The 115,343-nt window shown below is 47.7% G+C and carries 112 protein-coding genes and 2 pseudogenes (1 of these 114 running past the window's edge); 13 read left to right on the forward strand and 101 right to left on the reverse strand.

Features of this window, described 5'->3' with window-relative positions:
• Positions 1 to 172: 172 nt before the first annotated feature.
• Entirely contained in the window at positions 173 to 1,156 is a 984-nt protein-coding gene (locus ACZYR9_RS00005) for an alpha/beta hydrolase (RefSeq protein ID WP_488976400.1), read from the reverse strand.
• A gap of 247 nt (positions 1,157 to 1,403) precedes the next feature.
• On the opposite strand from ACZYR9_RS00005, the gene ACZYR9_RS00010 reads away from it, so the two are divergent.
• Positions 1,404 to 2,546, forward strand: a complete 1,143-nt coding sequence (locus ACZYR9_RS00010) for a GIY-YIG nuclease family protein (RefSeq protein WP_488976401.1) — start codon at positions 1,404 to 1,406, stop codon at positions 2,544 to 2,546.
• Positions 2,547 to 2,633: 87 nt separating this feature from the next.
• On the opposite strand, the gene ACZYR9_RS00015 is transcribed toward ACZYR9_RS00010, so the two are convergent.
• From ACZYR9_RS00015 to ACZYR9_RS00025, 3 genes are all read right to left on the reverse strand, one after another.
• Positions 2,634 to 3,269, reverse strand: coding sequence for an FMN-dependent NADH-azoreductase (locus ACZYR9_RS00015; protein ID WP_488976402.1), 636 nt, complete (start codon positions 3,267 to 3,269; stop codon positions 2,634 to 2,636).
• Positions 3,270 to 3,323: 54 nt separating this feature from the next.
• Positions 3,324 to 3,494, reverse strand: a complete 171-nt coding sequence (locus tag ACZYR9_RS00020) for a hypothetical protein (RefSeq protein WP_488976403.1) — start codon at positions 3,492 to 3,494, stop codon at positions 3,324 to 3,326.
• A gap of 191 nt (positions 3,495 to 3,685) precedes the next feature.
• Positions 3,686 to 4,243, reverse strand: coding sequence for a nitroreductase family protein (locus ACZYR9_RS00025; RefSeq protein WP_488976404.1), 558 nt, complete (start codon positions 4,241 to 4,243; stop codon positions 3,686 to 3,688).
• Positions 4,244 to 4,458: 215 nt separating this feature from the next.
• Here ACZYR9_RS00025 and ACZYR9_RS00030 point away from each other — a divergent pair, with 215 nt between their 5' ends.
• A complete protein-coding gene (locus ACZYR9_RS00030; protein ID WP_488976405.1) occupies positions 4,459 to 4,821 on the forward strand; it encodes a DUF423 domain-containing protein in 363 nt (120 codons plus the stop codon).
• A 122-nt stretch (positions 4,822 to 4,943) separates the two neighbouring features.
• Here ACZYR9_RS00030 and ACZYR9_RS00035 read toward each other — a convergent pair whose 3' ends face one another.
• The 32 genes and pseudogenes from ACZYR9_RS00035 to ACZYR9_RS00190 all read right to left on the reverse strand — a co-directional run bounded on the left by ACZYR9_RS00035 (position 4,944) and on the right by ACZYR9_RS00190 (position 31,909).
• Positions 4,944 to 5,366, reverse strand: coding sequence for a cupredoxin domain-containing protein (locus ACZYR9_RS00035; RefSeq protein ID WP_488976406.1), 423 nt, complete (start codon positions 5,364 to 5,366; stop codon positions 4,944 to 4,946).
• A 378-nt stretch (positions 5,367 to 5,744) separates the two neighbouring features.
• Positions 5,745 to 6,023 carry a hypothetical protein gene (locus ACZYR9_RS00040; protein ID WP_488976407.1) on the reverse strand — a complete coding sequence of 93 codons (279 nt, stop codon included), beginning with the start codon at positions 6,021 to 6,023 and terminating at the stop codon, positions 5,745 to 5,747.
• Positions 6,024 to 6,320: 297 nt separating this feature from the next.
• Positions 6,321 to 6,548, reverse strand: coding sequence for a hypothetical protein (locus ACZYR9_RS00045; protein WP_488977109.1), 228 nt, complete (start codon positions 6,546 to 6,548; stop codon positions 6,321 to 6,323).
• Between the two features lie 56 nt (positions 6,549 to 6,604).
• Positions 6,605 to 7,561, reverse strand: a complete 957-nt coding sequence (locus tag ACZYR9_RS00050) for a calcium/sodium antiporter (RefSeq protein ID WP_488977110.1) — start codon at positions 7,559 to 7,561, stop codon at positions 6,605 to 6,607.
• 85 nt (positions 7,562 to 7,646) lie between these two features.
• On the reverse strand, positions 7,647 to 8,885 hold the full coding sequence (locus tag ACZYR9_RS00055) for an MFS transporter (RefSeq protein ID WP_488976408.1): 1,239 nt from the start codon (positions 8,883 to 8,885) through the stop codon (positions 7,647 to 7,649).
• A 174-nt stretch (positions 8,886 to 9,059) separates the two neighbouring features.
• On the reverse strand, positions 9,060 to 10,337 hold the full coding sequence (locus ACZYR9_RS00060; protein ID WP_488977111.1) for a TRAP transporter large permease: 1,278 nt from the start codon (positions 10,335 to 10,337) through the stop codon (positions 9,060 to 9,062).
• Entirely contained in the window at positions 10,334 to 10,882 is a 549-nt protein-coding gene (locus ACZYR9_RS00065) for a TRAP transporter small permease (RefSeq protein ID WP_488976409.1), read from the reverse strand. Before ACZYR9_RS00065 ends, ACZYR9_RS00060 begins: the two co-directional genes overlap by 4 nt.
• 65 nt (positions 10,883 to 10,947) lie before the next feature.
• Positions 10,948 to 11,979, reverse strand: coding sequence for a TRAP transporter substrate-binding protein (locus ACZYR9_RS00070; RefSeq protein ID WP_488976410.1), 1,032 nt, complete (start codon positions 11,977 to 11,979; stop codon positions 10,948 to 10,950).
• Between the two features lie 227 nt (positions 11,980 to 12,206).
• Positions 12,207 to 13,214: a Gfo/Idh/MocA family protein gene (locus tag ACZYR9_RS00075; protein ID WP_488976411.1), complete on the reverse strand. Its 1,008-nt coding sequence runs from the start codon at positions 13,212 to 13,214 to the stop codon at positions 12,207 to 12,209.
• 27 nt (positions 13,215 to 13,241) lie between these two features.
• The gene (locus ACZYR9_RS00080) at positions 13,242 to 14,231 is read right to left on the reverse strand and encodes a zinc-dependent alcohol dehydrogenase (protein ID WP_488976412.1); all 990 of its coding nucleotides are present in this window, start codon (positions 14,229 to 14,231) and stop codon (positions 13,242 to 13,244) included.
• A 199-nt stretch (positions 14,232 to 14,430) separates the two neighbouring features.
• Positions 14,431 to 14,787: a Rieske (2Fe-2S) protein gene (locus tag ACZYR9_RS00085; RefSeq protein WP_488976413.1), complete on the reverse strand. Its 357-nt coding sequence runs from the start codon at positions 14,785 to 14,787 to the stop codon at positions 14,431 to 14,433.
• 44 nt (positions 14,788 to 14,831) lie between these two features.
• Entirely contained in the window at positions 14,832 to 15,329 is a 498-nt protein-coding gene (locus ACZYR9_RS00090; protein WP_488976414.1) for a PPC domain-containing DNA-binding protein, read from the reverse strand.
• Between the two features lie 103 nt (positions 15,330 to 15,432).
• A complete protein-coding gene (locus ACZYR9_RS00095; RefSeq protein WP_488976415.1) occupies positions 15,433 to 16,266 on the reverse strand; it encodes a hypothetical protein in 834 nt (277 codons plus the stop codon).
• Positions 16,267 to 16,291: 25 nt separating this feature from the next.
• Entirely contained in the window at positions 16,292 to 16,462 is a 171-nt protein-coding gene (locus ACZYR9_RS00100; RefSeq protein WP_488976416.1) for a hypothetical protein, read from the reverse strand.
• Positions 16,463 to 16,507: 45 nt separating this feature from the next.
• Positions 16,508 to 16,864 carry a Rieske (2Fe-2S) protein gene (locus ACZYR9_RS00105; protein ID WP_488976417.1) on the reverse strand — a complete coding sequence of 119 codons (357 nt, stop codon included), beginning with the start codon at positions 16,862 to 16,864 and terminating at the stop codon, positions 16,508 to 16,510.
• 35 nt (positions 16,865 to 16,899) lie between these two features.
• On the reverse strand, positions 16,900 to 18,039 hold the full coding sequence (locus ACZYR9_RS00110) for an amidohydrolase family protein (RefSeq protein WP_488976418.1): 1,140 nt from the start codon (positions 18,037 to 18,039) through the stop codon (positions 16,900 to 16,902).
• Positions 18,040 to 18,129: 90 nt separating this feature from the next.
• Positions 18,130 to 19,413 carry a TRAP transporter large permease gene (locus ACZYR9_RS00115; RefSeq protein ID WP_488976419.1) on the reverse strand — a complete coding sequence of 428 codons (1,284 nt, stop codon included), beginning with the start codon at positions 19,411 to 19,413 and terminating at the stop codon, positions 18,130 to 18,132.
• A 14-nt stretch (positions 19,414 to 19,427) separates the two neighbouring features.
• Positions 19,428 to 19,952 carry a TRAP transporter small permease gene (locus ACZYR9_RS00120; RefSeq protein ID WP_488976420.1) on the reverse strand — a complete coding sequence of 175 codons (525 nt, stop codon included), beginning with the start codon at positions 19,950 to 19,952 and terminating at the stop codon, positions 19,428 to 19,430.
• Positions 19,953 to 20,132: 180 nt separating this feature from the next.
• Positions 20,133 to 20,303 (reverse strand): annotated as a pseudogene (locus ACZYR9_RS00125) (transketolase C-terminal domain-containing protein); the annotation flags it as partial.
• A 111-nt stretch (positions 20,304 to 20,414) separates the two neighbouring features.
• Positions 20,415 to 21,172: pseudogene (locus ACZYR9_RS00130) on the reverse strand (DctP family TRAP transporter solute-binding subunit).
• Positions 21,173 to 21,334: 162 nt separating this feature from the next.
• Complete coding sequence (locus tag ACZYR9_RS00135; protein ID WP_488976421.1) at positions 21,335 to 22,378, reverse strand: TRAP transporter substrate-binding protein; 1,044 nt, start codon at positions 22,376 to 22,378, stop codon at positions 21,335 to 21,337.
• 17 nt (positions 22,379 to 22,395) lie between these two features.
• Positions 22,396 to 22,599: an SDR family oxidoreductase gene (locus ACZYR9_RS00140; protein WP_488976422.1), complete on the reverse strand. Its 204-nt coding sequence runs from the start codon at positions 22,597 to 22,599 to the stop codon at positions 22,396 to 22,398.
• Positions 22,584 to 23,192 carry an SDR family NAD(P)-dependent oxidoreductase gene (locus ACZYR9_RS00145; RefSeq protein ID WP_488977112.1) on the reverse strand — a complete coding sequence of 203 codons (609 nt, stop codon included), beginning with the start codon at positions 23,190 to 23,192 and terminating at the stop codon, positions 22,584 to 22,586. Before ACZYR9_RS00145 ends, ACZYR9_RS00140 begins: the two co-directional genes overlap by 16 nt.
• Complete coding sequence (locus ACZYR9_RS00150; RefSeq protein WP_488976423.1) at positions 23,099 to 23,410, reverse strand: hypothetical protein; 312 nt, start codon at positions 23,408 to 23,410, stop codon at positions 23,099 to 23,101. The genes ACZYR9_RS00145 and ACZYR9_RS00150 overlap by 94 nt, the downstream gene beginning before the upstream one ends.
• 101 nt (positions 23,411 to 23,511) lie before the next feature.
• Complete coding sequence (locus tag ACZYR9_RS00155; RefSeq protein WP_488976424.1) at positions 23,512 to 23,964, reverse strand: hypothetical protein; 453 nt, start codon at positions 23,962 to 23,964, stop codon at positions 23,512 to 23,514.
• A 268-nt stretch (positions 23,965 to 24,232) separates the two neighbouring features.
• Positions 24,233 to 24,889 carry a FadR/GntR family transcriptional regulator gene (locus ACZYR9_RS00160; RefSeq protein ID WP_488976425.1) on the reverse strand — a complete coding sequence of 219 codons (657 nt, stop codon included), beginning with the start codon at positions 24,887 to 24,889 and terminating at the stop codon, positions 24,233 to 24,235.
• Positions 24,890 to 25,041: 152 nt separating this feature from the next.
• Entirely contained in the window at positions 25,042 to 26,172 is a 1,131-nt protein-coding gene (locus ACZYR9_RS00165) for a Gfo/Idh/MocA family protein (RefSeq protein ID WP_488976426.1), read from the reverse strand.
• A 37-nt stretch (positions 26,173 to 26,209) separates the two neighbouring features.
• On the reverse strand, positions 26,210 to 26,566 hold the full coding sequence (locus ACZYR9_RS00170) for a beta-L-arabinofuranosidase domain-containing protein (RefSeq protein WP_488977113.1): 357 nt from the start codon (positions 26,564 to 26,566) through the stop codon (positions 26,210 to 26,212).
• A 219-nt stretch (positions 26,567 to 26,785) separates the two neighbouring features.
• Entirely contained in the window at positions 26,786 to 27,619 is an 834-nt protein-coding gene (locus tag ACZYR9_RS00175) for a carbohydrate ABC transporter permease (protein ID WP_488976427.1), read from the reverse strand.
• Positions 27,619 to 28,542 (reverse strand): carbohydrate ABC transporter permease, encoded by a 924-nt coding sequence (locus ACZYR9_RS00180; protein ID WP_488976428.1) that lies wholly within the window; start codon positions 28,540 to 28,542, stop codon positions 27,619 to 27,621. The genes ACZYR9_RS00175 and ACZYR9_RS00180 overlap by 1 nt, the downstream gene beginning before the upstream one ends.
• A gap of 58 nt (positions 28,543 to 28,600) precedes the next feature.
• A complete protein-coding gene (locus tag ACZYR9_RS00185; protein WP_488976429.1) occupies positions 28,601 to 29,881 on the reverse strand; it encodes an ABC transporter substrate-binding protein in 1,281 nt (426 codons plus the stop codon).
• 99 nt (positions 29,882 to 29,980) lie between these two features.
• Positions 29,981 to 31,909, reverse strand: coding sequence for a glycoside hydrolase family 127 protein (locus tag ACZYR9_RS00190; protein WP_488976430.1), 1,929 nt, complete (start codon positions 31,907 to 31,909; stop codon positions 29,981 to 29,983).
• Between the two features lie 512 nt (positions 31,910 to 32,421).
• Between ACZYR9_RS00190 and ACZYR9_RS00195 the strand changes: the two genes are divergently transcribed.
• Entirely contained in the window at positions 32,422 to 33,258 is an 837-nt protein-coding gene (locus tag ACZYR9_RS00195) for a helix-turn-helix transcriptional regulator (protein ID WP_488976431.1), read from the forward strand.
• A gap of 78 nt (positions 33,259 to 33,336) precedes the next feature.
• Here the strand turns inward: ACZYR9_RS00195 and ACZYR9_RS00200 are convergent, their stop codons facing one another.
• The 3 genes from ACZYR9_RS00200 to ACZYR9_RS00210 all read right to left on the reverse strand — a co-directional run bounded on the left by ACZYR9_RS00200 (position 33,337) and on the right by ACZYR9_RS00210 (position 37,032).
• Entirely contained in the window at positions 33,337 to 34,134 is a 798-nt protein-coding gene (locus ACZYR9_RS00200; RefSeq protein ID WP_488976432.1) for an inositol monophosphatase family protein, read from the reverse strand.
• Positions 34,135 to 34,308: 174 nt separating this feature from the next.
• Complete coding sequence (gene tcuA / locus ACZYR9_RS00205) at positions 34,309 to 35,823, reverse strand: FAD-dependent tricarballylate dehydrogenase TcuA (RefSeq protein WP_488976433.1); 1,515 nt, start codon at positions 35,821 to 35,823, stop codon at positions 34,309 to 34,311.
• Between the two features lie 150 nt (positions 35,824 to 35,973).
• A complete protein-coding gene (locus ACZYR9_RS00210) occupies positions 35,974 to 37,032 on the reverse strand; it encodes a tripartite tricarboxylate transporter substrate binding protein (protein WP_488976434.1) in 1,059 nt (352 codons plus the stop codon).
• A 231-nt stretch (positions 37,033 to 37,263) separates the two neighbouring features.
• Here ACZYR9_RS00210 and ACZYR9_RS00215 point away from each other — a divergent pair, with 231 nt between their 5' ends.
• On the forward strand, positions 37,264 to 38,157 hold the full coding sequence (locus ACZYR9_RS00215; RefSeq protein ID WP_488976435.1) for a LysR family transcriptional regulator: 894 nt from the start codon (positions 37,264 to 37,266) through the stop codon (positions 38,155 to 38,157).
• A gap of 127 nt (positions 38,158 to 38,284) precedes the next feature.
• The gene (locus ACZYR9_RS00220; protein WP_488976436.1) at positions 38,285 to 39,313 is read left to right on the forward strand and encodes a ParB/RepB/Spo0J family partition protein; all 1,029 of its coding nucleotides are present in this window, start codon (positions 38,285 to 38,287) and stop codon (positions 39,311 to 39,313) included.
• Between the two features lie 385 nt (positions 39,314 to 39,698).
• Here the strand turns inward: ACZYR9_RS00220 and ACZYR9_RS00225 are convergent, their stop codons facing one another.
• The 20 genes from ACZYR9_RS00225 to ACZYR9_RS00320 all read right to left on the reverse strand — a co-directional run bounded on the left by ACZYR9_RS00225 (position 39,699) and on the right by ACZYR9_RS00320 (position 62,475).
• Positions 39,699 to 40,118 (reverse strand): MaoC family dehydratase, encoded by a 420-nt coding sequence (locus ACZYR9_RS00225; protein WP_488976437.1) that lies wholly within the window; start codon positions 40,116 to 40,118, stop codon positions 39,699 to 39,701.
• 117 nt (positions 40,119 to 40,235) lie between these two features.
• The gene (locus tag ACZYR9_RS00230; RefSeq protein WP_488976438.1) at positions 40,236 to 41,378 is read right to left on the reverse strand and encodes an iron-containing alcohol dehydrogenase; all 1,143 of its coding nucleotides are present in this window, start codon (positions 41,376 to 41,378) and stop codon (positions 40,236 to 40,238) included.
• A 33-nt stretch (positions 41,379 to 41,411) separates the two neighbouring features.
• On the reverse strand, positions 41,412 to 42,395 hold the full coding sequence (locus ACZYR9_RS00235; RefSeq protein ID WP_488976439.1) for a substrate-binding domain-containing protein: 984 nt from the start codon (positions 42,393 to 42,395) through the stop codon (positions 41,412 to 41,414).
• Positions 42,396 to 42,408: 13 nt separating this feature from the next.
• Entirely contained in the window at positions 42,409 to 43,392 is a 984-nt protein-coding gene (locus ACZYR9_RS00240) for an ABC transporter permease (RefSeq protein ID WP_488976440.1), read from the reverse strand.
• On the reverse strand, positions 43,385 to 44,878 hold the full coding sequence (locus tag ACZYR9_RS00245) for a sugar ABC transporter ATP-binding protein (protein ID WP_488976441.1): 1,494 nt from the start codon (positions 44,876 to 44,878) through the stop codon (positions 43,385 to 43,387). The genes ACZYR9_RS00240 and ACZYR9_RS00245 overlap by 8 nt, the downstream gene beginning before the upstream one ends.
• A gap of 269 nt (positions 44,879 to 45,147) precedes the next feature.
• On the reverse strand, positions 45,148 to 45,561 hold the full coding sequence (locus ACZYR9_RS00250; protein WP_488976442.1) for a sensor histidine kinase: 414 nt from the start codon (positions 45,559 to 45,561) through the stop codon (positions 45,148 to 45,150).
• A complete protein-coding gene (locus ACZYR9_RS00255; RefSeq protein WP_488976443.1) occupies positions 45,443 to 46,936 on the reverse strand; it encodes a cache domain-containing sensor histidine kinase in 1,494 nt (497 codons plus the stop codon). The genes ACZYR9_RS00250 and ACZYR9_RS00255 overlap by 119 nt, the downstream gene beginning before the upstream one ends.
• Positions 46,937 to 46,951: 15 nt before the next feature.
• Positions 46,952 to 48,088, reverse strand: coding sequence for a sugar ABC transporter substrate-binding protein (locus tag ACZYR9_RS00260; RefSeq protein WP_488976444.1), 1,137 nt, complete (start codon positions 48,086 to 48,088; stop codon positions 46,952 to 46,954).
• 265 nt (positions 48,089 to 48,353) lie between these two features.
• A complete protein-coding gene (locus ACZYR9_RS00265; protein WP_488976445.1) occupies positions 48,354 to 49,532 on the reverse strand; it encodes an NAD(P)/FAD-dependent oxidoreductase in 1,179 nt (392 codons plus the stop codon).
• Between the two features lie 26 nt (positions 49,533 to 49,558).
• The gene (locus tag ACZYR9_RS00270; RefSeq protein ID WP_488976446.1) at positions 49,559 to 50,014 is read right to left on the reverse strand and encodes a helical membrane plugin domain-containing protein; all 456 of its coding nucleotides are present in this window, start codon (positions 50,012 to 50,014) and stop codon (positions 49,559 to 49,561) included.
• A 48-nt stretch (positions 50,015 to 50,062) separates the two neighbouring features.
• Complete coding sequence (locus ACZYR9_RS00275) at positions 50,063 to 51,103, reverse strand: LacI family DNA-binding transcriptional regulator (RefSeq protein WP_488976447.1); 1,041 nt, start codon at positions 51,101 to 51,103, stop codon at positions 50,063 to 50,065.
• Between the two features lie 112 nt (positions 51,104 to 51,215).
• On the reverse strand, positions 51,216 to 52,271 hold the full coding sequence (locus ACZYR9_RS00280; RefSeq protein WP_488976448.1) for a zinc-dependent alcohol dehydrogenase family protein: 1,056 nt from the start codon (positions 52,269 to 52,271) through the stop codon (positions 51,216 to 51,218).
• A gap of 34 nt (positions 52,272 to 52,305) precedes the next feature.
• Complete coding sequence (locus ACZYR9_RS00285) at positions 52,306 to 53,805, reverse strand: aldehyde dehydrogenase family protein (protein WP_488976449.1); 1,500 nt, start codon at positions 53,803 to 53,805, stop codon at positions 52,306 to 52,308.
• A 79-nt stretch (positions 53,806 to 53,884) separates the two neighbouring features.
• Complete coding sequence (locus ACZYR9_RS00290; RefSeq protein ID WP_488976450.1) at positions 53,885 to 55,027, reverse strand: iron-containing alcohol dehydrogenase; 1,143 nt, start codon at positions 55,025 to 55,027, stop codon at positions 53,885 to 53,887.
• Positions 55,028 to 55,179: 152 nt separating this feature from the next.
• The gene (locus ACZYR9_RS00295) at positions 55,180 to 56,352 is read right to left on the reverse strand and encodes a sugar ABC transporter substrate-binding protein (protein ID WP_488976451.1); all 1,173 of its coding nucleotides are present in this window, start codon (positions 56,350 to 56,352) and stop codon (positions 55,180 to 55,182) included.
• A 69-nt stretch (positions 56,353 to 56,421) separates the two neighbouring features.
• A complete protein-coding gene (locus ACZYR9_RS00300) occupies positions 56,422 to 57,411 on the reverse strand; it encodes an ABC transporter permease (protein WP_488976452.1) in 990 nt (329 codons plus the stop codon).
• Entirely contained in the window at positions 57,412 to 58,896 is a 1,485-nt protein-coding gene (locus ACZYR9_RS00305; RefSeq protein ID WP_488976453.1) for a sugar ABC transporter ATP-binding protein, read from the reverse strand.
• A gap of 283 nt (positions 58,897 to 59,179) precedes the next feature.
• Positions 59,180 to 60,751, reverse strand: a complete 1,572-nt coding sequence (locus ACZYR9_RS00310) for a response regulator (RefSeq protein ID WP_488976454.1) — start codon at positions 60,749 to 60,751, stop codon at positions 59,180 to 59,182.
• Positions 60,752 to 61,059: 308 nt separating this feature from the next.
• On the reverse strand, positions 61,060 to 61,206 hold the full coding sequence (locus tag ACZYR9_RS00315; protein WP_488976455.1) for a hypothetical protein: 147 nt from the start codon (positions 61,204 to 61,206) through the stop codon (positions 61,060 to 61,062).
• A gap of 306 nt (positions 61,207 to 61,512) precedes the next feature.
• Complete coding sequence (locus tag ACZYR9_RS00320) at positions 61,513 to 62,475, reverse strand: tyrosine-type recombinase/integrase (RefSeq protein WP_488976456.1); 963 nt, start codon at positions 62,473 to 62,475, stop codon at positions 61,513 to 61,515.
• Between the two features lie 344 nt (positions 62,476 to 62,819).
• Here ACZYR9_RS00320 and ACZYR9_RS00325 point away from each other — a divergent pair, with 344 nt between their 5' ends.
• A complete protein-coding gene (locus tag ACZYR9_RS00325) occupies positions 62,820 to 63,461 on the forward strand; it encodes a cell wall hydrolase (protein WP_488976457.1) in 642 nt (213 codons plus the stop codon).
• 84 nt (positions 63,462 to 63,545) lie between these two features.
• On the opposite strand, the gene ACZYR9_RS00330 is transcribed toward ACZYR9_RS00325, so the two are convergent.
• From ACZYR9_RS00330 to ACZYR9_RS00360, 7 genes are all read right to left on the reverse strand, one after another.
• A complete protein-coding gene (locus tag ACZYR9_RS00330; RefSeq protein ID WP_488976458.1) occupies positions 63,546 to 64,868 on the reverse strand; it encodes a glycosyltransferase family 2 protein in 1,323 nt (440 codons plus the stop codon).
• Between the two features lie 268 nt (positions 64,869 to 65,136).
• Positions 65,137 to 65,775, reverse strand: coding sequence for an ABC transporter permease (locus ACZYR9_RS00335; RefSeq protein WP_488976459.1), 639 nt, complete (start codon positions 65,773 to 65,775; stop codon positions 65,137 to 65,139).
• A 17-nt stretch (positions 65,776 to 65,792) separates the two neighbouring features.
• Positions 65,793 to 66,695: a glycine betaine ABC transporter substrate-binding protein gene (locus tag ACZYR9_RS00340; RefSeq protein ID WP_488976460.1), complete on the reverse strand. Its 903-nt coding sequence runs from the start codon at positions 66,693 to 66,695 to the stop codon at positions 65,793 to 65,795.
• The gene (locus ACZYR9_RS00345) at positions 66,692 to 67,375 is read right to left on the reverse strand and encodes an ABC transporter permease (protein ID WP_488976461.1); all 684 of its coding nucleotides are present in this window, start codon (positions 67,373 to 67,375) and stop codon (positions 66,692 to 66,694) included. Before ACZYR9_RS00345 ends, ACZYR9_RS00340 begins: the two co-directional genes overlap by 4 nt.
• A complete protein-coding gene (locus ACZYR9_RS00350; RefSeq protein WP_488976462.1) occupies positions 67,372 to 68,586 on the reverse strand; it encodes an ABC transporter ATP-binding protein in 1,215 nt (404 codons plus the stop codon). The genes ACZYR9_RS00345 and ACZYR9_RS00350 overlap by 4 nt, the downstream gene beginning before the upstream one ends.
• A gap of 274 nt (positions 68,587 to 68,860) precedes the next feature.
• On the reverse strand, positions 68,861 to 69,016 hold the full coding sequence (locus tag ACZYR9_RS00355) for a hypothetical protein (protein ID WP_488976463.1): 156 nt from the start codon (positions 69,014 to 69,016) through the stop codon (positions 68,861 to 68,863).
• 83 nt (positions 69,017 to 69,099) lie between these two features.
• A complete protein-coding gene (locus ACZYR9_RS00360; protein ID WP_488976464.1) occupies positions 69,100 to 69,468 on the reverse strand; it encodes a hypothetical protein in 369 nt (122 codons plus the stop codon).
• 328 nt (positions 69,469 to 69,796) lie between these two features.
• Between ACZYR9_RS00360 and ACZYR9_RS00365 the strand changes: the two genes are divergently transcribed.
• Positions 69,797 to 70,066, forward strand: a complete 270-nt coding sequence (locus ACZYR9_RS00365; RefSeq protein ID WP_488977114.1) for a DUF3243 domain-containing protein — start codon at positions 69,797 to 69,799, stop codon at positions 70,064 to 70,066.
• Positions 70,067 to 70,263: 197 nt separating this feature from the next.
• On the opposite strand, the gene ACZYR9_RS00370 is transcribed toward ACZYR9_RS00365, so the two are convergent.
• The 16 genes from ACZYR9_RS00370 to ACZYR9_RS00445 all read right to left on the reverse strand — a co-directional run bounded on the left by ACZYR9_RS00370 (position 70,264) and on the right by ACZYR9_RS00445 (position 88,503).
• Positions 70,264 to 71,160, reverse strand: coding sequence for a DMT family transporter (locus ACZYR9_RS00370; protein ID WP_488976465.1), 897 nt, complete (start codon positions 71,158 to 71,160; stop codon positions 70,264 to 70,266).
• 467 nt (positions 71,161 to 71,627) lie between these two features.
• On the reverse strand, positions 71,628 to 73,661 hold the full coding sequence (locus ACZYR9_RS00375; protein ID WP_488976466.1) for a (Fe-S)-binding protein: 2,034 nt from the start codon (positions 73,659 to 73,661) through the stop codon (positions 71,628 to 71,630).
• A gap of 17 nt (positions 73,662 to 73,678) precedes the next feature.
• The gene (locus ACZYR9_RS00380; protein WP_488976467.1) at positions 73,679 to 74,653 is read right to left on the reverse strand and encodes an electron transfer flavoprotein subunit alpha/FixB family protein; all 975 of its coding nucleotides are present in this window, start codon (positions 74,651 to 74,653) and stop codon (positions 73,679 to 73,681) included.
• Between the two features lie 14 nt (positions 74,654 to 74,667).
• Positions 74,668 to 75,435 (reverse strand): electron transfer flavoprotein subunit beta/FixA family protein, encoded by a 768-nt coding sequence (locus ACZYR9_RS00385; RefSeq protein ID WP_488976468.1) that lies wholly within the window; start codon positions 75,433 to 75,435, stop codon positions 74,668 to 74,670.
• Between the two features lie 39 nt (positions 75,436 to 75,474).
• Positions 75,475 to 76,608, reverse strand: a complete 1,134-nt coding sequence (locus ACZYR9_RS00390) for an acyl-CoA dehydrogenase family protein (protein WP_488976469.1) — start codon at positions 76,606 to 76,608, stop codon at positions 75,475 to 75,477.
• A 30-nt stretch (positions 76,609 to 76,638) separates the two neighbouring features.
• The gene (locus ACZYR9_RS00395; protein ID WP_488976470.1) at positions 76,639 to 76,983 is read right to left on the reverse strand and encodes a cupin domain-containing protein; all 345 of its coding nucleotides are present in this window, start codon (positions 76,981 to 76,983) and stop codon (positions 76,639 to 76,641) included.
• The gene (locus ACZYR9_RS00400) at positions 76,980 to 77,723 is read right to left on the reverse strand and encodes an ABC transporter ATP-binding protein (RefSeq protein ID WP_488976471.1); all 744 of its coding nucleotides are present in this window, start codon (positions 77,721 to 77,723) and stop codon (positions 76,980 to 76,982) included. The genes ACZYR9_RS00395 and ACZYR9_RS00400 overlap by 4 nt, the downstream gene beginning before the upstream one ends.
• Complete coding sequence (locus ACZYR9_RS00405; protein ID WP_488976472.1) at positions 77,723 to 78,493, reverse strand: ABC transporter ATP-binding protein; 771 nt, start codon at positions 78,491 to 78,493, stop codon at positions 77,723 to 77,725. Before ACZYR9_RS00405 ends, ACZYR9_RS00400 begins: the two co-directional genes overlap by 1 nt.
• Complete coding sequence (locus tag ACZYR9_RS00410) at positions 78,468 to 79,496, reverse strand: branched-chain amino acid ABC transporter permease (protein ID WP_488976473.1); 1,029 nt, start codon at positions 79,494 to 79,496, stop codon at positions 78,468 to 78,470. Before ACZYR9_RS00410 ends, ACZYR9_RS00405 begins: the two co-directional genes overlap by 26 nt.
• Positions 79,497 to 79,512: 16 nt before the next feature.
• Positions 79,513 to 80,394: a branched-chain amino acid ABC transporter permease gene (locus tag ACZYR9_RS00415; RefSeq protein WP_488976474.1), complete on the reverse strand. Its 882-nt coding sequence runs from the start codon at positions 80,392 to 80,394 to the stop codon at positions 79,513 to 79,515.
• 93 nt (positions 80,395 to 80,487) lie between these two features.
• Positions 80,488 to 81,681, reverse strand: a complete 1,194-nt coding sequence (locus ACZYR9_RS00420) for an ABC transporter substrate-binding protein (RefSeq protein WP_488976475.1) — start codon at positions 81,679 to 81,681, stop codon at positions 80,488 to 80,490.
• The gene (locus ACZYR9_RS00425; protein WP_488976476.1) at positions 81,678 to 83,261 is read right to left on the reverse strand and encodes a class I adenylate-forming enzyme family protein; all 1,584 of its coding nucleotides are present in this window, start codon (positions 83,259 to 83,261) and stop codon (positions 81,678 to 81,680) included. Before ACZYR9_RS00425 ends, ACZYR9_RS00420 begins: the two co-directional genes overlap by 4 nt.
• Before the next feature lie 54 nt (positions 83,262 to 83,315).
• The gene (locus ACZYR9_RS00430) at positions 83,316 to 84,497 is read right to left on the reverse strand and encodes an acetyl-CoA C-acetyltransferase (RefSeq protein ID WP_488976477.1); all 1,182 of its coding nucleotides are present in this window, start codon (positions 84,495 to 84,497) and stop codon (positions 83,316 to 83,318) included.
• A gap of 12 nt (positions 84,498 to 84,509) precedes the next feature.
• A complete protein-coding gene (locus ACZYR9_RS00435) occupies positions 84,510 to 85,289 on the reverse strand; it encodes an enoyl-CoA hydratase/isomerase family protein (protein WP_488977115.1) in 780 nt (259 codons plus the stop codon).
• 19 nt (positions 85,290 to 85,308) lie between these two features.
• Complete coding sequence (locus ACZYR9_RS00440; protein ID WP_488976478.1) at positions 85,309 to 86,166, reverse strand: 3-hydroxyacyl-CoA dehydrogenase family protein; 858 nt, start codon at positions 86,164 to 86,166, stop codon at positions 85,309 to 85,311.
• A gap of 111 nt (positions 86,167 to 86,277) precedes the next feature.
• On the reverse strand, positions 86,278 to 88,503 hold the full coding sequence (locus ACZYR9_RS00445; protein WP_488976479.1) for a helix-turn-helix domain-containing protein: 2,226 nt from the start codon (positions 88,501 to 88,503) through the stop codon (positions 86,278 to 86,280).
• Between the two features lie 493 nt (positions 88,504 to 88,996).
• Here ACZYR9_RS00445 and ybaK point away from each other — a divergent pair, with 493 nt between their 5' ends.
• Entirely contained in the window at positions 88,997 to 89,473 is a 477-nt protein-coding gene (gene ybaK / locus ACZYR9_RS00450) for a Cys-tRNA(Pro) deacylase (protein WP_488976480.1), read from the forward strand.
• A 90-nt stretch (positions 89,474 to 89,563) separates the two neighbouring features.
• Here the strand turns inward: ybaK and ACZYR9_RS00455 are convergent, their stop codons facing one another.
• The 7 genes from ACZYR9_RS00455 to ACZYR9_RS00485 all read right to left on the reverse strand — a co-directional run bounded on the left by ACZYR9_RS00455 (position 89,564) and on the right by ACZYR9_RS00485 (position 97,264).
• Positions 89,564 to 90,337 carry an SDR family NAD(P)-dependent oxidoreductase gene (locus tag ACZYR9_RS00455; RefSeq protein WP_488976481.1) on the reverse strand — a complete coding sequence of 258 codons (774 nt, stop codon included), beginning with the start codon at positions 90,335 to 90,337 and terminating at the stop codon, positions 89,564 to 89,566.
• A 191-nt stretch (positions 90,338 to 90,528) separates the two neighbouring features.
• Positions 90,529 to 91,401 (reverse strand): LysR family transcriptional regulator, encoded by an 873-nt coding sequence (locus ACZYR9_RS00460; protein ID WP_488976482.1) that lies wholly within the window; start codon positions 91,399 to 91,401, stop codon positions 90,529 to 90,531.
• 43 nt (positions 91,402 to 91,444) lie between these two features.
• Positions 91,445 to 92,506: an Ldh family oxidoreductase gene (locus ACZYR9_RS00465; protein WP_488976483.1), complete on the reverse strand. Its 1,062-nt coding sequence runs from the start codon at positions 92,504 to 92,506 to the stop codon at positions 91,445 to 91,447.
• 188 nt (positions 92,507 to 92,694) lie between these two features.
• Positions 92,695 to 93,654, reverse strand: a complete 960-nt coding sequence (locus tag ACZYR9_RS00470; RefSeq protein ID WP_488976484.1) for a D-2-hydroxyacid dehydrogenase family protein — start codon at positions 93,652 to 93,654, stop codon at positions 92,695 to 92,697.
• A 39-nt stretch (positions 93,655 to 93,693) separates the two neighbouring features.
• The gene (locus tag ACZYR9_RS00475; protein ID WP_488976485.1) at positions 93,694 to 94,968 is read right to left on the reverse strand and encodes a nickel pincer cofactor-dependent isomerase, group 22; all 1,275 of its coding nucleotides are present in this window, start codon (positions 94,966 to 94,968) and stop codon (positions 93,694 to 93,696) included.
• A 255-nt stretch (positions 94,969 to 95,223) separates the two neighbouring features.
• The gene (locus ACZYR9_RS00480) at positions 95,224 to 96,207 is read right to left on the reverse strand and encodes a 2-hydroxyacid dehydrogenase (RefSeq protein WP_488976486.1); all 984 of its coding nucleotides are present in this window, start codon (positions 96,205 to 96,207) and stop codon (positions 95,224 to 95,226) included.
• 52 nt (positions 96,208 to 96,259) lie between these two features.
• On the reverse strand, positions 96,260 to 97,264 hold the full coding sequence (locus ACZYR9_RS00485; RefSeq protein ID WP_488976487.1) for a LacI family DNA-binding transcriptional regulator: 1,005 nt from the start codon (positions 97,262 to 97,264) through the stop codon (positions 96,260 to 96,262).
• Between the two features lie 782 nt (positions 97,265 to 98,046).
• Here ACZYR9_RS00485 and ACZYR9_RS00490 point away from each other — a divergent pair.
• The 5 genes from ACZYR9_RS00490 to ACZYR9_RS00510 all read left to right on the forward strand — a co-directional run bounded on the left by ACZYR9_RS00490 (position 98,047) and on the right by ACZYR9_RS00510 (position 103,124).
• Positions 98,047 to 99,657 carry a spore germination protein gene (locus tag ACZYR9_RS00490; protein WP_488976488.1) on the forward strand — a complete coding sequence of 537 codons (1,611 nt, stop codon included), beginning with the start codon at positions 98,047 to 98,049 and terminating at the stop codon, positions 99,655 to 99,657.
• Positions 99,658 to 99,672: 15 nt separating this feature from the next.
• Positions 99,673 to 100,872, forward strand: a complete 1,200-nt coding sequence (locus ACZYR9_RS00495; protein ID WP_488976489.1) for a Ger(x)C family spore germination protein — start codon at positions 99,673 to 99,675, stop codon at positions 100,870 to 100,872.
• A gap of 5 nt (positions 100,873 to 100,877) precedes the next feature.
• Positions 100,878 to 101,087 carry a hypothetical protein gene (locus ACZYR9_RS00500; protein ID WP_488976490.1) on the forward strand — a complete coding sequence of 70 codons (210 nt, stop codon included), beginning with the start codon at positions 100,878 to 100,880 and terminating at the stop codon, positions 101,085 to 101,087.
• Between the two features lie 47 nt (positions 101,088 to 101,134).
• On the forward strand, positions 101,135 to 102,232 hold the full coding sequence (locus tag ACZYR9_RS00505) for a GerAB/ArcD/ProY family transporter (RefSeq protein ID WP_488976491.1): 1,098 nt from the start codon (positions 101,135 to 101,137) through the stop codon (positions 102,230 to 102,232).
• Between the two features lie 136 nt (positions 102,233 to 102,368).
• A complete protein-coding gene (locus ACZYR9_RS00510) occupies positions 102,369 to 103,124 on the forward strand; it encodes an IclR family transcriptional regulator (protein WP_488976492.1) in 756 nt (251 codons plus the stop codon).
• Here ACZYR9_RS00510 and ACZYR9_RS00515 read toward each other — a convergent pair.
• The 12 genes from ACZYR9_RS00515 to ACZYR9_RS00570 form a co-directional block, all read right to left on the reverse strand.
• Positions 103,121 to 104,002, reverse strand: a complete 882-nt coding sequence (locus tag ACZYR9_RS00515; RefSeq protein ID WP_488977116.1) for a LysR family transcriptional regulator — start codon at positions 104,000 to 104,002, stop codon at positions 103,121 to 103,123. The two genes, ACZYR9_RS00510 and ACZYR9_RS00515, sit on opposite strands and share 4 nt — an antisense overlap.
• Entirely contained in the window at positions 103,893 to 104,957 is a 1,065-nt protein-coding gene (locus ACZYR9_RS00520; protein ID WP_488976493.1) for a LysR family transcriptional regulator, read from the reverse strand. The genes ACZYR9_RS00515 and ACZYR9_RS00520 overlap by 110 nt, the downstream gene beginning before the upstream one ends.
• Positions 104,958 to 105,055: 98 nt before the next feature.
• The gene (locus ACZYR9_RS00525; protein WP_488976494.1) at positions 105,056 to 106,171 is read right to left on the reverse strand and encodes a zinc-dependent alcohol dehydrogenase; all 1,116 of its coding nucleotides are present in this window, start codon (positions 106,169 to 106,171) and stop codon (positions 105,056 to 105,058) included.
• A 39-nt stretch (positions 106,172 to 106,210) separates the two neighbouring features.
• On the reverse strand, positions 106,211 to 107,026 hold the full coding sequence (locus ACZYR9_RS00530) for a DODA-type extradiol aromatic ring-opening family dioxygenase (RefSeq protein WP_488976495.1): 816 nt from the start codon (positions 107,024 to 107,026) through the stop codon (positions 106,211 to 106,213).
• Positions 107,027 to 107,048: 22 nt separating this feature from the next.
• Positions 107,049 to 108,041, reverse strand: a complete 993-nt coding sequence (locus ACZYR9_RS00535; protein ID WP_488976496.1) for an ABC transporter substrate-binding protein — start codon at positions 108,039 to 108,041, stop codon at positions 107,049 to 107,051.
• A gap of 12 nt (positions 108,042 to 108,053) precedes the next feature.
• Complete coding sequence (locus ACZYR9_RS00540) at positions 108,054 to 109,313, reverse strand: MFS transporter (RefSeq protein WP_488976497.1); 1,260 nt, start codon at positions 109,311 to 109,313, stop codon at positions 108,054 to 108,056.
• A gap of 22 nt (positions 109,314 to 109,335) precedes the next feature.
• A complete protein-coding gene (locus ACZYR9_RS00545; protein ID WP_488976498.1) occupies positions 109,336 to 109,554 on the reverse strand; it encodes a hypothetical protein in 219 nt (72 codons plus the stop codon).
• Positions 109,538 to 110,278, reverse strand: coding sequence for a class II aldolase/adducin family protein (locus tag ACZYR9_RS00550; protein WP_488976499.1), 741 nt, complete (start codon positions 110,276 to 110,278; stop codon positions 109,538 to 109,540). Before ACZYR9_RS00550 ends, ACZYR9_RS00545 begins: the two co-directional genes overlap by 17 nt.
• 28 nt (positions 110,279 to 110,306) lie before the next feature.
• Complete coding sequence (locus ACZYR9_RS00555) at positions 110,307 to 111,581, reverse strand: Rieske 2Fe-2S domain-containing protein (RefSeq protein WP_488976500.1); 1,275 nt, start codon at positions 111,579 to 111,581, stop codon at positions 110,307 to 110,309.
• A 120-nt stretch (positions 111,582 to 111,701) separates the two neighbouring features.
• Entirely contained in the window at positions 111,702 to 112,766 is a 1,065-nt protein-coding gene (locus ACZYR9_RS00560; RefSeq protein ID WP_488976501.1) for an ABC transporter substrate-binding protein, read from the reverse strand.
• Positions 112,767 to 113,013: 247 nt separating this feature from the next.
• The gene (locus tag ACZYR9_RS00565; protein WP_488976502.1) at positions 113,014 to 114,954 is read right to left on the reverse strand and encodes a TRAP transporter permease; all 1,941 of its coding nucleotides are present in this window, start codon (positions 114,952 to 114,954) and stop codon (positions 113,014 to 113,016) included.
• A 59-nt stretch (positions 114,955 to 115,013) separates the two neighbouring features.
• Positions 115,014 to 115,343, reverse strand: the 3' end of a protein-coding gene (locus ACZYR9_RS00570) for a TAXI family TRAP transporter solute-binding subunit (RefSeq protein WP_488976503.1). It continues 747 nt past the right edge of the window; the window shows 330 of its 1,077 coding nt (coding positions 748-1,077); its start codon lies off the right edge, out of view — the gene reads right to left on this strand; it ends in the stop codon at positions 115,014 to 115,016.

Consider the following 115,343-nt stretch of genomic DNA (forward strand, 5'->3'; position numbering starts at 1 on the left):
TCATAGGCAAAAGGAGCGGTCAAGCGCTCTTCTTGACGGCTTCTTTTGCCTATGAGATTCTCCAAGCAAGCGGAAGGGTTATGACTCTCGTTAATAGCCATCCACCCACCCAGTAGCGCGAAGAGCCAAATTCATTTTATTATAAACACTGGAGATGTCTAGTAAATTTATTTCACTTGGATGTGGATATCCTTTCCTTTGACGGAAATGAAGCTCTTCCAGGCGCGTTCACACGATGATCGAGCCATTGCAGTAAATCCGCGATGACTTCCTCGCGATTCGTTTCGTTCAGCATTTCATGCCTGCCGCCGGAGTAGAGCTTGTAACTCACATCGAGCAAGCCCTGTCTTTGAAGCTCGCGTACAAGCCATAAGAATGATTTGCCCATACCGCCTACCGGATCCTTATCTCCGGCAAACAAGTAAACCGGAAGCGTTTTCGAAATGCGCTGCAGTTGATCGGAACGATGAGAGGCCAGTAACCCTTTGGTCATATACATCATGAATTCGTTTGTGATTCCTGCATGGCATAGAGGATCTTTAGCGTAGGCGTCAACCTCCGCTTCGTCCCGGCTTAACCAGTCGTATTTGGTGCGGTTCGGGCGAAAATACAAGCTGTAATGCCCCGTCATGAGCCAGTTCAATAATCGGTTGCAGTGCTTCTCTCCTTGGATAACCGAGAACAGTCTGGCAAGTGCGAAGCCAAGGCTGTGTAAAAAGGTTTGCCGTCCTTTCGTCCCGGATAATATCATACCGTCCGCTTTGTCCGGATATCGCTCCACGTATAATAATGTCAAAAAGGAGCCCATGCTATGCCCCAGCATGAAAACGGGGAGGTCAGGGTAATCGGAGCGGATCCGATCCGTCAGCTGGGCCAGCGCCTCCGCCATTCTGTCGAAGCCGTCCCGGCCAATATGTGAAATCCGTTCAGGCGTCCCTGCGGTCAAACCGTGCCCGCGATGATCGTTCGCATATACTACATACCCCGATTGCGTCAGCTTCACCGCAAGACGTTCGTATCGCTGCGCCCTTTCCGCCATACCATGGGCAACTTGCAGAACGCCCTTCACCGGCGTCCCCTTTTCCGGCTGCCAACGGTGTACTGTAATCGTCACGTCTTCCGCATCGTTGAACGTGAAGATGTCACTGATCATCATGACGCCTCCTCTTCTTGTTAATATCTTATAATTTGTATCTATTTTATAACAATCATTTTCACGTTTATAAAGGTTTTTTAAATTATTTTTTTGCCTCTAGCCATGTGAGCTGTTCGCAAAACCGCCAATTTTTTTTGACGCAAATACTGGAAGTTACAATGGACTGCTGGTAAAATAAAAAGAACTCGAACATATATTCTCCATCCCGATACAACCGTCACTCCTATTACGAGAGGAGAACCGATCGATGCCGTCCTTCAGCTTCCAGCCAGAAAATTATCCGGATCGACCCGGCTGCTACATCATGAAGGGTGAGACCGGGCGAATTCTATACGTTGGAAAGTCCAAAAAACTCCGCACGCGCCTCCGCTCATACTTCCGGACACCGCATCAGAGCAAGCGAATTCAGCAGCTAGTGGAGGAAATTGCGGAAATCGAGATTATCCTTGTGAATAACGAACCTGAGAGCCTCATTCTTGAAAACAACCTGATCAAAATCCATAAGCCGCCCTTCAACCGAGCGTTAAAGAAAGATAACAGCGGCTATGCCTACCTTAAGCTGACAAAGGAGTCACTGCCCCGGCTCGATGTCTTCTATCGGGACCGTAAGCTCAAAACTTCCCGAATGCGGAAAGCCCACGATGCGAAGCCGTCTGTTCCAGGCATGGACGAAGTCCGGTTCGGCCCTTACTACAGCTCACGTTTTCGCAATGCGGTAATGGAATTCATCACCGACCACTACAAGCTTCGCACCTGCACTTCACTTCCGAAGAGAGCCTGTCTGCTCTACCATATCGGCAAGTGCAGCGGCGTTTGTGAGGGCTATATCACCCAGGCTGATTATTTGAACGACGTTAATAAGGCAGCCGATCTACTGAAGAATCAAGGTGAGAAGCTGCTGAAGGCGATGCACAATCAAATGGAGGCATACGCGGAGCGTTTAGAATTCGAGAAGGCAGATAACATGCTGCGCCACATTCGCATCCTTGAACGCCGGGAGGCAAAGCAAGTCGTTGACCGGGAGGTCACATTCGATCAAGATGTACTGTATATCGGTGATAAGCATGTACTGGTAGCCAAGGTACAGGAGGGGATGCTGCGGGACTTCTCCATGCATATTCTTGACATGAAAGCTGGACTTACCGCAGGCGATCTTTTCATAGTAAACCATTACCGAAATGAACGTCCCGATGAGATTATCGTCAACCGAATTCAAGATTTACAGTCGGTACGGCGTGCTCTTCGCAGACCCGACACACCACCGGTGCGCATTACGATTCCCAAACGGGGGCATAAGCAAGATCTGCTTCTGCTCTGCCGTGATAATCATATGTACCGTACGCTCCATGGCAGCAAAGTGACCTCCGTCGCAGCGGCTCCCCCTTCGTAATCTTTTCTTTCCACACGAACATAGGGTCCAGTTGAGCATATTTGATAAAAAATCCCGCTATAATCAGCGGGACTGCTTCGTTTTTTATTAGAAAGCTTTTGCTGCCTCTTTGGCTTGTGCAATGGCTTTTTCTTTAATCGATTGTGCTTTATCAGGCATCGCGGCCATACCTTCGACAAAGATTCCTTCAAAAGAGGGAACACCGTGAAATTGCATTATTTTTTGAAGGTAACTGTGACCACTTTCAAACCCTGCGGCAGGCCCCTCTGAATAAATACCGCCCCGGGCTTGAATATGGAATGCTTTTTTGTTCGTCAGCAAGCCGACCGGTCCATTTTCGGTGTACTTGAACGTTTTCCCTGCTATACATATTGCATCAATGTATGCTTTCATAACGGGCGGAAAAGAGAAGTTCCACATGGGAGATACATATACATATTTATCCGCAGCCACGTATTGCTCTACGATCTCATTAAGACGGGATACTTTCGTTTTCTCCGCTTCGGAAAGCTGATCAAACGAAGTTCCTCCGCGAAGTTTCCCCCATCCACTGAAGACATCTGCGTCAATATGAGGAATATTCAATTTGTATAAATCCAAATAGATAACCTCATCCGTCGGGTTTGCTTCCCGGTAAGCTTCAATAAATTCTTTCCCAACAGCCATACTATATGAGGTTTGATGGTCACTAGGATGTGCCGTTATATACAGAACAGTTGCCATCGCTCTTTAACATCCTTTCTTTAGTATACTCCATATTTTTGACGCTTTGGCTCATCACTCTCCGTTTGCTCTGAAAGGATTCGCATGTATGAAACGGCGCCACTCTTCCTTTTGAATAGATTGGACATTGGGGTTCGCTTCCACAACTTCCGTAATTTCTTTAGCAAACTCTACGTTTACGGAACCGTCAAAATAATGGAGAAACTCGGCTTCTCGTCTGGACATATTTTCACCTCAGTACCTTTTAGAATGGGCAACCATATTATGTACAAATTTACTTTTGACAATGCATTCGCTTATTTTATAGGATGTTGCTCAAAAACAAGAAGCACAACCGAAGGTCGGTTGTGCTTCCATCTTTTCAGCTGTTTCATAATGCATGATCAATAAACACTTCCATCAATGCGCCAATAAGTTCACAGCCATGTGGATTTGTGCTCGATTCCGGTTCGCTTGGTTTCCGGACTGTCTGCCGAAGGGTAGCCTACAAATACAGACCCGACAATTTTCCGGTTCTCTGGTGATCCAATCAGCTTATGCAGCCGGTCGTCTCTGGTAAGACCGATTCCTCTAGTCCGCCATACCAGTCCCAAACCAAGCTCCTGTGCGGTAAGCCACATGGAATGAATGGCGCAAGCAACAGCATATTCGTTATCCTCCGAGGATGCCTCATCACCCGGAATGACATCCGATGTAGCTACAATGACAAGCGGTGTCGATTCCAGTACAGCAATCGATTCCTTGACCAAATGAGGCTTCGTCGGAAACCGTTCTTCCAGAAATTCCCGAGCAATTTGCTCGTATCTCGTCTTGGCTTCCCCGCGGATTACATAAAAATGCCATGGCTCGCGCAAACGATCATTGGGTGCCCAAATAGCCGCTTCGAGCAGCCTATTGATTTTCTCGGTTTCTACTTCTTTGGGCTCATAGCTTCTTACCGCTCTGCGGTTTTTCAATATATTCAATAAGGACATGTTTCATTTCTCCTTCTTAAAAATGCTCCGAATTATGAAGTTGTATGATGTATAACCTACCATTATTTTCTGGGCACTTTCTTCATCTTAGTTGCGAATTTTGCAATTGTCAACGGATGGCGAGTGTTGGTTTTCCAAACTCATCAAACCGATCTAAGTGGCCATTTGACGAAATAGCTTCACATTCGGTAGTATCTTTTAAGGAGGCGTTGTTCATGAAGACATTAGTAGTGCTAGGAAGCTTAAATATGTTTATCGCAGTGGCTTTGGGTGCTTTTGGGGCGCATGCTTTAAAGAAAAAGCTATCCGAAGACATGATGAAGGTGTATCAGACGGGAATCCAATATCATATCGCGCATGCGCTTGGACTACTCCTTCTTGGACTGATCGCAGGCAGCGCAGAGAATTCTTCTCTTGTCATGTTGGCCGGCTGGACCTTGTTCGCCGGGATCATTCTGTTCTCGGGAAGCCTGTATGCTCTAAGTTTATCCGGCGTTAGAAAGCTGGGTGCCATAACACCGCTTGGCGGTCTTGCCTTCTTGGCGGGCTGGATTATTCTTATCATTGCCGTGGTATAAAAACATGCTGCAAAATTATAAGCCTAAATCCCCCCCCCAGGTTTCCCCTGGGGTTATTTAGGCTAGGAATCATTCCGCCAAAATACAAAAAAGCCTCTAAAATGAGGCTCTTCCTGAAAACCTTACTCTACAATGATTTTTCCCTTCATGTCTGTATGACCCGTACCACACATCACTGAACAGATATAATCAAAAGAACCGGTATGATCCGCAACAAATTCGACGCTGCCCGGCTTATTTAAAGCCACTTTAAATTCCGGTATGGCAACACCATGCATTCCTTCGACGTTTTGGAAATTAAGCTTCACTTTTTCGCCTTTTTTAACATGAATTTCTTTTTGGTCAAATTCAAAGTTTTTGGCCTTAAGCGTGATTTCTTTGCTACCGCCAGTGGACTGCGAGGTGCTGGATGACTGACTGTCGGTTTGCTGTTGACTCGAGCTGGAAGAACTGCTTTGTGCCGCAGGAGCCGAGTTGCCTCCGCAAGCGGTTAGTGCGGCTGTAATACCAACGAGTAATACCATGCCTGTCAAAAACTTTTTCATAGGGTTAGCCTCCAATGATGAAATAGAAATGAATTGTAAGTCATTTTGAATTCTACGCCTGTGTACAACAAAAATCTGTGAAAATAATTTGAACGTTTCTCGTGTAAAAAGAACAATAGGAAAATAAAGTAAGATTCACTACGGTTCTACTTTAAACGTTTCATTCGATAAAACTTATTTTTTGACCAAAAACACTTAAATTCCACCCATTTTATGATCGTTTCACGCGTAAATTTTTGGTTGTATTTACCTCTGGATTTGTCTTCAAAAATGGCCGGATTTTCTTTTTTTTATTAAATAAAACAGCCCACATGGGAATGCAGGCTGTTGGGATTCGTCAATCTATGATATAGCCTTACTGGGAGTTACCCAAAGGCTTCATTCCAGCTTCTTAAAAGCCTCTATAAAATAAGCGGGATCGGCTTTCACCATATAAGAATAAACGCCACGCTTGGTATGTAAATATAGCATCCCGCCTTCGCCGCCCAATTTTCGGTACGACATGTCAAATACTTCGTCAATGGGAAATTCCCGAAACCGCGTCACAATTTTGTCTTCGTACAAATACATCCATCGCTCCTGCACCTGCGTTATTTGTTCTGTGCCGATTACCTGTCTTTGAACCTTATAATAGAGCTGTTTAGCGATCCAATTCATCATTTCCCCCCTATTACAAATCAATCATTGGCAGTGATCATAAATTGTTCGTATCTTAAGTTTAACACGATCGCTCCATTTTCTAAACAAAGAAACTGCACCGCAGTCGAATGATTGCAGTGCAGTTCTCTTTTTATATCCACCTACTTCTTAAAAGGTCCAATTGCTTTCTTTTGTCAAGGAACTGCTCACAGCCTGTCTACCTCCGAATGCCCATAGATGCGATACCCCGAAGAGTTGATTCTTGCCGCCAAATCATAAAAAACGAGAGCACGCAATGCACTCTCGTTTTGCCGTTTAGCCAATAAGCTCCTTTAATTTTACATTTCTTTCATCCTGCTCCTCTTTAGACGCAAGATCATATTTTTTCAATAGGTGAAATAGCTCATTTAGTATTTGTTGCGAATGCTCGTTCTGTAAAAACCGGTGTAAATCCGCGCTTATGTCCTCAGGTAACCATTCTTTTTGACTTTCAAGCTTTTGAACCACATCTTCATGAGAATGATCGATACTGCAATTCCCCATTGTCATCACCTCTCCTATTCTTTAACAGCTTATGCAACGATTTTTGGGAGCCTGCTTTAATTCCTTATTATAATGTAAATTAAATAAACGATATAAGCTGACGCGAGTACAATTCCCTCTAGCTTCCCGATCCTGAAATGGGTTCTGGAGAATATGAACAGGATTACTGTCAAAATGAGCATCAGGACTACGTCGATCATGACTTTGTCATTGACTGCCAACGGTGAAATGACGGAGGAAGCGCCTAATACAAATAAAATATTAAATATATTGCTTCCAACGATATTTCCAAGTGCGATTTCGCTTTGCTTTTTTATAGCCGCTGTAATCGATGTGACCAATTCAGGCAGCGAAGTACCGACGGCAACAATCGTTAATCCGACAAGGGTTTCACTCATGCCGAGCGCAAAAGCAATTTCGGTGCTGTTTCTTACGACCAGGTCTCCGCCAAAAATGATAGCGGCAAGACCGATCAAGGTAAAAATAACAGGTTTGCCCCATTTTACATTGTTGTCAGCTGCCGGTTTATCGGCGGGGGTACTTCGGGTATTTCTTGCGACCTCAAAGATGTAATATATAAAAATAGCAAAAAACAATAAAAAAATCAAGCCGTCACTGCGGGTGATCAGATTGGGGCTGTGTCCCTGCAGGACTGTATCGCTCATTAATATCCATAATGCCGTACTGGCTAACAGCGTAAAAGGGATCTCTTTGCTAATGGTTTCATTTTCCACTTTCAAAGGATATAAGAATGCCGTTAGTCCGACGACAAAAGTAATATTAAAAATATTACTGCCGATGACATTCCCCAAAGCTACATCCGCATTCCCTTCCATGGCTGCAATAATGCTAACTGTGGCCTCAGGTGAGCTTGTCCCAAACGCAACAATCGTCAGCCCGATCAGGATCGACGGAACTCGCAGCAGATTCGCGATTTTTGATGCTCCGTCTACAAATAAGTCTGCCCCTTTGATTAACAATCCGAAACCGATGAGTAATAAAATATAAGTCAGCCTGCATCTTCCTCTCTGTACTCAACCTATTTGAAAGCGTATTATTAGTTTATACGATTTGAATCCTTTCTTGTAGTCCCTAGTTTCATACGGCCCTGTGATCACCGGTAGTCTGATCCGGATCGATGCCTTTGGTTTCTTTGCCAAAGAAAAGAACAGCACATGCACCGATAACAATCGAAACGAAGAACACCATAAATATGGCGTTTAGCGGAAGCTTGTTGGCCACAAGCATACCCACCAGGTATGGGCCGATAATGCCTCCGATCCGTCCGAAGGAAGAGGCAAGTCCAACGCCGGTAGCGCGCACCGAGGTCGGATACAGCTCCGGCGTATAGGCATAGAGTCCTCCCCATGCCCCCAAATTAAAAAAAGAGAGACAAATTCCTGCTGTAATCAGCATGCCTTCATCCGTGGCGTTTCCGAACCATGCCGCGCTGGCTGCCGTCAGCAGCAAATACGTAACAAGCACGAACTTGCGGCCGAATTTTTCAATAAAGTAAGCGGCGGTAAAGTAGCCTGGCAGCTGAGCGAGTGTCATAATCAAGACGTATTGAAAGCTTTTTACCAGGTCGAAGCCTTTCATAACCATCACGGTAGGAAGCCACAGGAACATACCGTAGTAGGAAAAAACCACGGTGAACCATACGATCCAGAGGGTTAGCGTAGACCTGCGATATTGGGGAGACCACACAGCGGCCGCCCGTTGCGCAAACGACAGACTTAGGCTTCGCTGTCCGCTAAACCGCGGAGAATCCTGAATAGCTCGTCTTAGATACAGCGCGTAAAAAGCCGGTAACGCCCCGATGATAAAGGCTGCCCTCCATCCGTATGTCGGGATGACAAAATAGGCGATCAGCGCCGCGACGATCCAGCCGCCCGCCCAAAAGCTTTCGAGAAGCACAACCGCCCGCCCCCTCTCTTGGACCGGAACGGACTCTGAAACGAGTGTAGAGGCGACCGGAAGCTCACCCCCGAGACCGAATCCGGTTACAAAACGCAGTACACATAATACAGCAAAGCTGGTGGCCAGTGCGGACAATCCGCTGGCGGCAGAGAAGATCAACAGCGTCCATATCAGAATGGACCGCCTTCCAAACCGATCCGCAAGAGAACCTGCGACTGCCGCCCCTACAGCCATGCCAATCGAATTCAGTGCCGTCAGCAGACCTACCTGCTGTGGGCCAAGATGCCATTCGACAGCCAAAGCAGCGACAATAAATGAGATAATACCTACGTCCATTGCATCGAACAACCAGCTTAGACCGGCGCTCATCAGCAATTTTCGTTGTTTGGGTTCACGCAGCAAGACGGAGTTTCTCATGTTCAAAATTCCTTTTCTCTTTGTTTAATTAAGCATCTACGCCATCCATCCTTGTATTATTTCCATAGATTCGGTCTTCAAACACAGCTGCTTTTCTACCATAATTTATACCCTTAAAGCCTACAGCGTCAATCATACATTTATATAAAAAAAAGCCTGCATAGGCAAGCTTCTTCAGGTAAACCATTGCAAAGGAACAAGAACAAGCGAAGGGAACAAAATCAGCAGAATCAGTACGATGACTTCAACAAGAAGAAACGGCCATACGCCTTTCATGATATCTTCCATGCTGATCTTGCTTACTCCTGCCATGACATTTAATACCGTACCGACAGGCGGCGTCAATAACCCGATGGCGTTATTGATAATGAATAAAACGCCGAAATAAACCGGATCTATACCTGCCTGTTGAATTACGGGCAATAATACAGGCGTGAGTATGAGAATCGTTGGTGTCATATCCATTGCCGTTCCGACAATAATCACCAAAATATTTATCATCACCAGCAGCAGAAGCGGCTTATCCAGGAATGGCTCCAAAAGCCGGATGACTTCGGCTGGCAGGTTTGCCATTGTCATCAGCCATGACGAAACCAGGGCCGCGCACACCAGAAACATGACTACACTTGTAGTCTTTGCTGACCGGTACAGTACTAGGTATAAATCCTTTATTTTCAGCCCGCGATAAATGATAATACCAACAAATAAGGCATAGACGGCAGCTACCACAGCCGCTTCCGTCGGAGTGAAAACACCTCCTCTAAGACCGCCGATAATAATCACCGGTAGGAAAAGCGCCCAAATCCCTTGTCTGAATTCTTGAAAAATCTCTTTGACCGTTTTACGCGGATAAACCTTTACTTTATCCCGACGTGCAATAATGGCCCATGTAATCGTAAGTCCGATACCCATAAGCAGGCCAGGCACAATGCCGGCGAAGAAAAGCTTCGTGATCGATACGCCGCCGATGACACCGAACATGATAAAACCGATACTCGGCGGAATGACGGGCGCAATAATGCCGGCTGATGCGATCAATCCGCTGGAGCGTTTGATATCATATCCATTCTTCACCATCATAGGGATCAGAATAGCTCCCAAAGCCGCCGTATCGGCGATAGCAGAGCCGGACAAGCTGGCAAACAGGATGCCGGCCATAATCGTTACATAACCGAGCCCTCCTCGGATGTGACCTACCAATGACAAAGCCATCGATACGATGCGCTGAGACAGACCGCCGGCATTCATCAGTTCTCCGGCCAGCATGAAAAAAGGAATCGCCATGAGCGGAAAATTATCTGCGCCGATGATCAAATTTTGCGCGATGATTTGACTATCAAAAATATCAAGGTAAAGCATCAGACCCACACCGCTGAGCAGAAGCGCAAAAGCAATCGGCATGCCAAGCGCCATCGTGCCAAGAAGTGAACCAATAAATACACCGATCATCAGAGTTTCACCTCGCCCTTTTGTTCTTCATGAAATTCCAGCCGTTCTTCGGTTTCTTTCACCATATTCAGCTCAGCTATTCTGATTTTGCCAAACCATAGCCGGTAAAGATTCATCAGCAGCATCAATAAAACCGCCGAGCTCATCAGTATCCCCGTAATATAGATGAAAGAGAGCGGAAGCCCTGTTGCGGGAGCTTTGCTATGTAGATTAATCACCGTCAGCTTCCAGCTTCCTTCCAGTATCAGAGCGCACGCCAACATCATTAATAAGCTGCTTAGCGTGTATGCCGTTTTTCTAATGGGGATAGGCAGCCGTTTGACCAGCGTATCCACACCCAGGTGTTCGTTGTCTTTAAATGCCACAATGGCCCCGATAAAGGTTAACCAGACGAATAAAAAACGCGACATTTCCTCTGATGAAATGATACCGGAGCTAAAAACGTACCGCAGAACAACATTTCCGAAGACCAATATGACCATGATGCAAAGTGACGCCACCATAATGATATTGAAAACATGTTCAAAGAACCTGTTGATTTTCCCCATAGTCGGTTCCCCGCTTTTTATAGAAATCTTCCCGACATACGGCCGGGAAGACTCTGTATTGTTTATTATTTTAGACCTTGCACTTTTTGTATCCAATCCTGCATAATCTTGCTATAGCCCGAATAGGCCGTTTGTGCCGCTTCAGCAAATGGCTTCGTATCAGGCTTGGTAAAGGTCACTCCTGCTTTGATCATATCCGCCTCGATGGTCTTCATGTTTTTCTCTACCGTATCGCTCTCAAATTGTTGAGCCTGCCGTGCCGCCTCCTGAATCGCTTTCTTCTCATCCTCGGTGAGGGAGGCGTAAATCTTGTCACTGATCACCAGATAAGCTACTTGATATTGATGCGCCGTAAGCGCCACATATTTTTGCACCTCTTGAAACTTATTGGAAAACATGGTCGGCAGAGGATTTTCTTGACCGTCAATGACCTTCGTATCTAATGCGGAATACACCTCGGAGAATGGCATCGCAACGGGGGCTGCTCCCATAGCTTTAAAGGCTTGAGGAGCCGTTGGAGTTTCAGGCACTCTGATTTTCAAGCCTTTCAGATCCTCTAAGCTGTTAATGGGTTTATTGCTTGATAAATGTCTTGGAGGTCTTTTGAAGTAGGTCAAAGGCCGAAAGCCCGCACTCGTCATTTTTTGATGTAATTCTTCTCCGGATGGGCTGGCCAAAAATTTATCGAGATGCGGTTGATCTCTAAACAGATAAGGTATTCCAAATAGGCCTATGTCCTCGACCCAGTATGAAACAGGCTCAAGCGTCACTGTTCCATGAATGGTCCCTGCCAAAATTCCTTCCAATGCCTGGCGTTGCGCTCCAAGGGTTCCGGAATCATGAACATTGATCGTAACGGAGCCCTTGGTCTTTTCATTGACCAATTCCGCAAATTTTCGGGTCGCTTGAGTCCAGCTGTCCGCCGGGGATTGATCCAGAGCAAAGGTGAGCCGCTTGGTTTTGACTTCTGTCGTTTTGGGTGCCTCGGTATTGCCATTATCTTTGGTTGCTTCACCCTGCGGCGTGTTTGTTCCGCAACCGGCCACCATAAGCATCAGAACCAATGAAATCAAAAGATTTCGTTTCATCATTTTCATTGTCCTTAAACCTCCTTTAAGTTATCATCAACGGTGATTTTACTACGACCTACTGTAAGCGGTTACATTTTATTGGCTCATCTGTACACCATTGTATTCACTATCACTATCCCCATACACCAAATAAGATGATGAAGGAGAACCTTCTCTTTAAGCGGGTGCAGGCCGGTTATCCGCCTGCACCCTTTTTATGGTCATTGCCGGTGATAGAGGCAGTTCTGTGACCTCTAATCCAGCAGGATTACTCTTTGTTCCTCCGCCGAGCGTTGGGCTGCCTCGATCAGCTTGAGCTGCAAAAGGATCTCTCTTCCCGAGGCGGTCGGTTCCCGGTCTTCCTGAATGGAATCCACAAATTCCTTCATTTGCACTGCAAAATTGTGAGGAAGCGGCTCACCGGTCATGATCAGCTCCCCATTGACATACAGGTCGGTTTCAGCCGTACCGATAAATCCGATATGATCTCCGGCTTGCGTAAAATAAATGGAGCCTTCCGAGCCGATTATCAGACCTTCATGCCTGGATTGCTTGTTATTGATCGACAGGAAATTCGTAGCATGCGTTCCATCGTCAAAGCCGATGACAAGGGTTACATCGTCATCTCCTTCGAAATCAGGGTTGCTTGAGGAACCTTGCGCAAATACGGAGATGGGACGCCTGTCATCCAACATCCATAAAGTAAAATCGATACTGTGGGAGCCGAGCATCGGATAAACCAATCCGCCCGTTGCCTTCTTCGACCGCCACCATACCGGAGCGGTGTTTACGTCGAAATAGCAGGCGAATGTGTACAGCATATTGGTAATCCTTCCAATCTGCTGCCGCCGCCTTCTGGCTTCCTGCAGGGCTAAGAAGAAGCGTCTGCTTTGCGCAACCATGAGCTTAACGCCATGCTTGTCAGCCGCCTCTACCATGGCTTTGCCGTCGGCTGCGGAATTGGCCATCACTTTCTCTACAAGCACATGCTTGCCTGCCTGTGAGGCTTCTATGGCGATGGATTTGTGCAAATGATGAGGCAGGCAGATGACGACGGCATCAATGTTCGGATCTTTAAACGCTTCCTCCGTCGAAGTGTAATAAGGTACGCCGAACTCCTCCGAATAGGATCTGGCCAAGTGCTCCTGCATATCCACGACGGCCGCCAGCTCGCATTGTTCAGGCCAGTATTTGATGGCGTCAATGTGCGTACGCGAAATTCTTCCTAAACCAAGCACCGCAATTCTTACTTTAGAAGACATAGCTGACCGCTCCTTATCATTTGCAGATTAAACTTCCGGTGTAATGAGGATTTTGATATGATCCAAATTATCATTGAATTCTTTCATCGCTTCTTCAATTCGGGATAAAGGATAGCTTCCCGTGATTAACGATTTAATATCAATCATTCCGTTGATCACCGGATTCAATAAACGTTCATACCGCTGCTTTCTGAATTCAGGACCGTGATGCATAAACGCCGGAAATCGCACCTCCATGGCATGATGGTGGAAACGGTGAAGATTTACTTTGATCGGTGACATCATATCCGGTACCGAGCTCACGATGCCTTCGTCTCTCGTTACATCAATGCACAGGTTGTAATATTCTTCGGTAAGAGGGTTCCAGTACCCGCAGGAGTGGTAGCCCACATCCACGCCTTTTCCGCCGGTTAATTCCAGAATAGCTTCCTTGGCATTTTCTTTTGTCGTATTAATTAGGACATCGGCTCCGCGGCTTTTGGCCATTTCCAGGTGAGCATCGGAGTAGTCTACGGCAATCAATTGGGCCGCCCCGCTTTTTTTCAAGCCCTCCACGGCCATGAGTCCCTGGAAATTCAACCCTGCGACCACTACGGTATCCCCCAGCTTGACACCGCTCTCAAAAACTCCAAACATCCCTACGCAAATCGGTTCGGCTAAACATGCAAGGTCCATATCCAATCCGTCCGGGACTTTAAACAGATTATGTACCTTCGACTTGAAATAGGTGGACATTCCGTTATGCGGACCAAAAAGCATTACACGATCCCCTATTTCAAACTCCCTTACCTTGGCTCCCAGACCGACAACCACGCCTCCGCCTTCATGTCCCATCCAGGGGAAGCAATCCGGAGGTAGATCGTCCGGGATCAATGATCCCTGCCAGGCTCTTAAGTCCGCATCGCATATAGAGCTTTGATGCGTTTTTACCAACACCTCATCATCTTTCAATTCCAGCTGTCTTTTGACCAATTGCAGATTGCGCGGTTCCGGCATATGAACACATAACGTTTCCATAAAAATGCCTCCTTTAACTTAAATTTTAATGAATATCCAGCCGTCTGTCCGGGGATGCCTTAAGGTAATTTATGAGTTGATCATCTGCTCATCTTATCTATATTGTTCAACCCGAAATTTATTACCTGAAGATGCGAGACGTGTAAGGCTCCACCTCAATCGGATCCGGGGCTCCGCTCCACGTCATTTGAAGAGTTTATTACATAATCTTCACCAGACCGTCCTGAATTTCCAATTTATACGACCGCAGCTTGATTTCAGAATAAGCCAAGCATTGTCCGGTTTTAATTTCGTACTCCAAACCGTGCCATGGGCAGGAGATGATTTCACCTTCTTTGATCCATTGCTTTTGCCAGTTGGTTTCTTTATTAGCTGCAAGCGTTCCCGAAACTCTGCCCTCGCAGACGGGCCCGACCTGATGCGGACAAAGGTTGGGAAGAGCGTAGAGCTCCCCATCCACATTAAACACTCCGATTTCCCTGTTTTTCACCTTGACGACTTTATGTGAGCCTTTTGGAAAATCTTCCACTCTCCCTACTACATGCGCGTCAGACACATCGATCCTTCCTTTCCATTCATTTTCGATCATAAAGCCATAATCTACAGCGGTCTGGGCATGGAAACCGTATAGCCCGTATCCTCGGCAAGCTCCCGTCGAAATACGGCATGATCCAATTCCTGAACGATGACCTCCAATGTATTTAAAGCGAAGCAGTTGTAGGCCCTTTCGATATGCCCGCCGATCAGGTTCCCACCGATATCCACCATAACTGCATGAAGATGGATGAACAAATCGCCGTCGTCTTTTTCACAAATAATTCCTTGGCCGGACAATACCTCGACCGGGCTGTCGATGGTCTGCATTTCGGTAAAGCCTGCACCGGTAATTGCCTTGGAATCCAGAGCGACAAATCTGAACTGTGCGCCGGCAGCCAGGCTGCCGACCATGGCCGTAATGCCACCGCTTCTCACACCGTATTTTTTGCAGGCGTCAATCACTCCCTGCACCAAATCGGTACCCCGATTTAAGCGAATGGCAATCATCCGGCCGGTTTTCCCTTCCGCAGACGTAAAGCCTTCTGTATTTGGCATGGTCATGCCTGATCCCTCCCTCAAATCCGTCTGTTGATATGCTCACCTGATGAGTAAACAGGTATAAAAAGGCCGAGATTTCGTAATGAACAGACTTATATCTTATATCTTAAATCTGTTCAATCACGGACCGAATGTCCTCGGCATTCAACCGGTAATAATTTAACCCTTCGACCGCGTTCTTAAAATGTTCCTCTGTCATTTTAATGATTAATTCCGGATGTCTAGGCTCGATGACGGTTTGCGGGTCAAATTCCCAATCCAATTCCAGCACAATTTCCGGGCTGCTCAACAAGTACGTAACTTTCCCCTGATCATAGCCTTTCATGCTGTAAACCACGGAATCGACCTTAGAAACAACCCAGCCTTTGGCTTCAATCGCTTCTCTTCCGAACTGTGCCAATGTCTCCGGGTGAATTCCCGTCCTCACCGGCACATGGCAATGCGCACCCTCAGAAGTCATAAATTCATAGCTCTGCTGCCAGTGAGGTGACCGAAAATAGTCGGCGATGATTTGCTTTTCTTCCAGTTCCGGCTGCCTGAATTCATATTTGGAATAATAAATTTCCATAAAGTCGTCTTCCCAAACTTCCAAATTGGCACCGGCTCTAGTATTATTGGGATCCGCAGGTTCAATCACGATATCGGAATCATACGTTAAAAACAATTCAAAGTGCGCCATATCCTGTCTCGGATGAATGTAATAAATATTGCTTATCCCTTTACCATGGCCCAAAAAACCAATTTTCCGCTGAAGGATATAGCCTTGCTTCGCAAAGTAGCCTTGAATAACCTTCGCCATATCATGCGGATGTAAAATACTATGGGCATATACATGGAGATGACGAATTTTCCTTCCTTGCTCCAGCGTTTCCATCGTGCGCTTCCACTGCTCTGAGCGAAAATAGGCAGCGGTTTGTTGGATCACCAGCTTTTTCAGCATGAGTAAAGCCTCCCAAACGGTATCTTTAGTGGGTGCTGCTTATACGGGAGTTATATACCTCAACCATATGGTCAGCCCAGCTCTTCGCGTCCGCCCACGATGTATTGAATTTGGCTACCCAATCCCATTCATTGTCGTTATAGACCACGAGATATTCATCGGGCGTTTCGATGACCTTAAGACGCTCCAGTTTCATATGTGCTCCTTCTGCCCTTCTCTTATTTATCGGTCTGCCTCAAGCTTACAGCAGCCGGATTAGACCATCTTGAATCTGCACCTTATAGGTTCTCAGTTTGATTTCCGAATATGCCAGGCACTGTCCCGTCTTAATTTCATACTCCAGCCCATGCCATGGACAGGCAATGATTTCGCCCTCCTTAACCCACTGCTTCTGCCAATTCGTTTCCTTGGTGGCCGTAAGCGTTCCCGATACTCTTCCCTCGCAAACGGGACCTACCTGATGCGGACAAAGGTTAGGAAGCGCATAAAGCTCTCCATCCACATTAAACACTCCGATTTCTCTGTTCTTCACCTTGACTACTTTATGAGAGCCCTTTGGAAAGTCTTCTACTTTACCTATGATCTCACCATCCGCCACGATCGGTCACCCTTTCCTCCCAAGCATTATGCTAACTAGATCTGTCCGCTTGTTTTCTTCAGCAGATTCAGCCTGCGGCCCGTTTTGTCGATATTAAAAAATTCCAATGCATTTTCTCCCATTATCTTGCGTCGCAGCTCCGGGGTAAATGCCGGATTGTTGAACACTTCTCTCGGATGATCAAAATCATGATGAGGCCAATCGGATGCAAACATGACGCGGTTTTCCCCTTCGAACATATCGATAATCTGCTTTAAATGCTCCGGTTTGTCCGGCTCTTCAATGGGTTGAGTGGCGTAGTAAAAGTTTTTGATATAGTGGCTTGGAGGATGCTCCAAAATTCCCCATTCTCTGCGCTGCTCCATGTACACTTTATCTAATCTCATCATCATAAACGGCACCCAGGAAATTCCCGCTTCTTCAAAACAAATTTTCAGTTTAGGGAACCGGACAGGTATTCCCTTTTCCATCATTTTCAGCATGTTCGCCATCATGGAAAAGCAATGCGGGAAAACAAATTGACCGATGAGCGTTTCGTATTGATGCACGTTATTCGGAAAATGCGGTACCAAGGTGGTGGCTGCATGAAGAATCAACGGAAGGCCGGCCGATTCGGCAGCATGGAATATTGGATCATACTTTCGATGTCCCCATAAGATATCGAGTCCGGCACACGGAAGATAAATGCCGACAATTCCTTCCGAACCCTTATACTTCTCAATCTCTCTCGCCGCATCCTCCGGATCTTGGGAGCAGGCGAGGATGCAGCCCTTCAAGCCCTGCTCTTTATCGCACCACTTATCTACGAGATAGGCGTTATAGGCTCTGGCCAAGGCTGAAGCATATTCGATCTGCGGCAAATTATTGATCAGCAGAAGATGGTCGGGGAACAGAACCCCGATATCAATATGAAAGGCGGATAATTCCTCCTTCATTTGTGCCGGTGTTGTGACCTGACGGAACATCGTATTCCCCCCCGGCCAGAGAGGAAGATTATCTCTAAACTGGGGCGCATAACCCGGAATCGATAAATATCTCCACGGGATTTCCTCCAAATATTCCAGTGACTTGCGCCAAGGCATATCGATATATGGGGCAAGCTCTCTGGGAGTATCATTCACATGGACGTCAACGTCAACAACCGTAATATCTGCCAAGGTTTCTCTGTTACTCATCGTTCATTCCTCCTAATTTAATGTTTCCAGTACCCAATCATATGCTCATCTGATGAATTTATTCTTGTGAAAAAAATGCGCTGATTAGACTTACTTCTTAAATAAAATCTCCAATGGAACCGTAACCAGCTGCGGAAACAGAATCAAAAGAAGAAGGATCAGGACATGAACCCATAGAAACGGCCAAACGCCCCTCATGATGCCTTCCATGCTGGTTTTCCCGACACTGGCGGCCACATTAAGTACCGTGCCTACCGGTGGAGTCAGCAGGCCGATACAACAATTTAAAATATAGAGAATGCCAAAGTAGACCGGATCGATACCCGCTGCGTGTATAACAGGCATCAGCACAGGAGTGAGAATGAGAACCGTCGGTGTCAAATCCATAGCCGTGCCGACCAAAAACACCAAAACCATAATCAGTATTAGCAGCAGCGTTTTTTGTTCAATGAACGGACCCAGCATCCCGGCTATTTCCGCAGGAATGTTGGCAATCGTGATCTGCCATGCAGATACCATCGCCGCAGCGGTAAGAAACAGAACCACGCTGGTCGTTTTGGCAGCTGACAGCAAGACGTCGAACATCCGTTCCAATTTCAATTCACGGTAAATGAACAGCCCGACAACTAAAGCATAGAATGCAGCCATAACCGCAGATTCCGTAATGGTAAATATCCCTCCGCGCATGCCCACAAGGATAAAGACAGGCAGTAGCAGTGCCCAGATCGAATCCAGGAAGGTGCCGAAAATCTCTTTGAACGATTTGCGTGGATAGACCTGGTAGGTTCCCGTACGCGAAAGCCACCACCAGCAAACCGCTAACCCTACGCCCATCAGAAGTCCGGGTACGATACCTCCGAGAAACAATTTGGTGATCGATACGTTGGCAGTTACCCCGTACAGAATCATGGGTATGCTTGGCGGGATAATGGGGGCAATGATACCGCTCCCTGCGACCATACCGCTTGCCCGGTTTCGATCATAGCCTGCTTTAACCATCATCGGAATCAAGATTGCGCCCAGTGCAGCCGTATCCGCAACGGCCGAGCCGGAAAGTCCGGCAAACAGAACACTTCCGATAATGACAACATATCCGAGACTTCCGCGAATATGTCCGACCAGTGCCAAGGCGAGATTGACAATCCGTTTGGAAATCCCTCCGGCGTTCATGAGTTCCCCGGCAAGAATAAAAAAAGGGATCGCCATTAGTGAAAAGTTATCCACGCCATTAATCAGATTTTGCGCAATAATGGACGTATCAAAGCTGCCCAGATAAAGCATTAACGCAACTCCGCAAAGCAAGAGGGAAAAAGCAATCGGTATGCCTAACGCCATCGCGCCTAGAAGCGAACCAACAAATACGGCTATTGTCACGTTCTTTCCCCCTTTTATTTATTGGCTGTGTGACTTTGTAATTCTTCCGATTCGCTCGTGAACGTGAGATCGGTATTTTTCTTGAATAGAGCCTGAAATATATTGTAAAGCAAAATAGCTCCCATACTCACACTGGTAACCACCCCAATGCCGTATACCAAAAACAGACGCATACCGGTAGCCGGGGCTCTGTTATCCACATTCAATATTGTAATATTCCAACTCCCCAAAAAAACCAGCCAAAGACAATACAGAACCATCAGATTGCTGAGCACAAAAGCGATTTTTCTTAGTGTAAGGGGCAGCTTTTTGACAAACATATCGACACCCAGATGCTGGTTGTCTTTCAATGCGGCAATGGCCCCGAGAAAGGTCATCCATATTAACAAAAACCGCGCCATTTCTTCGGACCAGGAGATGCCGGAATCAAACACATATCGTAACACTGCGTTTCCAAAAACAAGGATACACATGGCCGTCAAGGAGATCACGATAGCAAGATTAAGGAGACTTCTGATCGGCTTGGAAACCTTTTGCATGGATGGACACCGCCTTTAAATTAAATCTGCCGTTTAAACAGCTGTTATTTGCGCACAAGCCCCTTTTCTACCGCTAGTAACGGATTGGACCGCAGGACCATATTTATCAATTCCGATCGCCGGCTGAGCCCGACTCGGTAAACCGGTCCTTAATGCCGACGCGCTGCATCGGTACCGGCGCTATACGTCCAACAGCTCCGATACCGCTGCGCCAAGCCCTACAATGATGCTGTGCGGTTCAAAGGTGACTATGGCTTTATGCGACCGTGCACACGATACAATCAACTCCTCATTCAACGGTTTAATCGTGTGAACATCATGCACCGTTGATGATATTCCAAGGAGCTTTAACTGTTTTGAAGCCTATTGCCTTACGGACCATGCCTCCCGAAGCTGGCGATACCTCCTCTAATAGGATGGATAGATAACCGCCCCATTTCCAGGGGCGGCACATCCGATTCGTTACTGTTGGGCCGCGTTGCGTACTTTTTCAATCTGTTCTTTTCCGTACGTGCTTTCATATTCCTTGTACACCGCAGCAACCGCTTGCTGGAATGGTTTTTTGTCCGGCTCATTGATTTTCATTCCTTTGGCCTGCAGCTCGGCCTTCAGCTTGATATCGTCCTGCCTGACCAGCTCCCGCATCATTTGTCCCGCTTCTTTTCCGCTGTCGGATATGATTTTTTGCTGTTCGGGCGACAACGGTTTCCAGAAGGCTTCACTGACGGCAAACGGTACCGGGCTGTATTGATGACCCGTTAAGGAAAGATATTTCTGGACTTCATAAAACTTGCTGGCGTTAATATTGGTCAGCGGATTTTCCTGTCCGTCGACGACATGCTGCTCCAACGCAGGGTACAGCTCGCTGTATGCATTCCAACGGAATTGGCTCCCATCGCTTTTAGCACGCTCAGCGAGACCGGAATTTCCGGTGTACGAATTTTAACCCCTGTTAAATCCTCCGGCTTTTCGATCGGCTTTTTGTTGTTCGTAATTTGTCTAAAGCCGTTCTCCCAATAGCTGATAATCCGAATCCCTTTGCCGATCAACGGTTCCGCAAGCTCTTGGCCGACAGGACCGTCCAGCACCTTCCATGCCTGCTCGAAATTTTCGAAGAGATATGGCAGCTCGATCACGCCGATGCTGCTGCTGTATTTGGCAAAGAGGCCCGTAGCTACCGGCGTAGCTTGAATCGAGTTCGTCACCAGGCTCTGAAGCATGGCGGATTCACTGCCTAATTGTTCGCCCGGAAAGACCTGAAGCCGATGGAGTGCCGCCGGTAGTACAAGCTGCCAGAAATAATGCCATGGATATCGAGAGTAAAATGCCAACGTTTTTTTTCATATTGCATCTCCTCATCCACTAAGCTGCTCGTGCAAGATTTACTGTTTGGAAGCGTTACGAACTTTTTCAATCAAATCTTTTCCATAGGTGTTTTCGTATTCTTTGTACACCGGGAGAACGGCATCCTGGAACGGTTTTTTGTCCGGCTCGTTGATGATCATTCCTTTGGTCTGCAGCTCGCTCTTCAGCTTGATGTCATCTTGTTTAACCAGCTCACGCATCATTTTCCCCGCTTCTTTTCCGCTGTCGGATATGATTTTTTGCTGCTCCGCCGTTAACGACCTCCAAAAGGTTTCGCTGACGGCAAACGGCACCGGGCTGTATTGATGGCCTGTCATGGAAAGATATTTTTGAACTTCATAAAACTTGCTGGCATTAATGTTCGTCAAAGGATTTTCCTGTCCGTCAACCACATGCTGCTCCAATGCCGGGAACAGCTCACCGTATGCCATTCCTACCGAATTGGCCCCCATCGCTTTGAGAACACTTAAAGAAAGAGGAATTTCGGGAGTACGAATTTTAATCCCTTTTAAATCCTCCGGTTTGTCGATAGGCCTTTTGTTATTGGTAATTTGTCTGAATCCGTTCTCCCAATAGCTGATAATCCGGATCCCTTTGCCAATCAACGGTTCGGCAAGCTCTTGGCCGACCGGACCGTCCAGCACCTTCCATGCCTGCTCGAAATTCTCAAAGAGATAAGGCAGCTCGATCACGCCGATGCTGCTGGAATATTTGGCAAAAAGACCGGTGGCTACAGGCGTTGCCTGTATGGAATTAGTTACCAGACTTTGCAGCATGGCCGATTCGCTGCCCAATTGTTCAGCCGGGTAAACCTGTACTTCCATATGGCCGTTGGACTTTTGTTCAACCAGTTCTTTAAACTTCAAAGCCGCCTTATGTCTGAAGTTGGTTTCGGCGCTGCTGTGTCCCAATTTAATCGTTATTTTCTTCGTATTCGCAGGAGGTGAAGAGGGATTGCCGGATGCATTGGGACTCGGATTGGTGCTTGAATTCGAACCGCCGGAAGAACATGCTGCCAAAACGATGCTTAGAGTGAGCAAAACACTAACTATTTTTTTCATAGGACATCCCCTTATCTTTAATCGATATGCATTCCGCCATTAATATCTATTTCTTCGCCCGTAATATATCCGGCCTCTTCAGAAGCCAAGAAGGCAATGGTATAGGCTACATCCCTAATCGTGCCAATCCTTCCGACCGGAATGCCTCTAACTAATTCCTCTTTTAATTCAGGTGTCAGCTGCCCTCCGGTGATTTCCGTTCCGATCAGTCCGGGAGCCACGCTGTTACAGGGAATGCCAAAGGGAGCCCCTCCCTTGCAACCGCTTTCGAAAAACCGCCTACCGCTGCTTTAGCCGCCGAGTATTGGGAGCCTCCAAATACACCGCCTCCCCGTTTTCCCGAAACCGAACCCAAATTGACGATTCTGCCGTATTTCCTCTGCTTCATATAGTGCATAACTTCCTGGGTAAGATGAAACACCCCCTTCATATTGATATTGAAAATGAGATCCCATTCTTCACGGACTGCCAGCCCTTTCCGATTTAATTGTTCCGCAGCATCCAAAGCCGATTTGACGGTGATTCCGCAAGCGATAAGAGTCAGATCGTTCCCTTCTCTAAGTTCATTCGCTTTGCCGATCATGTTCTTGGGACGGTCCGCCGTATAAACCGATTCCTCCCTGCCTCTGCTCACCCGGAAATATATCGGTCCGTGGTAAGAGACAACCGACTCCTCTATCAGCTCCGACAGTGCTTGCCCGTCTGCGGGAGAAATGACCGTCATATTCGCCAGCGAGCGGATAATGGCCATATCCTCCGTAGCATGATGGGAGGATCCGCAGAAGCCCATGTCAATTCCCGTATGCGTGCCGATAAGTCATACCCCTTCAGATTAGGGTATGCGATATCGGTTCGAATCTGCTCACAGCAGAGCAATCCCAAAAATGAGGCATACGTGGCCACAAAGGGGACTTTACCTGTCGCAGCCAAGCCGACTGCAGCCGATACCATATTTTTCTCGGCGATGCCGAAATCGAAAAAGCGCTCCGGGAATTTACGGCCAAAGTCTGCCAAGCGGGTTGGATAGCCCAAATCCGCACATAAGGCAACGATCTCGGGGTACTTCTCCCAATCGGGCCAGCGTTTCTCCTGCGGTCAATTCGCTTTATCGATATCTTCTTGCGCCAAGTTGGCTACATGCCATTCAAACGTATGCTCCATCCAGGAGACGCCCTTGCCATCCCTACACAAACAGATATTCTATGTCCCAACGAACCCGAGCTGAAATCAACGCCGGGGATTTTATTCATGTCGGGTCCAAATGCGCTGCCCAGCTGCATATATGTGTTGAGATCGGCTTTAGGGAAGAAACCAACATCCGCCAAAATGGGATATAATCCGACGGCGGCGTGTCCCTTCCCCATCACAAAGCGATCCCGCTGCGGCCACAAAGGACGCTTAGGGTCGTACTTCATGGCGTAATAATAAAGTACGGAAACGATTTCTGCACAAGAAAATGAAGATCCGTAGTGTCCGCTGCCCGCAAATGAAATCAACCGGACCGTTTCCAAACGGGACAGCATGGATTTTTCCTTGATCAACTCATCCATCTCATCGCGGTTCTCAATCCCTTTAGGTCTTATCAAAATGGACAATACCCTCCTTTATTCTTGCCTCTGCTTGGGTTCGGGCAGGGTATCCATGCCTTGGAGGTTGTGGAGAGAATCGGAAGAACGATCTTGGCTTATTATGGCAAGGTATCTAAACAAATGGACCCATGCGGAAGCAATCTAGTCTCATTGATTTCCTCACAGCCATCATATTCAATAAATAAACCAATATGCTCATCTGATGAGTTTCTCTTTATTAATCTTGCTATCGTTCACCGTCCGATTGATAAATAAAATCTATTGGCTATACTGACTTTGTTAATTTTTCGGTAATGTTATCGAGATGTCTTATCATGATGTCCTCAGCCAGCCGGGAGTCCCTCGCTTCAATCGCATCGACCATAATCGTGTGATCCTCCAGCACTTTTTCAAACGGATAATCGGGTATGTGGGTTAAAGCCTCCATCACCGCATCAAACATGCCGGAAATATTAGAAAAAATACTGCTGACAAAAGGGTTTTTGGAAGCTTTTGAGATCGCATAGTGAAAATCGCGATCAAATTCCAAGAATCGGCTGGGAACCGTGAGGGTTTTCCGCATTTCCTCCAATAGCTCTCTCAACACTTCGATATCCGTTTCCAAGCGGTTTTCCGCAGCCTTCTTGATGCCAAATATTTCGATCATTCTTCTTAAATCGACAACATGCTCCAAAAATGCCAGGCCATTAGGAGAAGGGGTAAATTCTGCGATAAAGGTCCCTTTTCCGTGAATGGAATAAACCAATCCGGTAGATTCCATCGTTTTGATGCTTTCCCGAACCGTTGTTCTGGCTACTCCGTAACCTTTGGCTATAGATTCAATTGAAGGTAACTGAGCTCCAGATTGGTATTCGTTCCGGCTGATTTTCCATATCGTATCGCGGATCATTTTTTGGGTAAATGGTTGAATTTTCTTCTCCAAAATGTAATCGTCACCTTCCTTCTTGAACTGATATGCTCAACTGATGAGTTCGCTTTGGTATTAAATATATGTAATTCAAGCTCGTATATGCTAGAATTGTGAAAATACAAAAGCCCCGTCAGCACTAAGGCTTTCGGCGCTTTTGTATACCATTATCCAAAGCAGGGAATATCAACGGCCTTACCGCCCACAGTGGCCGACTCGTGAGCACATATGCCAGCGGCAGTCCAATTCGCGGCTGTAACAGCGTCAATCCAGGGCCTCCTATGCTCGACAATACTGCGAACGAACTCATGGACGAGATGAGGGTGTGAACCATGATGATTTCCGCCCTGAAGCACGGATAAATGTGGATTACTCTCATGCACCTTAGGCTGCAGCCTGGCATAATGGGCAATGGATTGCGGTAAAAGCTCGGTAAAGTCCGGCAAATCCATAGGGCGATGAGATACCCTGTGTCCCCTGCCATTTTTACGGTACCCGTCTTCAAATTGAAAAACGATCGGCGGCTCCTTTTCGAGATGCCATTCCATCGATGATTTCTCCCCGTATATATTAAAGCTTTCCATATAATCGCGTGCGGTATGAAATAAAGAGCGGGTCACTTCGGCGCATAATTGCGGAATCTCTAGCTGAAAAATGGCTGTCTCTATCGGATAAGGATTGGCGTAAGGTTCGGTCAGTTCGTCCCGCATCACCCCGGATCCGAAGCAATGCACCTTCACTGCACGGCTTTGGCTCAAAGCCAGAAGAGGCGCAATGGCATGGGTGGCATAATGCATAGGGGGGAGTCCCTTCCAATAGGCGGGCCAGCCCTCCATATCCTGATAGTGGGCTCCGCGGAGAAACTGGATTCTTCCGAAATCTCCCTTTTCCAGCATTTCTTTAGCCTTTAAAAAAGGATACGTGTAAACGGAGGTCTCCATCATCATATAATGCTTACCCGTGGCTTTCTGAACGGCCACAATTTCTTTGAGCTCTTCTATCGTCGTGGCCATAGGAACCGTACACGCACAATGCTTGCCTGACTTCAAAACATCTGCGGATAATTTGGCATGCGTATGGATCGGTGTAACCAAATGAACGGCATCATATTGCTCCGAATCCAGGATAGCTTGAATATCAGTATATCTCCGTTCAACCCCCCATTGGTCACCGTACGCATGCAGCAATTCAGCGTTCGTATCGCAGATGGCCACCTCATCCACATCGGGATGATCCCTATAAATCGCAGCAAATTCCGCGCCGAAGCCTAATCCAACCAACGCGATGTTTAGTCCCATTGCTCCCTCTCCTATATTTCAAATTTTACAATCTCATTCATTTCAGACAGCCCCGGATTTGCCCCTGTTCCGGTCCGAACACGGTATCCACCAGATCTGCGAACCGGCAGGAGGCATCCAGAAGCCTGCGCTTGGCCGTCGATTTGAAGTGAGCCACAGCGGCTTCGATCATATGGCCTCCGCAATACAGCCTATGATCTTCGCGAAGGTTCGTCCACCGCTCCCCCGACTTCTGCAGCATAAAATAAGTGTTAATATACCCGTCAGGCTGCTGAACGTTGGCAAGCAGATCAATCATATGATCGGCAAGCTCATCCAAAGCCGGGTCGTAGTTCATTTCCAGGGCGCTGCTGACGGCTACAAATCGCTGTCCTGAAACACCTTGCCCTAGCAGCTTCCTTCAACAATTCCTGCAGCAACGCGAAAATTGTTTACGGAATGGCTGGGCTCCGCTCCCGGAACACGGTTGTTTAACGCTTCCCATTGATAGGGAATGCCAAGTCCATACAACCTTCAATCGATCGCCCCAAAAGGTCGGAAGTATCCTGATCTTCCGATTGGATAACGTTTGCATTTTAATATTCATGGTTTGCCTCCAACAATTTAGGATGGATTAATCTTTCATCGCGCCGGAAGCGACTCCGCTGACGATATATTTTTGCAGTGCAATGAAAATGATCACGATCGGAATCGCCGTAATGGTCGCCACCGTCATTAAGCCGTTCCACTCGATGCCGTACTCGCCCATGAACTTGTATAGCCCCAAAGTCAAGGGTCGTATGGCATTATCCGTGGTCAACGTCAGTGCGAATAAGAAGTCGCCCCACCCGAACAGAAAGCAAAAAGCTCCGATGGTAAGCAGTCCCGGCTTCACCAACGGCAAAAAAATGCGTGAGAAGATACCGAATTTAGTACAGCCGTCAATGACCGCAGCATCCTCCAGCCCACTGGGAACGGAAAGAAAATAGGGGCGAAGCACCACGATCGCAAAGGGTACGGCATGAGTGGCGTTGCCGATGATCAGTGCCAGAAAGCTGTTTAGCAGTCCGAACTGGGAAAAGAAAATAAACAGCGGCATCGCCAGCATCATGCCGGGCAGCATTTGGGAAACCAGAAGCAAAATCATGACCGCTGCTTTTCCTTTAACCTCCAATCGGGCTAACGCATAAGCCGCCGGCGCGGCAAGAAGCAGTGAAACCACCATCGTCCCCATTGCAATGATAAAGCTGTTGCCGATGTACCCGATAATCGACTGATTATCCAGCAAATTTTCTTTATAGGCCAGAAAGGTCGGGTCGTGCGGAAAAAAGGTCGGAGGGCTGGCAAACAATTCATTCATGGGCTTAATGGACGTAATAACCATCCAATACACAGGGAACAGAAACAGAATCGTTGAAATCAAAGCGATTATCAGGGCCATGTGCTTTTCATTTCTCGAGATCGCCATTAATGAATTTTCTCCTCCCTTCTCAGAAACCAAAGATAAACAGCCGAGACCAGACATAAAAAGACCAGCATCATGGTCGCCACCGCAGCGCCCTGACTAAACTCCATATGGAAAAACGTCAGATTGAACGCATAAAACGGAAGAACAAAGGAAGAGGTTACCGGCCCCCCGGCCGTCATGACGTAAATCAATTCAAATACTTTAAAAGTATAAATAACCCCCAGCATCAGAAGAATTAAGATGGTCGGCCTCATCAGAGGGAGCGTAATATGGATAAATTGGCGGAAGCGCGTGGCACCGTCAATTCTTGCCGCTTCGTATAATTGCTCCGGAAGCGACTGTAGACCTCCAAGTAAAATCAGCATGTTGAAAGGAATGCCATGCCAAATATTAGCTATAATGGTCCCGTACAAGGATGTACTGGTTTCCGTCAACCATAGAATGGGCTTTTCTATGATCCCCAAGACTTGCAGAATGTAGTTAAATACGCCGGAATCTCCGGATAGAATCCATTTGAACAACGAGGAAATAATAATTCCCGGAAGCATCCAGGCGAGAATTAATAGAGAGCGTAAAATATTTCTTCCCGGAAAGTCCAAATTAAAAAGCAAGGCGAAGGCAAATCCTATGGTAAATTGAAAGAAGATACTGCTTACCGTGAAGATGACGGAATTTTTAAGCGAGATGTAAAAAACAGGATCGCTGAAGATCGTCCTGTAATTCGCTAAGCCGGCAAACTCCTTCTCGCCTTTCAAATTGAGCAGCGTCACATTCTCAAAGCTCAGCACAAAATTATAAATGATCGGAAAAATCATGAATAAAACCAAGAAGAGCACTCCGGGCGCTAAAAACAAATAGTTGCCCCAATTCCGCACTTTAAGGTTAGACGACTTTTTCACGGTTACAGCTTGCGGGATTTGCATAGTTCACCTCCTGGACATTATTCGTAAGGGATGATCGCTCCCCCCTTACATCACCCCTTTAAGGAAGCAGCGGTTTAATCTTGGCGTCGGCCTCTTTTACCGCCTCCTCAGCCGATTTGCTGCCTGTGAACACCTGCTGCATTACATCCTGCGCATACTCGGATATTTTCAAGTAATCCGCGCCATAGGCTCTCGGTTTGGCCACTTCCATAGCGTCTGCAAATATTTTGAAATTCGGATTGTTCGCCCATACGGGATCGGTGATTAAATCTTTTCTTGCCGGAAGATGTCCTGTCGACTTGAGCAGCTCCTTTTTGCGTTCGGATTGTTCGGCGAATTTGATAATGTCCCACGCAATGTCTTTATGCTTGGTATTAGAGGAGATCCCGTAGTTGTAGCCGCCTAATATGGTCGCCTTTTGCTTATGTTCCGGAAGAGGAACGACACCCCACTTAAATTTGGCATCCTTCACCAAATTCGGGAACTGCCAAGGACCATTGACCATCATGGCGGCTTTGCCCGAAATAAAGGTCAAGGCTGTGTTGTTCTGATCCAGACCCAATACTTCCTTGGTCATGGAGCCGTTATCGATCATTTCCTTCCATAGGTTGAGCGCTTCAATAGTTCCCGGCGAATTAAAGTTGGTTAAATCTCCCCCCGCCTGCCAAACGAAAGGCAAGAATTGAAACAGTCCGTGCTCCGTTTTGATCGCCGAGGCAATAAATCCGCTGACCCCCGGCTTCGTCAATTTCTGTGCGGCGGACTTCAGCTCCTCCCAGTTTGTTGGCGGCTTAATGCCAGCCTCTTTTAACATGTCCTCGTTATAAAAGAGGGCCAAGTTATTGCTGTAGACGGGAACGCCGTAGTTTTTCTCCTTATAGACGGTAGACGCCCATGGGCCCGAAAAAAATTGATCCTTGAATTCCCAAGCTTTGATTTCTTCGGTCAGATCGGAAAAAATGCCTGCCGCAGCCATCGACTGATGCTCCGGACTATCTACCCACAATATATCCGGCAGCTGATTGCCCGCATGACTCATCAATACTTTTTTCTTGTAGTCCGAGTTAGGAATAAAGGTACGGTTAATTTTGATGTTGGGATGTTCCTTTTGGTAATCGGCAAAAATCTTTTCCATCTGAGCTACCGTATTCGTAACGGTAATGGGATCCCACCAGGAGATGGTAATCACTTCATTGCTTGCGGTGTTATTCCCAGACGGCGGGGTGGCACCGTCGTTAGGCTTGCCGGAATTGCCGGCAACCTCGCTGCTGCTTGGCGCACAGGCTGACAATATGACCAATGAAAGCGAAACAAGAAAAGCCCCCGTTTTGTTCAACATAAGATCCCTCCATTATCAGTTTGTAAACGCTTACTTTTTAGAGTGTAGCATTAAACGCATTTATTCCTTAAAGGGGGGAAAGTTTCCCCCCTGAACCACCTATTCGCGAATCCAAACCTGCATCTCACCCGGTTCGCGATTGCACCAGGCAAAATAAGGCACAGCCTTAATACGGACAGGCACCTTCTTTCTCTCCTTTGTTGTATATAAGCGGCTATCTGCCGAACCCGGGTCCGTACGCAGCGCTTCGCCCGTAATCACAGTAATTCCGCCTAAAGTCTGTTCTTCAAAGTGAGCTGCGAATTTAGGATCGGAGGTAAGACGGATGTCCTGAAGATTTTCTCCGTTGTCGACTTCCTCCAGGCAGAATACGACTGGGCCCCTCTGCAGAGCCGCCTTCCCCGCTGCAGCACGTACATGAGGATGAGCGCGTACGAGCTCTACCGGCATATCCAGTACAAGCTGAATTTGATCGCCGTTTGTCCAATTCCGCTTGATTTGAGTGTATCCGTTCATGAGAGACTCCGATAAACCGACTTCCTCTCCATTCACCTGAATACGAGCATTCCTGCACCAGCCGGGTACCCGGAGAGCAATTGTAAACTCTGCATCCCGCTCCATGGATAGGCTCAATTGCACATTTCCGTCCCAAGGGAAATTCGTTTGCTGCGAGAGACGTACCTGCTGATCGCTAATTTGATGGGTTACTTTGCTGCCCATATAGAGGTGAACGTACAATTCCTGCTTATCCGGGTGAACGGAGTAAATATAATTACCCAGGGAGGCGATCAATCTGGCAATATTCGGCGGGCAGCAGGCACAGCCCCACCAATGCTGACGGGTGGTCTTTAACCGGCTCGTTTGTCTGTCTTCTCTTTTCTCGCGGGATTCGGGCCAGATCTCGAGCGGATTGACATAGAAGTATTTTTTGCCATCCAGTGACATCCCGCTTAACACGCCATTATATAGTGCTCGTTCCATGACATCGGCATACTCATGATGAATGTCGTGCTGCAGCATCCGATGGGCCCAAAACACCAAGCCGATGGCGGCACAGGTTTCGGCATAGGCGATATCGTTGGGTAAATCATAATCGAAGGTAAACGCCTCGCCGTGTTCACTCGAACCAATTCCCCCGGTGATATACATTCTGGCTTCCGTCATATTTCTCCATAATGCTTTACAAGCCTTCCACAAGCTATCGTCGCCCAGCTCGGCAGCCAAATCCGCCATACCGCTGTACAGATACATAGCCCGAACCGCATGGCCGTCGGCCTTGGTTTGCTCTCTGAGCGGCTTATGCGATTGAGAATAGCTGTATGGATGCTTTCCATACTTATGTCCGAAAGCGGATTCTCCTCTTTCCATGGCTTCCTGGTCAAAGAAATGAGGGGATTGGCCCCGTTCATCCACAAAGTAACTGCATAAATCCAAATGTCGCCGGTCTCCTGTCACCCGATACAGCTTCATTAAAGCAAGCTCAATTTCCGGATGACCGTCATATCCTCTTTTTTTGCCCGGCTCCGTACCCAGGACCGAAGCAATATGATCGACCAAACGGCAAACGATATTCAAAAGCTTGGACTTACCGGTTGCCTCATAGTAGGCCACGGCCGCTTCAATCAGATGGCCGGCGCAGTACAGCTCGTGGTCGTCCCTGAGATTCGTCCATCTTTTTCCCGGCTTGGCCAATGTGAAATAGGTGTTTAGATACCCGTCAGGCTGCTGCGCCCGTTCGATGACCTCGATCGCCTCATCGGCCAGCTTTTCCAGCTGGTCATCCCTTTGTAAGGTTAGAGCATATCCTACGGTCTCAAGCCATTTGGCCAAATCGCTGTCCTGAAAAAACAATCCGTAAAATTCGCCCTGCTTATCGCCCGCCGCGATCCGAAAGTTATCCATCGCATGACTTGGCTCGATATTCGGAATCGCATCGTTCAAAGCGTCCCATTGATAAGGAATAACAGTGTGCTGAATGAGTTTTTGCTTTTGGGCCCAGAATGAATCATCTATTATCACATTTTTCATCGAAATCGCCTGCGCGTGTATCATTCCTACATAACCTCGCTTTATTAAAATGGATAACCAATAAATACCGAGATAAGAAATCAAGATATACAAAACTTATATTTCAGAGTCACTGCTCCCCTTCGGAAATGGGTTAAACCTGTCGAAACCTATTGTGTTCCACCGTAAATAAAACGCTTTCAATTTTGTAGTACCCGGCGCGTTTTTGAATGGTTTACGTGGTATAATTATCATGATACTTACCCTATGGCATCTGGTCTATCCAGCTCCTCCTTTCTATCCGCTATTGGATCATTGTTCCTGTCCTTCACTGCTCTTTACATTCTTATTGTAACACCATGATTTCATGGAAGTCAGTAATCTAAACTTTAGAATAGGTGGACAAAACTTAGGTTATGAATTTCATTTTGCCATAGGGCCGAATGAAAAATAATGGAAAGGAACCATCAACCATGCCATTTTTAAAAGCAAGTATCGATACTCCTGTTGAATTTATATCCGGAGGACATTTTGTGTCCGATGTACCCTGGATTCATTCCAAACGGATCATCGACAGCTTTGAAATCATAATCGGCGTTAACAAAACCCTATATATAGAGCAGGACCATACTCAATATCAAGTCCATCCCGGCGATGTTCTCCTGCTGCTTCCCCACCGCACTCATCAAGGCTACGCCATGTGTTCCGAGAACATCTCCTTCAACTGGTTTCATTTTTACTGCCACAGCCCATTTGAAATCATCGATGACGACGAGGCCATTATGGAAGAAATTTATCGGCTAAGGACACAGCCCAACCTGAATGAATCTAGGAAATTCATTTATATACCGACTTTCTCTACACCCTCGAGCATCGAAAGAATTCATATTTTATTTCATCAAATCCAACATGTTGTCAATTCTAATTATTATACGATGCAAGGCGTTCATTGTTTGCTGACGACCCTGCTCATCGAAATGACGGAACAAATGATCACAACCTTTCATGGGCCAAGCGAACAATCGACGGCAGACAAAAATTTATCGAGAATTTTGGAATGGATTCGAATACATGCCATAGACCAAATTTCCGTCGCCTCCATTGCTCATGTCTTTAACTACAATAAAGATTACCTCTCTCATTTTTTCAAGCATAAGATGGGGGTGAACCTCAATGATTGGATCCACATTCAAAAATTATCGAAGGCTAAGGATTTGCTTTCGCGCACGACCATGAGCATCAAGGAAATTTCCCATTTCATCGGAATCCAGGATGACAAATATTTTATGAGGCTGTTTAAAAAATACGAAAAAATGACCCCCACGGAATTTCGCAAAGCCTATTACAGAACACATATGAATAACAAATAGCTTGCAGGCCATTTTACGGCACAAAAAAAGACAGTCGATTCCGACTGTCCGCCATGCCGTATGAATGCCCCCACCTCATTATTCGTCCTTTAAACAGTTGATCACAGCAGGATGCACTTTCCCGTTGCTGCAGATGATATGTTGAACCGGGAGATGATACTCGCCTCCAGCGATATCGGTGACTCTTCCGCCGGCTTCCCTTACGAGGACGATGCCTCCGGCCACATCCCATGGATTTAAGCCGTACTGCCAGAATCCCCCCAGTCTGCCGCAGGCAACATAAGCCATATGCAAAGCGGCCGAGCCAAGCACCCGAATTCCCCTGAATTGCTTGCCGAAGGCAGCCAAGCTCCGGATATTCTGCTCCCTGTAGGCCGGCATAAAACCGGTGGCAACTACACTTTCAGCGGCTGAATCCTCTGCCGAGACCTTTACGGGGCTACCGTTAAGATAAGCTCCTTTGCCTTTCTCCGCGCTGAACAGCTCATCCCTGCTTGGATCATATACGACTCCGAGCACCAGCTCGCCTTTGCAGGCCAGAGCAATAGAAACCGTGAACCCGGGAATCCCATGCACAAAATTGGTTGTTCCGTCGATCGGATCGACAATCCATAAGTATGGGATGTCGCCCGCCTCTTCAAGAATCACGCTCAAGGGACGGGGGGAATGATAGGTCTCCTCTTCCCCAAGAAAAGCGTGATCGGGATACGCTTCTAGTAGCAAAGCACGGATCATCTGTTCCGCTTTCTTATCAAATTCGGTCACCACATCAAAGCTTGAGCTTTTCTCTTCTGCAGCCAACTCGCCGCCTGAACGGGAACGAATCATCCTGCCCGCTTCTTTAGCCGCCCTGCATGCGGTTTCTAAATAATTCACTTCCGCTTCTCTCCCCTTCTCCATTTTTATAGTAGAGATCTTAACCCAGCACGCTTCTTGCATTCTCCACAAGTGTAGCACGCTTTATCCGGCACGTCCATCCATGTAAAACGCCCTTGAGCTCTCCTTCTTTGGAGAACCAAGGGCGCTGGCGCCGCTCAAGCGAATCTTCCTTTATTCATTTGCCGAGGCTTTCACTTTCTCTTTGGTATAGCGGCCCGCGGAGCCTCCGGCTGACTTGCCGAAGACTGCGCCTGACATTAATCCGGATCCTCCGGGGTAATTTTCATAGAATAGCCCGCCCACCATCTCACCGGCAGCGTAGAGACCCGGGATAGGCATACCCTCTTGGTCGAGAACCTCTCCATATGTATTCACGCGGATACCGCCAAAGGTAAAGGTGATCCCGCAGGTAACCGGATAAGCATAAAAGGGGCCCTTCTCCATTCGCAAAGCCCAATTCGATTTAGGCGGTGTAATGCCTATCGTACCCTTGCCGTCTTTTATGGTTGGGTTATAGTCGCCTTCCTGTACAGCCTGATTGTACTCCTGAATGGTTTGCAAAAACGGCTCCTGTTCGACAGACAGCAGCTCCGCCAATGCCTCAATGGTTTCCGCTTGCACAAAGGTGGCTTCCTCAATCAGATACTCCTTGCGAAGCATAGGATACACTTGGGCGTCGAAAATTTGATAAGCCATATTACCCGGCTGCTTTAACACTTCCCGGCCATATTTGGCGTACGTATAATTCCTGAAATCGGCACCCTCGTCCACAAATCGCTTTCCCTCTGTATTCACTAAAAGCCCCAGCGGAAAAGATGATTTTTTGTATATGTCCCCCGGCTTGGTAAAATCGCCCACCTCCGGCGCTTTATAGTCAGTTCCGATGGAATGGCAGCCCGCCCAATCGCCGTAGGGCTGCGCCCCAACCTCTAACGCCATCGTAAGACCGTCCCCGGTGTTATACTCGGTCCCTCTTACGATGGCGGCGTTCCATTCGGCACCGAGATGCTCGGCACGCATGGCTTTATTCGCTTCAAAGCCGCCGCAAGCCAAAATCACGCATCCTGCGCTTACGGTGACCACCCCGTCGGGCTTTTCGATTTGAATCGCCGTAATTTGATTGTTTTCCTTCACCAGCTTGATCGCCCGAGCGTTGTACCATACCTCAATATCCAGCTCTTCTATGCGTTTATTCAGCTGTTCGATGAGTCCGACTCCTTTATTTTGCGTTTTGAGAGGAAGGTTCCCCCAAAAGGTCAATACGCCGTCCTTCTCAAAGGATTGGTTCTCATTGAGTTCAAAAATCACTCCATTGCGGTGAAGCCATTTGATCACATCGGTGGATTGTCCCGTTAAGTGCTTCGCTAATAGCGGATCGCTTTGGCCGCCGGTTACCCTCATTAAATCATCGAGATAAGCTTCTTCGTTGTAGCTCGGGATATGGATTTTAGCCGCTTCTTCATCCGTTATGGCCGGAATGACTTCCCGAATATCATCCACGTTATGAAAGGCGGTCCTTATGGCGCCATCGGTAAAAAAGGAATTTCCGCCGCGCTTATGCTGCGGTCCTCTTTCCAGGATTAAAACCTTGGCACCTTCCTCCTTGGCCGATATCCCGGCACAAAGAGCCGCATTACCGGCACCTACAACGACGACATCGTAATGATTAGAACTGGCGTTTGTCATGATCTAACCTCCAGAGACTGTTTTTATGGGCAGATGGATGCTTGGAGTTGATTACCCTAAATTGAGTGTATATGATTCAAAATCATAAATATAATATTAATATTTTATAAATCATTATAAAACTAACTTATACTTTTCTCCCGGTACATATTATTTTTCCATTCCGATTGCCGTTAATAATTCCTTGATCTGTGCCTCCTGCTTTTCCAGAAAATCTTTAAAATCGGCCGAATTCTTATAATCGCCCTCCCAATGGTTGGCTTTCAGCTCTTGCTGCCAAGCGTCCGAGCGGACCATCTCTTGAAGCTTCGCTTCCCAATAGTCAAAGGCGTCCTTATCCATTTCCTTTGGACCGAATATGCCCCTCCAAATGTTAAATTCAGCATCGATACCCTGCTCTTTCATGGTTGGCGCATCCTTTAAGACTCCCCCTAAACGAGACGGCGAAGCTACCGCCAACACCCGAATTTTCCCTGCTTTCACGTAATCCCCCAGACTCGAAGCGTCCGTACTAAGCACATCCGCATGACCGCCCAGAAGAGCCGTCATTGATTCACCCGTTCCATCATAAGAAACGTATTTGATCTTTTTCGCGTCGAGGCCGCTTTTCAGCGCTGGAAGCACAGACACCATATGGTACATGGATCCCGGAGCAGATCCTCCTGCAAAGGTCACTTGAGACGGATCGGTCTTTAACGCATCAATCAGTGACTTCAAATCCGTAAATTTGGAATTGGCGTTCACCACGATTGCCCCGTAATCTTTAATCAATTGCGCCAGAGGCGTCGTATCTCTGTAACCGAAAGGACTATTTCCTTCCTTCTTTAAATGATTGAGCAGGATCGGGGGTGAGCTGACAAAGAGCTTGTAGTTGTTCTTTACATCCTTCGTTGCATATTCCGCCAAAAATACGGCTCCGCCACCGCCCGGCTTGTTTTCCACCGTTATCGTTTGGCCGACGAGTTTGTTTTCGGTCAATACTTTAGCCGTAACCCTTGCCGTTCTGTCCCAGCCGCCGCCCGGACCGGATGGAGCTATGATGGCAAGCGGCTTTTCAGGGTAGTTGGATACGGGGCTTGTCTGCTCCGGGGCCGAATTGACAATCTTCATATTCGGCTCCGACGAATTGCCGCATGCGGTTAAACTCAAAGCGATCAGTCCCGGCAGCATAACCTTAAACATTTTATATGGCAGCGCTTTCAATTGCATGGTAAAAAACCTCCCGCATTCTTTTATTAACATGCCTGTGAAATCGATAACCGATGCTTACCTGCATCCGCCTCCAATATCAGAAATGATTCTGCCCCCTCCCCTATATTTAGTTCTAAGTTGCTGATGCTTGCTTTTCCATGTAATGGTATTGTAATATAATTCCATCAATAACAAAAATATTGAATTTTTATCATTATCCATAAGTTTTATTAAAGAAGGAGTACGGATATGGATGAAAAAGACTTTTTACTGCTGAAGACGCTGTTTGCAGAAAAAAATATCAGCAAAACCGCTGAAATACTCTATATTTCTCAGCCGGCTATCACGTATCGCATTCAAAATCTTGAAAAATATTTTAATACCCCCATCGTTTCCAGAGGAAAAAAAGGGGTTGAATTTACTGCAGAGGGCGAATGTCTGGTAAAGCTCGCCGACCAAATTCTGAAGGATATCCGAAAAACAAAAGAAAAAATACAAAACATGGGACATACTGTGCAAGGCACGCTGCGGCTTGGCGTATCCAGTAATTTCGCGCGATACCGTCTGCCCGCTTTACTCGAGCAATTTTTAAAGCTGTACCCGGATGTTGAAATCATAGTCAAAACCGGGTGGAGTACGGAGGTTATCAATTATTTATATAAGGACGAAGTCCATATTGGCATTGTGCGCGGGGATCATCACTGGCATGAGCACAGCTATTTTTTATATGAAGAGCCTGTCACGATAGCGTCCAGAGAGCAGATCCATCTGAAGGACCTTCCTCATTTGGCAAGAATCAACTACAAAACGGACAGCCATCTCAAGCATACGATCGATCATTGGTGGCACAAGACCTTTCATCAGCCCCCTTCGATCACCATGGAGGTTGACCGTATCGATACCTGTGTTGAGCTCGTCAAAAATGGATTAGGCTATGCCATCATCCCGAGCATCAGCCTCAGCGAAACCGATACTTTGCATACCATAGACCTGTACACGGAAGAGAACGAACCGATCTCCCGTAAAACCTGGCTGGCTCATCGTAACGCGGCTTTGGAACTTTCCGTGGTGAAAGCGTATGTCGATTTTATAAAAAGTAAGTACAGCAGGAATGAAACGGAAGAACCGCCTCTATCTTTGTGAATGTAAGGTTAGTATTTTTATCCCGCATGTTCTTCAGGAGAGCCATGTTATATAATAGTTATATTCGAGTGTTCCCCCCTGCGCTTTGTCCGGGGATTTATATGGAAGGATAGGAGCTAGAATGAATATGGAAATCACCGAAATTTTAACCGATCTGATAGATGAGGATACCGAGCAGCCCAGATATCAATTTGATGAAGAGGCGCTTCAGGAATTAATGAAAAGCATTGAAGAGCTTGGCTTGCTGTCACCGATCAAAGTAAGAACGACAAGCGGCGGCCGTTATAAAATCATCTACGGGAATCGAAGATATAAAGCCTGCAAAATGCTGGGACGCCGGACCATCCCTTGTCTTGTCTCCACCGCAACGGACGAGATGGAGATTTACCTGGAGCAGATTGCAGAAAATTTAACGAGAGAAGGCTTCTCTCCCATTGAAGAAGCCGAGGCCTTTCACAAGCTTTTAAACGACCCCAAGTTCAGCAGCTCCACCAAGTATTTATCCAGCAAGCTCGGAAAGCCGGAATCCTATATCAAAAACAAGTGTGAGCTGCTGAATTTCGGCATGGCCGTAAAAAAAATCATCGTTAGCGGAACGGAGATCAAGAAAGATAAGCTGACCGAAGCCCAGCTCCTGCCTCTTAAAGATTTGCCGGTCGAGCACCGCGATCCGTTGGCCTTGATTATCGCCCGGGATGAAATACCTGTAAGTGATGTCAAAAAAATCGCCCGGTTATTCAAAGATAAAAATATCTCGCCCGCTACAAAAGACAAACTCTTGTACAAAACAGGCCCCGGGCTGCTTGAAACCTGGTCCGTATATGAACAAAACAAAGCGGAAAGAGCAAAGCCTTCCCCACCGAAGGCAGCGAAGAATGCGAACGTGGAAAAGAACGTGGAGGATAATGCGGAGAAGAATGCGAAGACAAAGAAAAATGAGCAGCAAGATCAGCTATCGGCAGCACCGATTGAAGAACAGCTGCAGCATTTACTATCTTCTCTTTCGGCACCTGCTTCCATTCCGGGGAATAGCATAGAACTCAAGACGGACAATGAAAAGGATTTTTTGAAAAACGTAGATCAACTGATCGACAGCCTCGAGAAGCATCTGACAGAATGGAAAAAAATCAGGGACATGGCTAAAACGAAATTTTAAATAAGGAACAGGAAAAGCTCACTCTACATTGCTTCCAAGATATGCATGCCGGATTTAACGGGAATCCCCCCCCCTATAATTCGGCTTGTTACCTATACAAGATACGTTTTTCAAAAAATAGCGTGAGCTTTTCCCGCAAAAGGATCTCACAGCGTGTATACAGGCAAGATGAGGAGGAGCTTTTCCTGTTCGTAAGTTGTTTATGCAGATTTCGGGTACCGTACCATGCCTCGCCGATGGCTGCGGCGTAATCAAGTAACTCGTGTGATTCATTAGTTCAACTTAGCTGCCTTTGAATCAACTTTCTTTTGAAAAAAGCGATTTACTGCTGTTATGGCCTTTTCAACGGCTTGGAGCATCGTTAAGCCCTCCGCTTCCACCCGCGCTATACCATAAATTTAAGAATATGCTTCCCGACGGCGCATAGCTCTCCTTTTTGGTTCACGATCTCAAAGCTGGAAAAGGTTTTTAAGTTTTCGTCTTCCTTTTCCTCTATGGTATACGTTACTGTAATCGTATCGCCAATAAATAAGGGCTTCATAAAACGAATTCGATCATAGCCGTAAGAAACAGCAGTCCATCCGGACTGTTCGATCATTAGCGTTGAAGCGGTAGAGGCAAAGCCAATAGACAACACGCCATGGGCTATGCGCTGCTTGTAAGGGGTATGACTCATAAACGCTTCATTCACATGATTCGCATTCAAATCGCCTGTAATTCCTGCAAACAGATAAACATCCGATTCTCCGACAGTTTTGCTGAAGGAAACCGATTGCCCTATTTCCAACGGTATTTTGCTGTTCATCTCAGCATGCCTCCTAACATTTTTCTAATGCTTACGAAAACAGGAAGAACCGTCTCCTCCAGCGGCACAGAAGCAGCCGGACAGGAGACGATTGGACACGACTTCATCACTACCGGGCTAAAGCGCAGCACGGTAGAGCATTTCTATATCCTTCACCGAATTCCGTCTTGGATTCCCTGCCCGATCCCATTGAATTAAGCAATCTTCAGCCATTTGCGGTATGGCCTCTTCCTTAACGCCTACTTCAGCTAATTTGGTCGGCAATCCCACATCCTTCATTAGTTGTCTAACCGCCTTCACTGCGCGTCCTGCAGCCTCTCTTTCACTTATTCCTTCGATATGCTCTCCCAGGGCAGCGGCAATCTCTGCGAATTTACCCGGTCTGGCAATCAGATTGAATTCCATGACATGAGGTAAAATAATCGAGTTGGCAATTCCATGATGAATAGGGAAATATCCTCCTGCCGTATTGGCCAGAGCATGAACAAGCCCTAATCCTGAATTATGGAAGCCGATCCCTGCCAGGCAAGAAGCAATGGACATCTGATAAAGAGCAGCCTTGTCACCTGCTACGGCCGGACGAAGAAAACGTCCAATCAAGCGGATCGCGTGCAGATTCAGAGCATCCGTCATCGGGGTTGCCCCTATCGCAACATATCCTTCCAGCGCATGGGTTAAGGCGTCCATGCCAGTAGCGGCGCAGACGGGCCCCGGCAATCCGCTCACCATTCTTGGATCCAGGAACGCGACAACCGGATTGATCCTCCTTGAGGCAATGACCATCTTGACATTCCGTTCATGATCCGAGATGACGGAGCCGAATGTAACCTCGCTGCCGGTTCCAACCGTAGTAGGTACGGTAATCATGGACAAGGGGTGGGTTGTAAACTTATCCAATCCTTCATAATCACGGACGGTTCCCCCATTGGTAGCCACAATGGATACCGCTTTTGCCGTATCGATCGGACTTCCCCCGCCTACTGCAATAAGAAAGTCGCATTCATTTTGCTTCAACGCATTCAATCCCTGCTCAACGTTAGCTATTGTCGGATTGCTTACTACGCCGTCATATATAAAGTAAGCGATTTGACTCTTCTCCAAGGCTGCGGTAATCATATCCAACAACCCTGTTTGACGTACCCCAGCATCTGTCACAATTAAAGCTCTTTTACCCAGAGCATGAGCCTCTTTTCCAAGCTCCTCCAAAGCGTTTTCCCCCATGATAACCCGAGTTGGTGAACAAAAGTGTAAAATAGACATATGAAAGCCTCCCGCTGAATTTATTTGGATGCGTTAATCCCGTGTTTTCACTTGATCGACATTTTCCTTGGTCACCAGCTTCGACTCTAAGACGACTTCTTTTTCTATCGTTTCTCCTTTGGCGATTCGAACCGCTGTTTTCATCCCTTCTTTGCCTAGAAAATACGGTGATTGCATTACCGTAGCCGTCAATTTTCCTTGACGAATGGAATCTAAGGCCGGATCGACCGCATCAACTCCGATAATCGCCTTCACTTGGCCCAGTCGTCCCGCAGCTTCAAGTGCGGATATGGCACCAATAGCCGACTCATCATTGGCGCAAAAGATCGCATCAATTTGAGCATGAGCCTGAAGAATATCCTCCATGACTTTTAAGCCTTTGCCTCTGTCGTAATCTGCGGCCTGTCTGGCAATGACCTTGATATCCGGATACTTTGCGATATAATCGTTGAATCCTTTTGTTCGGTCTTGTGCCGAGCTTGTGCCTATAATGCCTTGAATTTCCACCACATTCCCCTTGCCATTTAATGTCTCCGCTATGAACTTTGCCGCCATTTCACCCGCTTCGATTTGGTTATAGCCCAGGTGCGCCAACAATTTACCTCCATTGGACACACGGTCAATCGTAAAGACAGGCATGTCGGCATCATTGGCTCTGCGAACCGCTTCTACAATCGCGTCACTATCGGCTGGGTCGATCATCAACACATCCACCTTTTGCTGGAGCAGGTTTTCTATATCCGCCAGCTGTTTACCCGGATCGTTCTGCGCGTCTGTAATGACCACTTGGACTCCCGACGCTTTGGCCTGCGCTTCAACACCGCTTTTCATATCCACGAAAAATGGATTGTTTAACGTATTCAGAGAGAAACCGACCTTGACCGTCTTGTTGCTATCTTCCGGTTTATCCGTGTTGGTCTGTTGTGCATTTTGACCGCTATTGGCTTCACTGCATCCGGCTAAAGCGAAGACAAACAGAAGCAGCAGCTTCATTTGAAACGTCATTTTTTTCATCATTTGAATCTCCTTTTCACCCTGATTTTAATTTGGAAATCTTGCTGTCGATGAGTACAGCGACCAAAATCACACAGCCTTTGACAATACTTTGATAGAACGGGGATACATTGACCAAATTTAATATGTTGTCCAACACCCCCATAATCAGGGCGCCGATTAAGGTCCCGACAATCCCCCCTTTCCCGCCTGCCAGACTGGTGCCTCCGATAATGACGGCGGCTATCGCATCCAGTTCAATCCCCAATCCGGCCGTAGGTTGAGCCGACATTAATCGAGATGTATAGATCATGGCTGAAACGGAGGACAGCAGCCCCGCTATTCCGAACACGGCTACCTTGATCAGATTTACAGGAATCCCTGCCAAACGGGCCGCTTCTTCATTGCCGCCGATGGCATAGATGTAACGCCCAAAACTGGTATTTCGCAGTCCCCAATACATGATGAGATAAAGAACTACCATAATGAGGATAGGAATGGGGATTCCCGCTAACTTGCCATTTCCGATATAGCGAAAGGCTTCATGATTGACAGCTAGAGGATATCCGTTTGTATAGAGAAGAGTAAGCCCCCTGGCTATGACCATAACCGCAAGCGTAGCAATGAAGGATGGAACACCGCCTTTAGCCACGATCAATCCATTAAACAGTCCCAATACCAACCCGACGGCTAAAGCAGCCAAGACCGCAACGCCAAAAGGCATTCCTGCCGTCATGACGCCGGCGGCTATCGCTCCGGAAAATGCCATAACGGAACCGACAGACAAATCTATGCCGGCGATGATAATGACCAAAGTCATCCCTGCTGCGATGATGGCGGTAACCGAAACCTGTCTTAATACATTTAAAAGATTACTGGCAGTAAAAAAATTGTCCGACAGTACCGCGGCTATAGCGATAATCAACAAAAAAATCAATACGACTCTGTACTTACCTAATAAAGCTATCCATTTGACTTTGGGTTTAGATCCGTTACGCATTAGAGCCGTTTCATTATTCATGGATTTGTCCTCCCGATGCGTAAATAAATACTTTTTCTTGTGTGGCGTCCTGGATTGCCATAACACCTGCGATCCGTCCCTCGTGCATCACCATAATCCTATGGCTTAAGCCCAGCAATTCCGGCATCTCAGAGGAAATTAACAGAATAGATATCCCTTGTTCCGTCAGATTTTTTATCATCTGATAAATCTCCGTTTTGGCGCCCACATCTATGCCTCTCGTCGGTTCGTTCATAATAAGCAGCTGCGGATTCATTTGCAGCCATTTCCCCAGCACAACCTTTTGCTGATTCCCGCCGCTTAGATTTTTCACTTCTACGTCCGTATGATGTACTTTGATTTTTAGATGGCGGACCCATTTATCCAAAATCGGGAGTTGACGGGATTTGAACAATATTCCGTATTTGGATATTCTCCTCAACGCAGGAAGCAATAAATTGGCCGCTACCGACAAATTTAATATCAGTCCTTCCTGTTTTCGGTCATCCGTAACCAAAGCGACTCCGGCATCGATCGCCTCTCTTGGGGATTTAATCGATTTGGCATTCATTTCGACCAAACCTTTCATTTCCTTATAGAGACCGAATAATGCTCTGGATAACTCCGTCTTCCCTGAACCCATCAAACCGGCAACTCCGAGCACCTCCCCCTTTCTGACCTGGAATGAAATATCATGTAAAACTCCTTCGACTGTGAGCGCTTTGACTTGAAGCACAATTTCTTCCCTAACCTTGGTTCTTTCCGGGAATAACTCCATTATGTCGCGTCCTACCATCATCTTGATGATCTCGTCCTTTGATAAACCCCTCGCTTTCGCCGTGCCTATGTACTTGCCATCCCTGATGACCGTGATCCGGTCGGCAGCTTGTTCCACCTCCTCCAAACGATGAGTAATGAAAATAATGCCCATCCCGTCATCCCTTAGCTCCCTCATGATTTTCAGAAGTTTTCTTGTATCTTCATCATTCAGAGCGGCCGTAGGTTCATCCATAATAATGATTTTCGAAGCATAGGACAAAGCTTTAGCAATCTCTACGAGCTGCTGCTCTGCCACTGATAATTCAGACACCCACGTCCTTGAGGAGATCGATTCAAGCCCTACCCGCTCAAGCAGCTGCCCCGTTTGCCGATGCAGTTCCTTCCAGTCGATGACCCCTCTGACTTTAATAGGTTCCCTTCCAAGAAATATATTCTCAGCAATGCTAAGGTAAGGGATCAGATTGAATTCTTGATAAATAATACTGATACCCAAATGCTGAGAATGCTTGGGTCCCTCAATGACTACGTGCTCACCTTCAAGAATCACTTCACCCTGGTCCGGCTGATAAACTCCGGCTAAAATTTTCATTAATGTAGATTTGCCGGCGCCATTCTCACCTAATAGTGCGAGAATTTCCGAACGGTGTACCTCGATGTTTACCCCATCCAACGCTTTAACACCCGGAAACCATTTCGTTACATTCTTCATTTGTAATAAAGGCGGCACGAGAATTCTCCTTTCTGAGCACCTGTTGGAGGTAAAGGGTAACAAGGCGATGGAAATAAAAGCGCTTTCTTTAATGCAATGATAAGAAATCCGACAGGGGAATAAAAGTAGACATTCTTTCTAAATGAGTATACTTTTTTATTCAATCCATTCATTCCATCCAAACAAAAAAGCCCGGTCCCCCTTTTTCTCCTTCTTATAACCTGAGAAGTAGAAAAATCGCGGTATCCATGGCTTGTTTCGTAAGAGTATACCCTTTGATTGGATGGTTATAATGAAACGCTCATATTCTCTGCTGTTTGCTTGGGTACATAAGGCAGACGGATGGTGATCGTCGTACCGCTGCCTAATTCGCTGTTAACCGACAGTCCGTAGGCTTCGCCAAAATACAGCTTGATTTTATCATTCACATTTTTGATCCCGATGCCGCTGGAATTTTTTGTTTTTTCCTTCGGATTCAAAATATGATATACGGTTTCTTCAGACATACCTCCACCATTGTCCTCTACTTTAATTTCAATCCTTTGTTCCTTTTGGTCAGCGCTTATCGTGATGATCCCCTCCTTACCCGAAAAAGCGTGAAAGCACTGCGTTCTCAACCAACGGCTGTAAAATAAACCTTGGGACCATAGCGGTAAACAGGCTCGGTTGAATCTGGTATGTAAACTGAAATTGTTCGCCAAAACGATGCTTTTGAATCTTCACATAATAGGACAGCATTTCCAATTCCTCTTCGAGCATGTGCAAATAACTGCTTGAATTTAGACTTGCACGGAGCAGTTTGATCAAATCGGTTAACATTTCGCTGATGTTCGGGACTTTATGAAGCTTGGCAAGCCATTGAACGGAATTTAATGTGTTATACAAAAAATGAGGGTTAATTTGGTATTGAAGGGATTGCATCTCAATATGCTTCTTTTTCCTTTCCTTTTCGGCGTTGCTTTCGATCAGCGTTTTGATTTCCTCCACCATTTGATTGAAGCTCCGGCTCAAATCCCCGATTTCGTCTTCGGTATCTACAGAGGAACGGATATTAAAATTGCCCTGCTTCACCTCTCTCATGTCCTTTTGCAGCTGTCGGAGAGGTTTAATAAATCTGTCGGATAAGGTCCACCCTAACAGGATCGAGATGATTAAGAAAATAGCCAGCAGCCAAAGGACAATCTTCCTGATGTCGGCAAAGCTTTGTTCGATTTGATCATTAGGAATTAAGGCGGCTACCTTCCATCCGCTGAAAAAGTTGATATCATAAATAAAGCTGTTATTATCATGCAGCTTTTCAATAAAACTCGTATTGGTGATATACCTTTGATTGCTTCCTTGCGCATCATGAAATAATGACTGATCCGTGCTGTAAATGATATAACCGTTCTTATCGATCAACACGAGCGTACCCAAGCTTTTTAAATTTGCGTTTAGAAAAAGACGATCCAAGATGTCCTGTTTCATATCGATAACCACCGTAGCTATAACATCGGACCTAGGCAAAATGATGGGATAAACCAACGAAATGACTTGTCCGGATTTCGGTTCGTTCAAGGAATAATCACTGGAGTGAGGGCCGATCCACGATTTTTCCCCTGCACGGTATGCAGCATTTCTGTACCATTCTTTGGAGGTCAGCAGGCTTGTATCGATATCGACCGCTGTCGTATACGATTTTTCATCGGTAATGACATGAATTTCATCAAAAAATGTGCGGTTATTTTTTAATGCCTTCAAAAGCTCGCTCAGACCCTCTTGATCCAAGTCATGACTCGAGCTTTGCGCATGGGATCGTTGTCCGTTCCTATTTTCTTTTTCCATTATGGAAAATAATTGATAATACACAATGCGAGACATGAGCTCCATATCTTTCAAATGATAGTTAATATTTTCGTTTAACTGGTTGACCGCACTTTGAGCGAACTCAAGCACTTGACCCTTAACGATTTTTTGGGATTTTTGGTAAGGAATAATACCTACCAGTAAAATAGGAAGCATGCTGATGAGAATAAACCATAATAGTAGACGGAACTTAATACTCCTTCGCAGAAAAGTGAGGAAAATTCGAATCATGCCGTACCCATCCCCTTATAGATATTTAATGCCCCAATCGTTAAATGCGATATTTCCCCATAGACGTTTATCCTTAATATTTTTCTTGTTTAGCTCAAAAGGGGGTAAAACCATGCTTGGTCCTGTGGGACTGCCGATAATTTTTGCCTTTTCCCAATAGTATTTGCTGTTCGAATATTCTCCCAGCGGAACCTTCAGCCCTTTCAGCGAATAATTGTCCAGCATTTCCACACAGATTTCACCGTATGCGATAGGGTCTTGGGAAATGGAGGCGTCCAGAATCTCTTCGTTAATCCATTCATGAGCAATAGGCTCGCCATCAATCGTAACAAAAATAACATGCCGGTCGGATCCTACGGGATGAAGCAATCCTCTTTCCTTCAACGCTTGATAAGTACCGCGGGCTGGAGTTTCGGATGCTACATGTACCGCATCAAGATCAGGATATTTTTGGAGCGTGTAAATGCTAGCACGATGTGCATTGGTCATGTCACCCTCTGTCGGTATGCTAAGAAGGGTGATCTTTTCATATTTGCTTACTTCCGTCTCAAAGCCTTCCTTCCGGAGCTGAAAGGCCAACGCCTTTAAAGGGCCATAGCAATTCAATATGATCCCGCGGGGTTCTCCATATTTGACGGTCAACCCTTCAATCACTTTTTGCGCAGCCATTTGTCCCGCTTTATAATTATCAACCGTTACGGTAATGGCCACGTCCCCGCTGGATATGGGGTTATCGATAATGCCGACCGGTATCCCGTGGCTGTTCGCTCTTTCAATCGAATTGGTAAAGCCTTCGCTATTGACGGGGTCGTTGATAATAGCGAGAGGCTTTTGGGATAGGGAGTCTTCGAATTGAACGAATTGTTTGCCCGGGTCCATATCAGCGATCGTCGCTTTAAATCCCCACCCCCTTGCCTCAACGGCACGGTTGATCGCTTCCTGCTGGATTACGAAAAAATAATATCCTAGACTTTTATTGGAGTAGGCTACAAATCCATTAGGTTTGTTTTGGAAGCTCGATATGTTTATGGCCGGTTGATCCTCCTTTGAACAAGAAAGAAGGACATGGCTTCCGAGAGCAAGTCCCATGCCGGTTATCCCCCATCTAGCCATTTGTGCCAAAAAATCTCTACGGCTGATTTTCCTACTCATGAAACCCATCCCCCTTTTCCACTAATAATATCGCATTCATTACCGATTCTATTTAATATTACCATAATTGTGAATAGGATTTTTGATTTACATCTTCCGGGCTTGAGCTGATTAACTTGCATCTGAAATAATAAAAGGCCAGCCAAAGCATCATTTTGGCTAGCCTTTCCTTCATTTTTCTTCTGTTTTTAATTTCGGGAATGTTCCACAATCACACCCGTATCCAATAATTTTTCAATGACATCCTTAAAAGGCTTTAATTCATTTAATAAGCTAATGAAAAAAGACCCTTGATATGAGTCAAATACCGGATATGGCTGGCATCCTTCATAAACGAAGCAGGCACTCCCATTAATCGCATCTGGCTTTCACCCACCGTACCTATGGCGTCTTTTCTTCCAAGGCTGGCTAATGTGCCGGAGAAAACCGGTTTGAACTCCCGCATCGGCAGTCCCCGGATGGAAGCAAAGATATTATGTCCAACGGTTTCGCCCATCTGCCAGGCCAATTGTGCGGTCGGAGGGTACGGTCTTCCATCCGGGTTCATCACAACGGCACTGTCACCGGCCAAAAATACATCCGGATGCGAGGTAGACTGCAAAAATTCAGTGACCATGGCGCGACCGCGGTTCACTTCAATTCCCGAAGAGCCCACGACAGCATTGCCCTGCACCCCGCCCGTCCAAACCAGCGTCTTCGTTTCGATTTTGGTGCCGTCTTTGAGAGTTACGGTGGTTTCTTTCAGTTCCGTGATGGGAATTCCGGTTATAAATTGGACCCCGCGCTTTTGAAGACTGATTTGTGCACGCTCCACCAGCTCCGGAGCAAAGCCCGGAAGAATGGTCGGAAACGCCTCTACGCAATACAAAGAAATGTCTTGAAGGTTTACACCGTGCCTAACGCACAGCTCAGGAAGAATATCGGCCAATTCTCCTACCAGTTCCACACCGGTCAGCCCGCCGCCGCCAACCACAAACGTAGCGTCAGCTTTGTCCTTCGTTTGTGCGTATTCCTTAATCCGGTCTGTTATGTGTGCACGCAGCCGGTTCGCATCACTCACCGACTTTAGAATAAAGCTATGCTCCTGCAAACCCGGTATCCCGAAAAAGGCGGTTTCGCTGCCTAATGCAATGACCAGCAAGTCATAGCTCAAGGAAGTGCCCCCGGACAAATAGACCCTTTTCTCTTCCGGCGCGATCTTTTTCACATTGTCGATTCGAATGTCAATCGCTTTGCCCCGCAGCAGCCTATCGAGCGGCAGCGCGACCGCTCTTTCCGACAAGTTTCCCGCAGCCAAACGGTGCAGCTCCGTAATGATTTGATGAGTAGAAAAGCGATTTACAACCGTAATCGAAGCTTCTTCAGCCTGCATGAAATTCCGTAGTGTGGTCGCACTCAATAAACCGCCGTATCCGCCACCCAGGATCAAAATTTGCTTTACCATCCTTATCCTCCATTCTGATCATAAGCCTATGGTTTAAGCTTGTTTCTGCGTTCAGACAAGACGGCTAAGAAGGCTTGAGCAAAACGCAGCATGTGTTGGACCTCGGGGTCCTTAAGCATTCTCAGGATGCCAAACAGACCGATGGTATTCGCATCCATTTGTGCCCGATCACTGGCTTCAACGGCCGCAGAAGCGATATCCTTTACTTTTGTATGAATCGGATGAATGAACTCCTCCATCCCGCTCCTAAAATCCTCAAGCAAGATCCGGTCGCCTGCAACCGATTGTATGACCTCATAGGCTTTCGTGAGATGGGTAATCATTTCGGCTAACCTCGGCAGATGTTCAACCAGAACCGTTAATGATTCTTGAACCTCCGGCTGCATCAAATAATCAAGCACGTCCACTTGCGCCTTCATTCCAGCTGCTTGGCTTTTGTTCTGTTGAGATGCGGTTACCGTCTGCTCATCTGTTTTTAACATAGGAATATGTCCTTCCTTTCAGCGATGTACTGAAGCCTTCATTAAAATTTAAAAAGGCCACTTGATTTTCCTGTTGCTGCCGCAAGTGATTCTTTTGACCAAATTAGGCTTTAATACAATCTGAAACGTACCGCTTGTATATTCCGGATTATCTATTCTCTGCATTAATCGCTCTATAGCCAATGTAGCCATTTCTTCCTTTCTTTGTTCAACCGTAGTAAGCTGAATAAAACCGAGTGAAGCCAAATCTATGTTATCAAAGCCTACGACGGCGATATCAACAGGAATGCGGTATCCGTTATCGCTTAAATAACCCAATGCGATCAACGCCATCCAGTCCATCGTGGTGAAAATAGCCGTAGGCTTATATCGAGATCCCATCATCAATTGAATGCTCCTAGGAATATCCTGGACAGCTTTCTGATAGTTGATTTCATGTATCCATTCTTCTCTGACCGATAAATTGTACTTATTCATAGCTTCCATATAACCCTGAACTCTTTCGTAGCTTGTGGACATCGTAGTAGAGCCATGCAAAAAGCCTATACGGGTATGACCTGATTCAATTAAGTGTTGAACCGCTTGAAAAGCACCATTCTTATTGTCTAACACAACATAATCGAATTTGTTCGAATCTAATCGTTTATTATAAAGAACACAGGGTACCTGCTCTTCAAGTAAGTCCAACAGCTTATCATCGTGTCTTCGGATGGACCCAATAATAATGCCATCCACCCTTCTTTGCATTAAAAAGGTAATAAACTCTTCCTGCTTCTTGGGATCATCATCATCCCCGGTACAGCATAAAGTGACATGGGTATGATGCTTATTGGCAATGGACGTGATCAGCTGAGCCGTTTCCGCATAAAACGGGTTGCTTAATGAACCTACGATCAAACCAATATTGCCGCTTCTTTTTTTTACCATACTTCTCGCGATCAAATCCGGTTGATATCCCGACTTTTTCAAAATCTCGATCACTTTGCTTCGAGTTTTGGGACTTACATGAGGATGATTATTAATGACTCGGGAAACGGTAGCCGTAGAGACATTGGCTTCTCTAGCAATATCGATTATGGTTTGAGTCAACTCATCTCCCCCCTTGCCCACTTAAGATTTTCAACGTCAGTTGTGCAAAAGACCGGAAAATGTCCGGTCTTTTGCACCGATTTACATTCATACGATGGATGAATATTCCGATTTACCAACGATCAATCACGGTAACTCCGACCGTATTAAAATTCGTCATGGATTCAATGACGCTGGAAGCCTCTTCAATAGGTACGGTTTTCGTAATCATTTTCCCCGGATCCAATTTTCCGCTCTCGATCATTTCCAGCATATAAGGGAACCTGAAGGACGGCATACCCAAGGAGGCAATGAGTGTAATTTCTTTTTGAACCATGACGTCAATAGGGAACGGCACTGCACCGTCTCCATCTCCGGTTGTCGTCAAACCGATTTGCAGCTGACGTCCCCCTTTTCTCAGGCTTTTAAATGCATTCAAGCAGGTCAAAGGAAGCCCCAAAGCATCGAGCGAAACCTGAGCGCCGCCTTTCGTAATTTCGTGAATCTCGCCGATGGCATCTTTTTCTTTTCCGTTAATGGTAAAGGCTGCACCCATTTGTTTCGCCAGTTCAAGCGATTCATCCTTAATATCGACGGCGATGACATTGGCCCCCATCGCGGTTGCAATATGAATGGCGGAAAGGCCGATTCCTCCGCAGCCATGAACAGCAAGCCATTCGCCTGGTTTTACTTGAGCGCGTCCGGTAATCCCGTGAAAAGCGGTCATGAAACGGCAGCCTAATCCCGCCCCTGTCGTAAAGGGAATGTTATCCGGTAAATGAACGAGATTGAGATCGGCCCCGGGAATATGAACATACTTGCCGTAACCGCCCCAAAAATTCCATCCGGCTTGAAGCTGGTTTTCACAAATATTCGATCGCCCGGAGCGGCAATTGTTGCAGGTACCATCACCATTGCAAAAAGGGATAATGACTCTTTCCCCTTTTTTGAATAGTTTTACATCTTTGCCGACTTCCTCAATCACACCGCAGAACTCATGCCCCATGATATGAGGCAGCTCCATGCTCAGGCCCCACATTTCACCGTCTCCTACCCATCCATGCCAATCGCTGCGGCAGATTCCTTCCGCTTCCACCCGGATAATCACACCGTCGGTTGTAAGTGTAGGATCCGGCATTTCCATTACTTTTAACGGTTTGTTGAATTCCACAAGCACGGCTGCTTTCATATTCACATGTCTCCTTTGGAATTTATTTTTTCACTTATTCGCTGCGGTAATAGGGAGCGCGCTTGCCTACTTGAAATTGAATCGTTTTTACTTCCGTAAATTCATCGAGCCCCGCTGTCCCCATCTCCCGGCCGGTTCCGCTTGCTTTATATCCGCCAAACGGTAAATTCGGTGCCGTATGGATCATCGTATTGACCCACACCGTTCCGCTCCGCAACGCGCGCGAAACGATCATGGATTTATCCAAATCCTTCGTCCAAAGCGCACTCGCCAAGCCGTAGCTGGTATCATTGGCGATCTCAATCGCCTCTTCCACCGTGCTAAAGCGGGTAACGCTCAATACCGGACCGAATACTTCTTCCTGATAAATCCGCATATTCGATTTCACACCGTCAAAGATCGTCGGAGCAACGAAGCAGCCCTTATCACATTCGGAATCGCTGACCTGCTGCCCGCCGGTTAAAAGCTGAGCGCCTTCCTCTTTGGCCGATTCAATATAGCTCAACACTTTATGCAGATGCCCCTCATGGATTAGTGCCCCGATATCGGTATCCTCATCCAAAGGATTGCCCACCTTCAATTGTTGAGAGCGTTCAACCAAGCGTTTCAGAAACCGATCCGCTATTTTGTCTTCAATCAACAAGCGGGAGCCGGCGCAGCATACCTCACCCTGATTAAAATAAATCCCAAACAGAGTACCATCGATCGCATCGTCCAAATCTGCGTCAGCAAATACAATATTGGCGCCCTTCCCGCCTAATTCGAGCGAAACCCGTTTCAGGTTTCCTGCCGAACCGTTAATAATCTTGCGTCCCGTGGCTGTCGATCCGGTGAACGAGATAAAATCGACATCAGAGCTGTCTACAATGGCCTGACCCACCTGGCCGCCTAATCCGGTTACCAGATTAATGACGCCTGCAGGCACGCCTGCCTCCTCCGCCAGCCGGACAACCTCCAAGGCCGTGCCTGAGGTGAACTCCGACGGTTTAATGACAACGGTGCAGCCGGCAGCCAACGCATAAGGCAGCTTTTGGCATAATACGACCAGCGGGAAGTTCCACGGAACTATGAGTCCCGCCACACCTACGGGTTCACGAACGACCATAGCGGTGAACGTTTCACCCATATTATTGTAGGATTCGCCATGCAACTGCTGCGCCATGCCCGCAGCATATTCTACCAAAGCAATAGCGGTATCCATATCCCCTCTGGCCATCCGGATCGTCTTGCCGACTTCTTCCGCTTCGATCATAGCCAAATGCTCCTTATGAGCCCTCATCTTTTCGGCCAGCCGGTACAGAATCCGGCCCCGTTCAGACCCGGTCATGCGGGGCCATGGTCCCTTATCAAACGCCGCCCTGGCTGCCGCAATAGCCCTCTTGGCATCCTCCTCATTACCTGCGGCATACTCCGCCACAACTTGACCGGTCGCCGGGCTTTGCCGGGAGATCATCTCACCTGAAAGTGAATCGACCCATTCCCCGTTAATCCAATTCTGATAACGGCGTGCTGCTGCTTTCACATTCGCGCTCATTTGTTTTCCTCCTTTTTGAATATAAAGTACCTTGCTGGTCAGCTTCCTTATTTATCAATCAGAGGTGTATTTAAGCTTCTTAAAGTGCCGCTTTATACAATGCCTCCAGATCTTTGACTGAATTACGGCGCGGGTTGGGCGGACGATCGATAGCCTCCAAGGCTTCCTGCGCCATTTGCGGAACCGCATCCGCTTTTACACCTACCTCAGATAGCGACGCCGGCAAGCCCACATCCTTCATTAACTGCCGGACGGCGCTGATCGAACGCTCCGCAGCTGCGCGCTCGCTCAGGCCCTCGATATGTTCACCGAGTGCGGCAGCGATATCAACGAATTTACGCGGATTCGAGATGAGGTTGAATTCCATCACATGAGGAAGAATAATCGAATTAGCCACTCCATGATGGATCGGGAAATGCCCTCCGGCGGTATTGGCCAGCGCATGAACTAAACCAAGTCCCGAATTATGAAAAGCAATTCCTGCGATACAAGAGGCAATGAGCATTTGATAAAGAGCTTCTTTATCACCCGCGACTGCCGGCCGCAAATATTGCCCGACCATGCTGATCGCTTTGATATGAAGCCCATCGGTCATCGGATTGGCATTCAGTGACACATATCCTTCAATGGCATGGGTCAGTGCATCCATTCCCGTAGCCGCACATACAGGACCTGGCAATCCGCTAACCATTCTGGGATCCAAAAAAGCGGCCACCGGGTTAATCTTTCTGGAAACGATAACGAATTTCGCTTTGCGTTCAGGATCCGAGATCACGGAAGCAAACGTCGCTTCACTTCCCGTACCGACTGTCGTCGGAACCGTAAATACCGGAAGGGCGTGATTCTCGAACTTATCGACCCCTTCGTAGTCGCGAATGGATCCTCCGTTCGTTGCTACGATGGCGATAGCCTTCGCCGTATCGATCGGACTTCCGCCACCGACGGCTACCAAGGTGTCGCATTGATTTTGCTGCAGCATCTGCAGGCCCTGCTCTACATTGCCCACATTAGGGTTGCTGACAACTTCATCATATACGACAAACGGGATTTCAGAACGATTCAATGAGGAAGTAACCCAATCTAAAAGACCTGCTTGACGTACCCCTTTATCCGTCACGATAAGTACTCGTTTACCGAGGCATCTAACCTCCTCACCAAGCTGGTCTACAGCCGTATGACTCATGATGACCCGTGTTACCGAGCAAAACTGCAATGCTGACATGTTGGTTCCTCCCTGAATATCAATATGTTTTTTTTGCCCGCGTATTCCGGTTTTCCCCTCTACGCTTTGAAGCTGCAGGACAAACGCGGGCAAAATGCGGCCTTGATGAAATAAAAGCGTTCTCAAAATGCTTTCACATGAAGCAAGTTTGTTTATTTAATAAGCTTTGGAATAAACTCTTCGTAGGTTTTGTAAACTTCCTTCTTTCCTTTTTCGAGAGCAAAGAAAGGGTCGTCTACGCGATCCATCGTATCTTTCGTGATCATAACGGGCGGAATCAGAACCGCATACGGAAGGTCGGATTTCTTTCCATTGAGTATGGCAGCTGCAGCTTGGTACGCCACGGCTCCGATAATATGCGGCGAACGATCGTTGGTTCCATACATTTTGCCTTGCTTCACCGCTTCTAATGCGTCTTTATCGCCATCTCCGCCGATGACAATAATCTCGCTGCTCCGTCCAGCCGCTTCAATGGCCGGAATGATCCCTAAGGCCATCGTATCGTTATGGGCAAAAACGGCTTGAATCGTCCCTTTAGGGTTGGCATTTAAGATATCCTGCATAACAGAGAACGCTTTATCGCGAAGGTAATTTCCTGACTGCTCCGCTACTACCTTAACACCGGCGCCTTTCTCCGCGATGACGTCACGGAAGCCTTTAGCATTGTCATTGGCATGAGATACGCCAGGCTGTCCTGTCACATGAACCACGTTGCCTTTCCCGCCGAGATATTCTAAGATCGTTTCCGTTGCGTTTCTTCCTTCCTGATAATCGTTGCCTAATACTTGCACCACTTGTTTATCATCGAAAGCACGGTCCATGACGACGACAGGTATGCCGGCATTATGCAGTTTATCCAAGGCTCCCTTTTGGGCCCGCGGATTCGCCGCATTAAAGATGACCACATCCACTTTTTGCGTGATAAAGTTGTCGACCGCTGCAGCCTGTTTATTGATATCGTTCTCACCGTTTTCGAAAATCAGTTTGTTTCCATCCGCTTCGGCTTGTATTTTTACAAAATCCCTCATGACTTGGAATACCGGGAATTCTAACGAAGCTACCGTCATTCCGATCTTCAAGCCCTTCTTCTCCGTGTGAAGAATGCCCATTCCCGGAATTTCTCCCAATTTGAATACATCCTCTGCCGTTACAGGCTTCCCGTTAAAATTCACGGTAGAACGGTTATGATTAGCGCCACCGTTATCGTTTGACGAATCCGATGAGCCGTTGGCGACCGTACCTGCACCATTCCCTCCGCATGCCGCCAGCATCAACACTAAAGTAAAAATAACCGCCATGATTAAGCCTTTTTGAACCCTCTTCATCACAGAACCTCCCAAAATAGTTTTTTAAATTTTTTTCATCTGCCTTAAGCTGTGTCTCCTCATGCATGATTATCTTTTCTGTCTTGTATAACTGTCGATAATGACAGCCACAATGACCAATAATCCTTTTACGATAAACTGCCAAAATGTAGACACTCCCATCAGATTCAACCCGTTATTCAATACACCCATCATGATGATTCCGAATATCGTACCTCCAATCCCTCCAATACCGCCAGAAAGCGCCGTACCTCCAATGACCACGGCTGCGATAGCATCCAATTCATAACCCTGTCCGATCGACGGAACCCCGGAATTAAATTTAGAGGCCATCACATAACCCGTGAAGCCGGCCAAAAAACCGGATAGCGTATAGATCATGGTTTTGTAGTAATTGACTCGGATTCCGGCCAATCGCGCTGCTTCTTCGTTTCCGCCGATCGCGTAGGTGTACTCTCCGAACTTGGTCTTTTTTAGAATGATCAGAGCTAATATAATGAGGACGATAAATATAATGACCGGGTAAGGGATAATGCCAAGCCTTCCACTTCCCACGGTGTTAAACCCAACGGCTGAGACGGTAATCGGACTTGCATCGGATACGACCATCGCAATCCCTCTGGCAATCCCCATCGTCCCTAAAGTCACAATAAATGGCTGTAAATTAAATTTGGTAATGGTTACTCCTGTAAATAAACCGAAAAGCGTACAAATCGAAATGCCGATTACAATCGCAGGAAACATGCTCATGCCATGGCTCAAAAAACTGGTGATCAGCACACTGGATAAGGCCACCACGGATCCTACTCCCAAGTCAATTCCGCCGGCTAAAATCACAAATGTCATTGCGATAGCCAAGATCCCAATAATGGTAATCTGATCGAATACCGCTATCAAGTTATTGGTTGTCAGAAAATATTCCGACTGGTTGGAAAACAGGATAATTAAGGCCAGCAAACCAATAATCAACCCTCTGATATTACCTAATTCATTCCATTTCTTCAAAAATACATTTGATTTTTTTTGTTGTTTTTCTTCAACCGCATATCCCATTGACATTTATCGTTCCCCTTTCGTAGCTAATAACATAATGGACTCTTCTGTGGCCTCGCTGCGGTCCAGAATTCCGGCAATCATGCCGTTTCTCATGACCATCACTCTATCGCTTAGCGCTAATATTTCCGGAAGCTCTGAGGAGACCATAATGATAGAAATGCCTTGTGTGGTTAATGCTTTGAGAAGCTGATAAATTTCAGACTTCGCCCCGACATCAATACCTCTTGTCGGTTCATCAATCAGAAAGATTCGAGGGTTCATGTTTACCCACTTGGACAACGCCACCTTTTGTTGATTCCCGCCACTAAGGTTTCTTATTTTTTCGTTGATCGTAGAGGTTTTCACATTAAATTGCTTTACGCTTTCCTCCGCATTTTTTGCTCTTTTGGCATCATGGATAAAACCGAACCTGCTGAAGCTTTCAATATTCGGCAATGCATTGTTATGTTTTACAGACAGTGTGAGAACAAGTCCATTCCCTTTCCGATCCTCGGTAGCAAAAGCCAGCCCGTGTTTGATGGCTTCAATAGGCGAACGTATGTTGACTTTCTGATTATCCAAAAAGATCGAGCCCCGGTCCGCTTTACGTTGTCCGAAAAGAGTCTCCAGCAGCTCGGTTCGGCCCGAACCCATTAAGCCTGCAACTCCGAGAATCTCACCCTCCCGCAGACTAAAATCAATTCGATGCAGGACTTTATTTTCCATGCCTTCCACCTTAAATATGGTCGGAGCATGGTCTTTTATTTGTTTAGAGTAAGCATATTGGACTTCTCTGCCAACCATCATTTGGATGATTTTTTCTTCCGTTACCTCTTTGATCAATGATTCTCCCGAATTCCGCCCATCCTTCAAAACGACAATGCGATCAGCAATTTGAATAATTTCATCCAATTTGTGGGAGATATAAATGATGGATACGCCTTTTGCTTTAAAGGAGTATATAATTTTGAAAAGACGTTCGATTTCCGCCTTCGAAAGAGCCGAGGTGGGTTCATCCAATATAAGGATCTTAGCCTCACCCAAGGTAGCTTTTGCTATTTCCACCAGCTGCTTATTGGCGATGCTCAAGCTTCCGACCTTATCTTTGGCATTAAGGTTGAATCCATCTTTGTCGATGATTTCTTGGGCCATTTGAAACATTTTATTATGATTGATAAACCCCCCTCGGGCGGGTTCTTGACCAAGGAAGATATTCTCCGCCACCGTAAGATGGTTCACTAAGCTCAATTCTTGATGCACAATACGGATTCCCAAATCATAAGCTTTTCTTGGACTGCCGATGTTATCCGTTTTCCCGTCGATAACAATTTCTCCCGAATCCTGTTCATGCACCCCGCATAAAATTTTCATTAAGGTGGATTTGCCCGCTCCGTTTTCTCCCATAAGCGCGACAACTTCACCTTGTAAAACACTCAGATCAACTCTATTCAGTACTTCGATCCCGGAAAAGCTTTTGGTGATGGATTTCATGGCAACCATTGTGTTCATGGATTTTGCCTGCCTTTCTAAGTCATTCTAAAGTTCAAAAGTCAAAACCGTAAACGTATACAATCTTACTTTGAAGGAGAAGCCGCTTAGGTTTGTATGCGCTTTCTTGTATTCATAATAATTAATATAGAGATCAAGAAAAATGGATTTTATTGTTATAAAGGTGGATAATTTTTCTGTTTTTTTACAGGTGGCAGGAGATAAAATAAAAGAGTGGATTATTTTGCGTAAAGTTGTAAAATCTTTCACTTGTCCTCTAAAAAATCATAGTGACGCAAGCTAACTATAGGACCATAATATCTTTAAACGTTTTCGGAGAAACTCCCTCTATGCGTTTGAAGAGCTTGGTAAAATATTTAGGGTCTTGAATTCCTACTTTCTCCGCTACCTCATACGTTTTCAGGTCTGTTTGCCGAAACAGCTGCTTCGCTTTTTCAATTCTGAGGTGAATAAGATAGTCGATAAAGTTTTCTCCCGTTACTTTTTTAAATGAAGAGCTTAGATAGCTTTTGCTCAAGCCCACATAGCTTGATAAATCATCCAGCGTGATGTCTTTATCGTAGTTTCGTTCTATATACTCAACCGCTTTCTCGATAACCTTATTCATTCCGCCAATGAAGACCGTACGACTCTCTTCAAGAGCCTCGATTCCCTGGTAAAGAAACTCGGATAATTCAGAAATCGTCCTTATTTCTTTGACCATCTCCACATAATCAAATTTATTGCTGCCCCAATTGGTATTGACCAAATGGCCGTTCGACTGCAGAACGTCCATGATGATTCCAATCATCTCCATCGTACTTCTTTTTACATATTCTACTGAATACCGATGATGGTCAAACCCTTCGAATATCTCGCAGCATTTTTCTTTCATTTTTGACCAATTTCGAATAATAGCTAACTGTTTATAAGCTTTCCAGTCGAAATGAGCCGCTGCTTCTCCGCCTTCGGGTACGTTCATGTTTCCGGCATCGAGTATTTGGCCAAAGCCATGATAAAAGGTGTAGTATTCACTTAGCTGCTTTAAACGGAAAAAGCCGCTCCTGATTTGCCTCGGGTCAGATGATGGATAATAATAGAGATTCAGCTGATCAGTAAACGTTTTCATTTTTGCGAAGAGACGCTGTGTTAACTGATAATTCCATAGAAGGATTTTGTTCAGGCTATTTTCACCAGGCTGTTTCACGAATGCGAGAAAGGAACCCTCATCCCATCGAAAAATAAAAGCTTCTTCTCCGGCGATTTGGTAAAACAAACGTTCGGTTTCGTTCACGGACAGCATGGAATGCGATTCAAATTCCAAAAGCAGCAATCTATGCGGTTGATTGAGCCATTGCAGCCCTAAGAAAGCGGATTGCTCCTGAGAGTTTACATCATCATGTTCCATTAAAGCTCTCATGTATTTTTCACGCAGCAGCGGAAGCGATTTTTCTACCTTCCATTGAAGGCGTTCATATTCTTCTTTTTTTACATTCTCCTGTTCCCATTCCTTTCTGACCTTTCGCAGTATTTTTTCAAGTACGCCATCCTCCATATCGGTTTTAAGCACATATCCCGAGGCTCCCATTTCCAAGGCTTCCTGAACATACTTGAAGTCGTCGTAGCACGTAAGTAAAATCACTTTTATTTTCGGATAGGTTTCTCTTACTTTACGCGTTAATTCAATCCCGTCAATGCTGGGCATCCGAATATCAGTTATGACCAGATCGATGGCCTGCTCCTTCAGGATCACCAACGCATTTTGTCCATTGGCTGCTTCAGCCACAACTTCCATACCGCATTCCTTCCAATGGACGATAGCATTTAATCCGGTTCGGACGATTAGTTCATCATCCACTAACAATACCTTCATCATCAACCTTACCCCTTCCGGCTTGATAGGATAATGAAACGTAATATACACAATGCGATATCAAGCTGTATCGTACATGTACGGCAGCGCTATATGGCGGCAGTCTATTTGATCATGACATCTTCTGAGTTCAAATCAACAAAATATTTTTATTCCGCTCTCCGCTCATGTCCGGGTTGTCTTTGCAGAAATGGCCGTGCCGGCTTTCCTTCCTTCCTTCCTTCCGAGCTTTGCCACAGCCATCATTTGTCCGACATCGATCCAATGTTTAAGCTCTCATACGTGAATGAGATGCTTAGGATGGTTCAAGCTCAGTTAACTGCACTATAAAAGGTCGCTGCAATCTTGGCGAACGTTCCTTTTACCTTGATCAGTACCTCGGCTCCAAAAGCATCCGCCGCCAAAGCCGTACACCGGGCCGCTCCGTCACTGCCAATCCCTAATATGTCTGTTTCCATTCCCATCCTTATCCTATATCCCTCCTAAACGATAGATGAAATCCAACTTATCAGCATTATTTTGTACGATATTATAGAACATCGTTTCATATGCTATAGGTAAATGTTATCAGAATACTAAGAGTTGTCAATATATTGCGAGGTCCCATAAGAGCTCAAAGCCCATGATAAGGGTACTTGCGGGAAGCAGACTGATAAAGAAATTTTATCTATGTAGAAAATAAAATTACCCTGGGCGCCGCGGCTCCCGGGGTAATTTTCACTATTGTCATCATAACATGAGCAAACCTACGCGGTCATTGTGATTTACCGTTGACCTGCAAGATCAGCACTGCCTTCCCCTGCCAACTCTTTCAATAACGATACGGGAAGTCGAGGCACCATCCGGTTCATGGCTTCTTGCTTCTGTTTATCTCCTACATGGGTATAAATTTGTGTGGTTTGAATACTGGCATGCCCTAATAATTCTTGTAAGGTCCTAATATCCGTGCCGGCAATCACCTGCATAGTTGCAAAAGTATGCCGCAGCTTATGGCTGGAAAGAGATTTTCCTCTCAGCTCGCCAAACCGTTCCTTTAATTCGACAAATTGGGCTTCAGCAATCTTTTGTATCATACGGATTGATATGCGGCGGCCGAATTGGGAAACAAAAAATGCCTGTTCAGAGCTTTTCCCTGGAGAAATACGTTCATCGAGAGCCATATCCATGATCTTGACCAGCTGGTCGGGCAGCGGTAAGGCTCTCCATTTGCGTCCCTTTCCATACACGGTTAATAGTTTCGACGATCTATTGAAATCAGTGATATTCAGGCGGTGCAATTCACTGACGCGCAAGCCGGCATAGCTCATCAGAAGAAACATGGCTACATTGCGGATCTGGTATTTCCCCTGAATCGATTCTATGAATACAGATAACAGCCGCTCATCGAGATAGGAAGGGATTTGATTTTTTTCAAACCTGGATTTTTTGACTTGAAGGGCCGGATTATGCTGAGCATATTTGTATTCCATTAATGCGTTGAAAAAGGTTCGGACCGAGGACAGATACCGATTCCTTGCCGAGTCTCCCGCTCCCCCCTGACGCATTTTGGATAGAAACCGCAAAACATCAATAGCTTCCATTTCATCTAAAGATTTGGGGGCCACCGCTGCTAAAAATAACCGTACATCTCCCAAATAAGCTTTTTGCGTGCGTGGGGTAAAGCCTTGATCCTTCATCCAGATATCAAATAATTCTAACAACTCGTCATCCCAATATTCATTTGCCAATTTATTTCACTCCGCTCATCTGCTGGGCTAGTCTAGGTGTTGAGAAAAAAATCCGTCAAAAACAAAATTACGTTAAATATAGATTTAGTGTAATTAATTATGACCCTTTTTTCAAGAAAGAACGGTCATATATTGTTTTAAATTTACTAACAATTATTAAAAAACATAGACCTCGGGCTTAAACAAGACCATAACCCCGAACCCTTTGAGGACAGCCTGGAGCTGTTCCCGCCTTATCGTTTTGAGCGTGTACGGAAATTTCCCCGGTCGGATGAACATCCCTGAACTTGTCATGCCGTCACAGCAAACGGCTCTAAAAAGGAATAGGAGGTTGTCTGAATACGATGAAGAAACGTTCCGTACTTGTCACATTACTCGCCTGTACCCTTGGCTTCACAGCCATGGCGATGCCAGCCGGCGCAGCCGCACTGGAGAAGGGGTCCCAAAGCGAGCATGTCCTCGACCTGCAGCTGCGGCTTAACACGCTAGGTTACTTTCAAGCCGGTGCAACCGGCTACTACGGTGCCATTACCTACGAAGCGGTAAAAAAATTTCAACAATCGTCCGGCCTGCCGGTAAATGGTAAAGCTGATTCCAAAACGTTGTCGCTATTAAAACAAACGGCCAATCCCAAGCACAACGTATTGGAGCAATTGGCAAGAGTGATCCACGCCGAGGCTAGAGGTGAGTCGATGCAAGGACAAATTGCCGTAGGTGCAGTCGTCCTTAACAGAGTGCAATCTAATGCTTTCCCTGATTCGATCACCGAGGTCATTTTTCAACCGGGTCAATTTTCCGCCATCCGGGACGGGCAGTACAACCTAACACCAGGACCTTCAGCCTTCGAAGCGGCCAAAGCCGCTTTAAACGGATCGGATCCGACGAACGGAGCTCTCTTTTACTACAATCCCAAAATTGCTACATCGTCCTGGAGTATAAGCCGTCCAATGAAAGTCCGAATCGATAACCACGTGTTTACTTATTAAATAGACCCCGAAACTCCTACATATTCCCTGCACGCTCAAAGCAAAAAGCTCTTGCATCCCGCAAGAGCTTCTCCAACCCCATCCTTATTTCCAAACTCGTTTCAGTTGAAAAGCTTCTTGTAAATATCCCCAGACCGCAATGGGACTCATTATCGCCTGATATACCAATACAAATAGAACAAAGCCTAGTTTATTTTTCCTGACGCGGAGAGCCAATGACTTAAAGACATTTTTTTGAAATTGATACAATACCAAATAACTCAATAGCGTGACCGGAAGGACAAGAAGAGTTAGAGGTCCGACAATCCAAAATATTCCGAACAAGCATAAGAAGAGACCGGGAAGCCAAAAGAAAGTGTAAGACACGTCAATAAAAGGCATAATATAATTGATAACCGTTAAATATTTAGCATAAACGCTAGGCTGTTCCCAAGGCTTTACCGCTTTAAGACCTTCGATCATTCCTCGGGCCCACCTGCTGCGCTGCTTGGCAAAATGAGTCAAAGAAACGGGAACCGTTGTAAATGCAACGGCTAAAGGTTCAAAATAGACTTTATATCCGGCTTTTAGGCATTTCCACGTCAACACGATATCTTCACCGATAACGTCCGGCCACCCGCCGATTTCCTTGACCACGCTAGTTTTATATAAACTAAACGCTCCTTGTGCTACCAGCGTTTGTTGATAGAGGCCTTGAAGCCTTTTTACAGAAGCGATGGCCAAAAAATAATCCCATTCCTGCAGCTTGGAGAGCATATTGTCTCTACTATTCCGAACCAACACCGTACCCGCGACAGAGCAAACCTCTTTTGGAGCGGAAAGCATCCGGCTAACGATAAACTTTAGAGCCGATTTGTGCAGCAAAGTATCCGCATCCAGCGTAACCATATATTCGGTTTTAATATACTCCAGCCCTTTATTCAAAGCGTGGTGCTTTCCTTGGTTCCATTCAGGAATAATTTGCAGCGAGAGACCCAATTCCTTTGCGGCATCCTTTGCCTCTTGTACCGTATGGTCCGTAGACCGATTATCAATAAGAAGGACGTGAATTCTTCCCTCATATTCCTGATAACTGATCTGCCTTAATGTATCTCGTATTCCCTTCTCTTCGTTGTATGCTGCAATCAGAACCGTAACATCGTTGACAGGGTTGTGATGTTTAAAAGCAGGTTGACTGTCCATGAGAAGACTTGAAACCAAAAAACTATTGATATATCCAGGAATATAGGCAATACCGGCAATGATAATGATCGCGAAGGGAATACTTGTAACCTGTCCTAATTCCAAAATCCATTTTTGAGAAATCCAGATGGAGAACAACAGCCAGATGAAAGAAACCAAATGGCTAACTACGAACTTTTGCCATACAGAAACATATGTTTTTCTATTCTTTAACCTGCTTTTCATTTTTTGATTATCAATTCCTGTGACGGTTTACCCTTACGTCATTAAAATATATCATCCCTCCAATTCAATTGTCGTTAGGAGCTTGTTGTTAATCATGGAAATTTGTATTAACCCCGAATAAAATTCAAGTTGAGCTTAACCTATACCGCTCTTCACGTTCCTTTCCTTTAATAGAATTAATATTAAACCACATTAATTTAATGGCCTCGCATTACACTTTCTTTATATAACAAAAAAAGCCGTTTTCTACGACTTTTCTTGTCTTACGCTAAGCTGCCTTTCCCTGCCGGCCTACCCGCTGCTGCAGAATGCCCAGAAGAAAATCGGCCAACAGAGCCAGCGCGGCTGCAGGAATTGCTCCTGCGTAGAGACGTGCTGAATTATCCATATTGATTCCGGAATATATCTCACGTCCGAGACCTTCGCCTCCAATCAACGGTGCGATCGTTGCGACGCCAATCGCAATGACGGCTGCGACTCTAATGCCGGTGAACACAAACGGCAAAGCGAGTGGAAACTGTACGCGAAACAGCAGCTGCAAAGGACTCATCCCTACGCCCCGTCCGGCTTCGGTAATCGCCGGATCGACCTGGGTCAATCCAACATACGTGTTGCGGATGACCGGCAGCAGCGAGTATAAGAACAATCCGATCACTACGGTAGTAAAACCCAGCCCGAATACAATCATCAGCAGGACGAGCATAGCCAAGCTGGGGAAAACCTGGATGACATTGGCCGAGGCTAAAATGAAACCGGCAAGCTTGGGAACTCTCGCCGCCAGGATTCCGAGAGGAACTCCTGCGATCAACGCTAACAGCAGCCCCGAGATCACCATCAAGATATGTTGATAAGTGAGTTCAATGAGGTAAAGCCAGTTTTCCCCCACATAACGGAAAAACAAATCCATTCCGCCACCTCTTTTCTTTAATTCAGAAGTCCGACCTTTTTCAAATAGTCCTCGGCTACTTTTCTTTCATTTCTTTTGTTGACGTCAACTTCATAATTCAACTCGATCATCGTTTGTACGTCGATCTTGCCGGCCAGCTGACTAATAATCTCCTTGAGCTCCGGGTGCTTCGCCAGAATATCGTTTCGTATGACAGGCGCCGCGTCATAAGGCGGAAAAAACTGTTTATCGTCTTTAAGGGAGGTTAGCTTGTATTCCTTGATCCGAGGATCGGTAGAATAAGCCAGGACAATATCTACATTTTTGTTCGCTACAGCCTTGTATACCAGCGCCACTTCCATAGGCAGCGTTTTGCCGAAGGTGATGCCGTAATGCTTGCGAAAAGCGGGATATCCGTCATTCTCACGCTCCAGCCAGGTTGTGTCTACGCCAAGCGACATATTGCCGGCTGTAGGTGCTACATCGGAAATATTGGCTAAATGGCCTTGCCGCGCTACGTCTTCTCTTACGGTAAAAGCATACGTGTTCTCAAACCCGTACGGATCAAACCAATGAAAGCCGTAGTACTTATCAAAACCTTCTTTGGCCTGCTGAAACACCCTTTCGCGATCTTTGTCGGGCTCAATCGGAAAATAATTATCAAAGATCATGCCCGTATACAGTACGGCCATTTGGATATCGTTGTTTTTCATTGCCTGCGCGACAACAGCACTGGATGCCAGATCGGGAAGAACATCGACCTTGAGGCCGGTCCGATCCTCGATCAATAGCTTATGCATTTGCGCTAAAATCTTGGGTTCCGAATAGGTTTGCGTGCCGATAATGATTTTGTCTTCATTACTGCAGCCCGAAAGCAGCAGGATGAGAAGGACGGCAATGATCATTAGCTTTGGCAAGGAAGCGGATTTCTGTCGAATCATTGGTTTCCCCCCCGTGCTGCGGCGGTTTGACGGCTGCCCGAATGGGTGTTGGCCGTGACTCGCTTTTCAGCAAGACTCAGGATAAAATCAGCGGCAAGAGCCAAAATCACCGCCAGGATAGCGCCCGTAAAAATAAGCTCTTTCCTGTTGGTTCCCATGCCGGCAAAAATTAATTGTCCAAGTCCTCCTGCGCCGATCAGCGTCGCCAATGTAGCCCAACTGATGATGTATACCGTAGTGACCCTAATCCCTGACATAATATATGGAAAAGCAAGCGGCAGCTGAATCTGGAGCAACCGCTGCCTTCGGTTGTATCCCATCCCTTTTGCAGCCTCAAGAAGGTTCGGATCAACCGATTGAAAACCGGAATATGTATTTCGTAAAATCGGCATAAGCGAATACAGGAACAACGCAAAAATGGCAGGTGTACGGCCAACACCAAGCAGCGGGATCAGTATCGCCAGCAGCGCAAGACTGGGTACGGTCTGCAAAATATTGGCTATGGAAAAAATCACGCCGTTTAACCAGGAAATCCGGTTGCCGGCCAGCCAAATTCCGATGGGAATCGCCACAATGGCTCCGAACAGCACGGATACGGCCGAAATAACCAAGTGTTCCTGCAGGGCTCGTAAAATATCTTCCTGACGGCTTAGGACAAATTCGAAATATTGGCCGATCATACCGTTCCGCCGCCCTTCATCTCCGGATGCGACTCCTCATACTGCAATCTGGACACAACAACCTCGGGAAGCTCGGTGTCCGGCGCTTCGACCGGAGTATACACATCGGCCAGATGCCGTACAAGACTTCCTTTGGTAATAAGACCTATGAATCGTCCATGGCGGATGACCGGCACATAAGGCAGCCCCTGCTCATTCATAAGTGAGATGGCGGCAGTGACCGGCATACCCGATTCTACAACGTGCTCAAAGGGCTTTATAACGTCGGCCAACGTTGCGAGTTCCTTCCGATACATATCCAACACACTAAAGATGGATGCATATCCGAGTAAATCATTATTGCGGTTTACAACAATTAAAGAATCCACTTTACGCTTTTCCATCAGCTTGATGGCTTCCGCCAAGCCCCGAGTCGGATATGCGGTTACGGCATTCTCGGTCATGACATCGTCTACTTTAAGCATTTCACCCGACATTTCGGTTTGGAGTCTCTTCTCCCCGATAAAATTTCTTACAAAATCATTGGCCGGATGCCGCAAAATCTGTTCGGGACTTCCCTTCTGAACGACCTCGCCATCCTTCATGAGAACAATCGTATCCGCGATCTTAAGCGCTTCATCCATGTCATGAGTTACAAAGACGATGGTTTGCTTTAATTCCTGCTGAAGTCTGACCAGCTCGTCTTGCAGCTGCTCACGGCTGATCGGGTCTAACGCGCTGAAAGGTTCGTCGAGCAAAATAATTTCGGGGTTGGCCGCTAGCGCCCGAATGATACCGATGCGCTGCTGTTGACCGCCGCTAAGTTCTGCCGGATACCGGTTACGATATGTATCAGGATCGAGATGCACAAGGTGCAGCAGCTCATCTACCCTCTGATCAATCCGCGCTTTATCCCAATGAAGCAGCCGGGGTACGACACCCACATTAGCCGCAATTGTCATATGCGGAAACAAGCCGATGCTTTGAATAACATATCCTATGCTCCGCCTTAATTGAATCGGATCGATGCTGGAAATGTCCTTATCCCGGATCAATACTTTTCCTTGGCTCGGATTATTCAGACGATTGATGAGCTTCATCAATGTAGTCTTTCCGCATCCGCTTGGGCCGATCAGAACGGTTAATTCGCCTTCATTGAATTCGAGGTCAATGTTTTTCAGAGCCACAAATCCATCTTCATATACTTTTCTCACTTTTTCAAAACGAATCATCCGCATTCCCCCCTTTATAATTTATTTGTTTACCCATAATTCATTAAATTGAAACATAAACCGTCTAGGTCTCCATATAAGAAAACAATTGTAGTCGGTAGTATTTCGTCTTCCCGTCCATAAACATCCGTGGAAGGCTCGGGACAGATAAATAAAAAGCCGCCTGTTTGAACTGCACCCCAATTGTTAGACAACCCTAACAATTGGAGGTGCAGTTCAGATAAGCGGCTTTCTACCCAAACTATTTTTACTTGGATTAGACCAATAATTTATATTAAGGCTTTGTCGTCGTATCCGGTGCATCCTGCTTTTGTCCATCGCTGATTCCGTTATCCTGATCCACTCCATCACCGCAGCCGGTCAATCCACCCAATGAAAGAACTACTGCCATAGCTCCGACGATCAACTTCTTTCTCCAATTTGTCAGCATGATAACTCCTCCTTAAGTGTTTTTATAATGGTGTTTCTTGTGATGTTATTACCCTTCGATGTCATCTATTAAACATTTTAATTCTAAAGATGATTTACTGAGCTTCTTATATTTTTCCACTTTTCTCGTTGTAGAGTTAATAATGATGTTAAAGGATGCTTTCTTCCATGGAGATCATCCCTAAACTTTTCAGCGGCCATCATGCCATAAACCTTTCCATTCCCTCCACCTCTTGAAGCATGAAAAATGCCCGGCTGTTCCACATCTACTCCAAGAAAGGGAGCATGCAGCTCACCGACTTGTTCGGCTGATTCATGAAGCATGATATCGTTAGAAAATTGAAGAGGACCTGTATCGGCCGCTGTACTTGCGGAGGCAATGCTCCCCCCTTCCAGCAGTACGGCAGGAACACCCGCTTCGGCCAAAACCGCAGCACAGAGCGCTACTGTCATCTCTCCCCCATAATCGCGGCCTGGGTACCCATTCGTTGATTTAAAGAGGGATACGATGGAATTTCAGAAAGAGGATGAGGCCAATATAAGCTTCCGCTGTGCAATTTCTTAGACTTGTACTCCATGAATGATATCTTCCGTTTGCTGGTTTTGGTTAATTATGTTTACACCAGCCGTTCGATTATTGAAACGAAGTGAATGATTCATCCCTAAATCTGAAGGTTAATTAGGGCATGTCACACTAAACCATTAAGGAGGCGTTATGATGTTGAACATTAATCGCAATGACCAAACCGTTGATGAGAAGGTGGACAATACCCTGAATCATATGGGTGCCGGACAAAAGGACGAAATTCTGCAAAATTTCGATTCCTTCAAAAGCTATCTGGGTAAACGAATCGAAATGGCCGAGAAATTCGGCATGAATGAAGAGCAGTTAGCTCAAACGGCTGAGAAGGTAGCGAACTACCTGGCCGATCATGAGGAGCCTCGCAACCGCGAGGAAAAACTCCTTCAGGAGCTTTGGAAGGTAGGTTCGCAGGAAGAGCAGCATAAGCTGGCTCATATGCTTGTGAAGCTGGCACAAACTTCTCAGTGACGGAGGTATTGATGATGAGAAAAATGATATGGACTGCTCTTAGCATGGGTGTTGCCTATTTGCTCAGAAACAAAGAGGCTCGCCAAAAATTGTTCAACCAATTTCAAATGATGCGGCAAACCAAGCAGAGATAACACAAAGAGAACCTCCGATCTCGGAGGTTCTCTTTGTGTTATCTCAAATTCGAAAACCGTTTGTCAGCTTTTGCTTTTTAACGCAATCCTTCTCGGGGTCCTGTTCACGAAATAAATACTGACAAGAATCAAGGCCACCCCACCCAAAAGTGAAAGAGTGAGCGGTTCACGAAGAAACAGACTGCCGATCAGAATGGCCACGATGGGGATCATAAAAGTGTATGAAGCCACTTTACTCGCCTCACCGGAGTCAATGAGCTTGAAGAACACAAGCCAGCCGATCGCGATGACAAAAATCGAAATAAACAAAAGATTGAGGACAAAAGCAGGTGCCCAAACAATATCGGACCAGCTCTCAACGCCCAGGCCCGCAACGGTCATGAAGAGTCCGCCGATGACCAATTGAAGCGTTACCAGCCAGATCGGATCCACAGACTTAGCCTTTTTCTTCACATAAACGGTTCCGATCGCCCAGCTGAGCGCAGATCCCAAGGCAAACAGAATGCCGGCAAAGGAAATATGACCGGATATTCCGCCGGTACTAATCAGTCCCACTCCGGAAAAACCGAGAATAAGGCCCACAATTTTCAAGCCGTACATCGATTCCCCCAGCCACAACCATGAGAAGATACCCACAAGCACAGGCTGAAGAAAGACAAGCGAAGAAAACAGGCCGGCAGGCAAATAATTCAACCCGATCGTCTGCAGCCCATAATACAAAACGACATTAAATAAAGCGGAAAGCAAATAGATCGGCCAAGATTCTTTGAAATGGAGTCTTTTATATCTTGGCAGGGCGACCAGCAGCAGAATAAGACCCGCAATCAAAGTTCGAAGTCCCGAGAACAGCACCGGTGGTGTGTAAGACAGCGCAATTTTGGATAATGGCCAATTCACTCCCCAGACGGTGACTAAAAAGATGATGAGATAGATGGTTTGCGTCCGGGAAAGTTTTCCCATAAGATATCTCCTTGTTGATTTAACCCCTGTTTAGCAGGGAGATATTTGTGCTGTTCTCATTATACTCCTGTGCCCTCTTTTGACAAAACGGATTATGCCATGAAATTGACAATGATCTTTGTTTACAAGCATGTCCCAGCCGTTATGCTCATGATCTCACCGTTTTTCGTTATTTACGAAAAGGACCCGAGACAAGGATGCCTGCTTTGCATCCCACGATCTGGGTCCTTCCTCAATACTATTCCATCATCAGACTTTATCCATACAGTCATCACCGTGATGACGTTGTCATAATAAAGCGGTTTCTTACATGAATAGCGTACATCCAGCAGGGGCAAAATCACGCCCTCCCGCTCCGATAATGTCGAAGGCGAAAGGACCGATACTCCGGAAAAGCTGGTGTCCGGCAATATCAAACCCATTATTCCATATTAATATTACGTTCGAAAAAAATGCATAATGAAATGTTATAACGATCGTTCCACAATTTCGGCAATATCCAGGGTTTGCACCTGATTTTCCAGCTCTTTGCTTTTTACACCGTCACTCATCATGGTTAAACAATAAGGGCAGTTGCTCCCTATGACGCTTGGACGCGCCTGAAGCGCTTGCTCCGTTCGCTCGACATTCACGCGCTTGCCCTGAGATTCCTCCAGCCACATTATTCCTCCACCCGCTCCGCAGCACATCGCGTCTTCGCGGTTCCGCTTCAATTCCAGCAGCTTCACACCGGGAACCGCTTGAAGAATAAGGCGCGGGATGTCGAAGATCCCGTTATAACGGCCCAAGTAGCATGAATCATGATAGGCCACCGCTTCCTCGACTTCCTTATCCGGTCTTATGTGTCCTTCTTCGATTAGTTTCCAGATCAGCTCCGTATGATGGTATACTTCCGCATCCAGGCCAAATTCCGGATATTCGTTTTTAAACGTGTTATACGTATGCGGGCATATCGTTACGATTTTCCGTACTCCATAGGTTTGAAACAACGCGATATTTTCTTGACAAAGCTGTTGGAACAGCATTTCGTTCCCCATTCTTCTTGCCGTATCGCCCGAATTTTTCTCTTCATTGCCCAGTATGGCAAACTTCACGCCGGCCGTATTCATGATTTTGGCGAACGATTGGGCGATTTTTTGGCTTCGGATATCAAACGAGCCCATGGAGCCGACAAAAAACAAATACTCGAAATCATCGGTTTCCATTACAGTCGGGATGACGAGATCGTCACGACCTTCACGCCATTTGATCCGATCCTTGCGGCTGATCCCCCATGGATTGCTTTGCCGCTCAACATTTTGAAAGTATCGTGCCGCTTCGTGAGGCATATCCCCTTGTGTCAAAACCAGATACCGGCGCATGTCGATGATTTTCTCCACATGCTCATTAGCAACAGGACATTGATCCTCGCAATTGCGGCATGTAGTGCATGCCCAAAGCTCCTCCTCCGTAATCACATCACCGATTAAGCGTTTCTCTGCGGATTGCCGACCCGTCTCCATATTCCCGGCTGCGGGAGCAGATGCGAATGAGAATGAAGGGATCCAGGGTGTGCGGGAGGTTACGGCCCCCTTCTCCGTTAAGTGATCACGCAGCTTTACAATGAGATCCATCGGAGACAAGGTCTTGTTTGTGTTTGAGGCGGGACACATCCGGGTACAACGCCCGCATTCGACACACGCGTACAAATCGATTAATTGATTGCTCCGGAAGTCCTCCACTCTGCCTACGCCAAAGGACTCTTGGTTCTCATCTTCCAAATTCAGTGAGTTCAGTTTCCCGTAAGGTTTGGTATCGCGAAGCGCGATGTTTACGGGTGCAAACAATATATGGGCGTGCTTCGATTGCGGAACATAGATCAGGAAAGCCAGCAGCGTAAGCATATGTACCCACCAGAATAGATAAAAAGCGGCAGCATCCCAGCTTTCCGGCAGTCCGGTAAACAAAGCCGCCATCAGAGAAGAGAAAGGCGCATACACGCTGCCGTCCGCCCCTAACCAAAGCCGCTCAAACGCCAACGACAGTAAGATCGAGCTCATCAATACGGCAAGGAACACAATGACAACGCCAGCCTTGAGGCCTCGTTTTAGCCGTGGAAGCTTCTCAATATACCTCCGGTAAAAAGCGTAGGCAGCAGCCAATAGAACCAGGAAGGTCGTCACCTCTTGGGTTAAACTAAAGTAGGGATGCGCCGCTCCAAGCGGCAGCTCGAACCCATGTATAAAGCCTTTCACGATAAGCTCCACAGCGCCGAGCTGCAAAATGATAAATCCGTAAAACATCACCATATGCATAATGCCGCTTTTTTTGTCTTTGAGCAATTTCGTCTGGCCAAATACTTGAATAAGAAATTCTCGAATCCGTACGTCCAGATCTTGTTTCAGTTGATGGGGCTTACCCAGTCGAATATAGGTGACGCGGCTGTAAACCACTGCTGCAAACCAATAGACCGCGAACCCTGTAACAGCGATGAAAGCAGCGAAATTCAGCAGGGGCCACATGTTCGAAAATCCTCCGGTTAAGATGTCCATGCGCTTTTGAATTCATTCGACAATAATGGTACGACTTCGAAGAGATCCCCGACGATGCCGTAATCGGCAATTTTAAAAATCGGCGCTTCCGGATCCTTATTAATGGCAACAATGACCTTGGCATTAGACATACCGGCAGCGTGCTGAATTGCCCCCGAAATGCCACAAGCAATATATAAATCCGGCGTAACCACTTTGCCCGTCTGGCCGATTTGCATCGAATATTCGCAATAACCCGCATCGCACGCCCCTCGTGAGGCGCCTACCGCGGCACCGAGCACGTCAGCCAATTCCTCCAGAGGCTTGAAGCCGTCAGCGCTCTTCACTCCTCTTCCTCCGGAAACGATAATTTTGGCTTCGGACAGATCAACTCTTCCCAGCGATTGACGAACCACATTCCGTACAATCGAACGAAGTTCCGTAAATTCCATCTTGTAATCCACTATTTCTGAAATACGTGATGCATCCGGTTGGCCGGCTTGAATGTTGTTAGGACGAATCGTGGCGAAGATGATGCTCTCTGTCATTGTTTTCTTCTGGAATGCTTTGCCTGCGTAAATTGGACGCGTAAAGATCAATTCGCCGTTTGCCAGAGCAATATCGGTTACATCGGAGATCAATCCCAATCCCAATTTGGCGGCGGTGCGGGGAGCCAGATCTTTACCGATCGCGGTGTGCCCCATAAAGACACAATCCGGGCTGACCTCTTTGAATAACGCCGCGAATGCCTGTATGTACGCATCCGGAGTATAATGCCGCAGTACCTCGTGCTCCACCTTATAAATCCGGTCAGCACCATGCGCTCTCAAAGAAGGCTCGTATACGGACACTTCCTTTCCCAATAAAGCGACGATTACCGTTCCGCCCTCCGCCGCCAGCCTTGCCGCACTCAGCGCCTCGAAGGTCACGCTTCGAATGCGGCCATCCCGAATTTCAGCCAAGACAAGTACGTTTCTGCTCATCACGGTTCCTCCTCTTATATCACTTTGGCATCATTGCGGAGAAGCCGGACCAATTCCGACGCCTGGGTCTGCACATCGCCGGCCAGTATCTTACCCGTCCCCTTCTTTGGGGGCGCATATTGCTGGACTACGATGGTTTTCGGTCGGATTTCCTCCATGTTCAAGCCAAGGTCTGCTGCTCCGACCCGGTCGATCGGCTTCTTCTTCGCCTTCATAATACCCGGTAAGGAGGGATATCGCGGCTCATTCAACCCCTGCTGGGTGGTAACAAGCGCAGGGAGCAAGAGCTCCACGGTTTCCGTATCCCCTTCTGCGTCCCGCTCTACTGTAATCCGGCTGCCTTCCACCGTCAGCTTCGTAACGGACGAAACATGCGGAATGTCAAGCTCCTCCGCCACTCGGGGTCCCGTCTGACCTGATCCGTTATCGATGGACATATTGCCGGTCAGGATGAGATCGAACGGACGGACGCGAATGGCGGACGCTAAAACTTTCGAAGTGGTCCATTCGTCGCCGAACAGCAACTCATCATCGACCAGGATACCTTGATCTGCGCCCATGGCCAATGCTGTTCTCATCGCAGCTTCCACACGGTCCGGCCCGATCGAGACGACGGTAACTGTACCCCCGAACTCATCCCGCAATCGTACGGCTTCCTCCACAGCATATTCATCGTATGGATTGATAATAAAACGCACTCCGTCATCCCGAACGCTTCCGTCGGCCATCACCACATTTTCTTCCGTATCCATCGTTTGCTTCATGATCACAATAATATCCATTGGCTTCTCCTCTCCGAAATGATAACGCTCTTTAGCATGTCAGGATAAAATTTCTTTGGCGATAACAACGCGCTGGATTTGGTTCGTTCCTTCATAAATTTGCATTATTTTGGCGTCCCGAAAATATTTCTCGACCGGGTACTCGCGGATAAAGCCGTAACCTCCATAGATTTGTACCGCGTCTTCAGCTACCTTCATTGCCGTATCCGCAGCGTAACACTTGGCAAACGATGCATGTCTAACGGAAGGACGTCCTTCCTGAAGCAGAAACACCGCTTTATGAACCAGCAAGCGGGATGCTTCAATCGTCATTGCCATGTCAGCCAGCATAAATTGAATGGCTTGCAGCTCGGCGATCGGCTTTCCAAACTGCTTTCGCTCCTTTGCATATTGCAAGGCGGCTTCGTAAGCGCCTTGGGCGATTCCAACCGCCTGCGACCCAACCATCGGTCTGGCATTCATCAGAGCCTTCATGAAAATTTTAAAGCCTTCCCCTTCAGCACCCAGACGTTGGGCTGACTTCACCTTCACATCTTCGAACAGAACAGAGGCCGTATCGGATGCGCGAAGTCCGAGCTTTTTCTCTTTTTCCCCAACAGATACGCCTTCAGCGTCCCGATCGACAATAAACGCAGTAAATGCTTTTGATCCGCTTTCATTTTTCAGCTTAGTAAGCACCACATAAAAATTCGCTACGCCGGCATTTGTAATAAAGCATTTTTCACCATTCAGCACGTAATCGTCTCCGATTCGCTCCGCTGTCGTTCGCAACGAGCTTACATCACTGCCGGCAGCGGGCTCCGTCAGCGCGAAAGCCGCATACTGTCCTTCTTGCGTCAGACGCCGCAAATAAACGCGCTTCTGCTCCTCCGTTCCCCCCGCGAGAATCGGATAGGAAGCCAACGAATTTGCATCCAGGCTGGTCGCAACACCGGCACATGCTTTTGCGATCTCCTCTATGATCAAGGCATGGGTTATCTTATCAATACCCGCACCGCCATACGCTTCGGGGATCGCCAAGTTAGACAAGCCGATCTCGTATAGCTTCTTCATGATGTCCACGGGAAAGCTTTCCGTTTCATCATAATGTCTTGCGTAAGGCGCGATCTCCTGTGAAGCGAACTCTCTCGCAAGCGATTGAATCGCTTCTTGTTCATCGGATAAAGAGAACATCTTATTCACCTTCGTCTCATTAAATATGACTTATTTTAATAATTTTAACGGTTTACGCGAAGTGGCGAGCAAGGTGCAGCCTTTCTTCGTTTGGGAAGCGTGAATGACACCCGGCGGGGTATATAAATAATCGCCCTGGCGCAGCACAAATTTTCCGACCCGGATGTCGCCTTCCAGCACAAAGGTTTCTTCATCGTCGTTATGCTCGTGCACCGGAAACGAACTTCCGGGCTCCATTCGAATCATCACCGTACTGCCGCCTTCGGGAAAGAGGTGAAGCACCTTCATCGATATTCCCGGAATTTTCAGAGGCTTCCACTCGGTTTCGCTCAAAACCAGTGTGCTGTCGCTTTTCGATGCTTGCAGATCACTCATGCATTCACGGCTCCTTTGCTTTTCTGACCTGCACCCAGATACGTCTTTTGAACCATCGGATCATTCAACAGCTCGGATGCCTTGCCTTCGAGTACGAATGTTCCCCGATCCATCACATATACCCGGTCCGCCACCTTGAAGGCGGCTTTTACATTCTGCTCCACCAAAATGACCATCGTCCCAAGGTCGTCCCTTATACGCTGCAAAATAACAAGGATCTCCTTCACAATTAAAGGCGCAAGTCCCATCGAAGGCTCATCGAGCAAAATGATTTTCGGATCCGACATCAGTCCTCTGGCGATGGCCAGCATCTGCTGCTCCCCTCCACTCATATTGCCGGCGGCTGACTTGTAGTGTTTCTTCAAACCGGGAAACATCTCCAGCATCGCTTCCAGCTTCGACTCCAAGGTATGCTTCTCGCGCCTGTATTTGTGATACATGCCAAGAATCAGATTATCTCTGACACTCAAGCCCGCAAACACCTGCCTTCCTTCGGGCACAAGGCTGATCCCTTTGCGGACGACCAAATGCGCCGGTAAATGATCGAGCCGCTCTTCACCGAGGCGAATCTCTCCCTGCGCCGGCTTATATAATCCTGCGAGAACGCCAAGCAGCGTACTCTTGCCCGCTCCGTTCGCTCCAATGATCGATACCAGCTCACCCGGATGGACAGTCAGGCTTACATGATCCAGAGCACGGATACGGCCGTGGTATGCCGTAATTCCATTGGCCTGCAGCATCATTCCAACTCCTTCCCTAAATAAGCGTCGATCACCTTCGGATTGCTTCTGATTTGCTCGGGCGTACCCTCGGCAATTTTTACCCCGAAATCGATAACGACGATGCGATCCGCAATTTTCATGACGGTGGCCATATCGTGCTCAACAAAAAGAAAAGAATGCCCCTTATGCTTCAGCTCCAACAAAAACGAAGCAAGCCGCTGGCTTTCCCCGTCATTTAAGCCGGCCATCGGTTCGTCAAGCAGAATCAGATCCGCCTGCAGCACAATCGCCCGGGCAATCTCCAGCAGCTTGCGCAGACCGTAGGGCAGATTGCCCGCAATCTCCGTCTGTTTATCCTGTAAGCCAACCAGCTCTAATGCCTGAAGCGCTAACGATGCCGCCGCTTCATCGTCTCTTTTCACCACCGGCAGCCGAAATCCGGCATGAAAGATCGTCGTTTTGAGCTTCGTATGCGTACCTAGCATGACATTCTCCAACACGGTCATGGACTCGAAAATTTGCAGATTTTGGAAGGTTCTCGCAATCCCCTTCGCAGCTAGCTGGTGAACCTGCGCTCCGGTTAGTTTCTCTCCCTTAAACCAGACCTCACCTTCACTTGGATCCAAAATAGAGGAGATCATGTTAAACAGCGTCGTTTTGCCTGCCCCGTTCGGACCGATAACCGCTACAATCTCTCCCTTCCGAACATGAAAAGAAACGCCGTCAACCGCTACGATGCCGCCGAAACGTTTGGTTAATTGCTTAACTTCCAACAGTGCGCTGCTCATGCGGCGCGCCTCCTTCCGGGAGCTTCCTGCGGCGGAAGCGATCTTGTAATACGCCGATCATCGGCAGTAAGCCTTTGGGCATAAACATCATAACAAGCACCAGCAAAAGGCCATAAATGATAATTTCAATTTCTCCGCCGACCTCCATCACCATCGGGACATAATGGCGAACGCCTTCCGCCAGCAGCGTCATCACGAAAGCTCCAAGGATCGCGCCCCAAATCGGTTGGGAGCCTCCGACAACGACCATGATCAGCAGCTGGATCGATACCAGCACATAAAAAGTTCCCGGTGCGAGAAAATTGGTGAAATGGGCGTACAAGCTTCCGGCTGCTGAAGCAAATACCGCGCTTAACACAAAAATTTGCAGCTTGTATTTGGAAACGTCTATTCCCTGCGTAAGCGTCGCGATCTCGCTGTCGTGAATCCCCCGAAGCACTCTGCCGATATGGGATTGCACGATGTTTAAACAAAACCATGCCAAGAGCAGTACAATTCCCCATACGAGAAAGTAATAATTCCATTCTCCGCGAATTTCTAAGCCGAATACCGAAAACTTCGGAATTCCGGTCAAACCCGACGCGCCTCCGGTCACGTTATACATGCCTAAGATAACAATATATACAATAATGTTAAAGCCGATGGTCGCCAGTGCCAGAAAATGCTCCTTCAGCTTAAGCGTTGGAATACCGACTGCAAAAGCGATTACACCCGTTAACAAAGCCCCGGCCAGCATGGCCGGCAGCGGCGTAACGCCGAACTTCGCGGTCAGGATACCGGAGGTATACGCTCCTATGCCATAGAAGGCCGCATGGCCCAACGAGATCTGGCCGGCATATCCCATCAGTAAACTTAATCCCAGTGTAATGATGCTGTAAATCCCGATCAGTACCATGACGGTCAAATGATAAGAAGAATGAAAAAGGAATGGCGCAATTCCGACCATCGTAATCAGGATAATAAACGGCTTGAGTCGGCTGGAATACAGCGACGGCTTCTTCATGAGACTCCCCCTCTCTTTAGACCCGTTTTCCGGTTGCCTTGCTCATCAAGCCGTTCGGTGAGAAAAACAATACCAGCAGCAGAAGACCAAAGCTGATCGCATCGCTGTAGGAAGTGGAAATGTACCCTCCGCTGAACGCCTCGATAACACCAATCAAAAACCCGGCAAAGACGGCGCCGGATATGTTGTTCATCCCGCCGATCACCATCGCCATGAAGCCCTTCAGTCCGAGCAAGAGCCCCATATCATAAATAGCTCCCGATATGGGAGTCACCACAATGCCGGCCACTGCACCGACCGCAGCGCTGACCGTAAACGCAAGCCCTGACATCGATCGCGTATTTATTCCCATCAGCCGCGCAGCCTTAGGGTTGATGACACAAGCCTTCAACGCCGTGCCGAGCACCGTTTTTTCAAAAAATAAATACAGCGTACCCAACAGCAGCATCAGTGCCGCAAACACCCAAATGCTTTGCGGAATGAGGACGGCGCCGAGGATCAAGATCGGCGAGTTGCTGGAAAACGGCGGGATGCTGAGCGGAGTGTTTCCCCAAAGAAGCAGACCTAATCCCCTAAGCACGATCGAAACGCCAATCGTGATGATAATTAACGTTACAAAATTCGCATTCCTGACCGGATAGACCGTCGTTCTCTCCATTAAAAAACCGAAGAAAGCCGTCAGAACAATGGCAAGCACGATACTCGGAACCAGAGGAACCCCCGTTTGAACGAAGGTTACGCATAGCAGAGCGCCAAGCATCGTAAATTCCCCTTGCGCAAAGTTGATCACGCCGGTCACATTATAGATGGTGACGAAACCGACGGCGATAAGCGCGTAAATGCTCCCCGTCGTAAGGCCTGTAATGAGATATTGTAGAACCTGACTGACCGTATCCATTTTGTTCCCTCTTTTCTATAGGAGATATAGGCACATAGAATAAACCTGATACCATATCCGATGTGCCATTATCCCTCTGGAAGAACCGTTACCTTATTTGGCCGGTTCCCAGCCTTGCTTCGCCACCCGGAGCAGCGCCATCCCGTCGCCTGCTACGGCGTCATGAACCTCCGCGCTGTATTCGAACGTTCCTGAGACGCCCATATACTTTCCAAGTCCTTTCTCCATGTAATCGCGGATCGCTTGCGGACTTTCATGACCTTCGGAAATCGCCTTGAGCACCATATGGATTCCGTCGTAGGCATACCCACCGAACGGCCCCGGACTCGTGCCGTATTCTTTTTGAAATTCATCGTTGAATTTCGTTAACAGCTGTTTTTGTTCCGAGTCCGGAAGTGAACCCAGAATATTCATCTTGCTGCCGATCACCAGTACGCCTTCCCCGTCGGCGCCGACCTGCTTCAGAAAGCCTTCATTGCTTACCGCATGACTTTGAATCATCGGCACATCAAACCCGAGCTGGATGAAGTTTTTGGCTATGATGCCAGCCCCCGGCGGACGAGACCAAACGATAACGGCACCGGGTTTTTTCGGTTTAATTTTGGTAAGCTGTACCGTCATATCGTTTGCCGCCGCGTCAAAATCCTCAACAGCGACAATCTCGATCTGATTGGCCTTTGCCAGTTCCTTGAAGATCGGAAGTCCGCTTTGACCGAAGCCGTCACGCGCATTCGTCCAAGCAACGGTTGTTATTTGGTTAGACTTCAAATAATCAATAATCGTCTGCAGCACGGTGGCATTGCTTTGCGGAATCTGGAATACATACTCTCCAAGCACATCCTTTGATAGAGGCGCCAAGGCAAGAAGCGGAATTTTGTTTTCCTTTGCGACTTCACTGATGGCCACGCTTGTGCTGGTTTGTGTACCGCCGACGATGGCGACGACCTTGTCCTCCGATACCATCTTCTTTGAGATCACGACAGCGTTCGTATCGTTCGTCTCATTGTCGCTGATGATCAATTCAACCTTTTTACCATTGAACAATTGCCCTTCGATCTGTTTTTTCAGCAGCCTTGCTGTTTCCGCTTCAGGTTTGCCCAATGAAGAGGCAGGACCCGTTTCGGATACAATCACTCCGATTTTAATGGCTTGCGGCGTTCCCTCCGCCTTGGTCGCTGGGGCGGCAGTATTATCCGGAGCGGTAGATGAAGCGGAGCAGCCGACCATTGCGGCTGATAGAGTCAAAGCCAAAAGGGAAATCCACAGCCGTCTTTTCATCTTCTTCATCTCAACTGATCCTCCAATTCCATTTTCAATTGCTGCTGCAAATCCATTTTTTTAATTTTTCCGCTTGGCGTCATGGGAAACTCATTCATAAAAACAATTTTGTCCGGCGCTTTATAATCCGCCAGCCGCTTCCGAATAAATTCGATTAATTCAGCCGATTCCACCTTCGCGCCGCTTTTTAACCGGACTGCCGAGCAGGTGATCTCCCCCAGTACCGAATCGGGTAGTCCAACGACCGCGACTTCCATAACCGCCGGGTGCTTGTAGAGCACCTCCTCAATCTCCCTCGGATAAATGTTGTATCCTCCTCGGATGATCATTTCTTTGCTTCGGCCTACAATACGGATATACCCCTGCTTGTCGAGCGTAGCCAGGTCCCCGGTGTAAAACCACCTCTCATCGTCGAAAGCCGCCTTGGTTTCTTGAGGCATTTGATAATACCCTTTCATAACCCCGAAGCCGCGGCAAGCCAATTCCCCCACCTCTCCGAAGGCAACGGGCTCTCTTTGGCCGTTCACGATTTTCACCTCCGCTCCCGGCAGCACTTTTCCGACCGTCTCGGACCTGATATGATCATCATCGTCAAAATCCGTAATGGTTAACGTCGGAGAGGTTTCCGTTAGCCCGTAAGCCACCACGATATCGCAGCCCATTTCCGATCGAATCCGTTTGACGACTTCTACCGGACAAGGAGCTGCAGCAATGATGCCTGTTCGCAAGGTGGAGAGGTCATAAGCGGAAAATTCCGGATGATTTAATTCAAGAATGAACATCGTCGGAACACCGTGATGTACGGTAATTCCTTCATTTTGTATCAATTCCAAAACGTCTTTGGCCTTGAATACGTCCACAAGCACCATCTTTCCGCCGCAAGCGAAATTGGTAAGGATGCTTGGTGTAATTCCGAACACATGGAAGACAGGTACCGCTACCAGCATAACGTCATCCGGCGTACAGCGCATGGATTCTGCGGTAATGCTGCCCGTATGCACAACATTGGCATGGGTAAGCATGGCGCCCTTGGGCTTGCCTGTCGTCCCGGAGGTATACAGAATCGTGAAAACATCCTCCTCCCGGTCGATCGCTTCAAATTCAAAAGGCAGATGCTTCCCCCGCTCCAGCAGCTGCTTGTAGGAGAGCAATCCCGGACGTTCAAACCGCACCGATACGATCTGCTGAAGCGTCTTTGATTGCTTTAATGCCGTAAAGAACTGCTCATAATGATTGACGCCTCCGAACTCTTCGGTGCAGAAAACCAGCTTCGCTCCGCTATTGGACAGTAGGTATTCTACCTCTTCCTGCCGGTACCTTGTATTGAAAGGAATCAAGATCGCGCCGAGATGGGAAAGTGCCAAATAAGTAACGACAAACTCGTGCCAGTTCGGTAAACATACGGCAACCCGGTCACCCTTCACCACTTGAAGATCACGCAGTGAAGCGGCCAGCTGTACCGATTCTTCACGAAGCTCCTGATAAGTGAGTCTTCTGCTGCGATCATAAATCACTTCTTTTTCGGGATTTAATCTGTAAGCCCTTTCAAACAACTCTGTGACGGTAAGTCCATAGCAGTCTTGATACATTGAGTGTTCACCCCTTGAGACTGTTTATGATCCAATAACATACGGCTGACTGATTTAAACTCTCTCCCAAATGGCCGCGATTCCTTGACCGCCGCCGATGCATAAGGAGGAAACGCCGAATCTTTGATTTCTCCTGCGCAGCTCATAGAGTAAGGACAGAGTGACCCGGGCGCCGCTGGCCCCCAGCGGATGGCCCAGCGCCACGGCGCCGCCATTCACATTGCCTTTCTCCGGATCAAAGTCAAGCTCCTGCAGGCATGCGAGATATTGAGCTGCGAACGCTTCGTTAATTTCAATCAAATCCAGCTGCTGAAGGGTCATTCCCGCTCTTTGCAGTGCCTGGCGAATGGCGGCGGCTGGACCGATACCCATCAGCGTCGGCTCCACGCCTACAATACCCCACGCCACTAATCGCGCGAGCGGTTTCAAGCTGCGCCGGTTCACAAATTCCTCTGAAGCGATGACCGTGACGGCCGCGCCATCATTAATACCGCTGGCGTTACCGGCCGTAACGACGCCGTCTTTCGTGAAGCGGGCCGGAAGCTTACAGAGAGCCTCCATCGTTGTCCGTCGGGGATGCTCATCCCGGTCTACAACGATATCGCCTTTTTTCCCTTTTACCGTATAGGGAACGATTTCTTCCGAGAAAATCCCCGTATCTATAGCCGCCATCGCCCGTTCCTGACTTTGGACGGCGAAGGCATCCGCTTGATCTCTTGTGATGCCGTACTTAACGGCAAGGTTTTCCGCCGTAATCGCCATGGTGCAATCCCCGTAAGGATCGTAAAGCGTCTCCCACAAATAGTCCTCCATTGGAGCCTTACCGAGCGGAATACCCCATCTTGCCCCTCGAATCACATGCGGCACCTGGCTCATATTTTCCGAGCCGCCGGCAAGCGCCAAATCCGCTTCTCCCAGCATAATCGATTGGGCCGCATGGATGATCGCTTGAAGCCCGGAGCCGCAGAGCCGGTTCACCGTAAGCCCTGGCACATGCTTGGGAACACCTGACTTTAAACCGACATGTCTTCCCATATAAACGGCATCCGAGCTGGATTGAATGACGCTGCCGATCACTACCTGATCGATTTCCTCCGGGGATACCTTCGATTTTTCCATTGCCTTGCGGGCACTTTCCACAGCCAGATCAATCGCCGTGACGTGCTTAAAGGAGCCTCCGAATTCACCGAAGGCGGTTCGTGCGCCGTCTATGAGATAAACCTCGCGTTTTGCCATCCGCTTCTCCTCCTAACGCCCTGAGAATTGCGCTTTGCGTTTCTCCACAAAGGCTTGCATGCCTTCCTTGCGGTCCTCGCTGGCGTATGCGTTCCCGAAGCAGGCCATTTCCAAATCCAATGCCGTCTGGAGATCCGCATGATATCCCGCATTCACTGCCGTTTTCATCATCCGCATTGCAACCACAGGCTTTTCCGCTAGCTTCTTTGCCAGAGTCACGGCTTCCGGAAGCAATTCCGCAAGCGGAACCATCCGATTCGCCAGCCCGATCTCCTGCGCTTTGGCCGCGTCAATCATCTCGCCGAAATAGAGCAGCTCTTTTGCTTTCGCTTGACCGATGAGCCTTTGGAGCCTCTGTGTTCCGCCACCGCCGGGAATAATGCCCAGATTAATCTCCGGCAGTCCGAATTTGGAGTGCTCCGAAACAATCCGCATATCACAGGTTAGAGCTAATTCACAGCCCCCGCCGAGTGCCAGACCGTTAATCGCCGCAATAACCGGTTTGGATAGAGCTTCAATCTTGGAAAATGCCATTCGGGACACTTGGCAAAATTGAAGCACCTCGTTGGCGTCCAGGTCCATCATATCCTTAATGTCGGCGCCAGCAGCGAATGCTCTGTCTCCCCTTCCGGTAATAATCACCGTTTTGATGCTCGAATCCTGCTCCAGGCGATCGAACATATGCGACAGCTCGCGGAATAATTGTCCGTTGAGCGGGTTGTACGGAGGGCGATTCAAGTAAACGATCGCGATATTTTCATCTACAGTCAGATCTATCGTTTCAAAGGTCATGTTCGGTTCCCGTCCTTGCTCATTTGTTGTAATCATACCATCCCGCTCCCGTCTTTTTTCCTAATCGGCCCGCGCGCACCAACCGCCGTAAGGATAGAGGCGCCGCAAAACGATCGTCCTTAAATTCCTCATAGAAATAATCCATGACGTTCAAGCCGATATCTACGCCTGCGAAATCCTGGAGTGTGAACGGCCCCATAGGATAATTCAAGCCGAGCACAATCGCTTTATCCACGTCCTCGGGCGTCGCCACCCCTTCTTCCACAAGACGAATGGCCTCTATAAATTGTGGAATCATAACCCGATTGACGATAAAGCCCGGGCTGTCTTTCTTGACCTCGATCGGCTCCTTTCCGAATCGAATCGCCAATTCCTTCAATTGATGTACGGTGTCGTCGCTTGTCTTGAAGCCATGCACCACCTCTACCAGCTTCATCACCTGGGGCGGATTGAAAAAGTGCATCCCCGCTACAAGGTGTTGGCGTTGGGTAGCTTCGGCCAAGACCGTGATGGACATCGAAGAAGTGTTGGAAGCGATAATGACGTCCGGAGGGAGCAGTTCGTCAAGCTGATGAAACAAATCCTTCTTTGCTTCCAGGCTTTCAATAATCGCCTCGATCACAACTTGCACCGCCGCTAGCTCTTTCAACCGGGTCGTAAAAACAATACGGGACAGCATCTCCGCTTTTTGATCGCCTGTCATTTTCCCTTTCTCGATGGATTTATCCATCAGGTTCTCCATCCTCATCTTCGCTTTGTTCAAGAAGGTATCCGCCACGTCGCATAAAATGACTTGAAAACCGGAAAGCGCCGCCAAATGGGCAATGGCGCCTCCCATCGTGCCAGATCCCACTACACCGATCCGTTGAATATTCATCCTGACAGCCTCCTGCACTGAATTGAAATAAGTTGTAACCGCTTACTAAAATCATAAGGGTAGGGAGGCTTATTTTGTATCTTCATTTTGTAGGAAAACAGAGTGGAATTTTCATCTATTTTGCGGAAAAGTAAATCCATGAAGATCGTATAGCTTATAAGCAAGCAGAAGATTGAAGCGCTGGTCCGAATTGTTTAAATCGGCCTGCAGTAAATCCCGGATTTTTTCAAGCCGGTAAAGCAGTGTACTCCGGTGTATATACAGCGCATCCGACGTTTCTTTGATATTTCCGTTGCGTTCCAAATAAGATCGCAGGGTGTGAAAGAGTTCTGCACCGTTACCGTCGCCATGCAGCAGAGGGGATAATTTTTTCTTTATAAACAACTGAATCGAAGAGGAATCATTGATCTGATGAAGCAGAGTATAGGATTCAAGCTCCTCAAATAGTGCAACTCCAACATGGCCAAACCGATGTCTGACTATATTGTTTGTCTGCACCGCTTGCTTGTACGAATCGTTGTAGTCTTCGATTCCATTGGTTTTACCACCGACGCCAAGAGAGATTTGAATGGACGGTTTCACCGAATGGGCCATCCTTTTCAGGCTGTTGTACAATCCCTCCCAATAAGGGTCGGATCCTCTCGTTTCTTTCGCAAGCGGACTGATGATGATAAATTCATCCCCTTTGCGGGACGTCATCATCCCCGTATATTCCGAGCTGATTTTAAATTTGATTTGATCCCAAAGCTTGGATTTGGTCTCTTCCCGATCAATCAGGTGCTTATGATCCTCCTGTTTCCCCGGTACATTCATGGTTAAGACAGCGACTCTGTGGGGATCCATGATATTCCAATGGGTGAAGCTTGCATATTGAACAATCTGATTCATATCTTCCACGTGCTGCGAAAACAGCTGGTTAATAAAGCTCTCTTTCACCTGTTCCTTCGCGTCCAGAACCAGCTTTTGTTTAATGAATTCATTGGCAAACAGGCTAACGGCGTTGTTAATAGTTAAGTGATTCACCGAATCCCAGAATTTCAGCCCGGAAACAACGACGACATAGCCAAGGGATTGTCCGACTCCGGTAACCGGCCAAATACCTAAAGTCGGCTTATCATTACCCGGCAGAGCAAGCCACAGCTCTTTTGAACGCAGCGATGTTATCTGCATTTCGTTTTCCTTTACTACCTGGAGGATTGGATTCAGCATCACTTGATCCTCATCGAGGAAGCAATGGGTAATCAGCCGGACAAAGCGATCCAGCAGCAGGATGGAGCAGCCGAATAGGGATTTTACAGTTTTGGTCATCTGATCTAACGATTCTTCTTCTATTGCTTTTTTCATCAGCTCCTGCTGATGAAACATAATACGCTGCAGCCGGGTTCTGCTCTCAATTTCATTCTGATAAAGCCGCGCATTTTCAATCAAGGTCGATACATGTAAAGATAAAAATTCCAGGAGCTCCAAATCTTCTTCCGAAAAATATCCGCTCTCTTTGCCGCTGACGTGAAGCACTCCGATCGTTTTCAAATTTACGACCAGAGGCACGGTAAGCTCGGTACCGCCTGCAATTTCCAGATAGGGAAAAAGGGTCTTGATCGTACTGCTTTCGTCCATGACCAGAAGCTCTTGAAAAGGCTCCGATCCAAAGCTTGGAGGCTGATACATAAAGCAAGAATGTTGATCGTCATATAAATAGATACAAGCGGATTGTGCTATCGTCCCCTTTACGGCACGGTCCACAATTTTTTCAACCATCTGATCAATAGACGATCCCGGGAAAATATTTTCCCTCAGCCATTCCATCCCTTTAATCTTCCGCTTTTGCCGTTCCTTTTCTTTGGCCAAATCGATCGCGACGGCCACGTCTCTTCCGAACTCCACGAAATACCTTTCGGCTTCCAGTATAAGCGGAACAAAGTTTCGAAAGCCGATTATACAGATCCCGAATGTTTTTTCCCGTTCTTTCAGAGGTACTGTAAACCAAGTCGAGAGCTGTTCTGCCTCAAGCGCACTGCGAAATTCAACTTCACTCTCCCCAACGCTGCCGTTGGGCCACCATAATGCTTCCTGTAACAGCTTAGACTCCGAAGGCACTTGTAAATGAAGCGCCGTCTCTACCTGCCGGATCTCCCCTTTCCAGGATTTCGGCACAAGGCGGTGGTCTACTTTCAAGAGAATCGCCACAAAGTCGCAGGTAAATTCCATCCAAAAGGAATCCATTAAGTAGTTAAGCGTTTCTTCCAATGTATCGAACCTCACGAGTTGTCTTGCCGTATGCCGTAGATGGGTTTCAATTTTCTGTTTCAGTCGTTCACGCTTGGTTACGTCGCTCATAAGGCCCCCCTTATTTTGGCATTGATCTACAGCGGAAGCTAGATTAAACCCGCTTCCACCCTAATGGAACTTGGCTAAATCATCCTCTCCTCTCTGCATGGGAACGAATCATAAGAAAAACACAATGGTGCTGCGCGGGCGTTTCAATCCTTGGATTGCAAGATGGAATCAGTAAATCAAAGCTTCATTTCATCGGTTGGTGATTTTAAGCATTATGAAGGTTGTGTTTGTTTGAAGGGTATTGACATTAAGTGACTTGCATGAATTGAAATGAGGAGCTTACTTGAGTGAAAATAACGAATGGCGAGGCGCATGAATAAAGCACAAGAGGCATATCTACTGGAATGCCGGTCATTTCATTGCGTATTTTGAACGTTGGATTCTATAACGTAATAATAATTGAAAACGCTTCGATGATCAATTCTTATCTATACCGGTCTATTATCCCGTGATATGATAAGTGTAATATGGTTCCGGAGGTCAGACTGAGAAAATGTCAGCCAAAACAAATGCTTGCCGAATGTTAGATTCACTTCACATTGCTTACTCGTTGCATGAATACGAATGGGATGAAAATCAACTGGATGCCGTTACGGTTGCAGCCAAAGTCGGTGTCCTGCCCCATCAAATGTACAAAACGCTGATACTCCGCGGAGATAAAACAGGAATTATCGCTGCCTGTATCCCGGGGGATCAAGAGCTTAACTTGAAAAAACTTGCCGCAGAAAGCGGAAATAAAAAGGTCGAGATGGTTCCGGTGAAAGAAATTCAAAGTCTTACAGGATATATTCGGGGCGGCGTATCTCCGCTTGGCATGAAGAAAAAGTACCCCTTTTATCTGGATAAAACGGTAACCGGCGTGAACCCCGTCAGTATTAGTGCAGGCAAACGGGGGCTTCAAATCTTTTTAAAGGGTACGGATTTAGTCACCGCATCAGAAGCGCATCTCGTAGACATTACAACCGGATAACTTGAAATGGAAAAGGATAGCCTGCTGCAGATGGCAGCTTAGACTATCCTTTTTGTTTCGTAGGATCCGATACCGCTGATCAATGCAGGATTACCATACGGTCCATCCGCCATCAACTATGATCGTTTGCCCAGTCACCATGTCGGAAGCGCCGGAGCTTAGGAAAAGAAGCGCCCCGAACAGGTCCTCCGGCTTTGCAAGGCGACCTAACGGAATACGGTTCAGAACGTCTTCCTTGAACGCCGGATCATCAAGCATTCGTTGTGTCAATGGAGTTTCAATGAAGGTTGGCGCGATCGAATTGACATTGATGCGATCGGATGCCCACTCGATGGCGAGCGATCTGGTCATCTGAACCAATCCCCCTTTGCTCGAGCAATAGGCCGTACGCTTGTAATAGCCTACAAAAGCCATTTGCGAGGATAGATTAATGATTTTTCCCTGTCCATTCGCTTTCATATATTTAGCTGCGGCCTGACTGCAAAAGAATGCGCTCTTCAAATTCAAATCCAGCACGGAGTCCCAATCCTCCTCCGTAACCTCTTCGGCAGGCTTCGGAATGTTCGTCCCCGCATTGTTAACGAGAATATCCAGGCTGCCAAAGTGTTCATAAATGCGGTCCATCACAGCCGGAATCTCAATCACCGACATGACGTCGCAGCAAACCGGCAGCGCCTCTCCACCGGCAGCGCGAATTTCTTTTGCCAACGCTTCCAGCTTCGTCTCGTTTCGGGCTACCAAGGCTACCTTAGCTCCGGCACTGGCAAGCAGTTTAGCCATCTCGCTTCCTATCCCCTGACTGGCACCGGTCACCACAGCGGTCTTACCAGCAAGATCGAATAAGGCATTGATGTTGATTTTCAACGGCTTCATTCCTCCGAATTTAGTTGTTCTCCATCTTCACGCTACTGGCCGGTTCTTGATGGGAAAGCTGAACGGAGTTCATGGTTGCGCGGATAAGCGCAATTTACGTTTGCTGCCGGATCATTTGCATGCCTCCCTGGTTCTAATCCGAAAATCAGAGCACGTTTAATGGTTATGATCCGCATGGCGCCTTACAAGAACTCTTCCCAATCCGAGCGTTCAACAAATTGAACAAAGGCCTTAACGATATTTAATTGCAGCGTTTCCTCATGGGTATACATCCAGGTTCTTCTTATGATCGGATGATTGTTTTTATCCGTTAACCCTTTTTTGTAGATCGCATCTGAATCCTTAAGAACAATACTAGGCAGTATAGCATAGCCTAATCCATGATCGACCATTTTCTTGCAGGTTTCCTGTTTGTCCACTTCCATACCGATATTGGGAGGAATCGTATAATTCTCCGTCCACCAGTTATCGATGAGCGTTTTGAAAGCATAGTCCGTTTGATAATCGATTCGGGACATCGCAGGGAGCCGGGATAAATCGATTTCCTCTTTTGAAGCAAGGCAAACCGTCTCCTCCAGGATCAGATGCTTCCGGTCCGCCCATTGGTAGTCTCCGCGAATAAAGCCGACATGCACCTCTTGATTATAGATCAGCTGAAACATGTCCTTGCTCCAACCGGTAATCACTTTAAAATCAACATCGGGGTACTGCAATTTGAATTTGCCCAGCATTCCCGGCAGAATGCCGCTTGTAAATAAGCCGGTTGCCGCAATCCTTAAAGTTCCCGTCACCTTTTGGTTTAAGTTCAGTGCATTTTCTTTAATCGTTCGGAGCTTGGCCAAGACTTCAGCCGCGGAGATAGCCAGATATTCGCCTTCCGGCGTAAAATGAACGCCTCTTCTTCCTCTATGAACGATGGTCACTCCCAGCTCCGTTTCAATCTGCTTCAACCGATTCGTTAAAGCAGGCTGAGAGATATATAAGGACTGCGCAGCTTTCGTAATATTTTTTTGTTCATACAGCACCTTTAAGATCGTCCAATCCCGATCCTCCATGTGAACTCCTCCATTACACCACTGCCCAAAGAAACCTGTGTGATTATTGAAACAGACTTACCCGGTCCAGGCCTTGCCGTTCAGCTTCCTCCTGCAGACTGTGAATTACTTCATCCGTAACCGGGATGCCGTTTAACAGACGTTCGGCCTTCTTCCGCTCCTCCGGTTCGCCCGGAATGAGAATTTCCTCAAAGCCTTGCGCCTTCGGACTTTCCTTCGCGCGGTTGACAAACGTATCCATCCTGGACTCGAATTCTTCTTTCGTGACAAAAAGATCCGGTCGTATCACTACAAATAAGTGGCCTACGTTCTGAGGCCCGGAATGATCAAAGTAAAGACTTTTTACGTCGCCGCCGTAGTTTGCGCCGGTAAGCACACCGGCAAGAAGGTCCATGAGCATGGCCAGAGCGGCTCCCTTGGAGCCTCCGAAAGGTAAACATACACCCTCGAACGCTTTCTTGGCATCGGTTGTCGGTGCACCGTCGGAGTCAAGCGCCAGTCCGTAAGGAATCGGCTCGCCATGAGCCGCAGCCAGGCGTATCTTGCCGCGTGCGGTAACCGTCATAGCCATATCCAAAAGGTAGGGAGCTTCCTTCCCTCCAGGAACACCTGCGGCAAAAGGACTCGCCCCAAGAAAGGCGCTTCGCCCTCCCCAAACCGGAATGGCCGGTGAAGAGTTCGTATAAGCCATCGCGATATATCCGGCTTCCATGGCTTGCTGCACATATAGCGAGGCCATTCCATAGTGCGTGCTTCTGCGTACACCCACAAGGGCAATACCGCACTCGGCAGCCAGCGCAATGCCTTCGGCTACCGCCCGGTGAGCAGCAAGAAACCCCATCCCGTCATCTCCATCTACAAGCGAAACGGCGGGCGCCGGCCTCTGTACTTTCACGTCCGGCCGCGGGTTGACCACTCCGCGTCTAATCCGTTCAAGATACATAGGAATACGTGAAATGCCATGTGAATCGACCCCGCGCAAATTTGCGGCTACCAGATCCCCAGCCACTATGGCGGCATCCTCCTGCCTTAAGCCGCCGGCTTCAAACAATCGTTGCGCTATGCCCTTTAATTGCTCCGGCTTCATCCATCTAACCGTCATCATATAGATCTCCTCATTTCCCCAACATCATGATCATGGATATCGTCATCGTATCATGATAAAACTACCGGCTGAAATTCGGATATCGTATGGTCGAGAATAACGTTAGATTATGACAGCTCATAATCGACAGGAGCCCCGGAATGGACAATACCAGAGAAAAAATCCGCGATAGTCCGCGGATTTTGGATTTAGGAGAGCTTACGAACAGGCGAGCCGGCCAAAAAGGCTTGGATATCTTCTACGGCTTCCCGAAAGTAGGTATGATAATTCTCCTGCGACACATATCCGAGATGTGGTGTAGCCAGAACATTAGGCAGCTTGCGGAACATACTGTCTTTCGGCAAAGGCTCCAGATCAAAGACATCGATACCCGCGCCTGCTATCCACCGGTTCTCCAGAGCTTCCAAGAGAGCCTCCTGATCTACAATCGCCGCCCGGGAGGTATTAATTAAATACGCAGAGGGACGCATCCGTTGAAGCTCTTCTCTGCCAAGCAAGCCTCTCGTTCTATCGCTGAGCACAAGATGGATCGAGACAAAATCACTGCTTTCAAGCAGCTCCATTTTGGAGGCTGCCAACCTTACACCTGCGGCATCGGCCTGCTCCCGGGTCAAATTTTGACTCCAGGCAGCCACATTCATTCCGAACGCCTGGCCAATGCGAGCCACCTTGCTTCCGATCTTCCCGAGACCAAGCACGCCTAGCTGCTTTCCATGAAGGTCCGCTCCGATGGTGCTCTGCCATGGACCGTTTGTCCGTATGGCATTGTTTTCCGGCACAATATGACGTGCTAGCCCGAGCATCAACGCCCAGGTCAGCTCTGCCGGAGGCTCGGATTTACTCCCCGTTCCGCAAACGACCACACCATGGGAAGCTGCTGCTCCAAGGTCGACAGATGCATTCCGCATGCCGGAGGTGATGAGCAGCTTTAGCTTAGGCAGCTGCGCAATAAGCGATGCCGGAAAGGGAGTCCGTTCGCGCATGATCACGACGATGTCATCATCGCGAAGCATTCGGACAAGCTCCTCTTCTTGGTCCACATGCCGGTCAATAGACCGGACCTCCACCGACGCGGAAAGGGTTGACCAGTCGGCCATCGTTAGCGCAGCCTGCTGGTAATCATCAAGAATGGTACAACGAAGCTTCATGACTCCTTACACCTCCAGATTCAGTGAGCCTATCCGTTCTCAGCAATGAAACAGCGGCTCCCCATCGGCAAAGGTAAGCTCCACCACTTCCGAGCTGATTTCAATATTCGGGTTGGCTTTGGCTTCCTCCAGTAAGGGTTCGCTAATGATAATCTCGCCTAACTCCAAGGTGTTTTTGATCCATACAATCTTATGCTGGTACGGTTCGATTCCATTGCACATTTTGACCGCGATGCGCAGGGCGTCCTCCGGAGTCGATGCCACCATCGGAATTTTGACTGGACCGGATTCCGTACTGGTAAAGGAATTCGTATACATGGAAATGAAGTCAATCTTATCGAACAGCTTGCGGGTAATCACGTCCGCCGTTCCCATTCCATTCGCATTGCCATGCGTTTCTTCCGTTAAATCAAAAATCGCACAATTCTGGAACTCGGGACCTCCGCTTGCGAACTTCGTGATATAAAGCCCGGTAACGTTCGGATCCTGTCCATCCCCGCTAATGTTCTTGCCGATCTGTTCAATGATTAACACATCAAATTTGGGAAACAAAATCTTGCCCATCTTGTTCTTGCTTTCTTCCAGCAGGGCGATTTCTCTCTCTAACGCAATCACATCCTGCTTGGGTATGACTTCAATTTTGTACGTTTCTTCATACGCATTCTCAACGATGGATACGGAAAACAGAAATTTGGTTTTTTCGGCAATCATGCAGCCAATCGAAGGAATCAGCTCCGCAAAGCGTCCAAATCCCTGACGATGGACAAGATCCGTACCTGCTTGTTTGCCCAGCCCGATGACCAGCATTTTGCAAATCCCGCTCTCGACTTTCCCGCGGAATGCCGTATGTGCTTTAATCCTCGGAATGATGACGATGCCGTCGGCCTCCAGCGCACTTTTGGCGACATAGACTTCGAGTCCCGGTTCAATCTCGCCGATCGATTCCACATCCATCGAAGCATCGATTTCCACGCCCATGGTTTCCTCGGATATTCCATAGGCTTCCAAGATCTCGGCTTGTCCTTCCGGCGTCGCACCGCCATGACTGCCCATCACCGGGATAATAAACGGAAAAGCGCCCGCCTGCTTCAGCTCGTCGACAACGCATTTGGTAATCAGGTCGATATTATGGATTCCCCGGCTTCCGACACCTACGGCTATCCGTTTACCCGAAAGATTCTCCAAATACGGGGCTATATTTTTATGGATCTCCGCCGGGATATCCTCCAGCTTCTGACGGTCAAAATGCTGTTTGACTTTAACAAAGCGGGGAAGTTCAATGTTAGGGTATAAGCTTAAATCAAGGGATTGCACGATTTTCTCCTCCTTTATCATGTCACGCCATCTTTAAAATGGCGATTGTCTTATAGCCGTTTAACTCATCGCGAGTCCGGATTTTCCGGGAAGCACCGGTACGGCTGACTGTTCGTCGAAATTTTCACCGTAGGTACAGGTCCGTCAAAGTGGACTTGGCATACCCAAATTTTAACACATGTGTTCCCGGAAGTATGCGTTTTCTTGCAATTTAATTGCTTTGAGGAACATAAGTCATCATCACATCTCCAGACTTCATGCCGTTTGAATGACTTCCGGATTGACTAAATCAGCCGGTAGTTGACCTGTTAAGCCGGCAACCAGGTTCTTCGCGGCCTTCATGGCCATTTCGGAACGGGTTTCTAAAGTAGCGCTTCCAATGTGCGGCACGGTCACGACATTTGGCATTTGGAGCAATGGGTTGCTTTTTTCTATCGGCTCTTTTTCAAATACGTCCAGCGCGGCCCCTGCAATCCACCCTTCCTGCAGTGCGCGGATCAAAGCCTGCTCATCTACGGTGGCTCCCCTTGAGGCATTCACAAAGATGGCGTCACGCTTCATCATGCGAAGCTCGCGTTCACCGATTAAGCCGGTGGAGTCCGGACTTAGAGGGACCAATACGACAACATAATCGGATTGCTGCAGCAGATCCTCCAATGAAGAGTAGATGACCCCCAGACTCTCCTCCGCTTCAGCTTTTCTGGAGCGGTTGCAGTATAAAATATTCATATCGAAGCCTTTAGCCCGGCGGGCTACCGCTTCTCCGATCCTTCCCATCCCCACAATTCCGAGCGTGGAGCCGTAAATGTTTTTCCCCAGCAATAAACTGGGCTTCCAGCCATCCCACCGCCCGCTTTTAACAAAATGATCCGCTTCTGCAATCCGTCTCGCTGCGGCCATTAGAATACTGAAGGCAAGGTCAGCCGTCGTTTCCGTCAATACCCCCGGAGTATTCGTTCCCATAATGCCTCGCTTGGTCAGTTCCTTCAGATCCAAGTTGTCGTATCCTACGGCAATGTTGCTTACCACCTTTAAGCGAGGGGCATGCTCAAGTATAGAAGCTTGAATCTTTTGGCGGGAGTAAATCATCAATCCCTCCGCCTCATGCAGCCCGTTGATGAGCTCTGTATCAGAAATCTTCTCTTCCATATCCCGGTAATCCACCTCACAATGCTCTTGAAGGTAGCGGAGCGCTTGCTCCGGGATACGGTTGGGGACCAATACTTTAGGTTTGTTCATGTATAAATATCCTCCCAGGACTTCCAGCAGCAGTTACTGAGTAATCGATTACTCAATTGGCTAAGGTTGAATTTCTTCTGATTAAAGAAACAGGTACAACGATTTTTCTTTCCGTTATCACATCCCGGTGTTCAATCCGGTTCAAAAGAATTTCCGAGGCGATTTCGCCTAATTTGATCTTGTCTTGATGCATCGTCGTTAACGTCGGGAAGCTGTACTCACCGACGGAAATATTATCATAGCCGATAACCTGAACCTCCTGCGGCACTTGAAGCCGGTTGTCCTGTAAAGCCTTCAGCGCGCCAATCGCCAGCCAATCGGTACATGCAAAAACACCGTCAAATTTCACCTTACGATGTATGAGATCCTGGATAGCTTCCACTGCATGAGGTACGTCAACAGGTATCTCGAGCACCAGATGTAAGTCTAACAAAACACCGTGTTTTTTTAACGCTTCCCGATAACCGCGGTAACGCTCATTCATAGGGACAATGTCACGGTCATCCTTTACAATGACGATACGCTTGCAGCCCCGCACGATTAATTCTTCCGTCGCCACAAATCCGCCGTTGTAGTTATCCGATTCGACAACGACAAATTCTTGGTTTTGCGGATCGCGCCGGTTGATACAGACCGTCGGAATTCTTTTGAGGGTGTCCTCGTCCGGGATATTCATGTTGCCCGAAACATAAATAAGACCGTCCACCCCTTTGGATTCCAAATCCCGTACAGCCCTTTTTTCTTTCTCATGGTCTTCACTTGTGTTGCAAATGAAAATGGAATACCCGCGAGGAACCAAAACATGTTCAATCGCCAAGACAATGTTCGCGAAAAATTCGTTGGTAATATCCGGAACAATGACGCCTACTGTTTTGGATTGGTTGGTTCTCAAGCTTTTGGCCACGACATTGGTCCGGTAATGGAATTTCTCGGCAATCCCGAGCACCCTCCGCTTGGTCTCGTCTGAATATCGCCCGGTACCGTTCAATACCCTGGAAACGGTTGCAATTGATACGCCGGCTAAATCAGCGATTTCCTTGATGGTGATATTGGGCATATCCACCCCTCTTATGTAATCGTTTTCCCTAGCATAGTCTTATCATAAAGTTCCAGCCTGAATTTGTAAATACAGGATTTTGCAAATTCGAATAAATTCATTCGTATGTTTTTTTACCGTACCAAAAGAAAATGCACTCTCTTGAGTGCATTCGTTAAGCAAACCAGCTTAAAATGTAATTCCACACGGTTGAATACAAGTCAGGATTCAAAAAATATAGTCCGCCCAATACGATAAGGAGGATAAATATAAGCGATTTTAAAATCTCCAAAACTATTTTTTTTTCGATTTTGTCGGGTGGCATAGCACTTCCCCCTTTATCATCACTGATGCCTTCTTGCTGTTAGCTGGATACCGGAATAAAAGTAGGATGTATTTTTCCAAATACGGCTTAATTAAATTGTATGGCTCAGCTCATCAATAAATGACTTAATTCATCGTTCACTGTGCACTTCTTCGGATGGCTAACCCGACCGCTCCGACAGTAAAAAAACATGCGCCGAAAATCTCATGGAGAGAAAATAGAACCTTCCACAATTTATATAGGGCACGTTGAGTGATCAACAAATAGACTTCACCGGCTAAAAATAAATAAACCCGACATTTATCATCTTTGATCCCCCCCAGATCATAGTTAGAGACATTTTCAGAGATATTGATCCTCTTACTGCAGAAGTAATTCTACTGTTTATGCATCGTTTGCCGCCGGTTATGGATTATTTTCGTGAAATTGGAAAACATAACTGCAAATCAGTCTGACATGAACAGGGGGAGTGCTTCTCATGGACTTGTTTCGAAAATGGACCAAAAAAAAACTGTCCCATGCATCTCCACCGCCTTCACCTCAAATTGAGGCTCCTACGTCTGAATCACCGTTGGACACCTGTTTAGACCATAATATCGACATAATCACACAACGACTGGGAAACAGCACAGATCTTATCGTCAGACATTTCAAAATGGGAAATCAGGATTCACGATATGCAGCAATCCTTTACATCGAAGGGATCACCGATACGAAATCCGTCCTGGAGCCGCTGGTAAACATCCTCAATGAACATGGGAAGCAGGAGCTTCTCTGGCCTGTGCTGGATCCGGAGGATTTCCTTCAGCGTCTTTTCGTTCCTGTAGGTTCAATAAAGATGGTCCGCGACATGACTCCCCTTTTGCATGCCACTCTCTCGGGCGATACCGTTATCCTTTTTGACGGCTTGAATTGCGGGGTCATAGCCAGCTCCAGACAATGGAAGGAACGCAGCATTGAGGAACCGAATACCGAATCGGTGGTCAGAGGCCCGCGTGACGGCTTCACCGAAACGCTGCGTACCAACACGGCTCTAATCCGCAGGAGAATTAAAAGTCCCGATTTATGGATGGAAACTTATCAAATCGGACGCTTTACCCAAACGGATGTCGCCATGATGTACATCAATGGCATCGCCAGCCCGAAAGTGATAGAAGAAGTACGCTGCCGTTTGAAGTCCATTGACATAGATAGTATTTTGGAAAGCGGATATATCGAGGAATTAATCGAGGATAAAACCATGACGGTGTTTCCTCTGGTTTACAACTCGGAAAGACCCGATGTCATCTCGGCTGAGCTGCTTGAAGGAAGAGTGGCCATTCTTGTGGATGGAACACCGTTTGTGTTGGTCGTACCAGCCATGTTCATTCAATTCCTCCAGGCCTCTGAGGACTATTACCAACGGTGGGATTTCGCTACATTCATTCGTATCATCCGATATGTAAGCCTCGGCATTACACTGCTCGCTCCTGCGTTGTATGTCGCAATCATCACTTTTCATCAGGAAATTCTGCCGCCGGAATTATTGATGAGTTTGGCCGCAGCCCGGGAAGGAGTTCCTTTTCCCGCATTCGTGGAAGCCATGATCATGGAGATTATCTTTGAAATCTTAAGAGAAGCCGGGGTAAGAATGCCCAAAACGGTCGGCCAAGCGGTATCTATCGTGGGAACACTCGTCATTGGTCAAGCGGCAGTCGAAGCCGGGCTTGTTTCTCCGGCGATGGTCATTATCGTTTCGCTGACGGCGATCGCCAATTTCGTTATTCCTTCATACAGCATTGCCATTTCACTGCGGCTTCTTCGCTTCTTTATGATGATGCTCGCGGGATCATTGGGCATATTCGGAATTCTCTTGGGTTTGTTTATTATTGTATTTCACTTATGCAGCCTTCGCTCCTTCGGAGTGCCGTACTTAAGCACGTTCTCACCGTTTCACCCGGCAGATCAAAAGGATGCGGTTCTTCGTGTACCCCGTTGGGCTATGTTTTCGAGACCTTCTTACACGAAAAACCGCAACTACATTCGAATCGGGCCAGAAACGGTGACTTCACAAAAGGACCTGTCAGGGAAGGATAGCTCCAAGGGTTAAGGGGGTTCCTCGATCATGTTGAAGTTGTGGAAATCGCTGTGGATGACCGGCTTGATTTTGCTGTTGACCGGCTGCTGGAACCGCACGGAACTCAATGAGCTGTCCATAGCGGTGGCCATGGGTTTAGACCAATCGAAAGATGGACAATTTCTGGTAACCGTACAGCTGGTCAATCCCAGAGATATTTCTTCCAAATCCGGAGGCGTAAGCGGAACCCCGGTATCGATATTTAGCGGCAAAGGCCTTACCGTTTTTGAGGCGCTTAGAAAAATGACGGCCAAATTAAATCGAAAAATTTATTTAGCCCATCTTCGGATGCTGGTCATCGGTGAAGACCTGGCGAGGAAAGGCATAGCGGAACCCATTGATTTTCTTTCCAGAGACCATGAATTGCGAACGGATTTTTATGTCGTTATAGCCAAGGATACGAAAGCTCGAGACATCCTGAATATTTTGACACCTCAAGAAAAAATACCGGCAAATAAAATGTACAATTCCTTGGAAATGTCCGAAAAAAATTGGGCAGCCACAGGAAAAATGACGCTGGATATGTTAATTAACGACTTGCAAAGCGACGGCAAGAGCCCTGTATTAACGGGTTTGTTTATAGTGGGCCCCCATAATCAGGGGGGGAAATTGGAAAATATACAATCTGCATCCGTTCCCGCCCTTTTGCAATATGACGGCCTTGCCGTATTTAAGAACGATAAGCTGATCGGGTGGTTAAATGAAAAAGAGAGCAAGGGCTATAACTATATGCAAGGAAAAGTAAAAAGTACGGTAGTCGCATTGCAATGTCCGGGAGGAGATGCGGCGGTAGAGATCATTCGAACCAAAGCAAAGGTAAAGGGAAGACTGACGAAAGACGGCGAGCCGGAAATTCATATTGAGGTCCATGCCGAAGGGAATGTCGGGGATGTCGCATGCGACCTCAGTATGCTTGATCCCTCCTCGATTCAGCAAATCGAGCAAATGAGCGAAATGGACATTAAGGGAAAAATAATGAAATCGATTCGGGATACACAAAAAAGGTATAAAACAGATATATTCGGTTTTGGAGAAGCTCTTCGCCGGAAATACCCCCAGCGCTGGAAGCAGTGGAAACAGAATTGGGATGCCACATTTGTTAACCTTAACGTTCAGACAACCGTCGATGTTGAGATCCGGCGAACCGGAACGACGAACCAATCCGTCAAATCCCGTGTAAGGAAGTAGAAGCCATGTGGTCGATAAGCTTATCCATCGGCTTCGGCATGCTTGTCCTCGTGCTGGAGCTTCCGCCGCTGTTCAAAAAAAAGCAGTACAAAGAAATGGTCATCTTTATCTTGCTCACGGTCTCCGCATTGACGATCTATGTGCTGCAAACCTTGCATTACCATCTGCCGAACCCTCTTGAATTCATCGAGGCGATGTACAAATGGCTTTTGTAATAACCATGAATCGAAAGTGTGATTAGGAACGGAAAGGAGTTCATCCCGTGAAAAAAAATCGGACCATCGGAGTTCACCAATTTACGGTCCTTGTCATTTTTTTCGGCATCGGCTCGTCCATTCTGATCGCTCCGTCCCCCTTGGCGGCCGACGCCAAGCAGGATGCCTGGATCGCAGCCATTCTTGGCGTCATTGCAGGATTACTGCCCATCGCCGTGTATATATCTCTATCCCGACGATTTCCCCACAAAACCATCATCGAAATGAATGAACTGGTTTTAGGGAAATGGTTAGGAAAGGTCATTTCTTTCCTATATCTTGTGTTTTTCTTACTACTGGGCTCCATGCTGCTTGGCGATATCGGATATTTTTTAACAACGGACATCATGCCGGAGACTCCCATCGTGTTTATTATGGCATGTCTGATAATCGTTGTTATTATGGGCATCCGTTTGGGTCCGGAGGTGATGGCAAGAGCCGCGGAAATCTTTTTCCCTTGGGTAATACTGCTGCTGGTTCTGCTCATCTTGATGCTGCTTCCCCAAATGGAAGCCGTCAAAATTCAACCCGTTTTGGAAAATGGATGGATGCCCGTACTCAAAGCCGTCTTTCCTTTTTTCAGCCTGCAGGAATACATTATCTTGATGATGATCGTCCCTTTTGTGAAGCTGTCTAAAAAATCCGGTCCTGCCTTTTATTCCGGGTCCCTTATCGCCGGCGGCGTCATTGTCATGATTGTATTGTTGTGTATCCTGGTGCTGGGACCGGGACTGACCGCATCGCACAACTATCCCAGCTTTACCCTTGCCAAAAAGATCAGCGTCGGAAAGTTTATAGAACGCGTTGAGGTTATTATTGGCGGCATATGGTTTATTACCATCACATTCAAATTAGCGTTGACCTTATTCGGGACGGCTCTGGGAATGAGCCAGTTATTTCGGTTTCGATCTTATACCTTTATAACAATCCCGCTGGGTATGTTTACGACGGCTACCACCTTGCTGATTTATACAAATATCGTTTTCGTGATCGATTTTGTCCAAAGGGTGTGGCCTGCCTACTCTGCCGTGTATATGATCGTGCTTCCTCTTCTAACATGGATTGTGGCCCTACTTCGGAAGCAGCAAAGCCATGAACCTTACTAGGTATATTCCGGCTGTAGTTCCATCGTGTTCCTCTATGCGGCACACTGCTATTTTCGGCGTCCAAAAGGATGTGTCATAATCATTTTGAAAGCGAATACATTTTTTTACCCAAATTGATGTCAAGGTGGTGTTTTCATTGGCAAAACAAGAGCCTCTTTCTTCCGTTAACAATGCGATCCGTATTTTGCGGGAATTGACTCTGGAGGATAAAGAGCTTGGCATTACCGAGCTGAGCGAGCGTTTGGGCTTGGCCAAAAGCACGATATTCCGATTGGTCAGCACACTCCATGGCAACAATCTTGTGGAGAAAAACAAGCATACGCATAAATATCACTTGGGGATCGGCTCTTTCGAGCTAGGTTTTGCCGTATATCATGGCAATGAGCTCCGTTCTATAGCGACGCCTCTCCTGAACAAGCTGATGACAACCTACCGTGAGGCGGTTCATATCGGTGTTTACGATCGGGGAGAAGTCGTATTTTTGAGCAAAATGGTTCCGGATGAACATCATGGAACCGTATCGAAAATTGGTAAACGAATACCAAGCTACTGCAGCGCTTCAGGCAAAGTGCTCCTTGCCTTCCAATCTGAGCAAGAAATTCATCGCGTGATCCAGCATGGACTTAACCGGCATACGCCCAAAACCATTACGAATGGCCAATCGCTTATCGAACAGCTTGGCGAAGTGCGCAAAAACGGCTATTCCATAGGGATGTCCGAGTATAAAGACGGGATTTGCTCCATAGCCGTTCCCGTATTAAGCAGTACTGGCCTGGTCATTGCCGCCGTCAGCCTGGCTGTAACCAAATCGTATGTATATCCCGAACAGGTACAAACCTATGTTAAAGCTCTCAAAACCTGCAGCAGACTCATCACCGAGCGGCTGAACTAGTCCCCGTCTTCCCCGGTACGAAGAGGATGACGGTCACGAAGCAAAAGGTGATGAATCAGCTCGCTAAGTGCAGGACGCTCAATCCTCTTTGTCCAGAACACCAAATGAATTTCACGGATAAGCGGTCGGCTCAGTTGAAGCGGAAGTTGAATGATCTCCCCCGACTCTAACTCCTTTTCCATCACAATGGCGGGCAAAAACGCGATGCCGTTGCCGGCAGCCACCATCCGTTTCACTGCGTCCGAATGGTTCAATTCCATGGCAATATTGATCGGCAGGCAGTGCTCCCGAAATAAATTCAGCAGTTCAGATGACGAATGCGAATCCTTATCGCATATCAGGAAAGGCTCATCCTGAAGATCAAGCAAATGGACGCTTGTGCGTCGGGAGAGCGGATGAGACGGAGCAGCAGCGAGCAGGAGCGGGTACTTGCAGATCGATAAGCTTACCATATCCGGATGCTCCAGGGTTCTGCCGATAAATCCCGCATGGGCAACCTCATCAAACAGCATTTCGACCACTTCAAGCGTGTTCCCAATATGAAGCGGGATATGCCAATCCGGCCGCTGCCGAATAAAATCTCCGATCATCGGCGTTAAAAAATAGGTCATGATCGTCGGGGTTCCAGCTAGGGATAGTCCCGCTTGGGTGCGTTTTTGAGAAACCGCGAGATGATCAAGGCCGTCGTTTAACACGCGGAGCGACCTTTGCGCATACTCATAAAACGCTCTGCCTGCGGGAGATACGGTGATCTTATTACCGGACCGGTCAAACAGGGAAACACCGAGCTCTTGCTCCAGCGCCCTCAGCCGGATTGTGACGGTTGGCTGGGATACCCCCAGCTCCTTGGCCGCCCGGCTTAAGCTTCCGTGCTCCATCAATCGGGCAAGCACCTCCAGATGGTATATATTCATCCGACTGCCGCACCTCCTCTTGCCGCTTGCAGAAAAACTCCATAAATGCGCGGAAATTATTCGTTTTGACAGTATCGGCACCACGGGAAAGCATAAATACGGAAAATGGGATGTCCACCGCCGGGGCCATCGGCAGGCTGACAAGCTCCCCGCTCTTCAGTTCCTCTGCTATGGCAAGCGACGGCAAAAATGCAATCGCATTATACGCCGGCAGAAATCGTTTCAGCGTTTCCGGATGCTCGAAATTCATGACTATGCGGGGAGTCACCTGCTGCCGCGAGAACCATTCCTGAACTTGGAACCATGATGCGGATCGCGTGTGAAAACCGAGTATGGGGAACGCCCCCGCATCCTCCGGTCTCAGAACATCTAGACGGGTCAAGCAGTGCTTCTGAGGCAGCACCGGAATGATTCGATCTTGAAACAGCAGGCAGGAGATTATGCCCTCCTCTTGCAGTTTTTCGTGAACCAAGCCGATATCCGCACCTCCCAAGCCCATTTGATGTAATACTTGGGAATTGGAGCAAGAGGACAATTTTACTTTGGCCATCGGATAGGCCTCGTTAAACCGCTTGATCATGCCGGGAAGAATATAACTGGCGAGATAAGGTGTCGCAGCCACATGCAATTCCCCCGCATGAGGCATGCTTAGGGATTGAGCCCGCCGCCGGCCCTCTTCCATCAAATTCATAAACCGCTCCACATAGGTATAGAATTCGGCTCCTTCATCCGTAAGCGTGAGCCGCCGGCCCGAACGGTTAAACAACCGGGCACCGATATCTTTCTCCAAGGCTCTGATTCTTCCTGTGACGGTGGAGACCGATAAAAACATTTCGTCCGCGGTTTTACTGATGCTTCCTAACAGGACAACCCATTGAAACGTTCTCAGCCCATCGATCTCAAGCGGCGGAATCTTCATCCGACTTCCCCCTATCCAAGTTGTGAATAAGAGACGCAATAACGGGATAAATGACCAGCTGCTGAGCCTTCCCGCTTCAGACTATCGGTTATCGGGCGTCAATAACGGTTCAGAGATCTGGGGTTCCCCGGAGATACGGTGACCAGAAGCGGGCCCGGTTCTCCTTCTCCCCCCGCCGTCTTTAAAGCCATGTCCGTCTCCTCCAAAGCAAAATCGTGAGAATTCATGATGTGCATCGGGAATTTTTCCGACGCAATAAAATCAACCGCCATCCGTACCGAAGCATAGCTGTGTCCTCTCACGCCTTTAAGCTGAAGCGTTTTCGTAATGACCATGTCGATATCGAATTCGGGAATCTTCGTGTATTTGTACGCCCCGTACATCACCATACCGCCACGACCTGCGATCGCAGCGGCGGATAACACCGGTTCCGTGCCGCCGGAGGTTAAATCGATAACCACGTCCGCCATCCTGCCGCCTGTAATTTCACGGACCCGGTCTTCTAAGCTTTCGGTCTGGATATTCACGATATAATCGGCGCCAAGGCGTTTGGACATTTCAAGCCGTTTCATACTGGTCGTTCTTCCCGTGACGATAACGCAGTCAGCCCCGGCCGCCTTCGCCGCAAGCGTACAGGCCATCCCCTGCTGGCCGGGCCCCTGAATGACGACCGTTTTTCCCGGACCTGCTCCGCCCTGCAGCGACATCCATTCAAACCCGTTGGCCAAGGGCAGCGTGAGAGCGGCTTCTTGAGGAAGAACATGCTCAGGCATCGGATGCAGAACCGAATTCGGATGAAGATACATATATTCACTGAAACCGCCCCATAAGGAGGGCTTCAGTTCAACAGGTGTCGCACCGTATCGGATACCGCCGGCTCTCGGATCCGTCGTTTTGCAGGAACGGTACATGCCCATTCGGCAGAAGGAGCATTGGCCGCAAGGAATATATTCCTCGAGAGCCACCCGATCCCCCTCCTTCACCCCCCAACGCGCAGCCGCCCTCTCCCCTACCCGCTCAATAAAACCGACGATATGGTGGCCCAGTATGCGGGGGGATTGCGATTTCTTATAGTAGGATACATCCGTTCCGCAAACGCCTACCGTTTCAATACGAAGCAGACCGGAATCCTCCGCTTCCTCAGGCAGATCGAATTCCCGCAGCTCCGTTGTCCGAATTCCGGTTGCGACTGCGGCTAACGATGTTCGCTTCATCCCGTACACCTCATTTTCATTCATCTTTAGGGCTTAAGCTTACCCTGCCATAGGCTCGAAAGTAATTACCGCATTGGCGCTTCCCGACGACTGGGCATAGCCGTGAAATGTGGCCTTGCAGCTGCCGCTGCCTTCCATTACGCCAAGCAGCATGGCCAGATGACGGCCGCCGGATTCCACTCCGGCTAATCGTGCGTATTGCTGCAGCATATCGCGCGCCTTATCGAACCTGCCTGACAGCAAATACTCCGTAAACTGCTGATCAAGCGCCTGCTCCGAAATGGTAGGCATTTTCTCGGGGCCTCGGACAAGATTATGGGACAGCGCACCGCTGCAGACAAATACGGCTTTTTTGTCGCTGTTTTTTAATGTCATTCCTATGATTCTCCCCCACTCGAATGTCTCATCCAGGCTTGCCGCCCAGCAAACCGACAAATCAACGACCGATAGATTTTCTTTCGGCACCAAATAACGCATCGGCACCAAGGTGCCGTAATCCCACACATAGGTATCGTCGCAAAAAGCAAGGACGGGGATGCCCGCTTCCTTTCCCGTACGGACCAGCTCATTGGCCAGTACCGGGTCCCCCTCATAGCGGTAGCGTACATCTGCAATCAGATCCGGACACTCGACCGCAGTCAAGGAGCCTTGGTGGACTGCGGCGCAGTTCACATAGTGGTGAAAGGTAGCGGGAAAATGGCAGGAAACGCTGACGACAACATCCGGACGTACTTTAAAAAGCTCTTGGGAAGCGATATACATCGCGCGCACCAGGGGTTTTTGGAAATCGGGCACGCGATCCTCGTGACAAATGCGGGGTACATGGGCAACCAGCATGCTTAATGCAAGAGACATAAACCTCACGCCTTTCATTTGATCAGATGGTGTACTGCTCTAAGGCAGATTTTGCAAATAAGTCTTCCACCGAAAGCTTGTTTTTGATGAGACCCTGTTCATGGGAGTAACTAACCAGCGCTTCCAGGGTATCGCGGTTTTTTTCTAGTCCATAAGGCCAGAAATCCTCGCCCATCAGCCGCTTCGTTTGCTCTACCTCCGAAACGAGCCATGGCAGCGTCACTTTTAAGGCTGCGGTTTGCTTGAAGCCCTCATACACCTTATTCTTTGCCTCCACGAACGCCTGATACAGATTTTGAGCAGCCCACGGGCTTTGTTCCAAAATTTCGTCACGAATAGCCACAACATGCATGATCGGGAAAATGCCGGTTTTGCGGAAATACTCCTTTTCAACGGATACGTAATCGTCAAACAGACGCTTGACGCTCGGTGATCCCTTCAAGAAGCAGGACGGAGCGCGTGGAGCAATGAAAGCATCCAGCTCACCGTTCTCAAGCATTTGGTTTAGCGTTTGCTCCGGTCCAATCGTCTGCAGGCGGATGTTAGACGGAAGCTCCAGCTTAAACTTTTCGACGCGGCCCGGGGATTCCTGCCCCCCGACAAACCACTCCACCTCGGACGGATGAACACCATATTCATGCTGCAAAAATCCACGGATCCAAACGCAAGCCGTCAGCTGATACTCGGGCATTCCGATGCGTTTGCCTTTTAAATCCTCCGGTTTTCGGATTCCTGATTCAACGTTCACATAAATGCCGGAATGACGGAAGAACCGGGACGGAAATACCGGGATCGCCGTGAACTTTGGAAAGCCGCGGTCTTTCGCCAGAAGATAGGAGGAAGCTGACAGCTCGGCAACATCGAATTCCTGATGGCGCATCATACGGAAAAACGTTTCTTCCACCGGCATGCTGAGAAAGTTCAGGTCAATGCCCTTGGGACGGACGGAGCCGTCCGCTAAGGCTTGAACGCGGTCATAGTCCCAGCAGGCGAAGCTCAAATTCAGTACAGTCATGGTTTATCCTCCTTAAGCGGATATGGAATGGCGGTCGCCGGATGACGGCTCCTCTTTCGGAGCGAACAAAATGAGCAGGTTCGCAATAATAATCGTACCGGCGACAAAGTAAAATGCCGCAAACAAACCGAACTTGTCGGAAATCATCCCCCCGAGCAGCGGGGAAACCGATTGGCCCAGCGACTGCATCCCGAACAGAATGCCAATGCTGGTGCCGGCCATTTTTGGGGGAGAGGCTTCCATCAGCCACGCCTGCATCACGGGACGGACCGCATAGAGAAAAAAACCGAGAACCGCAATAAAGACGATGAATAACGGGGACTTCCCCATAGCCGCCATCACCAGCAGAATCACGGCACTCATCGCCATGCTTGTCGCCATGACCTTTTTGCGTCCCCACTTATCCGACAAATGTCCGGAAATCGGAGCGGCGATAAAGCCGCCCATCTGAAGCAGGAAAAGGCCTGCACCGACCCACAAAGGAGAAAACTCCAGCTCATGCGCCAAGTACAACGGAAGAAAGGTAAGCAGAGCGTTTTGCGTCATGGAACGGAAGGCCGAGCTCGTTGAAATCAGCAGCAGGCTGCGGTTTTGCAGCAGCCCTTTCAAACCGGAGACATATTCCTTTACGGTTTGTCCCTGCTTTTCTTCCGTTCCTGCCGTTTTAGGCTTTTGCGAATCCAGCTGTGAATTCCGCAGCAGGATGATAATGAGCAGCGCGATCAATACGCCGGGAATGATATTGATCACAACGATTTGTCTCCATGTAAATAGTGCCAGCATCGCACCAATGGCCAGCGGAGCGAGCGCATCCCCTATGTTGGCCCCCATGCCGTGAACCGATAGGACAAAGGCTCTGCGCTCAGGGTAACGCTGGGATAGCGTTGGGATCGCTGTAGGATGCCACAGATTGTTTCCTATGCCGACCAGCGAGATGCATAGGAGCAGCATCCAGTAGGTGCTCGTAAAATTCATGAACAAGTAGGGAAAGCCGACCCAAAAGAGCGACAGGGCCATAAGAAGTCCCTTTCTGCCGACCGTATCGACCAGCATGCCTCCCGGTACATTGGAAATCGTGCTCGCGACATATTGAAACGTAATAAGCATGCCGGTTTCGGTATAGCTGAGTCCCAGCTCTTTGCCAATGATCGGAAGCAGCATATAAAAGGTGGCCGGATACCAATGGGTTAAACCGTGGCCGATCGTGATCAGCCACATGTCCTTTAAGGAACGGGACGACGGGGATTCAACAGGTTCTGCCGGTTCGCTCAAGCGAGGATCTCCCTCCTTTGGTCTACCACACTTGGATGATGTCGGAAGCGCCAACCGCATTCCACAGGTTCATCACCTTAAAGCCGTCCCGCTCCGCTTGGGGCCACAGGATGTCTCCCTCCCGCAAGCCGATGACGACTTCAATGCCCTGCTCCCGCAGCCGCTTCGCGTAGTCGGCACCGTCATCGCTGTAGCCAAGCACCGCTATCGTTTTACCGGCAAATTCATGATGAACCGCCATGTGTCTCCCCCTCTCTGCGGTACAAATCGGAAGGCGATTGCCGCATTTTCTCCTCGTAATAATCCCATACCTTCCGGTAAAGGGAGGGTTTGCCTAAATGACGGGCACAGGCCTCGATTTCCTGATCATTGAGCACGTAGGGTACGCCCAAAGCCTGGGCGCTGTACTGGCGATTAGCGTTCTCCTCCAAATAAATGCACAGGGCGAACGCCTCCTCGAGCGTGGAGCCGGTAATAACGCTGCCGTGAGACTTTAACAGCGCAATGCGGCTGCTCCCAAGCAGCTCGGCCAACCGGCTGCCCAGCTCCGGTGTATTGACGGAAGCGATGCAGTCAAAAATCGGAAATTCTCCTAACAGAGCCGCTTGTGGAAACACAGGTTTAAGCGGTGTTCCCGTCATACTGAAAAGGGTCGACCAACGGGGATGGGCATGGATCACCGCCTGCACGTCAGGCCGTCTTTTATAGATTTCCGTATGAATGTGATATTCCATCGGCGGCACTTCGCGCTCTTCCAGTAGTGTGCCGTTCACATCCATGGAGACGATATCTTCAGAGCTCAAATGGTTGCGGGTACTCGGGCCCGAATTGATCAGCAGCTGCTCCGTACCGGGAATACGCACGCTGCAATGGCCGTTAAAATCAATGATCTCGGCTTGTTCGAGCATCATAATGCATTGAGCAAGTCTATGTTTCATTCGTTTCAAATCGGGTATGTGGACCATAACGTTCCTCCCTCTGCGGCTGGGGCGTTTAGAACTTGGCGGTCATTTCTTCAAGCAGCCCCTCTTTCCAATCCACTCCCTTGGGCAGGAACTTATCGCAGCCTCTCACCTTGCTGTGTGTATCCGGCTCCGCCCCGCGCGGCGTTTGGCCTGCCTCAACGTCCCGTGTCGCTTCCAACAGCAGCTGGCGCGCTGCAATAATGGCGGTATCGGCGGTGCCCAGCTTTTCCTTGGTTCGATCGCAGAAGGGCAGCTCCATCGTTTCCTGCAGCGCATAGTCTTGGGTATTGATCCCGGTGATACCTGTGAAGGTTCGGGTTCGCTGCACTTCACGGTCAATCAGATAATCATTGGAAGGATTGCGCACCAATTTATAACCCGGCAGCATGTCTTCCTCACCGCGACCGAAATCGGTTTCGTGCTTCTTTACAAATTCAGGCGTGAAGGGAATATCAACGTCCGATGAGTACAAAAAGTTGTAGACCCAAACATTAGCGTCATCGATAGGCACCCACAAATGCCCTGCGATCGAAGGAAATTCTTCCATTTGCCCGTCGTTCCAGCGGATCATGGCGCCTCTCATCTGCTGAGCCGGCATAATGAATTGATAGGCTCGAACGTAATTGTTGTCTTCTTTCAGGTCGCGAATGCCGGCGTACTTGAAGCCGTAATTGGTTTTGACCACCTCCAGCTTTGGGGCAGTCGCCCTTGTCCTAATCGCATTTTTATCCGCAATGTTATTATTATGGGCGAAAGAGGAATGGGAAGTGTCTATGCCCCCTTCCAGTGCCTGCAGCCAATTGCACGCCTCGAAGGTTTTCGATATGTTGCGATAGTTTTCTGGCGCCCTCATCCATTCGTAATCCGGATATCCCGGCTGCAGCTCCTTGGGTCCCATGTACGTCCAGATGATGCCGGCTTTTTCATAGGCAGGATAAGATTTCAGTTTGACGCTGTGCTTGAAATCGCTCGTCGGCGGCTCATTCGGCGTTTCCACGCATTGACCGCTCGTATCGAACTTCCATCCGTGATACACGCAGCGAAGGCCGCATTCCTCATTGCGCCCCCAGAATAAATGGGCCCGGCGGTGAGGGCAGTATGCATCGAGCAGTCCGATTTTTCCGTTCGTATCGCGAAAGGCCACCAAATCCTCTCCCAGGAGTCGGACGCGAACCGGCGGACAATCTGCCGCCGGCAGCTCTTCGCTCAAAATAGCCGGAATCCAATAACGACGGAAAAGCTCGCCCATCGGGGTTCCCGGACCTACCCTGCACAGCCTTTCGTTGTCTTCTTGTTTTAGCATATTCCATCTCTCCCCTGATTTCCTAGATGAGGTTTAATCATAAGTATAATGGCTATTGCTTTTCGTAAAATCCCCGAGTTCCGATATGATGAACGCAAGAATAAAACTCTTAATCGCCTCTTACTTCGCATAAAACCGCTCATCCACCACTTGATCGACACGGATTTCTTTGGCAAGCGCTCCGGTTTCCTTCACCGTATCGATGGCCCATTTCATGCCTTCAAGGTTTATTTTGCCCTTGTCCGCAAGTGCCGGCAGCACAAAATCGAATGATTTTTCCGCATCGGCTTTATTCATTCCCAGCTCCGCCATGGCGATTTGCAAAGCTTCTTCGCGGTTGGCATTATCCTTAACGAACTTTACGGCCTCGGCATGCGCCGACATAAAGGCGTAGACGATCTCCGGCGTTTTTTTAATCACGTCTCCATTGGCAGCGATCATGTTGTGATTATAGGTCTTGAGCTCGTCGCGCATTAAAGACAACCGGGTGAATCCAAGCTCTTCGGCCTTCAAATCGGTGGGCTGGCTCAGAATGGTTACAGACGCCTGACCGGTTTGAAGCGCCTGCAATCGGCCCGCGTTCTCTCCTGCGTTGATAAGACGTACGTCCTCGTTAGGCGTTAACCCGTTTTTCTTCAACCAATACTGCAGCTGAATGTCGGTTCCGTTGCCGGGTACGTTGCTCGCCGCCGACTTTCCCTTCAGATCGCCGGGACTTTTGATGTCCTTGGATACAAAGATCGAATACATCGACTTATCGTCCAGCGTGCCGATCATCTTGACGTTCGCGCCCTCTGCAATCCCGGTAATGACCGACTCCGGAAGCGTGGAGATCAGCGAATATTCACCGGTTTGCAATCCTCTTAACGCAAGGACCCCGCCTTTGACATATTCAAGATTGACATCCAAATTGACGTTCTTATAAAATCCTTTCTTTTGCGCTACGAAGATCGGAAGATAGCTCATGTTTTTCGAAGGCAGCGCCATGCTCACCGTAGTCAGCTGATCCGGCTTGGTCTTCTCAGCCGCTGCGGCTTCGCTGCTGCCATTTTTGCCTTCCGATGCAGGCGATTTCGCAGCTTGGCCTCCGCAACCTGCAGCCGCCAAAAGCATCGAGGTACATGCAAGCAGCATCAGCGTGTGTTTTGCGGGTCCTCTTAACGAATTTTGAATCCAACTCTTCATCCCATTCGTTCCCCCTTCGGATGTCGGCAGCTTCACCGCTATAGCACGGTCATATCTTATATGAAAACGCTATAGATATTGGGGAAGGCCCAAGCCCCGACACGTATTTAATATCCGCCCTCTTCCTTAAAAATACGTTCCGCAGACCCATAAAAATAGGGCCGGTTCTTTTATAATGAACAAGGCCCAAAGAAATTCATTTTCATTCATGAGGCTCTATATTTTAACCTCATCTCAATCCTGAGGATTATAAAGTTTTGTTCTCCCTTAAAAGGGGTTCCCGCCGTCCCGCAAGCTTTGGAATGACGATCATCAGCGCAACGGCGATGCCGATCATGTCCATATAGCCCTGGGGAAATATCATCAGAACGCCGGCCGAAAAGATGACCAGCCGTTCAAAGGAACTCAGACTTTTCGCGAGCCATCCCTCAATGGCGGCGGCCAAGCAAGCAATCCCAATGGCTGAGGTCAGGACGGACACGGTGATGACCGCCACGCTGCCTTCAAGCAGCAATCCGGGCTGATACACAAACATAAACGGCATGATGAACGCGACTAATGCGAGCTTACAAGCCGCCCAGCCGATTTTATTGGGATCGGCTTGAGCGATGCTCCCCGCTGCGATACACGCGGTAGCTACAGGCGGCGAAATGCACGAAAGGACGGAGTAATAAACGATAAAGAGATGGGCGGACAAGACGCTCACTCCCAAATTAATCAGAAGAGGCGCAGCAAGCGCTGCCGTCAGGATGTATGAGGTGGACGTAGGCAGACCCATACCGAAGATGATACACATAACGGCTGTGGCCACAAGGGAGAGGAATACGTCGCCAAACGTGAATTGGAAGATCAATGTGCCGAATTTGGAGGCCAGCCCCGTCAGCATAATTTCGTCAATAAACATGCCCGCCGCTGCACAGGCCAAGGTGACCGGAATGACGCGAACAAGCGTCTCCTCGCAGGCCTGGATGATCCGGATCGGACCAATTCTTCTTTGCGGATTGAACCAGCTCAACACAATAATCAGGGCACATGCCAGAATGGCCGTATAAGGCGCGGAAAATCCTTGTTCGATTCCCCAAATCAGGAACAAAATCGGCAGAAGATGCACCCATCCTTCCTTCATCACTTCCTTGAATGCGGGGACACGGTCCATGGTAGGCATATTTAATTTTTTGGAGCGAAAATGAACTTGAAGAAAAATGCCCGTATAGTACAAGATCGCCGGGATAATGGCGGCCACCATAATATCGCTGTAGGGAATTCCGGCATACTCCGCCATCAGAAAGGCTGCGGAGCCCATAATCGGCGGAGCAATGCTGCCTCCTGCCGAAGCTGCCGACTCCACGGCTCCGGCATAGACCGGATTGTACCCGATCCGCTTCATGATCGGAATATTTACGTAGCCTGTTGTCAAAACATCCGCCGTTGGACTGCCGGAGATCATACCAAACATACCGGCTGACAATACCCCGACTTTGGCGGGGCCTCCGACCGAGCGGCCGGAAATCATCGAAGCGAATTTAAAAAAGAAATCTCCCCCGCCGGCTTGCGTGTAGAAGGCGCCGAACAAGACAAACATAAACACATAGGTTGCGGCTACTCCAATGGTCGTTCCAAATATGCCGTTCACCGTGTAAACCATATCGTCTAGATAATGGTTTAGCGTAATCAGACGATGAGAGTAAGTTCCGGGAATCCAATGACCGAAAAAGGTATAGGCCATAAATACCAGCACGATGATGGTTAATGAAGTGCCCAAGGTTCTTCGCGTGGCTTCCAACGTCAATAATACCAAAGCCACGCCTACGAAGGTTTCAACGGCAGTCAATTTGTTAAACAGCGGAATCCTCTGCAAATACTCCGGAGTATGAAACAAAAAGAAGATCCAAATGGCAAACGAAAGCACGGAATAGAAAATATCCCACAGGGTCGGCAGATGCTTTGTCCCGCTCTTTCTTGAGCTGAACAGCAAAAACGTAATGCCCAGCACAAAAGGGTAAAATATTGATGCGTATTGATACAAATCCATATTTCCAACCGCGCCCAGCCAAATTTCGAAAAGGGTCAGCGCCAGAGCGAGACAGATAATGAGAAGGCGAAAAAGTCCTTTTGGTGTGCGCAAAGCCCCTTCTTTAAACCACTCTTTATAGCCGGGTCGCGTAGTTTCCGCTTGTTCATTTGCCATGATGAATACCACCTTTCAAGCTTGATGGGAGTTCAGGCAGTCCACTCGTACCAGAATGGTTATTTTTTTACGGCTCCTATTTCTTCATACAGCACCTTGGCTCCCGGAGACAAAGGGACAGAACCGGTGTCAGCCAGCTTTTGCGGAGAAATCTCCTTCATGGCAGGGTGCAGTGACCGAATGATTTCAATTTGATCCACTAAGGCCTTGGCCATTTTGTATTGATCCTGTACACTGGCTTTTTTACTTACAAGAATCACGGCGCTTAAAGATACCGTTTGGACATCTTCCTGCTGCCACCTGTACGTTCCCTTGGGAATCGTTGCGGCATTCAGGTCCCATTCCTTTTTCAGTGCTTCGCGGGATTTTTGATCCAGGCTCCACAAGAC

The organism is Paenibacillus sp. F024, assembly GCF_057814255.1.

Excerpts from the sequence above, each read along its gene's own strand:
- tcuA (WP_488976433.1), bottom strand. The coding sequence starts at position 35,823 with ATGACAAACGCCAGTTCTAATCATTACGATGTCGTCGTTGTAGGTGCC.
- ACZYR9_RS00545 (WP_488976498.1), bottom strand. The coding sequence starts at position 109,554 with ATGGCGGTTCATCATGAATTTGCCGGTAAAACGATAGCGGTGCTTGGC.
- ACZYR9_RS00550 (WP_488976499.1), bottom strand. The coding sequence starts at position 110,278 with ATGGTCCACATACCCGATTTGAAACGAATGAAACATAGACTTGCTCAA.
- ACZYR9_RS00500 (WP_488976490.1), top strand. The coding sequence starts at position 100,878 with ATGTGGTCGATAAGCTTATCCATCGGCTTCGGCATGCTTGTCCTCGTG.
- ACZYR9_RS00485 (WP_488976487.1), bottom strand. The coding sequence starts at position 97,264 with ATGCCCAATATCACCATCAAGGAAATCGCTGATTTAGCCGGCGTATCA.
- ACZYR9_RS00100 (WP_488976416.1), bottom strand. The coding sequence starts at position 16,462 with ATGAAACTGGAGCGTCTTAAGGTCATCGAAACGCCCGATGAATATCTC.
- ACZYR9_RS00465 (WP_488976483.1), bottom strand. The coding sequence starts at position 92,506 with ATGATGACGGTTAGATGGATGAAGCCGGAGCAATTAAAGGGCATAGCG.
- ACZYR9_RS00075 (WP_488976411.1), bottom strand. The coding sequence starts at position 13,214 with ATGTCTTCTAAAGTAAGAATTGCGGTGCTTGGTTTAGGAAGAATTTCG.
- ACZYR9_RS00255 (WP_488976443.1), bottom strand. The coding sequence starts at position 46,936 with ATGATTCGAATTTTCCTCACTTTTCTGCGAAGGAGTATTAAGTTCCGT.
- ACZYR9_RS00440 (WP_488976478.1), bottom strand. The coding sequence starts at position 86,166 with ATGAATATTCAACGGATCGGTGTAGTGGGATCTGGCACGATGGGAGGC.
- ybaK (WP_488976480.1), top strand. The coding sequence starts at position 88,997 with ATGTCAGCCAAAACAAATGCTTGCCGAATGTTAGATTCACTTCACATT.
- ACZYR9_RS00435 (WP_488977115.1), bottom strand. The coding sequence starts at position 85,289 with ATGACCTTTGAAACGATAGATCTGACTGTAGATGAAAATATCGCGATC.
- ACZYR9_RS00185 (WP_488976429.1), bottom strand. The coding sequence starts at position 29,881 with ATGTTGAACAAAACGGGGGCTTTTCTTGTTTCGCTTTCATTGGTCATA.
- ACZYR9_RS00215 (WP_488976435.1), top strand. The coding sequence starts at position 37,264 with ATGGATGAAAAAGACTTTTTACTGCTGAAGACGCTGTTTGCAGAAAAA.
- ACZYR9_RS00080 (WP_488976412.1), bottom strand. The coding sequence starts at position 14,231 with ATGGAAACGTTATGTGTTCATATGCCGGAACCGCGCAATCTGCAATTG.
- ACZYR9_RS00410 (WP_488976473.1), bottom strand. The coding sequence starts at position 79,496 with ATGAAGAAGCCGTCGCTGTATTCCAGCCGACTCAAGCCGTTTATTATC.
- ACZYR9_RS00385 (WP_488976468.1), bottom strand. The coding sequence starts at position 75,435 with ATGGATATTATTGTGATCATGAAGCAAACGATGGATACGGAAGAAAAT.
- ACZYR9_RS00460 (WP_488976482.1), bottom strand. The coding sequence starts at position 91,401 with ATGGAGGATCGGGATTGGACGATCTTAAAGGTGCTGTATGAACAAAAA.
- ACZYR9_RS00135 (WP_488976421.1), bottom strand. The coding sequence starts at position 22,378 with ATGAAAAAAATAGTTAGTGTTTTGCTCACTCTAAGCATCGTTTTGGCA.
- ACZYR9_RS00165 (WP_488976426.1), bottom strand. The coding sequence starts at position 26,172 with ATGGGACTAAACATCGCGTTGGTTGGATTAGGCTTCGGCGCGGAATTT.
- ACZYR9_RS00095 (WP_488976415.1), bottom strand. The coding sequence starts at position 16,266 with ATGCTGAAAAAGCTGGTGATCCAACAAACCGCTGCCTATTTTCGCTCA.
- ACZYR9_RS00495 (WP_488976489.1), top strand. The coding sequence starts at position 99,673 with ATGTTGAAGTTGTGGAAATCGCTGTGGATGACCGGCTTGATTTTGCTG.
- ACZYR9_RS00555 (WP_488976500.1), bottom strand. The coding sequence starts at position 111,581 with ATGCTAAAACAAGAAGACAACGAAAGGCTGTGCAGGGTAGGTCCGGGA.
- ACZYR9_RS00490 (WP_488976488.1), top strand. The coding sequence starts at position 98,047 with ATGGACTTGTTTCGAAAATGGACCAAAAAAAAACTGTCCCATGCATCT.
- ACZYR9_RS00240 (WP_488976440.1), bottom strand. The coding sequence starts at position 43,392 with ATGAATAATGAAACGGCTCTAATGCGTAACGGATCTAAACCCAAAGTC.
- ACZYR9_RS00380 (WP_488976467.1), bottom strand. The coding sequence starts at position 74,653 with ATGAGCAGAAACGTACTTGTCTTGGCTGAAATTCGGGATGGCCGCATT.
- ACZYR9_RS00070 (WP_488976410.1), bottom strand. The coding sequence starts at position 11,979 with ATGAAAATGATGAAACGAAATCTTTTGATTTCATTGGTTCTGATGCTT.
- ACZYR9_RS00370 (WP_488976465.1), bottom strand. The coding sequence starts at position 71,160 with ATGGGAAAACTTTCCCGGACGCAAACCATCTATCTCATCATCTTTTTA.
- ACZYR9_RS00330 (WP_488976458.1), bottom strand. The coding sequence starts at position 64,868 with ATGAAAAGCAGGTTAAAGAATAGAAAAACATATGTTTCTGTATGGCAA.
- ACZYR9_RS00225 (WP_488976437.1), bottom strand. The coding sequence starts at position 40,118 with ATGAACAGCAAAATACCGTTGGAAATAGGGCAATCGGTTTCCTTCAGC.
- ACZYR9_RS00415 (WP_488976474.1), bottom strand. The coding sequence starts at position 80,394 with ATGGATACGGTCAGTCAGGTTCTACAATATCTCATTACAGGCCTTACG.
- ACZYR9_RS00290 (WP_488976450.1), bottom strand. The coding sequence starts at position 55,027 with ATGTCAGCATTGCAGTTTTGCTCGGTAACACGGGTCATCATGAGTCAT.
- ACZYR9_RS00480 (WP_488976486.1), bottom strand. The coding sequence starts at position 96,207 with ATGAACAAACCTAAAGTATTGGTCCCCAACCGTATCCCGGAGCAAGCG.
- ACZYR9_RS00280 (WP_488976448.1), bottom strand. The coding sequence starts at position 52,271 with ATGAAAGCAGCCGTGCTTGTGGAATTCAACAAACCGTTAAAAGTAATG.
- ACZYR9_RS00340 (WP_488976460.1), bottom strand. The coding sequence starts at position 66,695 with ATGATTCGACAGAAATCCGCTTCCTTGCCAAAGCTAATGATCATTGCC.
- ACZYR9_RS00515 (WP_488977116.1), bottom strand. The coding sequence starts at position 104,002 with ATGGAGCACGGAAGCTTAAGCCGGGCGGCCAAGGAGCTGGGGGTATCC.
- ACZYR9_RS00010 (WP_488976401.1), top strand. The coding sequence starts at position 1,404 with ATGCCGTCCTTCAGCTTCCAGCCAGAAAATTATCCGGATCGACCCGGC.
- ACZYR9_RS00395 (WP_488976470.1), bottom strand. The coding sequence starts at position 76,983 with ATGAGTGATCTGCAAGCATCGAAAAGCGACAGCACACTGGTTTTGAGC.
- ACZYR9_RS00005 (WP_488976400.1), bottom strand. The coding sequence starts at position 1,156 with ATGATGATCAGTGACATCTTCACGTTCAACGATGCGGAAGACGTGACG.
- ACZYR9_RS00260 (WP_488976444.1), bottom strand. The coding sequence starts at position 48,088 with ATGAGTAGGAAAATCAGCCGTAGAGATTTTTTGGCACAAATGGCTAGA.
- ACZYR9_RS00300 (WP_488976452.1), bottom strand. The coding sequence starts at position 57,411 with ATGTCAATGGGATATGCGGTTGAAGAAAAACAACAAAAAAAATCAAAT.
- ACZYR9_RS00420 (WP_488976475.1), bottom strand. The coding sequence starts at position 81,681 with ATGAAGAAGATGAAAAGACGGCTGTGGATTTCCCTTTTGGCTTTGACT.
- ACZYR9_RS00350 (WP_488976462.1), bottom strand. The coding sequence starts at position 68,586 with ATGATTCGTTTTGAAAAAGTGAGAAAAGTATATGAAGATGGATTTGTG.
- ACZYR9_RS00040 (WP_488976407.1), bottom strand. The coding sequence starts at position 6,023 with ATGAATTGGATCGCTAAACAGCTCTATTATAAGGTTCAAAGACAGGTA.
- ACZYR9_RS00430 (WP_488976477.1), bottom strand. The coding sequence starts at position 84,497 with ATGGCAAAACGCGAGGTTTATCTCATAGACGGCGCACGAACCGCCTTC.
- ACZYR9_RS00375 (WP_488976466.1), bottom strand. The coding sequence starts at position 73,661 with ATGTGGCCCCTGCTGAATTTCGCTGCTTTCATCGCTGTTACAGGGTTC.
- ACZYR9_RS00355 (WP_488976463.1), bottom strand. The coding sequence starts at position 69,016 with ATGCTGACAAATTGGAGAAAGAAGTTGATCGTCGGAGCTATGGCAGTA.
- ACZYR9_RS00530 (WP_488976495.1), bottom strand. The coding sequence starts at position 107,026 with ATGTCTCTTGCATTAAGCATGCTGGTTGCCCATGTACCCCGCATTTGT.
- ACZYR9_RS00335 (WP_488976459.1), bottom strand. The coding sequence starts at position 65,775 with ATGGATTTGTTTTTCCGTTATGTGGGGGAAAACTGGCTTTACCTCATT.
- ACZYR9_RS00325 (WP_488976457.1), top strand. The coding sequence starts at position 62,820 with ATGAAGAAACGTTCCGTACTTGTCACATTACTCGCCTGTACCCTTGGC.
- ACZYR9_RS00390 (WP_488976469.1), bottom strand. The coding sequence starts at position 76,608 with ATGTTCTCTTTATCCGATGAACAAGAAGCGATTCAATCGCTTGCGAGA.
- ACZYR9_RS00445 (WP_488976479.1), bottom strand. The coding sequence starts at position 88,503 with ATGAGCGACGTAACCAAGCGTGAACGACTGAAACAGAAAATTGAAACC.
- ACZYR9_RS00035 (WP_488976406.1), bottom strand. The coding sequence starts at position 5,366 with ATGAAAAAGTTTTTGACAGGCATGGTATTACTCGTTGGTATTACAGCC.
- ACZYR9_RS00180 (WP_488976428.1), bottom strand. The coding sequence starts at position 28,542 with ATGCAAATCCCGCAAGCTGTAACCGTGAAAAAGTCGTCTAACCTTAAA.
- ACZYR9_RS00360 (WP_488976464.1), bottom strand. The coding sequence starts at position 69,468 with ATGACAGTAGCGCTCTGTGCTGCGGTTTTGGCCGAAGCGGGTGTTCCT.
- ACZYR9_RS00055 (WP_488976408.1), bottom strand. The coding sequence starts at position 8,885 with ATGAGAAACTCCGTCTTGCTGCGTGAACCCAAACAACGAAAATTGCTG.
- ACZYR9_RS00015 (WP_488976402.1), bottom strand. The coding sequence starts at position 3,269 with ATGGCAACTGTTCTGTATATAACGGCACATCCTAGTGACCATCAAACC.
- ACZYR9_RS00470 (WP_488976484.1), bottom strand. The coding sequence starts at position 93,654 with ATGAAGCTTCGTTGTACCATTCTTGATGATTACCAGCAGGCTGCGCTA.
- ACZYR9_RS00520 (WP_488976493.1), bottom strand. The coding sequence starts at position 104,957 with ATGAAGATTCCGCCGCTTGAGATCGATGGGCTGAGAACGTTTCAATGG.
- ACZYR9_RS00230 (WP_488976438.1), bottom strand. The coding sequence starts at position 41,378 with ATGTCTATTTTACACTTTTGTTCACCAACTCGGGTTATCATGGGGGAA.
- ACZYR9_RS00425 (WP_488976476.1), bottom strand. The coding sequence starts at position 83,261 with ATGTATCAAGACTGCTATGGACTTACCGTCACAGAGTTGTTTGAAAGG.
- ACZYR9_RS00400 (WP_488976471.1), bottom strand. The coding sequence starts at position 77,723 with ATGCTGCAGGCCAATGGAATTACGGCATACCACGGCCGTATCCGTGCT.
- ACZYR9_RS00110 (WP_488976418.1), bottom strand. The coding sequence starts at position 18,039 with ATGAGTAACAGAGAAACCTTGGCAGATATTACGGTTGTTGACGTTGAC.
- ACZYR9_RS00270 (WP_488976446.1), bottom strand. The coding sequence starts at position 50,014 with ATGTTAAAAACAGATGAGCAGACGGTAACCGCATCTCAACAGAACAAA.
- ACZYR9_RS00190 (WP_488976430.1), bottom strand. The coding sequence starts at position 31,909 with ATGAAAAATGTGATAATAGATGATTCATTCTGGGCCCAAAAGCAAAAA.
- ACZYR9_RS00365 (WP_488977114.1), top strand. The coding sequence starts at position 69,797 with ATGGGTGCCGGACAAAAGGACGAAATTCTGCAAAATTTCGATTCCTTC.
- ACZYR9_RS00305 (WP_488976453.1), bottom strand. The coding sequence starts at position 58,896 with ATGAACACAATGGTTGCCATGAAATCCATCACCAAAAGCTTTTCCGGG.
- ACZYR9_RS00525 (WP_488976494.1), bottom strand. The coding sequence starts at position 106,171 with ATGAAGCGAACATCGTTAGCCGCAGTCGCAACCGGAATTCGGACAACG.
- ACZYR9_RS00295 (WP_488976451.1), bottom strand. The coding sequence starts at position 56,352 with ATGAAGAGGGTTCAAAAAGGCTTAATCATGGCGGTTATTTTTACTTTA.
- ACZYR9_RS00345 (WP_488976461.1), bottom strand. The coding sequence starts at position 67,375 with ATGATCGGCCAATATTTCGAATTTGTCCTAAGCCGTCAGGAAGATATT.
- ACZYR9_RS00120 (WP_488976420.1), bottom strand. The coding sequence starts at position 19,952 with ATGCAAAAGGTTTCCAAGCCGATCAGAAGTCTCCTTAATCTTGCTATC.
- ACZYR9_RS00210 (WP_488976434.1), bottom strand. The coding sequence starts at position 37,032 with ATGCAATTGAAAGCGCTGCCATATAAAATGTTTAAGGTTATGCTGCCG.
- ACZYR9_RS00220 (WP_488976436.1), top strand. The coding sequence starts at position 38,285 with ATGGAAATCACCGAAATTTTAACCGATCTGATAGATGAGGATACCGAG.
- ACZYR9_RS00405 (WP_488976472.1), bottom strand. The coding sequence starts at position 78,493 with ATGAGCAGCGCACTGTTGGAAGTTAAGCAATTAACCAAACGTTTCGGC.
- ACZYR9_RS00020 (WP_488976403.1), bottom strand. The coding sequence starts at position 3,494 with ATGTCCAGACGAGAAGCCGAGTTTCTCCATTATTTTGACGGTTCCGTA.
- ACZYR9_RS00175 (WP_488976427.1), bottom strand. The coding sequence starts at position 27,619 with ATGGCGATCTCGAGAAATGAAAAGCACATGGCCCTGATAATCGCTTTG.
- ACZYR9_RS00565 (WP_488976502.1), bottom strand. The coding sequence starts at position 114,954 with ATGGCAAATGAACAAGCGGAAACTACGCGACCCGGCTATAAAGAGTGG.
- ACZYR9_RS00560 (WP_488976501.1), bottom strand. The coding sequence starts at position 112,766 with ATGAAGAGTTGGATTCAAAATTCGTTAAGAGGACCCGCAAAACACACG.
- ACZYR9_RS00090 (WP_488976414.1), bottom strand. The coding sequence starts at position 15,329 with ATGACCATGCCAAATACAGAAGGCTTTACGTCTGCGGAAGGGAAAACC.
- ACZYR9_RS00315 (WP_488976455.1), bottom strand. The coding sequence starts at position 61,206 with ATGGAAACAGACATATTAGGGATTGGCAGTGACGGAGCGGCCCGGTGT.
- ACZYR9_RS00030 (WP_488976405.1), top strand. The coding sequence starts at position 4,459 with ATGAAGACATTAGTAGTGCTAGGAAGCTTAAATATGTTTATCGCAGTG.
- ACZYR9_RS00065 (WP_488976409.1), bottom strand. The coding sequence starts at position 10,882 with ATGGGGAAAATCAACAGGTTCTTTGAACATGTTTTCAATATCATTATG.
- ACZYR9_RS00025 (WP_488976404.1), bottom strand. The coding sequence starts at position 4,243 with ATGTCCTTATTGAATATATTGAAAAACCGCAGAGCGGTAAGAAGCTAT.
- ACZYR9_RS00265 (WP_488976445.1), bottom strand. The coding sequence starts at position 49,532 with ATGGTAAAGCAAATTTTGATCCTGGGTGGCGGATACGGCGGTTTATTG.
- ACZYR9_RS00535 (WP_488976496.1), bottom strand. The coding sequence starts at position 108,041 with ATGACTGTACTGAATTTGAGCTTCGCCTGCTGGGACTATGACCGCGTT.
- ACZYR9_RS00310 (WP_488976454.1), bottom strand. The coding sequence starts at position 60,751 with ATGATGAAGGTATTGTTAGTGGATGATGAACTAATCGTCCGAACCGGA.
- ACZYR9_RS00285 (WP_488976449.1), bottom strand. The coding sequence starts at position 53,805 with ATGAGCGCGAATGTGAAAGCAGCAGCACGCCGTTATCAGAATTGGATT.
- ACZYR9_RS00045 (WP_488977109.1), bottom strand. The coding sequence starts at position 6,548 with ATGGGGAATTGCAGTATCGATCATTCTCATGAAGATGTGGTTCAAAAG.
- ACZYR9_RS00235 (WP_488976439.1), bottom strand. The coding sequence starts at position 42,395 with ATGATGAAAAAAATGACGTTTCAAATGAAGCTGCTGCTTCTGTTTGTC.